The organism is Klebsiella sp. Shm-1 (assembly GCF_040804525.1).
Lineage (GTDB): Bacteria > Pseudomonadota > Gammaproteobacteria > Enterobacterales > Enterobacteriaceae > Klebsiella > Klebsiella pneumoniae.
Genome location: NZ_CP161823.1, coordinates 3466042 through 3580128, shown reverse-complemented (window position 1 = coordinate 3580128; position 114087 = coordinate 3466042). Strand labels below are relative to the sequence as shown.

Annotated in this window: 103 protein-coding genes, 2 tRNA genes, 8 pseudogenes and 1 riboswitch (2 of these 114 cut by a window edge); of the genes and pseudogenes, 55 read left to right on the top strand and 58 right to left on the bottom strand. The window is 57.7% G+C overall.

Annotated elements, in window-relative coordinates; genetic code table 11:
* Positions 1 to 1137: the 5' portion of a molybdate ABC transporter ATP-binding protein ModF gene (modF, locus tag AB1E37_RS17650; protein WP_004223711.1), read on the bottom strand. The gene continues 336 nt to the left of window position 1, outside the view; 1137 of the gene's 1473 nt are visible here — the first part of the coding sequence; it begins with the start codon at positions 1135 to 1137; its stop codon lies beyond the left edge, outside the window.
* Between the two features lie 67 nt (positions 1138 to 1204).
* A complete protein-coding gene (gene modE, locus AB1E37_RS17645) occupies positions 1205 to 1993 on the bottom strand; it encodes a molybdenum-dependent transcriptional regulator (RefSeq protein ID WP_032447424.1) in 789 nt (262 codons plus the stop codon).
* Between the two features lie 152 nt (positions 1994 to 2145).
* On the opposite strand from modE, the gene AB1E37_RS17640 reads away from it, so the two are divergent.
* The 4 genes from AB1E37_RS17640 to modC all read left to right on the top strand — a co-directional run bounded on the left by AB1E37_RS17640 (position 2146) and on the right by modC (position 4961).
* Entirely contained in the window at positions 2146 to 2295 is a 150-nt protein-coding gene (locus AB1E37_RS17640; protein ID WP_002895156.1) for an AcrZ family multidrug efflux pump-associated protein, read from the top strand.
* A gap of 142 nt (positions 2296 to 2437) precedes the next feature.
* Positions 2438 to 3211 (top strand): molybdate ABC transporter substrate-binding protein, encoded by a 774-nt coding sequence (gene modA / locus AB1E37_RS17635; RefSeq protein WP_004176834.1) that lies wholly within the window; start codon positions 2438 to 2440, stop codon positions 3209 to 3211.
* A complete protein-coding gene (gene modB, locus AB1E37_RS17630) occupies positions 3211 to 3900 on the top strand; it encodes a molybdate ABC transporter permease subunit (RefSeq protein WP_002895159.1) in 690 nt (229 codons plus the stop codon). Before modA ends, modB begins: the two co-directional genes overlap by 1 nt.
* A gap of 2 nt (positions 3901 to 3902) precedes the next feature.
* Positions 3903 to 4961 (top strand): molybdenum ABC transporter ATP-binding protein ModC, encoded by a 1059-nt coding sequence (gene modC / locus AB1E37_RS17625; RefSeq protein WP_004223714.1) that lies wholly within the window; start codon positions 3903 to 3905, stop codon positions 4959 to 4961.
* Here the strand turns inward: modC and AB1E37_RS17620 are convergent, their stop codons facing one another.
* Positions 4962 to 5780 (bottom strand): pyridoxal phosphatase, encoded by an 819-nt coding sequence (locus tag AB1E37_RS17620; RefSeq protein ID WP_004223715.1) that lies wholly within the window; start codon positions 5778 to 5780, stop codon positions 4962 to 4964.
* Positions 5781 to 6008: 228 nt separating this feature from the next.
* On the opposite strand from AB1E37_RS17620, the gene pgl reads away from it, so the two are divergent.
* A complete protein-coding gene (gene pgl / locus AB1E37_RS17615) occupies positions 6009 to 7004 on the top strand; it encodes a 6-phosphogluconolactonase (protein WP_004183458.1) in 996 nt (331 codons plus the stop codon).
* A 110-nt stretch (positions 7005 to 7114) separates the two neighbouring features.
* Here pgl and AB1E37_RS17610 read toward each other — a convergent pair whose 3' ends face one another.
* The 3 genes from AB1E37_RS17610 to ycgZ form a co-directional block, all read right to left on the bottom strand.
* Positions 7115 to 7381: a biofilm development regulator YmgB/AriR family protein gene (locus AB1E37_RS17610; protein ID WP_002895168.1), complete on the bottom strand. Its 267-nt coding sequence runs from the start codon at positions 7379 to 7381 to the stop codon at positions 7115 to 7117.
* A gap of 51 nt (positions 7382 to 7432) precedes the next feature.
* On the bottom strand, positions 7433 to 7738 hold the full coding sequence (locus tag AB1E37_RS17605; protein WP_004147654.1) for a hypothetical protein: 306 nt from the start codon (positions 7736 to 7738) through the stop codon (positions 7433 to 7435).
* A 126-nt stretch (positions 7739 to 7864) separates the two neighbouring features.
* Positions 7865 to 8110, bottom strand: coding sequence for a regulatory protein YcgZ (gene ycgZ / locus AB1E37_RS17600; RefSeq protein ID WP_004151693.1), 246 nt, complete (start codon positions 8108 to 8110; stop codon positions 7865 to 7867).
* A 329-nt stretch (positions 8111 to 8439) separates the two neighbouring features.
* Between ycgZ and AB1E37_RS17595 the strand changes: the two genes are divergently transcribed.
* Both AB1E37_RS17595 and AB1E37_RS17590 read left to right on the top strand, forming a co-directional pair.
* Positions 8440 to 9651 (top strand): diguanylate phosphodiesterase, encoded by a 1212-nt coding sequence (locus tag AB1E37_RS17595; RefSeq protein WP_004147656.1) that lies wholly within the window; start codon positions 8440 to 8442, stop codon positions 9649 to 9651.
* Positions 9652 to 9806: 155 nt separating this feature from the next.
* On the top strand, positions 9807 to 10541 hold the full coding sequence (locus tag AB1E37_RS17590) for a MerR family transcriptional regulator (RefSeq protein ID WP_004176830.1): 735 nt from the start codon (positions 9807 to 9809) through the stop codon (positions 10539 to 10541).
* Positions 10542 to 10582: 41 nt separating this feature from the next.
* Here the strand turns inward: AB1E37_RS17590 and AB1E37_RS17585 are convergent, their stop codons facing one another.
* Both AB1E37_RS17585 and AB1E37_RS17580 read right to left on the bottom strand, forming a co-directional pair.
* A complete protein-coding gene (locus AB1E37_RS17585; RefSeq protein WP_004151695.1) occupies positions 10583 to 11137 on the bottom strand; it encodes a helix-turn-helix transcriptional regulator in 555 nt (184 codons plus the stop codon).
* An 81-nt stretch (positions 11138 to 11218) separates the two neighbouring features.
* Positions 11219 to 11431, bottom strand: a complete 213-nt coding sequence (locus AB1E37_RS17580) for a biofilm development regulator YmgB/AriR family protein (RefSeq protein WP_002895280.1) — start codon at positions 11429 to 11431, stop codon at positions 11219 to 11221.
* 384 nt (positions 11432 to 11815) lie between these two features.
* On the opposite strand from AB1E37_RS17580, the gene AB1E37_RS17575 reads away from it, so the two are divergent.
* Together AB1E37_RS17575 and AB1E37_RS17570 are read left to right on the top strand one after the other, a co-directional pair.
* Complete coding sequence (locus AB1E37_RS17575) at positions 11816 to 11962, top strand: hypothetical protein (protein WP_032437079.1); 147 nt, start codon at positions 11816 to 11818, stop codon at positions 11960 to 11962.
* A 204-nt stretch (positions 11963 to 12166) separates the two neighbouring features.
* Positions 12167 to 12673, top strand: coding sequence for a hypothetical protein (locus AB1E37_RS17570; protein WP_002895283.1), 507 nt, complete (start codon positions 12167 to 12169; stop codon positions 12671 to 12673).
* A 16-nt stretch (positions 12674 to 12689) separates the two neighbouring features.
* Here the strand turns inward: AB1E37_RS17570 and AB1E37_RS17565 are convergent, their stop codons facing one another.
* Genes AB1E37_RS17565 through AB1E37_RS17555 form a run of 3 tightly spaced genes read right to left on the bottom strand, consistent with a single transcriptional unit; the run spans position 12690 to position 17800 of the window.
* Positions 12690 to 13613 (bottom strand): acyltransferase, encoded by a 924-nt coding sequence (locus AB1E37_RS17565; protein WP_002895284.1) that lies wholly within the window; start codon positions 13611 to 13613, stop codon positions 12690 to 12692.
* Positions 13614 to 13651: 38 nt separating this feature from the next.
* The gene (locus AB1E37_RS17560) at positions 13652 to 16714 is read right to left on the bottom strand and encodes an efflux RND transporter permease subunit (RefSeq protein ID WP_032447425.1); all 3063 of its coding nucleotides are present in this window, start codon (positions 16712 to 16714) and stop codon (positions 13652 to 13654) included.
* Complete coding sequence (locus AB1E37_RS17555; RefSeq protein ID WP_004223727.1) at positions 16715 to 17800, bottom strand: efflux RND transporter periplasmic adaptor subunit; 1086 nt, start codon at positions 17798 to 17800, stop codon at positions 16715 to 16717.
* A gap of 533 nt (positions 17801 to 18333) precedes the next feature.
* Here AB1E37_RS17555 and AB1E37_RS17550 point away from each other — a divergent pair.
* Entirely contained in the window at positions 18334 to 18765 is a 432-nt protein-coding gene (locus AB1E37_RS17550; protein ID WP_004183465.1) for a universal stress protein, read from the top strand.
* Positions 18766 to 18816: 51 nt separating this feature from the next.
* Entirely contained in the window at positions 18817 to 21504 is a 2688-nt protein-coding gene (locus AB1E37_RS17545) for a cation-transporting P-type ATPase (RefSeq protein WP_004223731.1), read from the top strand.
* A 272-nt stretch (positions 21505 to 21776) separates the two neighbouring features.
* Here AB1E37_RS17545 and AB1E37_RS17540 read toward each other — a convergent pair whose 3' ends face one another.
* Positions 21777 to 23060 (bottom strand): putative acyl-CoA thioester hydrolase, encoded by a 1284-nt coding sequence (locus AB1E37_RS17540; protein ID WP_004142122.1) that lies wholly within the window; start codon positions 23058 to 23060, stop codon positions 21777 to 21779.
* A gap of 154 nt (positions 23061 to 23214) precedes the next feature.
* On the opposite strand from AB1E37_RS17540, the gene hutI reads away from it, so the two are divergent.
* The 6 genes from hutI (at position 23215) to AB1E37_RS17510 (ending at position 31109) form a co-directional block, all read left to right on the top strand.
* Complete coding sequence (hutI, locus tag AB1E37_RS17535; RefSeq protein ID WP_014599103.1) at positions 23215 to 24534, top strand: imidazolonepropionase; 1320 nt, start codon at positions 23215 to 23217, stop codon at positions 24532 to 24534.
* Entirely contained in the window at positions 24531 to 25487 is a 957-nt protein-coding gene (hutG, locus tag AB1E37_RS17530; RefSeq protein WP_004223747.1) for a formimidoylglutamase, read from the top strand. Before hutI ends, hutG begins: the two co-directional genes overlap by 4 nt.
* Before the next feature lie 61 nt (positions 25488 to 25548).
* Positions 25549 to 26274: a histidine utilization repressor gene (locus AB1E37_RS17525; protein WP_002895358.1), complete on the top strand. Its 726-nt coding sequence runs from the start codon at positions 25549 to 25551 to the stop codon at positions 26272 to 26274.
* A 142-nt stretch (positions 26275 to 26416) separates the two neighbouring features.
* Entirely contained in the window at positions 26417 to 28105 is a 1689-nt protein-coding gene (gene hutU / locus AB1E37_RS17520; protein ID WP_004223750.1) for a urocanate hydratase, read from the top strand.
* On the top strand, positions 28102 to 29628 hold the full coding sequence (gene hutH, locus AB1E37_RS17515; RefSeq protein WP_004223753.1) for a histidine ammonia-lyase: 1527 nt from the start codon (positions 28102 to 28104) through the stop codon (positions 29626 to 29628). The genes hutU and hutH overlap by 4 nt, the downstream gene beginning before the upstream one ends.
* 98 nt (positions 29629 to 29726) lie before the next feature.
* On the top strand, positions 29727 to 31109 hold the full coding sequence (locus tag AB1E37_RS17510; protein ID WP_004147672.1) for an amino acid permease: 1383 nt from the start codon (positions 29727 to 29729) through the stop codon (positions 31107 to 31109).
* A 774-nt stretch (positions 31110 to 31883) separates the two neighbouring features.
* Here AB1E37_RS17510 and AB1E37_RS17505 read toward each other — a convergent pair.
* Positions 31884 to 32360: a kinase inhibitor gene (locus AB1E37_RS17505; protein ID WP_004223755.1), complete on the bottom strand. Its 477-nt coding sequence runs from the start codon at positions 32358 to 32360 to the stop codon at positions 31884 to 31886.
* 70 nt (positions 32361 to 32430) lie between these two features.
* On the bottom strand, positions 32431 to 33720 hold the full coding sequence (gene bioA, locus AB1E37_RS17500; RefSeq protein WP_004223758.1) for an adenosylmethionine--8-amino-7-oxononanoate transaminase: 1290 nt from the start codon (positions 33718 to 33720) through the stop codon (positions 32431 to 32433).
* Between the two features lie 213 nt (positions 33721 to 33933).
* Between bioA and bioB the strand changes: the two genes are divergently transcribed.
* From bioB to bioD, 4 genes are read left to right on the top strand one after another with little or no spacing between them, the layout of a single operon-like run.
* Positions 33934 to 34974, top strand: coding sequence for a biotin synthase BioB (gene bioB / locus AB1E37_RS17495; RefSeq protein ID WP_023284869.1), 1041 nt, complete (start codon positions 33934 to 33936; stop codon positions 34972 to 34974).
* A complete protein-coding gene (bioF, locus tag AB1E37_RS17490; RefSeq protein WP_004176804.1) occupies positions 34971 to 36128 on the top strand; it encodes an 8-amino-7-oxononanoate synthase in 1158 nt (385 codons plus the stop codon). Before bioB ends, bioF begins: the two co-directional genes overlap by 4 nt.
* Positions 36112 to 36867 carry a malonyl-ACP O-methyltransferase BioC gene (gene bioC / locus AB1E37_RS17485; protein WP_004142100.1) on the top strand — a complete coding sequence of 252 codons (756 nt, stop codon included), beginning with the start codon at positions 36112 to 36114 and terminating at the stop codon, positions 36865 to 36867. Before bioF ends, bioC begins: the two co-directional genes overlap by 17 nt.
* Positions 36860 to 37582 carry a dethiobiotin synthase gene (gene bioD / locus AB1E37_RS17480; RefSeq protein WP_002895648.1) on the top strand — a complete coding sequence of 241 codons (723 nt, stop codon included), beginning with the start codon at positions 36860 to 36862 and terminating at the stop codon, positions 37580 to 37582. The genes bioC and bioD overlap by 8 nt, the downstream gene beginning before the upstream one ends.
* Here bioD and AB1E37_RS17475 read toward each other — a convergent pair.
* Together AB1E37_RS17475 and AB1E37_RS17470 are read right to left on the bottom strand one after the other, a co-directional pair.
* The gene (locus tag AB1E37_RS17475) at positions 37524 to 38246 is read right to left on the bottom strand and encodes an ABC transporter ATP-binding protein (protein ID WP_004152853.1); all 723 of its coding nucleotides are present in this window, start codon (positions 38244 to 38246) and stop codon (positions 37524 to 37526) included. The two genes, bioD and AB1E37_RS17475, sit on opposite strands and share 59 nt — an antisense overlap.
* 87 nt (positions 38247 to 38333) lie before the next feature.
* The gene (locus AB1E37_RS17470) at positions 38334 to 38546 is read right to left on the bottom strand and encodes a hypothetical protein (protein WP_002895652.1); all 213 of its coding nucleotides are present in this window, start codon (positions 38544 to 38546) and stop codon (positions 38334 to 38336) included.
* Positions 38547 to 38957: 411 nt separating this feature from the next.
* Between AB1E37_RS17470 and uvrB the strand changes: the two genes are divergently transcribed.
* Positions 38958 to 40979: an excinuclease ABC subunit UvrB gene (uvrB, locus tag AB1E37_RS17465; RefSeq protein ID WP_002895655.1), complete on the top strand. Its 2022-nt coding sequence runs from the start codon at positions 38958 to 38960 to the stop codon at positions 40977 to 40979.
* Positions 40980 to 41227: 248 nt separating this feature from the next.
* On the opposite strand, the gene pmrB is transcribed toward uvrB, so the two are convergent.
* The 4 genes from pmrB to yvcK all read right to left on the bottom strand — a co-directional run bounded on the left by pmrB (position 41228) and on the right by yvcK (position 45650).
* A complete protein-coding gene (gene pmrB, locus AB1E37_RS17460; RefSeq protein ID WP_004147680.1) occupies positions 41228 to 42325 on the bottom strand; it encodes a two-component system sensor histidine kinase PmrB in 1098 nt (365 codons plus the stop codon).
* A gap of 3 nt (positions 42326 to 42328) precedes the next feature.
* Positions 42329 to 43000, bottom strand: coding sequence for a two-component system response regulator PmrA (gene pmrA / locus AB1E37_RS17455; protein ID WP_002895659.1), 672 nt, complete (start codon positions 42998 to 43000; stop codon positions 42329 to 42331).
* Positions 43000 to 44640 carry a phosphoethanolamine transferase EptA gene (gene eptA, locus AB1E37_RS17450; RefSeq protein WP_004223770.1) on the bottom strand — a complete coding sequence of 547 codons (1641 nt, stop codon included), beginning with the start codon at positions 44638 to 44640 and terminating at the stop codon, positions 43000 to 43002. The genes pmrA and eptA overlap by 1 nt, the downstream gene beginning before the upstream one ends.
* 104 nt (positions 44641 to 44744) lie before the next feature.
* Positions 44745 to 45650 (bottom strand): uridine diphosphate-N-acetylglucosamine-binding protein YvcK, encoded by a 906-nt coding sequence (gene yvcK, locus AB1E37_RS17445; RefSeq protein WP_004142092.1) that lies wholly within the window; start codon positions 45648 to 45650, stop codon positions 44745 to 44747.
* Positions 45651 to 45858: 208 nt separating this feature from the next.
* A riboswitch (molybdenum cofactor riboswitch) is annotated at positions 45859 to 45997 on the top strand.
* Here yvcK and moaA point away from each other — a divergent pair.
* The 6 genes from moaA to AB1E37_RS17415 all read left to right on the top strand — a co-directional run bounded on the left by moaA (position 45985) and on the right by AB1E37_RS17415 (position 49447).
* Positions 45985 to 46974, top strand: a complete 990-nt coding sequence (gene moaA, locus AB1E37_RS17440; protein WP_002895665.1) for a GTP 3',8-cyclase MoaA — start codon at positions 45985 to 45987, stop codon at positions 46972 to 46974. It overlaps the preceding riboswitch by 13 nt.
* A 23-nt stretch (positions 46975 to 46997) precedes the next feature.
* Positions 46998 to 47510, top strand: a complete 513-nt coding sequence (gene moaB, locus AB1E37_RS17435; protein WP_002895668.1) for a molybdenum cofactor biosynthesis protein B — start codon at positions 46998 to 47000, stop codon at positions 47508 to 47510.
* A gap of 3 nt (positions 47511 to 47513) precedes the next feature.
* Positions 47514 to 48002 (top strand): cyclic pyranopterin monophosphate synthase MoaC, encoded by a 489-nt coding sequence (gene moaC, locus AB1E37_RS17430; RefSeq protein WP_002895670.1) that lies wholly within the window; start codon positions 47514 to 47516, stop codon positions 48000 to 48002.
* On the top strand, positions 47995 to 48243 hold the full coding sequence (moaD, locus tag AB1E37_RS17425; RefSeq protein ID WP_004214252.1) for a molybdopterin synthase sulfur carrier subunit: 249 nt from the start codon (positions 47995 to 47997) through the stop codon (positions 48241 to 48243). The genes moaC and moaD overlap by 8 nt, the downstream gene beginning before the upstream one ends.
* A gap of 1 nt (position 48244) precedes the next feature.
* Positions 48245 to 48697 carry a molybdopterin synthase catalytic subunit MoaE gene (gene moaE / locus AB1E37_RS17420; RefSeq protein WP_004223773.1) on the top strand — a complete coding sequence of 151 codons (453 nt, stop codon included), beginning with the start codon at positions 48245 to 48247 and terminating at the stop codon, positions 48695 to 48697.
* Between the two features lie 45 nt (positions 48698 to 48742).
* The gene (locus AB1E37_RS17415) at positions 48743 to 49447 is read left to right on the top strand and encodes a Bax inhibitor-1/YccA family protein (protein ID WP_004142079.1); all 705 of its coding nucleotides are present in this window, start codon (positions 48743 to 48745) and stop codon (positions 49445 to 49447) included.
* A 299-nt stretch (positions 49448 to 49746) separates the two neighbouring features.
* On the opposite strand, the gene AB1E37_RS17410 is transcribed toward AB1E37_RS17415, so the two are convergent.
* The 3 genes from AB1E37_RS17410 to AB1E37_RS17400 are packed head-to-tail and all read right to left on the bottom strand — an operon-like array spanning position 49747 to position 52711.
* Positions 49747 to 50712 (bottom strand): lysylphosphatidylglycerol synthase domain-containing protein, encoded by a 966-nt coding sequence (locus AB1E37_RS17410; protein ID WP_002895728.1) that lies wholly within the window; start codon positions 50710 to 50712, stop codon positions 49747 to 49749.
* Positions 50709 to 51953, bottom strand: a complete 1245-nt coding sequence (gene clsB / locus AB1E37_RS17405) for a cardiolipin synthase ClsB (protein ID WP_002895730.1) — start codon at positions 51951 to 51953, stop codon at positions 50709 to 50711. The genes AB1E37_RS17410 and clsB overlap by 4 nt, the downstream gene beginning before the upstream one ends.
* The gene (locus AB1E37_RS17400) at positions 51950 to 52711 is read right to left on the bottom strand and encodes an endonuclease/exonuclease/phosphatase family protein (RefSeq protein WP_004223776.1); all 762 of its coding nucleotides are present in this window, start codon (positions 52709 to 52711) and stop codon (positions 51950 to 51952) included. Before AB1E37_RS17400 ends, clsB begins: the two co-directional genes overlap by 4 nt.
* A 131-nt stretch (positions 52712 to 52842) precedes the next feature.
* Between AB1E37_RS17400 and AB1E37_RS17395 the strand changes: the two genes are divergently transcribed.
* Entirely contained in the window at positions 52843 to 53280 is a 438-nt protein-coding gene (locus tag AB1E37_RS17395) for a YbhQ family protein (protein WP_004176793.1), read from the top strand.
* Between the two features lie 60 nt (positions 53281 to 53340).
* Here AB1E37_RS17395 and AB1E37_RS17390 read toward each other — a convergent pair whose 3' ends face one another.
* From AB1E37_RS17390 to AB1E37_RS17365, 6 genes are all read right to left on the bottom strand, one after another.
* Positions 53341 to 54447, bottom strand: coding sequence for an ABC transporter permease (locus AB1E37_RS17390; protein ID WP_004142068.1), 1107 nt, complete (start codon positions 54445 to 54447; stop codon positions 53341 to 53343).
* A 129-nt stretch (positions 54448 to 54576) separates the two neighbouring features.
* Positions 54577 to 55710, bottom strand: coding sequence for an ABC transporter permease (locus AB1E37_RS17385; RefSeq protein ID WP_002895739.1), 1134 nt, complete (start codon positions 55708 to 55710; stop codon positions 54577 to 54579).
* On the bottom strand, positions 55700 to 57439 hold the full coding sequence (locus AB1E37_RS17380; protein ID WP_004223782.1) for an ATP-binding cassette domain-containing protein: 1740 nt from the start codon (positions 57437 to 57439) through the stop codon (positions 55700 to 55702). Before AB1E37_RS17380 ends, AB1E37_RS17385 begins: the two co-directional genes overlap by 11 nt.
* Complete coding sequence (hlyD, locus tag AB1E37_RS17375; RefSeq protein WP_002895745.1) at positions 57432 to 58427, bottom strand: secretion protein HlyD; 996 nt, start codon at positions 58425 to 58427, stop codon at positions 57432 to 57434. The genes AB1E37_RS17380 and hlyD overlap by 8 nt, the downstream gene beginning before the upstream one ends.
* Positions 58427 to 59086, bottom strand: coding sequence for a transcriptional regulator CecR (gene cecR, locus AB1E37_RS17370; RefSeq protein WP_002895746.1), 660 nt, complete (start codon positions 59084 to 59086; stop codon positions 58427 to 58429). Before cecR ends, hlyD begins: the two co-directional genes overlap by 1 nt.
* Before the next feature lie 73 nt (positions 59087 to 59159).
* Positions 59160 to 60083 carry a LysR substrate-binding domain-containing protein gene (locus AB1E37_RS17365; RefSeq protein WP_004147689.1) on the bottom strand — a complete coding sequence of 308 codons (924 nt, stop codon included), beginning with the start codon at positions 60081 to 60083 and terminating at the stop codon, positions 59160 to 59162.
* On the opposite strand from AB1E37_RS17365, the gene AB1E37_RS17360 reads away from it, so the two are divergent.
* From AB1E37_RS17360 to ybiB, 8 genes are all read left to right on the top strand, one after another.
* On the top strand, positions 60075 to 60212 hold the full coding sequence (locus AB1E37_RS17360; protein WP_004142057.1) for a hypothetical protein: 138 nt from the start codon (positions 60075 to 60077) through the stop codon (positions 60210 to 60212). The genes AB1E37_RS17365 and AB1E37_RS17360 overlap by 9 nt on opposite strands.
* A 287-nt stretch (positions 60213 to 60499) precedes the next feature.
* Positions 60500 to 61831, top strand: coding sequence for an MFS transporter (locus tag AB1E37_RS17355; RefSeq protein WP_002895749.1), 1332 nt, complete (start codon positions 60500 to 60502; stop codon positions 61829 to 61831).
* Between the two features lie 50 nt (positions 61832 to 61881).
* Positions 61882 to 62631 carry an SDR family NAD(P)-dependent oxidoreductase gene (locus tag AB1E37_RS17350; RefSeq protein ID WP_002895750.1) on the top strand — a complete coding sequence of 250 codons (750 nt, stop codon included), beginning with the start codon at positions 61882 to 61884 and terminating at the stop codon, positions 62629 to 62631.
* 13 nt (positions 62632 to 62644) lie between these two features.
* Positions 62645 to 63490, top strand: a complete 846-nt coding sequence (locus AB1E37_RS17345) for a transketolase (protein ID WP_002895753.1) — start codon at positions 62645 to 62647, stop codon at positions 63488 to 63490.
* A complete protein-coding gene (locus AB1E37_RS17340) occupies positions 63490 to 64482 on the top strand; it encodes a transketolase family protein (protein ID WP_032447428.1) in 993 nt (330 codons plus the stop codon). The genes AB1E37_RS17345 and AB1E37_RS17340 overlap by 1 nt, the downstream gene beginning before the upstream one ends.
* A gap of 214 nt (positions 64483 to 64696) precedes the next feature.
* Positions 64697 to 66031 carry an ATP-dependent RNA helicase RhlE gene (rhlE, locus tag AB1E37_RS17335; RefSeq protein WP_117116857.1) on the top strand — a complete coding sequence of 445 codons (1335 nt, stop codon included), beginning with the start codon at positions 64697 to 64699 and terminating at the stop codon, positions 66029 to 66031.
* 187 nt (positions 66032 to 66218) lie between these two features.
* Positions 66219 to 68375, top strand: coding sequence for an ATP-dependent DNA helicase DinG (gene dinG, locus AB1E37_RS17330; protein WP_032447429.1), 2157 nt, complete (start codon positions 66219 to 66221; stop codon positions 68373 to 68375).
* A gap of 29 nt (positions 68376 to 68404) precedes the next feature.
* Positions 68405 to 69373, top strand: a complete 969-nt coding sequence (gene ybiB / locus AB1E37_RS17325; protein ID WP_032414711.1) for a DNA-binding protein YbiB — start codon at positions 68405 to 68407, stop codon at positions 69371 to 69373.
* Between the two features lie 108 nt (positions 69374 to 69481).
* On the opposite strand, the gene ybiJ is transcribed toward ybiB, so the two are convergent.
* The 4 genes from ybiJ to AB1E37_RS17305 all read right to left on the bottom strand — a co-directional run bounded on the left by ybiJ (position 69482) and on the right by AB1E37_RS17305 (position 71329).
* Positions 69482 to 69742 carry a DUF1471 family protein YbiJ gene (ybiJ, locus tag AB1E37_RS17320; protein ID WP_004176772.1) on the bottom strand — a complete coding sequence of 87 codons (261 nt, stop codon included), beginning with the start codon at positions 69740 to 69742 and terminating at the stop codon, positions 69482 to 69484.
* Between the two features lie 285 nt (positions 69743 to 70027).
* A complete protein-coding gene (locus AB1E37_RS17315; protein ID WP_032447430.1) occupies positions 70028 to 70294 on the bottom strand; it encodes a DksA/TraR family C4-type zinc finger protein in 267 nt (88 codons plus the stop codon).
* A 20-nt stretch (positions 70295 to 70314) separates the two neighbouring features.
* The gene (locus AB1E37_RS17310) at positions 70315 to 70575 is read right to left on the bottom strand and encodes a YdgH/BhsA/McbA-like domain containing protein (RefSeq protein WP_004223802.1); all 261 of its coding nucleotides are present in this window, start codon (positions 70573 to 70575) and stop codon (positions 70315 to 70317) included.
* Positions 70576 to 70714: 139 nt separating this feature from the next.
* Positions 70715 to 71329 carry a flavin reductase family protein gene (locus AB1E37_RS17305; RefSeq protein WP_002895828.1) on the bottom strand — a complete coding sequence of 205 codons (615 nt, stop codon included), beginning with the start codon at positions 71327 to 71329 and terminating at the stop codon, positions 70715 to 70717.
* A 96-nt stretch (positions 71330 to 71425) separates the two neighbouring features.
* Here AB1E37_RS17305 and rlmF point away from each other — a divergent pair, with 96 nt between their 5' ends.
* Positions 71426 to 72340, top strand: coding sequence for a 23S rRNA (adenine(1618)-N(6))-methyltransferase RlmF (gene rlmF, locus AB1E37_RS17300; protein ID WP_004223804.1), 915 nt, complete (start codon positions 71426 to 71428; stop codon positions 72338 to 72340).
* Between the two features lie 2 nt (positions 72341 to 72342).
* Here the strand turns inward: rlmF and ybiO are convergent, their stop codons facing one another.
* The 6 genes from ybiO to rhtA all read right to left on the bottom strand — a co-directional run bounded on the left by ybiO (position 72343) and on the right by rhtA (position 78937).
* Positions 72343 to 74538, bottom strand: a complete 2196-nt coding sequence (ybiO, locus tag AB1E37_RS17295) for a mechanosensitive channel protein (RefSeq protein ID WP_032447431.1) — start codon at positions 74536 to 74538, stop codon at positions 72343 to 72345.
* Positions 74539 to 74649: 111 nt separating this feature from the next.
* Positions 74650 to 75372 carry a glutamine ABC transporter ATP-binding protein GlnQ gene (gene glnQ, locus AB1E37_RS17290; RefSeq protein WP_032447432.1) on the bottom strand — a complete coding sequence of 241 codons (723 nt, stop codon included), beginning with the start codon at positions 75370 to 75372 and terminating at the stop codon, positions 74650 to 74652.
* Entirely contained in the window at positions 75369 to 76028 is a 660-nt protein-coding gene (glnP, locus tag AB1E37_RS17285; RefSeq protein ID WP_002895837.1) for a glutamine ABC transporter permease GlnP, read from the bottom strand. The genes glnQ and glnP overlap by 4 nt, the downstream gene beginning before the upstream one ends.
* A 125-nt stretch (positions 76029 to 76153) precedes the next feature.
* Entirely contained in the window at positions 76154 to 76900 is a 747-nt protein-coding gene (gene glnH, locus AB1E37_RS17280; protein ID WP_002895839.1) for a glutamine ABC transporter substrate-binding protein GlnH, read from the bottom strand.
* A gap of 408 nt (positions 76901 to 77308) precedes the next feature.
* A complete protein-coding gene (gene dps / locus AB1E37_RS17275; protein WP_002895841.1) occupies positions 77309 to 77812 on the bottom strand; it encodes a DNA starvation/stationary phase protection protein Dps in 504 nt (167 codons plus the stop codon).
* A 237-nt stretch (positions 77813 to 78049) separates the two neighbouring features.
* Entirely contained in the window at positions 78050 to 78937 is an 888-nt protein-coding gene (gene rhtA, locus AB1E37_RS17270; protein ID WP_004223808.1) for a threonine/homoserine exporter RhtA, read from the bottom strand.
* 351 nt (positions 78938 to 79288) lie between these two features.
* On the opposite strand from rhtA, the gene ompX reads away from it, so the two are divergent.
* Positions 79289 to 79801, top strand: a complete 513-nt coding sequence (gene ompX / locus AB1E37_RS17265) for an outer membrane protein OmpX (protein ID WP_002895845.1) — start codon at positions 79289 to 79291, stop codon at positions 79799 to 79801.
* 90 nt (positions 79802 to 79891) lie between these two features.
* On the opposite strand, the pseudogene AB1E37_RS17260 reads toward ompX, so the two are convergent.
* Positions 79892 to 80698 (bottom strand): annotated as a pseudogene (locus AB1E37_RS17260) (phosphoethanolamine transferase); the annotation flags it as partial.
* Here AB1E37_RS17260 and AB1E37_RS17255 point away from each other — a divergent pair.
* Positions 80698 to 81341, top strand: a pseudogene (locus tag AB1E37_RS17255) (L,D-transpeptidase family protein); the annotation flags it as partial. The pseudogenes AB1E37_RS17260 and AB1E37_RS17255 sit on opposite strands and share 1 nt — an antisense overlap.
* Before the next feature lie 149 nt (positions 81342 to 81490).
* Here the strand turns inward: AB1E37_RS17255 and AB1E37_RS17250 are convergent.
* From AB1E37_RS17250 to mtfA, 4 genes and pseudogenes are all read right to left on the bottom strand, one after another.
* A pseudogene (locus tag AB1E37_RS17250) lies at positions 81491 to 81686 on the bottom strand (hypothetical protein); the annotation flags it as partial.
* A 30-nt stretch (positions 81687 to 81716) separates the two neighbouring features.
* Positions 81717 to 82469, bottom strand: a complete 753-nt coding sequence (locus AB1E37_RS17245; protein WP_014599202.1) for a LysR substrate-binding domain-containing protein — start codon at positions 82467 to 82469, stop codon at positions 81717 to 81719.
* Positions 82470 to 82821: 352 nt separating this feature from the next.
* Positions 82822 to 82897: transfer RNA gene (locus AB1E37_RS17240), tRNA-Asn, on the bottom strand.
* 100 nt (positions 82898 to 82997) lie between these two features.
* Positions 82998 to 83797: pseudogene (gene mtfA / locus AB1E37_RS17235) on the bottom strand (DgsA anti-repressor MtfA).
* A gap of 90 nt (positions 83798 to 83887) precedes the next feature.
* Here mtfA and AB1E37_RS17230 point away from each other — a divergent pair.
* Positions 83888 to 83977 (top strand) — tRNA-Ser (locus AB1E37_RS17230).
* 272 nt (positions 83978 to 84249) lie between these two features.
* Here AB1E37_RS17230 and ompC read toward each other — a convergent pair.
* The gene (gene ompC / locus AB1E37_RS17225; RefSeq protein ID WP_002911596.1) at positions 84250 to 85395 is read right to left on the bottom strand and encodes a porin OmpC; all 1146 of its coding nucleotides are present in this window, start codon (positions 85393 to 85395) and stop codon (positions 84250 to 84252) included.
* Positions 85396 to 85933: 538 nt separating this feature from the next.
* Between ompC and drpB the strand changes: the two genes are divergently transcribed.
* The 4 genes from drpB to AB1E37_RS17205 all read left to right on the top strand — a co-directional run bounded on the left by drpB (position 85934) and on the right by AB1E37_RS17205 (position 88917).
* Entirely contained in the window at positions 85934 to 86215 is a 282-nt protein-coding gene (gene drpB, locus AB1E37_RS17220; protein WP_004151461.1) for a cell division protein DrpB, read from the top strand.
* Between the two features lie 42 nt (positions 86216 to 86257).
* Positions 86258 to 86965: a phosphohydrolase gene (locus AB1E37_RS17215; RefSeq protein ID WP_002911594.1), complete on the top strand. Its 708-nt coding sequence runs from the start codon at positions 86258 to 86260 to the stop codon at positions 86963 to 86965.
* A 76-nt stretch (positions 86966 to 87041) separates the two neighbouring features.
* Positions 87042 to 88442 carry a DNA cytosine methyltransferase gene (locus tag AB1E37_RS17210; protein ID WP_075201672.1) on the top strand — a complete coding sequence of 467 codons (1401 nt, stop codon included), beginning with the start codon at positions 87042 to 87044 and terminating at the stop codon, positions 88440 to 88442.
* Positions 88423 to 88917, top strand: a complete 495-nt coding sequence (locus tag AB1E37_RS17205; protein ID WP_004200342.1) for a very short patch repair endonuclease — start codon at positions 88423 to 88425, stop codon at positions 88915 to 88917. Before AB1E37_RS17210 ends, AB1E37_RS17205 begins: the two co-directional genes overlap by 20 nt.
* Here AB1E37_RS17205 and yedA read toward each other — a convergent pair.
* Positions 88892 to 89803: a drug/metabolite exporter YedA gene (gene yedA / locus AB1E37_RS17200; protein WP_004899215.1), complete on the bottom strand. Its 912-nt coding sequence runs from the start codon at positions 89801 to 89803 to the stop codon at positions 88892 to 88894. The two genes, AB1E37_RS17205 and yedA, sit on opposite strands and share 26 nt — an antisense overlap.
* Positions 89804 to 89986: 183 nt before the next feature.
* Between yedA and AB1E37_RS17195 the strand changes: the two genes are divergently transcribed.
* Positions 89987 to 90898, top strand: coding sequence for a DUF808 domain-containing protein (locus AB1E37_RS17195; protein WP_002911591.1), 912 nt, complete (start codon positions 89987 to 89989; stop codon positions 90896 to 90898).
* A 115-nt stretch (positions 90899 to 91013) separates the two neighbouring features.
* Positions 91014 to 92693: a cellulose biosynthesis regulator diguanylate cyclase DgcQ gene (dgcQ, locus tag AB1E37_RS17190; protein ID WP_004899213.1), complete on the top strand. Its 1680-nt coding sequence runs from the start codon at positions 91014 to 91016 to the stop codon at positions 92691 to 92693.
* Between the two features lie 299 nt (positions 92694 to 92992).
* Here dgcQ and AB1E37_RS17185 read toward each other — a convergent pair whose 3' ends face one another.
* Positions 92993 to 93214, bottom strand: a complete 222-nt coding sequence (locus AB1E37_RS17185; RefSeq protein WP_004899210.1) for a YodD family protein — start codon at positions 93212 to 93214, stop codon at positions 92993 to 92995.
* A 133-nt stretch (positions 93215 to 93347) separates the two neighbouring features.
* On the opposite strand from AB1E37_RS17185, the gene dsrB reads away from it, so the two are divergent.
* The gene (dsrB, locus tag AB1E37_RS17180; RefSeq protein ID WP_002911586.1) at positions 93348 to 93539 is read left to right on the top strand and encodes a protein DsrB; all 192 of its coding nucleotides are present in this window, start codon (positions 93348 to 93350) and stop codon (positions 93537 to 93539) included.
* Positions 93540 to 93571: 32 nt separating this feature from the next.
* On the opposite strand, the gene rcsA is transcribed toward dsrB, so the two are convergent.
* The gene (rcsA, locus tag AB1E37_RS17175) at positions 93572 to 94195 is read right to left on the bottom strand and encodes a transcriptional regulator RcsA (protein ID WP_004180447.1); all 624 of its coding nucleotides are present in this window, start codon (positions 94193 to 94195) and stop codon (positions 93572 to 93574) included.
* Positions 94196 to 94567: 372 nt separating this feature from the next.
* On the opposite strand from rcsA, the gene yedD reads away from it, so the two are divergent.
* Complete coding sequence (yedD, locus tag AB1E37_RS17170) at positions 94568 to 95002, top strand: lipoprotein YedD (RefSeq protein ID WP_284302526.1); 435 nt, start codon at positions 94568 to 94570, stop codon at positions 95000 to 95002.
* Between the two features lie 41 nt (positions 95003 to 95043).
* Here yedD and amyA read toward each other — a convergent pair whose 3' ends face one another.
* From amyA to mntS, 3 genes and pseudogenes are all read right to left on the bottom strand, one after another.
* The gene (gene amyA / locus AB1E37_RS17165; protein WP_004899206.1) at positions 95044 to 96531 is read right to left on the bottom strand and encodes an alpha-amylase; all 1488 of its coding nucleotides are present in this window, start codon (positions 96529 to 96531) and stop codon (positions 95044 to 95046) included.
* Between the two features lie 78 nt (positions 96532 to 96609).
* Positions 96610 to 97382, bottom strand: a pseudogene (locus tag AB1E37_RS17160) (sulfatase-like hydrolase/transferase); the annotation flags it as partial.
* A gap of 260 nt (positions 97383 to 97642) precedes the next feature.
* Entirely contained in the window at positions 97643 to 97768 is a 126-nt protein-coding gene (mntS, locus tag AB1E37_RS17155) for a manganase accumulation protein MntS (protein WP_002895851.1), read from the bottom strand.
* Positions 97769 to 97953: 185 nt separating this feature from the next.
* On the opposite strand from mntS, the gene mntR reads away from it, so the two are divergent.
* From mntR to AB1E37_RS17135, 4 genes and pseudogenes are all read left to right on the top strand, one after another.
* Positions 97954 to 98427: a manganese-binding transcriptional regulator MntR gene (gene mntR, locus AB1E37_RS17150; protein WP_004176765.1), complete on the top strand. Its 474-nt coding sequence runs from the start codon at positions 97954 to 97956 to the stop codon at positions 98425 to 98427.
* Positions 98424 to 99536 (top strand): anion transporter, encoded by a 1113-nt coding sequence (locus tag AB1E37_RS17145; protein WP_002895863.1) that lies wholly within the window; start codon positions 98424 to 98426, stop codon positions 99534 to 99536. Before mntR ends, AB1E37_RS17145 begins: the two co-directional genes overlap by 4 nt.
* A gap of 169 nt (positions 99537 to 99705) precedes the next feature.
* Positions 99706 to 101082 carry a glycoside hydrolase family 1 protein gene (locus AB1E37_RS17140; RefSeq protein WP_117116858.1) on the top strand — a complete coding sequence of 459 codons (1377 nt, stop codon included), beginning with the start codon at positions 99706 to 99708 and terminating at the stop codon, positions 101080 to 101082.
* A 68-nt stretch (positions 101083 to 101150) separates the two neighbouring features.
* Positions 101151 to 101868 (top strand): annotated as a pseudogene (locus AB1E37_RS17135) (GntR family transcriptional regulator).
* Between the two features lie 144 nt (positions 101869 to 102012).
* Here the strand turns inward: AB1E37_RS17135 and ldtB are convergent.
* Positions 102013 to 102927, bottom strand: coding sequence for a L,D-transpeptidase (ldtB, locus tag AB1E37_RS17130; RefSeq protein WP_002895871.1), 915 nt, complete (start codon positions 102925 to 102927; stop codon positions 102013 to 102015).
* A gap of 200 nt (positions 102928 to 103127) precedes the next feature.
* Positions 103128 to 104043 (bottom strand): annotated as a pseudogene (locus AB1E37_RS17125) (tyrosine-protein phosphatase).
* A gap of 48 nt (positions 104044 to 104091) precedes the next feature.
* Here AB1E37_RS17125 and AB1E37_RS17120 point away from each other — a divergent pair.
* A complete protein-coding gene (locus tag AB1E37_RS17120; protein WP_002895876.1) occupies positions 104092 to 105684 on the top strand; it encodes an ABC-F family ATPase in 1593 nt (530 codons plus the stop codon).
* Positions 105685 to 106217: 533 nt separating this feature from the next.
* Here AB1E37_RS17120 and AB1E37_RS17115 read toward each other — a convergent pair.
* Complete coding sequence (locus AB1E37_RS17115; protein WP_004223816.1) at positions 106218 to 108581, bottom strand: glycoside hydrolase family 31 protein; 2364 nt, start codon at positions 108579 to 108581, stop codon at positions 106218 to 106220.
* Between the two features lie 15 nt (positions 108582 to 108596).
* Positions 108597 to 109898 carry an MFS transporter gene (locus AB1E37_RS17110; RefSeq protein WP_004223819.1) on the bottom strand — a complete coding sequence of 434 codons (1302 nt, stop codon included), beginning with the start codon at positions 109896 to 109898 and terminating at the stop codon, positions 108597 to 108599.
* A 242-nt stretch (positions 109899 to 110140) separates the two neighbouring features.
* Between AB1E37_RS17110 and AB1E37_RS17105 the strand changes: the two genes are divergently transcribed.
* Complete coding sequence (locus tag AB1E37_RS17105) at positions 110141 to 111274, top strand: LacI family DNA-binding transcriptional regulator (protein ID WP_367777087.1); 1134 nt, start codon at positions 110141 to 110143, stop codon at positions 111272 to 111274.
* Here the strand turns inward: AB1E37_RS17105 and AB1E37_RS17100 are convergent.
* The 3 genes and pseudogenes from AB1E37_RS17100 to AB1E37_RS17090 all read right to left on the bottom strand — a co-directional run.
* A pseudogene (locus tag AB1E37_RS17100) lies at positions 111271 to 112535 on the bottom strand (DUF1479 domain-containing protein). The gene AB1E37_RS17105 and the pseudogene AB1E37_RS17100 overlap by 4 nt on opposite strands.
* A 139-nt stretch (positions 112536 to 112674) precedes the next feature.
* Complete coding sequence (locus AB1E37_RS17095) at positions 112675 to 113490, bottom strand: Cof-type HAD-IIB family hydrolase (protein WP_032447433.1); 816 nt, start codon at positions 113488 to 113490, stop codon at positions 112675 to 112677.
* Between the two features lie 176 nt (positions 113491 to 113666).
* A protein-coding gene (locus AB1E37_RS17090) for a formate C-acetyltransferase/glycerol dehydratase family glycyl radical enzyme (protein WP_004893251.1) crosses the window boundary here: on the bottom strand, positions 113667 to 114087 show its final stretch. The gene runs 2012 nt beyond the window's last position; the window shows 421 of its 2433 coding nt (coding positions 2013-2433); the start codon falls outside the window, past its right edge; its stop codon occupies positions 113667 to 113669.

Genomic DNA, 114087 nt, shown 5'->3' with positions numbered 1-114087 from the left:
CTTATGCTGCTTGTCGGAGACCGCCTGATAAATGCCGATCGAGTCAAAATAGCCCGACAGGATGACGTTGCGGACGTTGGTGCTGACCCGGTAGTCCAGATGCAGGCTGCTGCTGACGTAGCCGATATGCTTTTTAATATCCCAGATGGTCTCACCGCTGCCGCGCCGGCGGCCAAAGAGCGTGAGATCGTTGCTGTAGCCCTGCGGATGATCCCCGGTGACCAGGCTCAGCAGCGTAGATTTACCGGCTCCGTTGGGACCGACGATCTGCCAGTGTTCGCCCGGATTCACGGTCCATGAGAGGTGATTGATGACCGGGCGATCGTTATAGGAGACCACGCCGTCGTTGAGCACGATACGCGGCGCCGAGTCTGCCAGCGCATGACGGGCCGGTGGGACATCCGGCTCCGGCAGGGTGATGCCGTCCAGTTTTTCACTGTGCGCCAGCTGGGCGACCAGCGCCTGCTGCAGCAGGGAAGACTTCTCGCCGGTCTCGCTAAGGGTGCAGTCAGCCAGCACGCCGGCGAAATGCACAAACTCCGGGATCTCATCGAAGCGGTTGAGCACCAGCACCAGGGTGATGCCGGCGCTGTGCAGGTCGGCCAGCAGGGCAGCCAGCTGCTGGCGGGAGTTGACGTCGAGACCGTCGAAAGGTTCATCGAGGATCAGCAGTTGCGGATCGGTCATCAGGGCCTGACACAGCAGGGTCTTACGCGTTTCCCCGGTCGACAGGTATTTAAACCGGCGGTCCAGCAGGGCGCTGATGCCAAACTGTTCGGCCAGGCGCGCGCAGCGGGCAGGATCTTTCACCTCATCCTGGATAATCTCCGCGGTGGTGCGGCCGGTATCTTCTTCGCCAGGGCTGAGCAGGTCGGTGTTATTGCGCTGCCACTCGTCGCTGACCAGCTTCTGCAACTGCTCGAAGGAGAGGCGGGTTACGCGGGAGAAGTGGCTTTCGCGCTGGCCGCTGAGCAGGGTCAGGTCGCCGGCCAGGGCCCGCGCGAGGGCGGATTTGCCGCTGCCGTTGCTGCCGACGAACGCCCAGCTTTCACCCGCCGCCACGCTCAGGTGGTCTATTTTTAAGGTCTTTGTATCGCTCAGGCGAAACGTGCCTTGCGAAATTTGCAATGATGACATGATGTATCCCATTTTTTGCAGCGATGTGCATCAGGGATACGACTTCAGGCGCGTAATGTCAATGGGGTCAGCATAACGTCGCGAGAATGATGCGATCGGCATTGAAGTAAGCGATCGCCTCCGTTCCTTCCGCCAGGCCAGCGGCCTGCGCCTGTGGCAGGGTGGCGCACAGGGTTTGACCGTCCGCCAGGGTCATCAGTACTTCGCACTGTCCGGACCCGCATTCGATATGACTGATACGTCCCGGCAGCTGGTTATCGGCCTGGCGGGCTGCTGCGGGATCGAGGGTGATGCCGACCCATGGCGCTTTGAGCAGGACCAGCACCTCCTGGCCCTCATCGAGTCCCAGCTTCTCAGCGCTTTGCGCGGTGATGGCGACGTTCAGGCGGGTTTTTCCGTCAGCCAACAGTACTTCCACGTGCTGCTGCACCTGCTGGCGATCGCGGCCGGTAATGGTGCCGAACCACTGGTTGCGGGCGCTGGTCTGCAGGGAAAAGCGCGAGATGGCCGCCAGCAGGCTATCCAGCGGCAGGGCATCGTCATCGCTGAGTACATCAAACGCTTTCTGCTGGATCTGCGCCAGCAGATCGTACAGCTGGATCAGACGCTGCCCGTAGCGGGTCAGCACCGCGCCGCCGCCGCCCTTTCCGCCGGTGGCGCGATCCACCAGCGGCTGTTCGCTGAGCTGGTTCATCTCATTGATGGCATCCCAAGCGCTCTTATAGCTGATACCCGCATGCTTCGCCCCCTGGCTTATCGAACCGGTCTGGTCAATCTGTTTGAGCAGGGCGATCCGCCGCGGATCGGCAAACAGGCGCTGCTGTAGCTTAAGGGTGAGAAGAATTTCGGCCTGCATAATCGTTTCCTGACAAAAAAGGGTATTGTGACCGATAGTCGCCCACTTGCAAAACCTCTCTGCGCGGTTGGTCATTACCCACCGCACAAATGGGACGTGTTTTTTCGGCTGAAATCGTTACAATCAGGAAATCATACTATCTGGAGTGAACCATGTTAGAGCTTTTGAAAAGTCTGGTTTTTGCGGTCATCATGGTACCGGTGGTGATGGCGGTCATCCTGGGACTGATTTACGGTCTTGGCGAAGTGTTCAACCTCTTCTCCGGCGTAGGCCACAAAGATCGCAGCCAGCAAAATCACTGATTTCCCGGCGCCCGGTTTAACCGGGCGCTGTGCTATTTCCCTCCTGTATCATTTCCCTTCGTTTTATTGTCCTGTATCACTATAAAAACGCTTCGCATATCGTTATATTATCGACTACATAACGCATTGACAGGAGAGTAAGATGGCAGGTTCTTGGTTACGCGGGGTTGTCGGGGTATCACTCACGCTGTGCGTCGCGGGTCAGGCGCTGGCGGCAGAGGGTAAAGTGACCGTTTTCGCCGCCGCATCGTTAACCAACGCGATGCAGGATATTGCCCAGGCGTACAAGAAAGAAAAAAACGTCGAGGTCGTGTCGTCGTTTGCCTCGTCTTCGACGCTGGCGCGGCAGATAGAAGCGGGTGCGCCAGCGGACCTGTTTATCTCCGCCGATCAGAAATGGATGGATTACGCGGCAGATAAAAAGGCCATCGATCCGGCAACCCGCGCCACTCTGCTTGGCAACAGCCTGGTAGTGGTCGCGCCGAAAGCCAGTGCGCAGGGGGCGATAACCATTGATGAGAAAACCGACTGGACCAGCCTGCTGAAAGGAGGCCGTCTGGCGGTGGGCGATCCACAGCATGTCCCGGCCGGTATCTATGCCAAAGAGGCACTGCAGAAACTCGGTGCCTGGGAGACGTTGTCGCCGAAGCTCGCCCCGGCTGAAGACGTGCGCGGTGCGCTGGCGCTGGTGGAGCGCAACGAAGCGCCGCTGGGGATTGTCTATGGCTCCGATGCCGTGGCCAGCAAGGGGGTGAAAGTGGTCGGCACCTTCCCGGAAGCCTCGCATCAGAAAGTCGAGTACCCGCTGGCGATTGTCGATGGGCACCGCAATGCGGCTGTGAGCGCCTTCTATGACTACCTGAAAGGGCCGGAAGCGTCCGCTATCTTTAAACGTTACGGATTTACCACCCGCTGATGTTTCTGAGCGAACCCGAATGGCAGGCGGTGCTGCTGAGCCTGAAAGTCTCCTCCCTGGCGGTGGCCTTGAGCCTGCCCTTTGGCATCTTTTTTTCCTGGCTGCTGGTCCGGCGCACCTTTCCCGGCAAGGCCCTGCTCGACAGTATTCTCCATCTGCCGCTGGTGCTGCCTCCGGTGGTGGTGGGGTACCTGCTGCTGGTGGCCATGGGGCGGCGCGGGTTTATTGGCAGCTGGCTGTATGACTGGTTCGGCATCAGCTTTGCTTTTAGCTGGCGCGGGGCGGTGCTGGCGGCGGCGGTGATGTCTTTCCCGCTGATGGTGCGCGCCATTCGCCTGGCGCTGGAAGGGGTGGACGTCAAACTGGAGCAAGCGGCGAGAACCCTCGGGGCCAGCCGCTGGCGGGTATTTTTGACCATTACGTTGCCGTTGACTCTGCCGGGGATTATTGTCGGCACGGTGCTGGCCTTCGCCCGCTCGTTAGGGGAGTTTGGCGCGACCATCACGTTCGTTTCCAATATTCCCGGTGAAACGCGCACCCTCCCTTCGGCGATGTACACCTTGATTCAAACCCCGGGCGGGGAGGGGGCGGCGGCCCGCCTCTGCCTCATCGCCATCGGACTGGCGCTGGTTTCGCTGCTGATTTCGGAATGGCTGGCCCGCGTGAGCCGCCAGCGCATGGGAGGATAATGATGCTGGAGCTGGACTTTACCCAGACCCTCGGTAGCCACTGCCTGCAGATCCGTGAAACCCTGCCCGCCAGCGGGATCACCGCCGTCTTTGGCGTCTCCGGCGCGGGCAAAACCTCGTTGATTAACGCCATCAGCGGCCTGACCCGACCCCAGGCGGGGCGGATCGTGCTCAACGGCAGGGTGCTGAACGACACCGCGCAGCGTATCTGCCTGGCGCCGGAGCAGCGCCGTATCGGCTATGTCTTTCAGGATGCGCGCCTGTTTCCCCATTATAAAGTGCGCGGCAATCTGCAGTATGGGATGGCGAAATCCATGGTCAGCCAGTTCGATAAGCTGGTGGATCTGCTGGGGATTGCGCCCTTGCTGGATCGTCTGCCGGGCCGGTTATCCGGCGGCGAAAAGCAGCGAGTGGCCATCGGCCGTGCCCTGCTGACCGCGCCGGAGCTACTGCTGCTGGATGAGCCGCTGGCCTCGCTGGACATTCCGCGCAAACGCGAACTGTTGCCCTACCTGCAGCGGCTGGCGCAGGAGATCCATATTCCGATGCTTTACGTCAGCCACTCGCTGGATGAGATCCAGCATCTGGCCGATCGCGTGCTGGTGCTGGAGGCCGGTAAGGTGAAAGCTTTCGGTCCGCTGGAGGAGGTCTGGAGCAGCAGCGTGATGCACCCCTGGCTGCCCGCGGAGCAGCAGAGTACGATCCTTAGCGCCACCGTCGCCGCGCAGCACCCGCAGTATGCGATGACGGCCCTGGCGCTGGGGGACCAGTTGCTGTGGGTCAACCGGCTCGAACGTACCGCAGGCGACACCGCACGGATCCGCATTCAGGCGTCGGACGTTTCGCTGACACTGGCCCAGCCGTCCGGGACCAGCATCCGCAATATCTTGCGCGCCGAGGTGGCTCAGTGTCTGGAGGTCAACGGACAGATTGAAGTGCAGCTCAGAGTGAGTGGCCGTCTGCTATGGGCCAGGATTAGCCCATGGGCGCGGGACGACCTGGCGATAGCGCAAGGTCAGCAGGTGTTTGCCCAGATCAAAAGCGTGTCGATCGCCGCCTGATTACAGCAGTTGGCGGTAGATAAACTCGGCGATGCTGGTGGACTCATTGTCGCCGATGACCATGTTGGCGCGGGCTTTCACCTCGTCCACCGCGTTGCCCATCGCCACCCCGGTGCCCGCCGCTTCCAGCATGCTAAGATCGTTGTAGTTATCGCCGAAGGCCACCACATCCTGCATCGACAGCCCCTGGTCGGCCACCCATTGCGCCAGGCGTTTGCCTTTGCTGTTGCCGGCGCGCGCGATATCCACCTGATCGTGCCACGACCATTCGCACTCGAGGCCCAGCGTCTCGCCAACCTGCTGCGCAAACCGCTGCAGGCGGGGAATGTCGTCATCGGTGAGAGCGAATTTCCATACCGCGTTAACTTCGCGAACCGCCTGCGCCAGCGAATCGACCTGAGCGAAAACCGGACGCTGATCTTCCGGTAACGCCTGCGCCCAGTTGCGGGTGCGGATCACATGCCCGGTGGGGTGTTCATAAAGCATCGCGTCGTCCACATATGCCAGGCCGTGGATCTGCTGTTTGGCGAGCATGGCAGTGAGGCTTACCGCTTGCTCCACCGGCATAGGATCGGCGGCCAAAACCTTTTTTGCGTGATAATCATACAAATAGGTGCCATTACAACAAATTGCAGGTGTATCGAGAGCCAGTGCCTGATAAAAAGGATGGATAGCGACGTGATGACGTCCGGTGACGACGATGACCTGATAGCCTGCCTCTCTGGCGCGGGCCAGCGCCTCCAGCGAAGCGGGCAGAATGGTTTTTTTGCTGGTAAGCAGGGTGCCGTCTAAATCCAGGGCAATCACGCGTGTTGTCATGTGTTATTTCCGGTTGATGTTGAAAAGTGACCTGGCCATGATGGTACACCGCCGTGGCGTCAGGACCAATTTTTCCACATCTGCCGTGAATGTCTGTATGCCCTTTGTGCCGCCGTCCGGCGGAAATTCGGCGGACGATGCGAGTATCATGGGCGGATGTCTTATAATTTTCAGGGTGCTGTTATCCTGAAAATGAAAATTCCACGTGCAGTGAGGGAAGGAGTAGTCATGAAACAAACCGTTTATACCGCCAGCCCGGAAAGCCAACAAATCCATGTCTGGAGTCTTGAAGCGGACGGCAAACTGACGCTGGTGCAGGTGGTTGATGCCCCAGGGCAGGTCCAGCCGATGGTGGTCAGCCCCAACAAGGAATTTCTGTACGTTGGCGTTCGTCCGGAGTTTCGCGTGCTGGCCTATCGCATCACGCCGGATAACGGGGCGTTAACCTTTGCGGGCGAAGCTGCGCTGCCGGGCAGCCCGACCCATATCTCTACGGATCACCATGGCCGTTTTGTCTTCAGCGCCTCCTACAATCAGGGCTGTGTCAGCGTGACCCCGCTGCACGATGGCCTGCCGGGCGAAACCATCACCGTGGTGGAAGGGCTGGAAGGCTGCCACTCGGCCAATATCTCCCCGGATAATCGCACCCTGTGGGTGCCGGCGCTGAAGCAGGATCGCATTTGCCTGTTTACCCTCAGCGACGATGGTTTCCTCTCGGCACAGGAGCCCGCGGAAGTGACGACCGTCGAGGGCGCCGGTCCGCGTCACATGGTATTCCATCCCAACCAGCAGTATGGTTACTGCGTCAATGAGCTAAACAGCTCGATTGACGTCTGGGAGCTGAAAGATCCTAAGGGCAACATCGAATGTGTACAGACCCTGGATATGATGCCGCCTGATTTTAGCGGCGTGCGCTGGGCGGCGGATATTCATATCACCCCGGATGGCCGTCATCTTTACGCCTGCGATCGTACCGCCAGCATCATCACGGTGTTCAGCGTTTCGGAAGATGGTAGCGTGCTGGCGGTGGAAGGCTATCAGCCTACCGAGACCCAGCCGCGCGGCTTTAACCTCGATCACAGCGGTAAATATCTCATTGCCGCCGGGCAGAAGTCGCACCATATCGCGGTGTACGATATCGTCGGTGAGCAGGGACTGCTGCAGGAGAAAGGCCGCTATGCGGTTGGGCAGGGGCCGATGTGGGTGGTGGTCAACGCCCACTGAACCGCCATCAGGTAAAAGAAAAAACCTCGCCTTAGCGAGGTTTTTTTTGCTCAGAGCGGACAGGCTCTGCGGAGAAGGCGTTGTCCTGGCGGGCCAGAAGCGTGACGACGTTAGATATCGTCCATGGTGTAGCCAACGACAATCTCCAGCGTTTTTCGGATCACGTCCGCGGTCACCACGTCATCGGTGGTTTCCAGCGCCTGAATCAGCCATAAAATAATGGCCTTATTGTTCAGGTGACCCTCGGACTGGAGAATACTGTTGATGGCGAGCGACATGACGGCGGACTCATCAACCAGTTTATCACCGGCGTTACGGAAATAGTCGGAGAGCGCGGTGTCCTGCAGTCTTGCGTAAATATCTGGTTGCTGATGCATAGTCTGTCTCATCACATTCTCACTCTGTTTAATTCACCATGGTTGGGATAATCAGTGGATCTTTTTAGCTTCCGACGGCATGCTGTCTGGCGCCAGCGAACCTCTGGTTTCCCAACGGCCATTGATTTTCTTTACCTGTAAAGGCGCGTACTTCCGCTGACGGATAAGCTTCGCGCAAATTTCTTCGATCACGGCAGCGATGATCTTTCTACGCTGGCGATCTGGTTCTGTCGCCTGCATTAACCGAAGTCGAACCAGCAGGGTCGGGGTGGTAATCGGGCGATTCGTTTTCAGAAGCGCTAGAACCGCCTCGCCGATGATTTCATCGGTTATTTCCTCAGTTTCACTGTTATTCATAACCGTCTCTATGCATGCCACCCTTTTCCTGAATAGGCGAACGGCATTCAGGTCAGCAGCAGGTTTGTGGAAGCGATCGCCCCTCATCTGCTACTGCGGCGCTGCAACAGGCGACGATCGATGACGTTATTCCTGGCCAGCAAACAGCAGACCAATTAAGGTCTGATAGTGGCTCTCTTCCTCCGGCGCGCGAGCGCGGTCCAGGCGGCTCAACAGTTTGGTGCATAGCGCTTTGCGGTTGAGATGACGCCCCTCGTTAAGAATATCCATCACGATCTGACCCAGGGTTTCCTGCTGGGAAGGCAAAGATGCTTTGTTGAAATACTGGGCAATTGCGTTCGCTGTATCTGGAATGTAACCATTCTGCTGCATATGTGCTCCTTTCATTTCATTCATCTGTTAACTGCCATTAAACTTATACAATAATTATTAACCTGTACACACAAAGTTGCACAATAATGATTCATGTTAGTTTAACTGTATGATTTTTAATTGTTTAATTTTTTTTGCCTGGCGCGGTTCTGGCTTGTAAAGGTGGGGTTTAGCGTTGCATGTTGTACAAGGAAAGAAAAAAAGGGAAAACCTTGCACAAAAAAGGGATTTTTAGTGTATCTTTTTTGTTAAGACAAAACGTAGTTTTACGAGACCCTTAGCCTGATAACTGCTACTGTGAATGCTTATCCCTCCCATCTGGAATCACTATGCTAACCACCATCATTTATCGCAGCCATATCTGCGACAATGTCTCATTCAAATCGATCGAGGCCATGGTCGCCAGGGCAAACGAAAGAAATGGGCAGGCGGACGTCACCGGTATTTTACTTTTTAACGGGACGCATTTTTTTCAACTCATTGAGGGGCCTGAAGAAAAGGTTCAGGATATTTATCAGCATATCTGCCGGGATCCTCGCCACTATAATCTGGTGGAGTTGCTTTGCGATTATGCGCCGTCCCGTCGTTTTGGTAAGGTCGGGATGGAACTGTTTGATTTACGCGAACACGATCGCGAGGAAGTTCTGCAGGCGGTGATGGACCGGGGGACGTCAAAATATCAGCTCACCTATGATGACCGGGCGCTGCAATTTTTCCGTACTTTTGTCGAAGCCACAGAAAAAGCGAACTATTTTGAGATTCCTTCCGCAGATAGTTGGGTTTTTATTCCTGATAAGGAGACGTTCTATCCTGATACCCCGATTATCGATAATACGGAAGGTTGTTCCTTTGCCTTCCAGCCGATTGTCGACCCTTTCGCCTGCGAAATTATTTCGTGGGAAGCGCTGTTGCGTACACCGGACGGGCAATCCCCCGGCGCCTATTTTGCCGGGCTGACCGGGGACGATATTTATCTCGCCGACCTGCACAGTAAACGGGTGGCGTTGTCGCTGGCGGGAAAATTAGGTTTACGTAATAAGGCGTTAAGCATTAATTTACTGCCGATGACCATGGTCAAAGCGCCGAATGCGGTGGCTTTCCTGCTCGACGAAATTAGTCGCAATGACCTTATTCCGGAGCAGATTATTGTCGAGTTCACTGAGCGGGAAGTGATTTCGCGGATGGACGATTTTACCGATGCGGTGCGCAAACTGAAGGGCGCGGGAATTAATCTTGCCATCGATCACTTCGGCGCCGGGTTTGCCGGGCTATCGCTGCTGGCGCAATACCAACCCGATAGAATTAAAATCGACCATGAGCTGATCCGCAATATCCACCAGGACGGACCGCGCCAGTCGATTGTACAGGCGATTATCAAATGCTGTACTTCTCTGGAGATTGCGGTCTCAGCCGTCGGCGTTGAGCGTGCTGAAGAGTGGATGTGGCTGGAATCAGCCGGTATTTCACAGTTTCAGGGCAATTTGTTCGCCAGCGCGCGCCTGGGGGGCCTACCCGCCGTCGCATGGCCGGAGAAAAAATGAACCACCGCGAAATCAGCTAAACATTTTTTCATCTTTTTTCCCGGGCGCTGTGAGCCGCAACCTGATATCTTTATCTGTACAAGAAAATAGAGTTGTACAGGATGCCTGAATTCGTTAGTTTAGGTATTAAGGTATCAGGTTGATGTGAGGCTGCTATGGCGTTTTACAGTATCGGTGAAGTCGCCGAACGTTGCGGAATCAATCCGGTCACACTGCGCGCCTGGCAGCGTCGTTACGGTCTACTGAAACCGCAGCGTAGCGAAGGCGGGCATCGACAATTTGATGAAGAAGATATCCTGCGTATCGAAGAGATCAAGCGCTGGATAGAGCGCGGTGTATCAGTAGGGAAAGTCAAAGCGCTGCTGGAGGATAACCTGCCGGCGGCGCGCGACGAATCCGCGCATCTTCAGGAAGAGATGATGTCCATTCTGCGTTATATGCAGCCCGCCAGAATCCGCGCCAAATTAATGGCGCTCAGTCATCAACACCCCGTCGACACCCTCATCGATAGCCTGTTAGTGCCGGTACGACAGCGTCTCAAGCTGGATCAGAATACCTCGCTGGTGATTAGCAGCATGCTGGACGGCCTGTTAATTGACTGCGTAGCGTTGTTTCTCGCCGAAGCGCGTAAAAAAAATGGCAAAGAGACGCTGCTGGTGGGCTGGAGCAATGAGGACAGGACGCGTCTGTGGCTGGAGGCATGGCGTCTTTCCCAACGCGGCTGGCATGTCAACGTTCTCGCCGAACCGCTGGAGTCGCCGCGGCCTGAGCTATTTCCCGGGCAGCATATTTTCGTCTGGACCGGACGTGCCGCCACGCCTCTGCAGGAGGAGTTGCTCAGCCACTGGCAGGAGCAGGGCTTCAGCATCCATTTTCACGGCCAAAATTAAGCGCCCCGATCCGTGGTGCGGATCAGGGCTTGAGTGCTTGGTTACAGGTGAATCTGGCTCCAGGATTTGAACGTTTCGCTGCGGCTGATATTAAAAAAATCGGTTCTACCGCTGCAGCCGAGCTTTTTAATCAGATTCAGCCGGATCTGATAAATGGTTTTTATATGCAGGTTTAGCGACCGGCCAATGCTGGCGACCGCTTCGCCATTGCTGATAAGTTGAATAACTTTCTTTTCCCGCTCGGTAAACTGCACCGAGGCGCCTGGCGCCGGATGGGTTTTGTAATAGCGGGTGGGTTGATGCAGAAATATCTTTAACTCTTCCGGCGTCGAGTTGGCCGGTAAGCGCAGCATAGGCAGTTCACTAAGAAAATTAAGATCGTTGCCTTCGGTTAACAGAATAAATAATGTATCCCGCCGATTATAGTTGTGCTGCAGTACCGCGAAATAATTGTCGCTGGTGAAGAAAACATGTTTTTTGCGGAAGTAAGATGCCGGCAGGCTATTCAGGATCAGCGACATCCCATAGAGAAGAAAACCATTATCAAACCACAGATCGTAATGCTCAGAACGATAGCAAGTATTATGGTGTGACATTTTTTTGCCTCAGTTAGCCGATAGAGACCCAGGCGCGCCGGTACAGCAGGTCGAAGCCTGCTGCCAGCACAGTGGGTTTATTTAATGATGAGGTTTGCTGTACAGCATATCCAGCGCCTGCAGATAGAGATCGGAAAGTATTTCGTTACTTTCCGTTTGCAGACGATGCTGGATTTCCGTAATCATCCGCTCATTATTTACCGTTCTGTGCTGCTTAATGAGCGTATTCTCAATATTCTTCATCAGGGCCGAATTGAAGACAAACTCTGCTGGAATGGTATTTTTAATATGCATAGCTCGAACTCTCCCACGTATAAAGCAAACAGACAATAAAAGTCGCAGCGTACCGTTGATACGCGCCAAGTCACGAACAGGAAATGTATAACCAGGAACCACCGTCCGACTCGCTGCGCAATCGTCAAGCTTCCCCGCTTTGTTGCGCAACAAGCAGTTAACACTCCAAAACTATAGACGCTGATTTCACTATGTACAACTTTTTTCATTACCATATGTACAACGTAACGGTTTATTTTTTGTTTGTGTTTTAATTTGTTGATTTATAATGATTTTATTAAGTGATAAATTGTACAGAAAAGTCGGGTTGTGCAGGATTTCGCTGTAAAACCAGCGGGAAGAAGCTGATGATGGTAGAAGAAAGCCAATTGTGAAAATTCTGTCATGGCTGGCGAAATGCATGAAATTGCGCCGACGCGCGAAGAGGTAAACAGCAACGCTGTCGTCGACAGGTGGCTTTCTTCCGCGTCGGAGTCTGAGCATAGCGGAAAATATGATGAGGCTTTGTCTGCTTTTTGCACAGTAAGGTAAAGGGGTAACGTCTGCCATGTCGTAAACGGCCCATTCGATTTGTTGGCGAATAAGGGCTGTGCTACGCTTTTTGGTAACGACGCGGCGGTTTGGCATCGTTATCTTTCCCCCATTTCCCTGTCGAGTCTTATACCCCTGTCACGACCGGTAAATACGGCAAAAGCTTTCTGTCCCTGGACAGGCCTTGAGGACTGAGGAGGGAAAATGCGCGGCAAAAGCGTGATGCTCCTGGCCGGGTTAGCCTCTCTCGCGCAGGCGAACGAACTTAACCTCTATTCTGTGAATACCGGTTCCTATGTTTACCATCTGACCAATAATCACGGACAATATACAGAGAATTTCGAAAACCATTTTTTCTCAGTGGAGCGGAAATTCTCTGCAGACTCCAAATACAGCCTTCTGCTTGGCACTATGAATAACAGCTTCAACGATCGCTGCCTGGCGCTGGGGGTGAGAAGAGACTGGTACCACAGCGGCAGCGGGTGGACCTTCAAAGGCGTTTACGGCTATACCGGCGAATTCTTCTTCGACGCCTTCGAGCATTGCGGCGATCATGGCTCCTATAAAGACTTTAAGGACGCCACGGGGATCGGCTTTTCACCCTATATCTACCACGCTATCCAGTATAACTTCACCGATTATTTCGCCGTTGAAAGCGGCATTATTATTCCCAGCGTGTTTGTGATCAGTATCCAGTGGAGCTTCCGCTAAATCGTCCCGTTGTCGGTTACAAGGTAATCACCTTCCTGAGCAGCGTACTGGAGAGCGCGGCAAGGGAAATGAGCACCGACAGGACAAAGGTCAGCGCTATTACCCCCAACTTGGTGGCTAGCGAATGCACAGGGATGAGCATCACCAGCAGGTGAAACACGGAATAGTGGAGGATATAAACTCCGGTCATCGCTTTACTGACCGTCGCCAGCACGGCCTCTTTCCACTCGCGGTTCTTTTTAAACTGCACGGCGTTAGCGGCGATCACCAGCAGGACGATCAGGATATAAATTTGCGATCCCGTGAGAATGAACGCATTACGATCTGCTTTAAACAGGGCGAAGAAGAAATGGCGTTCATAAAACCAGGTAAATAAATAGACAAAGGGCAGGGCGATAATCGACCCTTTAATCACCTGTGGGTTGCGTATCCACTCCGCGACCTTTGGATCGTTAAACAACTGCCCGGTTAAATAAAACAGTAGCCATGTCCACAGGCGATACTGCGGCGGCAAACTGAAAAGATGTCTGTCCGGGTAGATCACCGAGAGCAGGTCGTAACCGTAGGAGCAGCACAGCAGCGTCAGGAGCACGGCGAAAAAGAGCCCGCGCCGCTGGCTGAGCCAGGCGATCAAAGGATGAAAGGTATAGATGACAATCAGGGCGAAAATAAACCAGGGCTGGATCAGGTAGCCGCGCTGGTAAGGCTCCCAGACATAATAGACCGTCACCCAAAACAGAAAGACGATGACCACGCTTTTAATTTTACCAATTTGCCAGTTGGCATCGTGGCGCGTCTGCGCATCAAGATAGCCGGCCACGACAAAAAACAGCGGCGTCGCGATGGTCGAGATAAAGGTCAGCAGCCCGAGGATCCAGTGATAGTCATAATCAAAGCGATCCCAGGTGTTATAGATGGTGAAAAAGGTCACCGCTGTCATACAGCCTAATGTCTTGATAATGCTCAGACCGGTACTGTTCATCGTTGAGGCGTCATATCCTTATGGTGAAAGCAGGCGTAAATAACCGGCAGAACCAGCAGCGTCAGCACGGTGGCAAAGGCGAGGCCGAACATGATCACCACCGCCATACTCTGGAAAAAGACATCGCGCAGCAGCGGGGCCAGGCCAAGTACGGTGGTGAAGGCGGTCAGCAGGATCGGCCGCAGACGAGAGGTTGCCGCATCAATAATAGCTTGTCGTTGATCTTTCTCCTGTTTTTGTTGCTCTATCTCTTCTACCAGCACAATGCCGTTACGGATCAGCATACCGCTCAGGCTGAGCAAGCCGATTAAGGCCATAAAGCCGAAGGGGATGCCGGTAAGCAGAAAGCCGGGTGTGACCCCGATCAGCGCCAGCGGAACGGTCAGCCAGATGGCGACGGCGTTTTTCAGCGAACTGAACATCAGCACCGTTATGATAAACATCACCAGATAGCCAAGCGGCAGGGTTGTAAACAGTCCCTGCTGCGCCTCACTGGAGTTCTCGGCATCGCCGCCCCATTCGATACGGTAGCCGTGGGGCAGCGGCAGTGCGTCAATGCGCGGTTTCACCCGCGCGAGAATATCACCCGAGGTTTGGCCGCTTAGCGGGCTGGGGTCGGTCTGGACCGTCAGCACCCGAGTACGATCCCGGCGGAGGATCAACGGATCTTCCCACTCCAGGGCGAAACCATTGATGACGTTACTCAGCGGGATATATTGCTGGCGACTCTGGCTCCAGACCAGCACATTATTCAGATGGTTGGCATCCTGACGTTCTGCTTCCGGCGGCCGGACGATCACTGGCAGCAGATCGGCCCCTTCACGATATAACCCGGCGCGACTCCCGGAGAAATTCATCTCCAGCGCGTTATCAATATCCTGTTTATCCACCCCCAGCTCGCGTCCCAGCGCCGGGGAATACTGCGGGCGGATCACTTTGCTGCGGTTCTGCCAGTCATTACGCACGCTGTCGGTCGCCGGGTCCGCGGCGAGGATATCGCCTACCTGACTCGCCAGCGCGCGCAGCGTATCCGGGTCTGGGCCCTTAATGCGCACCTCAATCGCGCTATCTCCGGAGGGGCCGAACATAATGCGTTTGGTGCTGGCGTTAACCTGCGGGTAGTTTCTGGCAATCCAGTCCTCCACGTGGCGGGTGACAGGGGCGATGCCGCGTTGATCATCCATCCGCACCATAATCTGCGCGTAGTTGCTGTACTGGCGCTGCCCGCTGTAGGTGAGAATGAAACGCATACTGCCCTGGCCGATGGTGGAGACGGTGGTGACCACCCCCGGCTGACCGGCTATCGACCGCTCGATATCCCGGGTCATCTTCTCCGTGGCGTTTATATCGGTACCGTAGGGTAGCCACAGGTCGACAAAGAATATAGGCGTATTCGATGACGGAAAAAAATTCTGCCGAACAAAGGTAAAGCCCCAGATCGCTCCGGCTAACAGCGCACCCATCAGCACCAGGGTCAGGGTCTTTTGCTGCAGCAGTATTCGCAGCGCCTGCTGATAGCCACGGTAAAAGCTGCCGCGGTAAGGATCGGCCTTTTCCTCCGCGGCGGCCGACGGGGCGTTTTTAAACAGCCACCACTTAATAAGCACCGGGGTGATGGTCAGAGCGGAAAACCAGCTCAGCATCAGGGAGATCAGCAGCACCTGGAACAGCGATTTGCAATACTCCCCGGTAGAGTCCTGGGAGAGGCCAATCGGCGCGAAGGCGAGGATGGCGATGATCGTCGCGCCAAGCAGTGGCAGGGCAGAGCGACGGATCACATAGTTAATCGCGCCCAGCAGCGGAGAGCCTTGCTGACGGGCGATGAGCACCCCTTCGACAATCACAATGGCATTGTCCACCAACATACTCAGGGCGATGATTAGCGCTCCGAGGGAGATCCGTTGTAGTTCGATCCCCCAGATATACATGATAAGCAGGGTGCCGAGAACGTTGAGCGCCAGCGACAGAGCAATAATAATCCCGCTGCGCACCCCCATAAATACCAGCAGCACGCCGACGACAATCGCCAGGGCCATCAGAAAATTGGTAATAAAGCCATTGACCGAGTGGGCGACCTCAGCTGCCTGATCGTAAAAAATAGCGATGTCGATGCCCGCCGGTTTGTCGGCGGCCATCTGCTGGAGGCGGGCCTCGAGAGCGTGGCCGACGTCAATAACGTTGACGCCAGGGATAAAAGAAACTCCCATGGTCACCGCCTGGCGCCCGTTGGCATGATAGATACTGGCCGGCGAGTCGGTTAGCCCGCGCGACAGCGTAGCAATATCCCGCAGTCGGGTGGTGGCGCTGGCGCCGTGAGGGCTGACCAGCAGATCTCCCAGCTCATCGATGCTCTGAAACTCACCGGTGGGGTGGAGGCGGATCGATTCGCTGCCAACGCGGATCTCCCCGGCGCTGGACACCACGTTGAGTCGGGCCAGGATTGCGGCGAGCTGGTTGAGGGTGATCCCGCGCGCCGCCATCTTCGCCAGCGAGATATCCACATTGATCTGCTGCGGAATGACGCCGCCGATAGCGACTTTACCGACCCCCGGCACCAGCACCAGCTCCCGGCGCAACTGTTCGGCATAGCGCACCAGCTCCGGGTTGGTAAAACTGTCGCCCGAGATAGCGAAGAAAAAGCCAAACACATCGCCAAAGTCATCGTTGACGAAAGGGGGGACTACGCCAGGGGGGAAAAGGCGGCTGGCGTCACCGACCCGGCGACGTAGCTCATCCCAGATTTGCGGCAGCTCGCTGGAATGGTACTGCGAAGCAATATTCACCGTAATTTGCGATAAGCCATTCGAGGAGATGGAGCTGACGTTATCCAGCGAGGGAAGCTGCTGAATCGCGTTTTCCAGCGGCAGGGTAACCTCCTCTTCCACCTGCTGAGCGGACGCGCCAGGGTAGTGGGTGACGATCACCGCCGTTTTGATGGTGAAGGCGGGATCTTCCAGGCGGCCGATATTGAGCAGGGCGAGCAGGCCACCCACCCCTAACAGCAAAATGGCTAACCAGACGCGGGTCGGGTTGTTAATAAACTGACGGGAAATATCCATTTATAATCCTCGTTCACGCGTCCAGACCCGCACCGGCTGCCCGGCATGCAGCTCGCTCACGCCCGCCGCAACCACCTGTTCACCCGCGCGGAGACCGTCGGTGATCGCCACTCCCTGCGAAGTCACCTCGCCGACGGCGACCTTACGCTCCTCAAGATATCGATGCGCGTTATCGCCTTTCACCACCCAGACTACCGGCTCGTTCTTTGGCCGGTTATCGGGGTTAAACACCGCCTCCGCTGGCACAATGAGGGTTTCCCGTCCGGCGCTGGCCGGTAAATTGCCGAGATTGACCGTCACGGTGCCGCTGACCCCGCCGACGGCGGGAAAATCATCTGGCCGCGGCATGGTTAACACGATCTGCCAGGTGAGGGTGCTATTGTCGCTGCTGCCGGTATGCTCTTTGTATTCCGCGGTAAACTCGCGGCCCGGCAGGGGATTGATCCTGACGACGGGACGGTAGGCGGTATTGCGGATATCCAGGGAGGTGAACAGATTTTCGGGAATGCTGAAGACCACATCCAGCAGGTCGGTCCGCGTCAGGGTGATCACCGGTTGGCCGGCGGCGACCACCTGATGGTTGCGGATATGCACGCCGGCGGCAATCCCGCTAAAGGGCGCGATGAGGCTCATTTGCGCCAGCTCTTCGCGAGCGATTTTTAAGGCCGCATTGGCGGCATCGCGATTGGCGCGCTGCACGTCCATCTCCGCCTGGGAAATCGCCTGGCGCCCGGCCAGAGTCTGGAAGCGGTCGAACTGACGCTGGGCGAGAGTGGCCGCCGTTTGCCGCTCATTGACCCGTTGCTGGGCCTCGCGGGCATTCAGGCGCGCCAGCGTTTGCCCCTGGGCGACGCTTGCCCCCTGACGAATATCTAGCGACTCCACCTGGCCACCCCGCTTAAACGACAGTTCGGTGGAATCGCCAGACTCAATGCGTGCCGGAAACGTTCGCTGCTGGGTATTGCCCACGGCGGTCACCTGCGCCACTTTAACCATGCGCGGGGCGGACTCGACGGTGGGTGCTTTCTGATCGCAAGCGGTTGTAAATATAATAACAACCGGGATGAGAGAAAAATAACGGTTCACAATATTCCCCTCAGATTCAGGATTTATTTTACATTTTTATTACATGGCGCCTGCTTATTCTGCGAGAGCGGCGACGACCAGATAAGTGAAGAGCCCCACCGCTGTGCAGGCGACAATGGCCAGCGCGACAAACAAACCCAGGCGTAACAGGCTATAACCCAACATAATTTCCTCCCTTTACTCCCACCCGAACCGTGAATGTCATTTAATTCGGCCCCCACTGTGACCACCGGACATTCGGAGCGGCATGCCTGCTTGTAATCAGCATAGTCGGAGAAAATATGAAGTGTTAAAAAAGAGAATGCCGCGAGCGTTGGCGGCATTGAGGGGAAAGCGCAGGAGATCCGCAGGGAATATGCGGTTTTTATGATATTTTTCAGTCTATTAATCCGCCATTTTCTAATGTTAATTTTCCTGTGCTAAGTTTAATAACATCTATTCCGCTCGCCGCTTCTGTTGTTGAGATTTCGTTCCTCCCCAAGTAAGGGGCTATTCATCACTACGCATTGTATTGGTAATAAAAGGATTATCTCATGTATAAAAATATCGTTGTTCCCGTTGACGTGTTTGATGCGGGCCTGGCCGACAAAGCGCTCTCTCATGCGAAATTCCTCGCCCAACATTCTGCCGGGCAAATTCATCTTATCCATGTTATTCCGGCCTTTTCTCCTGTATTAACCCGCGGATTTATCTCTGATGCCCGAAAGATGGAAGACCATTTGCTTAATACCGCTAAGGAAAAGCTGAGCGAGCTGGTGAAGAAAAATGGGCTTGCGGAAGACGCCAGCCATCTTTATGTGCGCAGTGGCAATGTTCGCGATCAAGTGATTGCCCTGGCCGATGAGCTGAAAGCGGATGTGGTGATTGTCGGTTCGCGCAATCCGGGTATCCAGACTCATCTGCTGGGCTCGGAAGCGGCCAATATCGTGCGCTATGCCCATGTACCAGTGTTCGTTGTGCGCTGATGATGGCGGGATGTCGCCCTGACTTCCGCTTCAGAAATCGAGGGAAAGAGTATGAATACAGATAAACCGGGGGCGCCCTATTATCAGCGCTCCGTCGAGGAGACTCTCGCCAGCGTGCAGAGTTCGCCGGAAGGGATTAGCGGAACAGAGGCGGCTACGCGCCTGCAGCAGTATGGCGAAAACGCCCTGCCGCAGAAGCCGGGTAAACCCGCCTGGCTGCGTTTTATTGCGCATTTTAACGATGTGCTGATCTACGTCCTGCTGGCGGCAGCGTTGCTCAAGGCGGTGATGGGCCATTGGATCGACATGGCGGTGATCCTCGCGGTGGCGGTGGTCAATGCGCTGATTGGCTTCATTCAGGAGAGTAATGCGGAGAAATCGCTGCAGAGTATCCGCAATATGCTGTCCAGCGAAGCGGTAGTGATCCGCCAGGGTAACCATGAAACCATCCCCACCACCTCGCTGGTACCCGGCGATATCGTGGTGATCCGCGCCGGCGACCGTATCCCCGCTGATTTACGGGTGATTGAGGCGCACAACCTGCGGGTGGAAGAGGCCATCCTCACCGGGGAGTCGACGGTGGTGGAAAAAACCACCGAGCCGCTAAGCGGCGATTTACCGCTCGGCGATCGCAGCAACCTGTTGTTTTCCGGGACCACCGTCAGCTCAGGGGCGGGCAAAGGGATCGTGGTGGCCACCGGCGGCGATACCGAGCTGGGTCACATCAACCAGATGATGGCGGGCATTGAAAAACACCGTACGCCGCTGCTGGTGCAAATGGACAAGCTGGGCAAAGCCATCTTTATCCTCATTCTGGTGATGATGGCGGCGCTGTTCGTCTTTAGCCTGCTGTTCCGCGATATGCCGGTCTCCGAACTGATGCTGTCGTTGATTAGCCTCGCGGTGGCATCGGTCCCGGAAGGGTTGCCGGCGATTATCTCGATTATTCTGTCGCTCGGCGTACAGGCGATGGCCCGTCAGAAAGCGATTATCCGCAAGCTGCCGACGGTGGAAACCCTCGGCGCGATGACGGTTATCTGCTCGGATAAAACCGGGACCCTGACCATGAACGAAATGACGGTGAAGGCGGTGATCACTGCCGACAGCGTCTATCGGGTGGAAGGGGATAGCTATGAGCCGGTCGGTAAGATCCACGCCATTGACGATCCGACGCCGGTCACGATCGCGCCCGGCTCGCTGTTCGAGCGCTATCTGCGCACCATCGATCTGTGTAACGACAGCCAGCTTATCAAAGAGGAGAGCGGGCTGTGGAAAATCACCGGCGGCCCGACCGAGGGGGCGCTGAAGGTGCTGGCGGCGAAGGTCACTCTGCCGCCGCTGACCAGCGAACTGCGCAGTAAAATTCCTTTTGATTCGCAATATAAATACATGTCGACCCTCTACCGGCTGGGTGAAGAGGAGGTAGTGCTGGTCACTGGCGCGCCGGATGTCCTGTTCCGCCTGTGCCAGTATCAGCAGAGCGACAGCGGATTGCAGCCGCTGGATCTCCCGTACTGGGAAGGCAAAATTGAAGAGTACGCCCGGGAAGGGCTACGGATGGTGGCCGCAGCCTGGAAGCCGGCTGCCGCAGGCCAGACCGAACTGACCCATCAGGATCTGCAGCAAGGGGTGATTTTGCTAGGGGTCGCCGGGATGATGGATCCGCCGCGTCCGGAGGCCATCACGGCGATTGCCGACTGCCTGCAGGCCGGGATCCGCGTGAAGATGATCACCGGCGACCACCCGCAAACGGCGATGAGCATCGGCAAGATGCTGGGGATTGGCAATGCGGGAAATGCCATTACCGGACGCGAGCTGGAGGTGATGGACGACGCGCAGCTGAGCGTAGCCGCGCAGCAGTTTGATATCTTCGCCCGCACCAGCCCGGAAGATAAGTTCCGCCTGGTGCAGGCTCTGCAGAGTAAGAAAGAAATTGTCGGAATGACCGGCGATGGGGTGAACGATGCCCCGGCGTTGAAGCAGGCTGACGTCGGCGTGGCGATGGGGATCAAGGGGACCGAGGTGACCAAGGAGGCCGCCGATATGGTGCTGACCGATGATAACTTCGCCACCATCGCCAGCGCAGTCCGCGAGGGGCGCCGGGTGTATGACAACCTGAAGAAAACCATTCTCTTCGTCATGCCGACCAACCTTGCCCAGGGGTTACTGATCGTGATCGCGCTGCTGGCGGGCAACGTACTGCCGCTCACGCCGGTGTTGATCCTGTGGATGAACATGGCCACCTCCGCCACGCTGTCGTTTGGCCTGGCGTTTGAAGCCGGTGAGAAAAATATTATGCGGCGGCCGCCGCGCGATCCGAAAATTCACGTGATGGACGGCTTTGCCATCTGGCGCGTAGCGTTTGTGGGGTCAATGATTGCGGTCAGCGCCTTTATTCTCGAAGCCTGGCTGCAGCCGCGCGGCTATTCGCCGGAGTTTATCCGTACCGTGCTGTTGCAGACTCTGGTCACCGCCCAGTGGTTCTATATGCTGAACTGCCGCGTATCGGATGGATTCTCGTTAACCAAAGGTCTGCTGGCCAACAAAGGGATCTGGATCGTCAGCGGCGTACTGCTGGTGCTACAGCTGCTGATTATCTACGCGCCTTTTATGCAGATGCTGTTCGGCACCACCGGGCTGCCGTTCCGCTACTGGGTGATCACCTTTATCATCGGCTTCGCCATGTTCCTGATCGTGGAACTGGAAAAACCGCTGACCCGCAAATGGCGTTCCGCCTGACGGCGTGAAGCGCTGAACGAAAAAGAAAAGAGGGGGCATGCCCCCTCTCTGGCTGACGACAAACCTGTTTCGTCATTATGCTCGCATTTCTGCCGGGTGGCGGCATTCGCCTTACCCGGCCTACGAAAGACTTCAATATCAATCTGTTACGCGGTTATCTGTAGGCCCGCGCAAGCGCAGCGCCGCCGGGCAATTCCTGAAGATTGCACATTGTCAGCAGTTTGAGAGAGGGCATCGCCCTCTCTTTTATTATGGTTCACGCTTGTTGCGCTTTACTGTTTCGGCTCGGCGACCACGGTGCTTCCCACGCCGCGGTTATTGTACTCCCACATGCGGTTGAAGCCGTTGTCGTTGAGGTTGCGCTGCAGATTGCCTTTGTCATCGGCGCTGCCGGTGTTGCCGCTGAACGGGCGGCCGGAGCCTACCGCCGCCGCCCACGGCTGGGCAATATTAAAGCCTTCATTGATAGCGCTGTCGCGGATCACCACCTGGCCGTTGCTGTTGCCATCGACATCCAGCGCGCGGCCGAGCTGCGCGACGTTATCCCCGGAGGCGGTGAAGCGGCTGTTGGTCGCCAGGAAGCCGTAGGTCACGCTCTTCAGAGTAGCCGGCGCGAAGACATAAGCCTCTTTCTGGGTACGGGAGTTCACCACGCGGAAATCGGTGTTATCAAACACCACCGCGCCGCGGCCGGAAACGATATCCACATCGCCTTCAATGTAGCTGTTGGTCACCAGGGTGCGGGTCTGACGGTTGTCCTGCAGACGGTTTTGCACGCCGCTGTTGGTCACGAAGAAGGTGTTCTGACGGCCAAGAATATTGACCTTATTGATCTGCACCTGGTCGCCATCGCTGCGCAATGCCACCGCCTGGTGGGTACCAGCGTCAACGCTGTCGCCGAGGTTGTTGGCGATGGTCAGGTTCTGCAGCTGCAGACCATTATTCTGTGACCAGAAGACTGCGGAACACATTACGCCGACGGTCGCCGCGGATTTGCTTTGGCAACTGTCGAACATATACCACGCCGGTTTACCCGGCATATATTTACCGCCTGGATTGACCAGACGACGCCAGGTGTTGCGATCCATCTCGGAATCAATGGCTTCGCTGATTTTCACGTCGATTGGCTTATCGCCAGTACCATACAGGGTCAGGGCGCCCGGCGCCGCCGGAACGTAGACGGTTCCCGGGTACTCGCCCGGCATAATCGCGATATACAGACGACGGTTAGAGTGACGGGCAATTGCGGCATCCACCGCCGCCTGAATGGTGGTATGGGTTACGCCCTGGGTTCCCGCAGGGCCGACGATAAAGTCAGGCTGCGCCGGCAGGCTGATAGCAGACGGCGTCCAGGCGGCGGCGTTGGGAGCCAGCGACTGGAAATAGGCCGCCGGCGTGAAGTTTTTCGCTTCTTCGGCGTTGAGTATGGGACGCGCGGTAGTGCCCGGTGCAGTCTGCGTTGAGGGCTGTTGATCGGCAGGCGTCGAGCTACAGGCGGACAGCGTCACGCCGAAGGCCAGCGCCAGCGCCAGACGGGAAACGGAATATGTGTTCATGTTGCTCCGGGCAAAATTAAGCGTAGTGAAATACCCCGGCTGAAACGCCAGGGTATAAGTCCTTTAAAACCTGCTGTTTTATACTAACTTGAACGAAACGGGAAGACGTGGACGGAAAAACTTACCGTCTTTACGCAACGCGCAGCCCCGCCGGATGGTCTTTAGTCACAAAAAAATAACATTTCCCTGCGCTATTGTTGACTTTACCGGCGTTATGAAAATAAATGTCTATACAACCCATGACAAGTTAAGCGCTATGACTGAAGCCACTTCCGAACTCGTTATCTGGCGAAACGGGCGTCTCGCCACCCTGAACCCCGATCATGCTCAACCTTACGGCCTGCTGGAGCGCCATGCGCTGCTGGTGCGCGACGGCCGCATCGCGGCGATTGTCGCCGAAGATGACGTCCCCAGCGGGCGCAGTATCGATCTTGAAGGCCGGTTGGTAACGCCGGGATTAATCGACTGCCACACCCATCTCGTCTTCGGCGGCAGCCGGGCCCAGGAGTGGGAGCAGCGGCTGAACGGCGTGTCGTATCAAACCATCAGCGCCAGCGGCGGCGGCATTAACTCCACCGTGCGCGCCACGCGCGACAGCAGCGAAGCTGAACTACTGGCGCTGGCCCAGCCGCGTCTGGAACGCCTGCTGCGTGAAGGGGTTACCACCCTGGAGATCAAATCCGGCTACGGCCTCGACCTGCCAAACGAACGCAAAATGCTGCGGGTCGCCCGACAACTGGCCGATCATAATGGCGTGGAACTGTCGGCGACGCTGCTCTCCGCCCACGCCACGCCGCCGGAATATCAAGGCGATGCTAACGGCTATATTACGCTGGTCTGCGAGACCATTTTGCCGACGCTGTGGCAGGAGGGACTGTTTGAAAGCGTTGACGTCTTCTGCGAAAACGTCGGCTTCAGCCCGCAGCAAACTGAGCGCGTCTTTCAGGCGGCGCAGACGCTGGGCATTCCGGTAAAAGGCCACGTTGAGCAGCTCTCGTCGCTGGGCGGCGCGCAGCTGGTGAGCCGCTATCATGGGCTTTCCGCCGACCATATCGAGTATCTGACGGAAGAGGGCGTGGCGGCGATGCGCGAAAGCGGCACCGTGGCAGCCCTGCTCCCCGGCGCGTTCTACTTCCTTAATGAAACCCGTAAACCGCCGGTCGAGCTGCTGCGCAAGTACCAGGTGCCGATGGCGGTGGCGACCGATTTCAACCCCGGCACCAGCCCCTTCGCCAGCCTGCATCTGGCGATGAACATGGCCTGCGTCAAGTTTGGCCTGACGCCGGAGGAGGCGTGGGCCGGCGTGACGCGCCATGCCGCGCGGGCGCTGGGGCGCCAGGCCAGCCACGGCCAGCTGGCGCCGGGCTTTGTCGCTAACTTCGCCATCTGGGATGCTGAGCATCCCGTCGAGATGGTGTATGAGCCGGGGCGCAGTCCGCTCTGGCATCGCGTTGTTCAAGGAGAATTGCAATGATGCTGTGGCAAGCTACGCCAGCCAGTCTCTGGCAGGGACGCGACGACAGCGCGGAAGCGCCCAATGCGCTGCGCCTGTTCCAGACCATCGCCCGCGCGGAACGCTTCGCGCCGCAGGAGATGCCCGGCGATATCGCGCTGCTCGGCTTCGCCTGTGACGAAGGGGTCCGGCGTAACAAGGGGCGTACCGGGGCAGCGGACGGCCCGGCGACCCTGCGCCGGGCGTTGGCCAATATGGCCAGCCATCAGGGTCATGACCGCTGCGTGGATATGGGCACCATCAGCGTCGACGGCGAGCAGTTAGAAGCCGCGCATCAGGCGCTGCGCGAGGCGGTGGCCGACTGTCAGCGGGCGGGTAAACGCACGCTGGTCCTGGGCGGCGGCCACGAGACGGCCTTCGGCCACGGCGCTGGGGTACTGGATGCCTTCCCGGGCGAAAAAGTGGGCATTATTAATCTCGATGCGCATCTGGATCTGCGCTTTGCCGACTGCGCCAGCTCCGGGACGCCGTTCCGCCAGTTGGCGCTGGAGTGTGACGCGCAGCAGCGCGGTTTTCACTATACCTGCATCGGGGTTAGCCGGGCGGCGAACACCCAGGCGCTATGGGATGAAGCGGCGCGCCGCCAGGTGGCTATCGTTGAAGATCTGGAGGTGCTGACAGCCTTCGAAACTCGCGTGTTGCCGGAGCTTGAGCGCAATATCGCGCAATTCGACCGTCTGTATCTGACTATCGATCTCGACGTGCTGCCGGCGCGAGAAATGCCGGCGGTGTCGGCCCCGGCGGCGCTGGGCGTGCCGCTGGCCACGCTGCTGCGCATCGTTGAGCCGCTGTGCCGCAGCGGTAAGCTGCAGGCGGTGGATCTGGTGGAGTTTAACCCGCTGTTTGACATTGACGGTCAGGGCGCTCGCGTGGCGGCCCGTGTGGCATGGCAAATCGCCCATTGGTGGCGCTAGCGATCCGCGCTATTATTTTCGTTTCGCCGCTCCGCTTATTACGCATAAGGAAAGCCAGGCCATGTTTGCACAACAACCTCGTTCCGCGCCCGCGCCTTTCTATGAAAAGGTGAAGCAGGCGATCAGCGAAAAGATCCACAGCGGCGTCTGGCGACCGCATGACCGTATCCCGTCGGAAGCTGAGCTGGTGGCCCAGTTCGGCTTCAGCCGGATGACCATCAATCGCGCGCTGCGCGAGCTGACGGACGAAGGCCTGCTGGTCAGGTTACAAGGGGTGGGAACCTTTGTCGCCGAGCCGAAAGGGCAGTCGGCGCTGTTCGAGGTGCGCAGTATTGCCGCAGAAATTGTCGCCCGTCACCATCAGCACCGCTGTGAGGTACTCCTGCTTGAGGAGACCCGGGCGGATCATATTCAGGCGACGGCGCTCAGCGTCCCGGAAGGCACCCGCATCTTTCACTCGCTGATGGTGCATTACGAAAACGAGGTGCCGGTGCAAATCGAAGATCGCTGCGTCAATGCCGCAGTGGTACCGGACTATCTGCATCAGGACTACACCGCCACCACGCCCCATGATTACCTGTCGCTGATCGCGCCGTTAACCGAAGGTGAACATATTGTTGAAGCGGTGCAGGCCACGGCGGAAGAGTGCGCGCTGCTGCATATTCACGCCCACGATCCGTGCCTGCTGATCCGTCGTCGCACCTGGTCGACAACCCACATCGTCTCCCACGCGCGCCTGCTGTTCCCCGGTAGCCGATATCGTCTGCAGGGGCGCTTTGGCTCCTGATCCACGCTGGCGTCAGCAAAACGTGATTGCTGACGCAATATAACAAAATTGTATCATTTCTGTTAAATCCTGGCTTGCGCATGCTTGTATAGACAAGTATATGTATCTACGTAAACAACGTTCATTGTCAGGAGAAACCCCGATGTCGCAAAGCAAATATCGCCAGCTGGACGTCCGTGCGCCAAGAGGCACGACGCTGACCGCGAAGAGCTGGCTGACCGAAGCCCCGCTGCGTATGTTAATGAATAATCTTGATCCCGATGTCGCCGAAAACCCGCACGAGCTGGTGGTCTATGGCGGTATTGGTCGCGCAGCGCGCAACTGGGAATGCTATGACGCTATCGTGAAGGCGCTGAAGAACCTGGAAAGCGATGAAACCCTGCTGGTGCAGTCCGGAAAGCCGGTGGGCGTATTCAAAACCCATGAAAACTCACCGCGCGTGCTGATCGCCAACTCCAACCTGGTCCCGCACTGGGCCACCTGGGAACACTTTAACGAGCTGGATGCCAAAGGGCTGGCGATGTACGGCCAGATGACCGCCGGCAGCTGGATCTACATCGGCAGCCAGGGCATCGTGCAGGGTACCTACGAAACCTTCGTCGAAGCCGGTCGCCAGCACTACCAGGGCAGCCTGAAAGGCCGCTGGGTATTAACCGCCGGTCTGGGCGGCATGGGCGGCGCGCAGCCGCTGGCCGCGACGCTGGCCGGCGCCTGCTCGCTGAACATCGAATGTCAGCAGAGCCGCATCGATTTCCGTCTGCGTACCCGCTACGTGGATGAGCAAGCCACCTCGCTGGATGACGCCCTGGCGCGCATCAAAAAATACACCGCCGAAGGGCGGGCCATCTCTATCGCGCTGTGCGGCAACGCCGCGGAGATCGTACCGGAGCTGGTGAAGCGCGGCGTGCGCCCGGATATGGTCACCGACCAGACCAGCGCCCACGACCCGCTGCATGGCTATCTGCCGAAAGGCTGGAGCTGGGAAGAGTATCAGCAGAAAGCCGAATCCGACCCGCAGGGCACTATTCTGGCGGCGAAACGCTCGATGGGCGATCACGTGCAGGCGATGCTGGCCTTCCATGAGATGGGGGTCCCAACCTTCGACTACGGCAACAACATCCGCCAGATGGCGCAGGAAGTGGGCGTCAGCAACGCCTTCGATTTCCCGGGCTTCGTGCCGGCCTATATCCGCCCGCTGTTCTGCCGCGGTATCGGCCCGTTCCGCTGGGTAGCGCTGTCCGGCGATCCGCAGGATATCTACAAAACCGACGCGAAAGTGAAAGAGATCATTAAAGATGATCAGCATCTGCACCACTGGCTGGATATGGCGCGCGAGCGCATCAGCTTCCAGGGACTGCCGGCGCGTATCTGCTGGGTCGGTCTGGAGTGGCGGCAAAAGCTCGGTCTGGCGTTTAACGAAATGGTGCGCAGCGGCGAAGTCTCCGCGCCGATCGTCATTGGCCGGGATCACCTTGACTCCGGCTCCGTCGCCAGCCCGAATCGCGAAACCGAAGCGATGCGCGATGGTTCTGATGCGGTCTCCGACTGGCCGCTGCTCAACGCCCTGCTCAATACCGCCAGCGGCGCGACCTGGGTGTCGCTGCACCACGGCGGCGGGGTAGGCATGGGCTTCTCGCAGCACTCCGGGATGGTTATCGTCTGCGATGGTACCGATGAAGCGGCGGCGCGTATCGCCCGCGTCCTGCATAACGACCCGGCGACCGGCGTAATGCGTCATGCCGACGCGGGGTATGAGATTGCCATTGAATGCGCAGCAGAACAGGGTCTGAATCTTCCGATGGTGGCGGCAACGCAGGGGAACGCTAAATGAAATCTTTAACTTTGATCCCGGGTCAACTCAGCCTGTCGCAGCTCCGCGACGTTTACAGCCACCCGGTAAATATTACCCTCGACAGCGGCGCGTTTGCCGCCATTGACGAGAGCGTGGCCTGCGTCAACGCCATCCTTGCCGAAGGGCGTACCGCCTACGGCATCAACACCGGTTTTGGCCTGCTGGCGCAAACCCGTATCTCGACGGAAGATCTGGAGAACCTGCAGCGTTCGCTGGTGCTGTCCCATGCGGCGGGCGTTGGCGAGCCGCTGGACGATGATCTGACGCGGCTGATTATGGTGCTGAAGATTAACAGCCTGTCCCGCGGTTTCTCCGGGATCCGCCTGAGCGTGATCCAGGCGCTGATTGGCCTGGTGAATGCCGGCGTGACGCCGTGGATCCCGGCCAAAGGCTCCGTCGGCGCTTCCGGCGACCTCGCGCCGCTGGCGCATATGTCGCTAACCCTGCTCGGAGAAGGTAAAGCGCGGGTACGCGGCGGCGACTGGCTGCCGGCCACCGAAGCGCTGCGTCAGGTGGGGCTGGAGCCGATTACCCTGGCGGCGAAAGAGGGGCTGGCGCTACTCAACGGCACCCAGGCCTCGACCGCTTTTGCCCTGCGCGGTCTGTTCGAAGCCGAGGATCTGTTCGCCTCCGCGGTCGTCTGCGGGGCGTTAACCACCGAAGCAGCGCTGGGCTCACGTCGTCCGTTTGATGCGCGCATCCATGAAGTGCGCGGCCAGCGCGGGCAGATTGATGCGGCGGCGCTGTATCGCCACCTGCTGACCGACGATAGCGCGATCTCGCAGTCGCACCATAACTGCAGCAAGGTGCAGGACCCGTACTCCCTGCGCTGCCAGCCGCAGGTGATGGGCGCCTGCCTGACGCAGATCCGCCAGGCGGCTGAGGTGCTGCTGGCTGAAGCCAACGCGGTCTCCGATAACCCGCTGGTCTTTGCCGCCGAAAATGACGTCATCTCCGGCGGTAACTTCCATGCCGAACCGGTGGCGATGGCCGCGGATAATATCGCGCTGGCGATCGCCGAAATCGGCTCGCTCTCCGAGCGCCGCATCGCGCTGATGATGGACAGCCATATGTCGCAGCTGCCGCCGTTCCTCGTCAAAAATGGCGGCGTCAACTCCGGGTTTATGATTGCCCAGGTCACGGCGGCGGCCTTAGCCAGTGAAAACAAAGCGCTGTCGCACCCGCATAGCGTTGACAGCCTGCCCACCTCTGCCAACCAGGAAGACCACGTCTCGATGGCGCCGGCGGCCGGTCGCCGCCTGTGGGCGATGGCCGAGAACACTCGCGGGGTGCTGGCCGTTGAGTGGCTGGCGGCGGCGCAGGGGCTGGATATGCGCGAAGGACTGACCACCAGTCCGCTGCTGGAAGAGGCGCGTCACTTGCTGCGCGAACGCGTGCCGCACTATACGCAGGATCGCTACTTCGCCCCGGATATCGATAACGCCATTGCGCTTCTGGCGGCCCGTCACCTGACGCGTCTGCTGCCTGCCGTACTGCATTAATCACCGTTGTTCTCTGTACCCGCGTCGGGGGAAGTCATTCCCCCGACCGCCCTACACCGCATATTTGTCGTCATATAAAAAAATCAGGACACCTGTATATGCAACAACAACACAAGCCACATCTGCTGCGCGGGCTCAATGCCCGACACATTCGGTTTATTGCGCTCGGCTCCGCTATCGGCACCGGGCTGTTCTATGGCTCGGCCTCAGCCATCAAAGCGGCGGGCCCGGCGGTGCTGCTGGCCTATCTGATTGGCGGCGCGGCGGTGTTTATCGTCATGCGCGCGCTGGGCGAGATGGCGGTGCGCAACCCGGTTTCCGGCTCCTTCGGCAGCTATGCCCGCCAGTATCTCGGGCCGCTGGCCGGGTTTATTACCGGCTGGACCTACACCTTTGAAATGGTGATCGTCGCCCTGGCCGACGTCACCGCCTTCGGCATCTATATGGGATTGTGGTACCCCGATGTGCCGCGCTGGATCTGGATCCTCAGCATCATCTTCTTTATCGGCGCGATGAACCTGTGCAACGTGCGGGTATTTGGCGAGATGGAGTTCTGGCTGTCTCTGGTGAAGGTGGTGGCGATTATCGCCATGATGCTGGCGGGGGCGGGGATCATCTTCTTTGGCTTTGGCCACAGCTTCCCGGCCACCGGGCTGGAAAACCTCTGGAGCCACGGCGGCTTTGCCCCTAACGGCTGGCAGGGCGTTATCGCCTCGCTTGGCATCGTGATGTTCGCCTTCGGCGGGGTGGAGATTATCGGCGTCACTGCCGCGGAAGCGAAGGATCCTAAGAAGGTGATCCCGCAGGCCATCAATACCATTCCGCTGCGCATTATCCTGTTCTACGTCTGCACCCTGGCGGTACTGATGGCGATCTTCCCGTGGAACAGCTTTGGCGAACAGGGGAGTCCGTTTGTGCTTATTTTCGACGGTCTGGGGATCCCGGCGGCGGCGACCATCCTTAACATCATCGTGATCAGCGCCAGCATCTCGGCGATTAACAGCGATATTTTTGGCGCCGGACGCATGATGTACGGCATGTCGAAAGAGGGGCTGGCGCCGAAAAGCTTCCAGCGCATCGCCAGCAACGGTGTGCCATGGATGACGGTGGTGGTCATGGGCGGCGCGCTGCTGGCGGCGGTGGTATTGAACTATCTGATCCCCGAGCAGGTATTTGTGCTAATTGCTTCGCTGGCGGCATTCGCCACGGTATGGGTGTGGCTGATGATTCTGCTATCCCATTTTGCCATGCGCCGCGGTTTGTCTGCCGAAGAGCGCAGCCAGATCGCCTTTCCCATTCCGTTCTGGCCGGTGGCGCCGCTGTTGACGCTGCTGTTTATGGGGCTGGTCATCGCCGTACTAGGGATGTTTGCCGAAACGCGGATGGCGCTGATCGCCGGCCTGGTCTGGCTCGGGCTGCTGACGGTGGTGTGGTATGCGCGGGTGCGTAAAACGGCGCTGCAGGTAGCCACTGAACAGTAAGGCCAATTTCCCCGGTGGCGCTGCGCTTACCGGGGCTACAAATGGCACGGACCGTAGGCCGGGCAAGGCGTCAGCCGCCGCCCGGCATAAAAGCGGCTCCGTGCCCGCGGCAATCGTCCGGCGGCGCTGCGCTTGCGCGGGCCTGGGGGTATTGTAGATACTGCTATCGGCTTGTAACGGTTTTAATCCGGTAAAAACAGTTGTTTTGTATTAATTCCGAGCACATTGCGCTCCCGAAATGTCTTCTACGTTATGTTACTCATGGCGCAGGGAGCGCACAGGGGGCGGCCAGTCGCCGCCGCCCCCTGTACCCCCGGGCTTCGGCCAGCAACATCGCCACTGCGTGGTGCCTTCGACTTATCCCTGCAGGCTTCGGGTCGGGCCGAGGCAGCGTCCTTGCAAAACACGGCCCTCAGCCCGCATCCATGCGGGCTGCCCCGGCCTTCCGGGAACGTCTCAGCGATGTTGAGGCCGCAACACCGGCAGTTTCAGCAGGACTGGTGGGTAACTTCACGGCAGGTCGCACGCACCGTAGGCCGGGTAAGGCGTCAGCCGCCACCCGGCAAAATAACCGCGCAATAGCACCGTAGGCCGGGCAAGGCGTCAGCCGCCGCCCGGCATAAAAGCGGCTCCGTGCCCGCGGCAATCGCCCGGCGGCGCTGCGCTAGCATGGGCGTGGGGGTAGTGTAGGTCGGGTAAGCGCAGCGCCACCCGAAAAACAAATGGCGCCGCGGGTACCCCGGATAAGGCGCAAGCCGCTATCCGGGGGGAAGATTAACTGAACAGGGCGGTGATGGAGGCGCTGGCGAGGGAATGGAAATGGACGTTAAAGCCGACCATCGCGCCGCTGGCCTCAGCATCCACCTCAATTTTCTCGACGTCCAGGGCGTGGACGGTGAAGATATAGCGGTGGGTTTCGCCCTTCGGCGGCGCCGCGCCGCCGTAGCCTGCCTTACCAAAATCGGTGCGGGTCTGAACGGCCTCTTCCGGCAGCTCCGCCTGACCGGAACCGGCCCCTTGCGGCAGGACGCGGGTATCGGCCGGCAGGTTAGCGACCACCCAGTGCCACCAGCCGGAGCCGGTCGGCGCATCCGGATCGTAGCAGGTCACCACAAAGCTTTTGGTTCCCACGGGCACATCATCCCACATCAGATGCGGCGAAATATTGTCGCCATCGTAGCCCATGCCGTTGAAGACGTGACGATTAGGCAGCTTACCGCCGTCCTGGAGATCGTGACTGATCAGTTTCATGCTTCATCCTCATTGATAATGCGCTGATTAACAAAGAAGTGTAGCCTTCCCGACGACGCAATTCCGCTATTTATTCGCTAAAAAATGTTTCGTCCTGCACTGCCTGGTTGACCGCACGGGTCAGGCGGGTCAGCTGCTCGGGCGTGATGATGTACGGCGGCATCAGATAAATCAGCCGGCCAAACGGACGGATCCAGACTCCCTGCTCGACGAAAAAGCGCTGCAGGGTGGCCATGTTGACCGGGCGACGGGTTTCAACCACGCCAATAGCGCCCAGCACGCGGACGTCCGCGACCAGCGCAGATCCCCGCGCCGGGGCCAGCTCGGCCTGCAGCTGGGCTTCAATCGCCGCCACCTGCGGCTGCCATTCGCCGCTCTCCAGCAGGCGCAGGCTTTCGCTGGCCACCGCGCAGGCCAGCGGATTGCCCATAAAGGTGGGGCCGTGCATAAAGCAACCGGCTTCGCCATTGCTAATGGTTTCAGCAACCGTTCGGGTAGTGATGGCGGCGGAAAGGGTCATGGTGCCGCCGGTCAGCGCTTTGCCCAGACACAGAATGTCGGCGGTAATCCCGGCGTGTTCACAAGCGAACAGCTTGCCGGTGCGGCCAAAGCCGGTGGCAATCTCATCGGCGATCAGCAGTATCCCTTCCCGGTCGCACATTTTACGCACCCGCTTCAGCCACTCCGGATGGTACATCCGCATGCCGCCTGCCCCCTGGACGATAGGTTCGAGGATCACCGCGGCGATTTCATGACGATGCGCGGCCATCAGGCGGGCAAACGGCACCATATCCATCTCGTCCCACTCGCCGTCGAAGCGGCTTTGCGGCGCGGGGGCGAAAAGATTATCCGGCAGGTAGCCCTGCCACAGGCTGTGCATCGAGTTCTGCGGATCGCAGACCGACATCGCTCCGAAGGTATCCCCGTGATAGCCGTTGCGGAAGGTCAGAAAACGACGACGTGGTTCGCCTTTAGCCTGCCAGTACTGCAGCGCCATTTTCATCGCCACCTCTACCGCCACTGAACCGGAGTCGGCGAGGAAAACGCACTCCAGCGAGGCCGGGGTCATCGCCACCAGCTGACGGCATAGCGCTACTGCCGGCGGATGGGTGATCCCGCCGAACATGACGTGCGACATTTGGTCAATTTGCCCCTTCAGCGCCGCATTGAGGCGTGGGTGATTGTAGCCGTGGATCGCCGCCCACCAGGAAGACATACCGTCAACCAACTGTTCGCCGCCGGCGAGGGACAGCTCGCAACCGTGGGCGGACACCACCGGGTAGACCGGCAGGGGGGAAGTCATAGAGGTGTAGGGGTGCCAGATGTGGCGCCGATCGAAAGCGAGATCGTCCAGTGTCATAAGCGACTTGTAAACCATTTTGAAAACATTTAGGTTTACAAGTCTACACTGAACTTACTTACAATGGAACGTACACAAAATATTTCGCGCAGCATCGAGGCGGCAAGCGAGAACATCCCCAGGAGCATAGTTCACTATGTGGCTGGGGTGCGCGAGTGCAGCCAACAAAGAGGCTGTGTGAAATAGGAAGTGTACGACCTTTTGGAGAGGAAAATGGCTCACCAACCTCGCTGGACAATGTCGCAAGTAACGGAATTATTTAATAAACCGCTGCTCGATCTGCTATTCGAAGCGCAGCAAATCCATCGTCAACACTTTGATCCGCGCCAGGTGCAGGTCAGCACCCTGCTGTCGATCAAAACCGGCGCCTGCCCGGAAGATTGTAAATATTGCCCGCAGAGCGCACGCTACAAAACCGGCCTCGAAGCCGAGCGCCTGATGGAGGTTGAGCAGGTGCTGGAATCAGCGCGCCAGGCGAAAAACGCCGGCTCCACCCGCTTCTGCATGGGCGCGGCGTGGAAAAACCCCAATGACCGCGATATGCCTTACCTGGAGCAGATGGTGAAAGGGGTGAAGGCGCTGGGGCTGGAGTCCTGTATGACGCTCGGCACCCTGACCGACAGTCAGGCGCAGCGCCTGGCCGAAGCGGGCCTCGATTACTACAACCACAACCTTGATACCTCGCCGGAATTTTACGGCAACATCATCACCACCCGTACCTACCAGGAGCGCCTGGATACGCTGGATAAAGTGCGTGATGCTGGGATCAAAGTCTGCTCCGGCGGCATCGTCGGGCTGGGAGAGAGCGTAAAAGATCGCGCCGGACTGCTGCTGCAACTGGCTAATCTGCCGACGCCGCCGGAGAGCGTACCGATCAACATGTTGGTGAAGGTCAAGGGCACGCCGCTGGCGGATAACGACGACGTCGACGCTTTCGATTTCATCCGCACTATCGCCATCGCGCGCATCATGATGCCCACCTCCTACGTGCGTCTCTCCGCCGGCCGCGAGCAGATGAACGAGCAGACCCAGGCGATGTGCTTTATGGCCGGGGCGAACTCGATTTTCTATGGCTGCAAGCTGCTGACCACGCCGAACCCGGAAGAGGACAAAGACCTGCAGTTGTTCCGCAAGCTGGGGATCAACCCGCAGCAGACGGCGGTGCTGGAAGGCGACAATGAGCAGCAGCAGCGTCTGGAGCAGGCCTTACTCACCCCGGACACTGAGGAATATTACAACGCGGCGGCGCTATGAGCTGGCAGCAGCGAATCGATCGGGCGCTGGACGAGCGGCGGGCGGCGGAAGCTTTTCGCCGCCGCCTGCCGGTGACGCACGGCGCCGGGCGCTGGCTGGAGCGGGAAGGGGAGCGCTGGCTTAACTTCTCCAGCAATGACTATCTGGGCCTGAGTCAGCATCCGGCGATTATCGCCGCCTGGCAACAGGGGGCCACGCGCTATGGCGTCGGCGCCGGCGGCTCGGGCCACGTGAGCGGCTATAGCGAAGCCCACCGCGCGCTGGAAGAGGCGCTCGCCGACTGGCTGGGCTATCCGCGCGCATTGCTGTTTATCTCCGGCTTTGCCGCGAATCAGGCGCTGATCGCCGCCCTGGTGGAGAAAGACGATCGGATTGTCGCCGACCGTCTGAGCCACGCCTCTCTGCTGGAGGCGGCGAGCCTCAGCCCGGCGCAGCTGCGGCGCTTTACCCACAACGATCCGCAGCAGCTCGCGCAACTGCTGGCTAAGCCGCTGGCGGGCGAACAGTTGGCGGTCACTGAAGGCATTTTCAGCATGGACGGCGACAGCGCGCCGCTGGCGGCCATTCACGCCGCGACGCAGGCCGCAGGGGCAGTGTTGCTGGTGGATGACGCCCACGGTGTTGGCGTGGTCGGCGACGAAGGACGCGGGAGCTGCGCCGCGCAGGCGGTGCGCCCTGAGCTGCTGGTGGTTACCTTCGGCAAGGCCTTCGGCGTCAGCGGCGCGGCGGTGCTGTGCGACGAAGCAATGGCCGATTATCTGCTGCAGTTTGCCCGTCATCTGATCTACAGCACCGCGATGCCGCCCGCCCAGGCGGTGGCGTTGAGCGCTGCCCTGGGGATCATTCGCAGCGATGAAGGGCAGCAGCGTCGCGACATCCTGGCCGCCCGCATCCGTCAGTTCCGTGAGGGGATGGGCGAGGTGTCGCTGGGGTTGACCGACTCCGTCAGCGCGATCCAGCCGCTGATCGTCGGCGACAACGCCCGGGCGCTGAACCTGGCCTGCCGTCTACGCGACGCGGGCTGCTGGGCAACGGCGATCCGTCCGCCGACGGTGCCGGTCGGCAGCGCGCGTTTGCGCCTGACCCTGACAGCCGCCCATCATGCTGAAGACATTAACCGTTTACTGGAGGTGCTGCATGGCCACAGTGAATAAGCAGGCGGTGGCCGCGGCGTTTGGCCGGGCGGCCAGCGGCTATACGCAACATGATGAACTGCAGCGGCGCTGCGCCGATCTACTGCTGCGCCAGCTGGCGCGCCGCGATTTTGCGCAGGTGCTGGATGCCGGCTGCGGCCCCGGCAGTATGAGTCGCTATTGGCGTGAGGCGGGCAGCGTGGTGACCGCGCTGGATCTCTCCGCCGGGATGCTCGCCCAGGCGCAGCGTAACGACGCCGCGCAGCATTATCTGCTGGGGGATATTGAGGCGCTGCCGCTGCCGGACGCCTGCGTCGATCTGGCGTGGAGCAATCTGGCGGTGCAGTGGTGCGACGATCTACGGGCGGCAATTGGCGAGCTGTACCGGGTGGCGCGTCCCGGCGGCAGAGTGGCGTTTAGCACGCTGCTCGCCGACTCGCTGCCGGAGCTCAATCAGGCGTGGCAGGCCATCGACGACCGGCCGCATGCCAACCGTTTCCTTAGCGAAGCGGCGGTGCGCGCGGCGCTTAGCGGCCTGCGCGCGACCGGCGAGGTTCATCAGATTAGCCTGCCGTTCGCCGATGCGCTGAGCGCTATGCGCTCGCTGAAGGGCATCGGCGCCACCCATTTGCACCAGGGGCGGACCGCCGCCCCGCTTGGCCGCGGCAAACTGCGCGAGCTGCAGCTGGCCTGGCCGCAGCGGCAGGGCATCTGCCCGCTGACGTATTCTCTTTTTACAGGAGTCATTGAGCGTGACTAAACGTTTTTTTGTCACCGGGACCGATACTGAAGTCGGTAAAACCATCGCCAGCAGCGCCCTGCTGCAGGCGGCGAATCTGCTGGGTTTTCACACTGCCGGCTATAAGCCTGTGGCCTCCGGTAGCGAGCTTACCGGCGATGGGCTGCGTAATGAAGATGCGCTGGCGCTGCAGCGTCATAGTCGGGTCGCGTTGCGTTACGACCAGGTGAACCCCTATACCTTCGCCGAGCCGACCTCCCCGCACATCATCAGCGCCGACGAAGGGCGGCCGATCGCCGCGGCCAGGCTCTCCAGCGGGCTGCGTGAGCTGGAAGGTCTCGCCGACTGGGTGTTGGTGGAAGGCGCCGGCGGCTGGTTTACGCCGCTCTCGGATTCCCTGACCTTCGCCGACTGGGCGCAGGCGGAACAGCTGCCGGTCATTCTGGTGGTGGGCGTTAAGCTCGGCTGTATCAACCACGCAATGCTTACCGCTCAGGCGGTACGCCAGGCGGGACTACCGCTGGCGGGGTGGATCGCCAATGACGTACAGCCGCCGGGCAAGCGCCACGCCGAATATCTGGCGACGCTGAAAAACCGACTGGCCGCGCCGTTCCTCGGCGAAATACCGTGGCTTGCCGACATCGCGCAGCGCGACGATCTCGGCCAGTATCTGGACCTCAGGGCGCTGGATCCGGCGTTATCCACTGCGCCAGCAGCGGCTCATCCAGCGCCATAATATCGCCTTCGGCGACGTTACGGCCCCGGTGCAAGACACAGAAGCGATCCGCCACCCGGCGGATAAAGGGCAGGTGCTGCTCGGCGAGCAGCACCGTCAGGCCGATATCGCGATTTAACCGCAACAGCAGATCCGCCAGCTTTTGCAGGCAGCGCGGCCCTCTGCCGCGCGAGGGTTCATCAAGGATCAGCAGCCGCGGCTGGACGATCAGCGCCCTGGCCAGCGCCAGCTGGTACTGATCGTCGTCGCTCAGCGAGGCGCCTTTGCGCTGCCGTAGGGCATAGAGCTCGGGAAAATGCTCATAAATCTCGCCGCCGCTGGCGTTAGCCCCGGGTTTCCCGGCCGCCAGGGCGATGTGCAGGTTCTCTTCCACGCTGAGTTGGGAAAAAATGCGTTTATCTTGTGGCACGTAGCCGATACCAATGGCGCTGCGCGATTGAGCGGACAGGGGGGTGAGATCCTGCGGCGGGGCGCCAATGTCATGCCAGGTCATCCGGCCGCTGGCCACCGGCAGGTGGCCAGCAATGCAGTTAACCAGGGTGGTTTTTCCCATGCCCTCGCGTCCCAGTACGCCAATGCACTCTCCCGGGCGTAGTACAAGATCGACATTCCACAGCGAATGCTGGTTGCCGTAAAAGTGATTTACTGCCTGTAAATTCAACATGGACGTTTTCTCCTTATCCTGGCGTCAGGGCGACAGAAAGATGCTGCAAAACTCTTGCCAGGAAAAAGAACGCTCGGAAAAAAAGCGCTAAACGCCGATACCATCGGGCCTCGTCAGCGCCGGGGCTGCACTTTTCCGGTGCCCGACGCTAAAGGGTGGTGCAAAAAGCAGCAAAAATCGAGCGGCTTTAAGCGGATAGTTATCAAAAATAGTTCGATAAAAATTTTTCGCCACGCGGTTGACCGCAAAAGGCGACAGGCGCCGGGCGGCGGTGGTCTTGGGCTGCGGACAGTTATCCACTATTCCTGTGGATAACCTTGTGTATTAGAGTTAGAAAACCTGCGGTAAGCTAGAGCGTACGCGGCTTGCGGCTGAATTGGCGCGAAAGGCGTCTTTTCTTTAAAGATCTTAAATATCAGCTTGTTAGATAAAATCAATGGGTGTAAGAAAAGCGTCATCTGCTGCCATAAAAGTTTCATCCGTCCGCTTGACAAATGTTAAAAGGTAAAATTTTCTGGGGATAACCCTGGCGGCCGGAGGATTATTCCGTCTGACGCACGTTTTGCACCCAGCTTGCCGGCTAATAAGACCCTTTTGTGGCGTTATCATAAGTACGCACTGTTTAAATATCCAGTATAATTTATTGGCAAAAAACGGCCCGGGGGGTAGAATTAAACACCGGCCGCTAATTCTTTTTTCAGGTTCTGATTGATGAGTAAATCGTTTGTACTGCATTCCGCCTTTCGCCCCTCCGGAGACCAACCGGAAGCCATCCGCCGCCTGGAAGAGGGGCTGGAGGATGGGCTTGCGCATCAGACGCTACTGGGGGTTACCGGCTCCGGTAAAACCTTTACCATCGCCAACGTGATTGCCGACCTACAGCGGCCGACGATGGTGCTGGCGCCAAACAAAACCCTGGCGGCTCAGCTCTACGGCGAGATGAAAGAGTTTTTTCCGGAGAATGCCGTCGAGTATTTCGTCTCCTACTACGATTACTATCAGCCGGAAGCCTACGTTCCCAGCTCAGATACCTTCATTGAGAAGGACGCCTCGGTAAACGAACATATTGAGCAGATGCGTCTGTCGGCCACCAAAGCGCTGCTCGAGCGGCGCGACGTAGTGGTGGTGGCGTCAGTCTCGGCGATCTACGGCCTCGGCGACCCGGACCTGTATCTGAAAATGATGTTGCATCTGACGGTCGGTATGCTGATTGACCAGCGAGCGATCCTGCGTCGTCTGGCCGAACTGCAGTATACCCGCAACGATCAGGCCTTCCAGCGCGGCACTTTTCGCGTGCGCGGCGAGGTGATCGACGTCTTCCCGGCGGAATCCGACGATATCGCCCTGCGCATTGAGCTGTTTGACGAAGAGGTCGAGCGTTTGTCGCTGTTCGACCCGCTCACCGGCCACGTCGAAGGGACGGTGCCGCGCTATACCATTTATCCCAAGACCCACTACGTGACGCCGCGGGAGCGCATCGTCCAGGCGATGGAAGAGATCAAGCTGGAGCTGGCGGAGCGGCGCAAGGTGCTGCTGGCCAACAACAAGCTGCTGGAAGAGCAGCGCTTAACCCAGCGTACCCAGTTTGACCTCGAAATGATGAACGAGCTGGGTTACTGCTCGGGCATTGAAAACTACTCGCGCTTTCTCTCCGGGCGCGGGCCCGGCGAGCCGCCGCCGACCCTGTTCGACTATCTGCCGGCGGATGGCCTGTTGGTGATTGACGAATCCCACGTCACGGTGCCGCAGATCGGCGGTATGTACCGGGGCGACCGGGCGCGCAAAGAGACGCTGGTGGAATACGGTTTCCGCCTGCCGTCGGCGCTGGATAACCGGCCGATGAAGTTTGAAGAATTCGAAGCGCTGGCGCCGCAAACCATCTATGTGTCGGCGACCCCGGGCGCCTATGAGCTGGATAAATCCGGCGGCGAGGTTGTGGATCAGGTGGTGCGGCCGACCGGTCTGCTTGACCCAATCATCGAAGTGCGCCCGGTGGCGACTCAGGTCGACGATCTGCTGTCAGAGATCCGCCTGCGAACGGCCATCAACGAGCGCGTGCTGGTCACCACTCTCACCAAGCGGATGGCGGAGGACTTAACCGAGTACCTTGAGGAGCACGGCGAGCGCGTGCGCTATCTGCACTCGGATATCGACACCGTCGAGCGCATGGAAATCATCCGCGACCTGCGTCTTGGCGAGTTTGACGTGCTGGTGGGGATCAACCTGCTGCGTGAGGGGCTGGATATGCCTGAGGTGTCGTTGGTGGCGATCCTGGATGCGGATAAAGAGGGCTTCCTGCGTTCTGAACGCTCGCTGATCCAGACCATCGGCCGCGCGGCGCGCAACGTCAACGGTAAGGCCATCCTCTACGGCGATAAGATCACCCCCTCCATGGCCAAAGCCATTGGCGAGACCGAGCGTCGACGGGAGAAACAGCAGCGCTACAACGAAGAGCACGGCATTGTGCCGCAGGGGCTCAATAAGAAAGTGGTGGATATCCTGCAGCTGGGCCAGGGCCTGGCGAAAACCAAAGCCAAAGGGCGCGGTAAAGCGAAGGCCGTTGAGCCTGCCGGGCTTAGCGCTGTGGATATGACGCCAAAAGCGCTGCAGCAGAAAATCCACGAGCTGGAAGGGCAGATGATGCAGCACGCGCAGAACCTCGAGTTTGAGGAGGCGGCGCAAATACGCGACCAGCTGCATCAGCTGCGCGAGCTGTTTATCGCCGCTTCCTGATTCTGGGCGCAGACTGGCGGAGTGGAGGTGCGGGGTATAGTGAAGGCGCGCTTCTCTTATCGTCCTGCTTGCCAGATAACAAACATTTGAGAAGAAAAAAGGCCGCGTTGCGGCCTTCTTAATGTTTGCTTAATCTCGCCAGGCGACACTATCTTCAACCTGATGAGGATAGCGCCCATGCAAAAAATTAACTTCCGTGAATATCTGGCGGTCGCCACCGCCCTGGTCATTATTGTTGCCTTCTTCCATCAATGGGTGCTGACGTTCTGACCCCCGCGCTGCGGGAATAGCACCCACGCGCGGACCCCTGGCCCTGGCTGTCGGTTATGCAAAAAAAACTGGGCGTCATGCAGCTGAGCGATGCGCGTGACGATGCTCAGTCCGAGGCCAATGCCGCCGTAGCGACTGTCCATGCGCACGAAGGCTTTACTGAGTTCGCCGCTTTTCGCCTCATCGATCCCCGGCCCTTCATCTTCCACCGCCATCACCGGCATCAGGCCTGCTTTCACCGACACGCGGATCGTCGACCCTTCAGGGCTGTAGCGGTGAGCATTCTCCACCAGATTGCGCAGGATCACGCGGATTAACGTCGCATCGCCAGAGACGACGGCCTCGTTTTCGATATCCGTCAGCAGCAGCCGCTGCTGACGCTGCGCCAGCATAGCCTCCAGTTCGTCCTGCAGGGGTTTTACCACGTCATCCAGCAACAGCACCTGCTGGTAGCTGCCGGCGGAGAAGGACTGGCCGACGCGCGCCAGCTGCAGCAGCTGGGAAATGCTGGTGGTCATCTGATCGAGACGCTGGATCAGCGGGTCGACGCCCATGCCATGCACTTTCGCCAGCAGCTCAAGGTGCAGCCGCAGCCCGGCCAGCGGGGTGCGTAGCTCATGCGCCACGTCGGCGGTAAACAGCCGCTCGCGGTCGAGGGTCAGATTGAGGCGGGAAACCAACTGATTCAGGGCGGTGGTCACCGCCGTGACTTCGGGCACCGATTCGCTGAGTACGATAGGAGTGAGGTTGTCCGGCGTGCGGTTCTCCAGTTCGCTTTGCAGTCGTGAAAGCGGGCGGGTGATCTTGCGCACCGCCAGCATGCTGATATACAGCGCCAGGCCAACGATCAGCAGGCTCGGCACCAGCAGGCTGGCAACCGCTTCCCGTACCTCATGCTCCACATGTTTCTGGTTGTTGTGCCCTTCGATGGCGCTGGCCACCAGCAGCTGGATCTGCTCTTTGCTCTCATGCCATAGCCAGAAGACGCTTATCAGCTGGCAGACCACCAGGATGGCGCCGATGGTCAGCAGCAGCCGGTGGCGCATGGTCCAGGTTTCAGTTGCAAACAGAGCCATGGTCTATTCCGTGTCGATGTTGTTAGCCAGCATATAGCCAAAGCCCCGGACGGTGCGGATCCGCGATTTGCCAATCTTTTCGCGTAGGTTGTGAATATGCACTTCCAGGGTATTGGTCGCCGGCTCGTTGTCCCAGCTGTAAATGTCGTTGTAGAGGATCTCGCGATGCACCGGGCTACCGGCTTTCATCATCAGCCGCGACAGCAGGGCATACTCTTTCGGCGTAAGATCCAGCGCCGTTTCACCCAGCCACACCAGGCGGCGAGTGACGTTAAGGCGCAGATTGCCGACGCTGATTTCATTATCGCCCTGGTTGTTATGCCGGCGGAGCAGGGCGCGAATGCGCGCATTGAGTTCCTCCAGGGCAAAGGGTTTTACCAGGTAGTCATCCGCCCCGGTATCGAGACCGCTAATGCGATCCTCAAGCGTATCGCGGGCGGTGAGGATCAGCACCGGCTGGGTCATTTTCTCCCGCCGCATGCGGGAGAGAAAATGCAGCCCGTCTTCATCCGGCAGGCCGAGATCCAGCACGATCAGGCTGTAATGATTGCTGGCCAGCGATAGCGCGGCTTCGTGCGCGGTGGAGACGCCGTCGCACACGTATCCTTCACTTTGCATCGCCAGAATTAACCCTTGCAACAGCAGCGCATCGTCTTCAATGACTAAGATTTTCATCAACCAGCCTCTCTACATGGCGTTAAGATATCATCTGCCGCCTGGTACTCGCGGGTGCTGACGCCGAGCAGGCCGAGCAGGGTGGAGAACAGATTATCCTGCGAGTAATTCTCTTTTTGCGCCCGCTGCTGCAGACAGTGCGCGGAAATGCCGTAGCGCTGCTGGTAGTCGGCGGAGAGCCACAGCGCCATCGGCACATGTTTCTGCGTATCCGGCGCGATGGAATACGGCAGACCATGCAAATAGACGCCATCTTCTCCCAGCGATTCGCCGTGGTCGGACAAATAAACCAGGCTAGTGGTAAATTTATCCTGTTTAGATTGCAGTAGTTTTATCGCTTTATCAACGACATAGTCGACATAAAGGATGGTGTTGTCATAGGTATTGGTCAACTGCTCCCGGGTACAGCCCTGGATCTCATTGGTGTCGCAGGTCGGCGTGAATTTGCGAAACGCCGCTGGATAGCGATTGTAGTACGTCGGACCGTGGCTGCCGATGGTATGCAGCACAATAATGCCATCCTGTTGCAGGTTATCGATATAGCTGTCGAGATTATGGAACAGGACGTCATCGTAGCACTCGCCATCGATGCACTGCCCGGTGAGCTTCAGGTCGGTGACGTTCTGGTGTGGTACCCGGTCGCAGGCGCCTTTGCAGCCGCCGTCATTATCGTTCCACAGCACCCGGATCCCTGCGCGCTGTAGAATATCCAGGACGCCTTCCTGATGGTGCGCCAGCTCTTCGTCATAATGCGCGCGCGGCATATTGGAGAACATGCACGGCACGGAAACTGCGGTTGCCGTGCCGCAGGAAGTGGTATGCGGAAAATAGATCACGCCGTCCTGCCGCATCAGCGGGTTGGTGTCGCGCGAATAGCCGCCCAGTGAGAAGTTATCCGCTCGCGAAGTCTCGCCGAGCACGACGATCGTCAGGTTCTTACGGGGAGCGTTATGCATCACCGCTTTCTGCGTGGCATCTTCGCCAATCTTCACCAGCGGCAGGTTGTCCATCCGATGATGAGCATACCAGGAGTTCACGGCCACAATGCTGTTGGAAGGGCTAAGGGATTTCACCAGCTCTTTGTTGTTACGGAACACCGAGGCGTAATCTTTGTAGAACAGCGCGGCCACCAGAATAATCAGCAGCGCCGAAACGGCGATATTGAGCAGGCGCATCGCCGCGCCGCGCCATCGCGTGGCGGGCTTACGGATTTTCACCCACCAGGCGACGAATACCGCCAAAACCCCGGAAAGGCCGAGGACGGCAATCATTTCGCCGGAGAGTAGAGCAAAGCTTTCCGCCGGAGTGGTGTCGAGGATATTGGTGATCATGCTGCGGTCGATCACCACGCCAAAGTTCCAGATGAAGTATTGCGCCGAGGCGCTGAGCAGAATGAACAGGCTAATCACCAGCCGGTCCAGCTTCAGGAACGAGGCGAGAGTGGTGAGGATATTCATCACGCTAATGGCCACGATCGGCATACTGAGGAATACCAGCCAGTTATGCAGGCTATTTACCGGCAGTAACGGGAAAACCTGGCGATAAAAAGCCAGGTTGAGACAGATACCGATATAGCAAGCAAAGAGAATCAGATAAGTCGTGCGGCTGACCACCGGCCGACGCAGAGGCAATAACGACATAATGCACACCCACAGAAAAAGATGAGGGTATAGTGCCAGCCCTATTTTAAGACAACCTTAAGATTTTAAGGTGCGCCGAAGAGGGCCGCCTCCGGCGCGCAGGATCAGCCCGGCAGCTGGATCGCTTTCTCCAGCGCCCCGCGGAGCAGCGCCCGGTCATGACGATAGGGAACGTCGCTGGCCTCCAGCGGCGTCTGGATCACCAACCGGTCGTCGATGCCGCTGATATCGGCTTTTGGACCGGCGATCACCGCATCCACCACCCGTTTGCCTACATAGCGCTCCATAATCGCGATGCGCTCCGCCAGCGACAGCCTCGCGGCCGGGCTATGCTCTTTGCCGAGGTTATCGATAAAAACCATCGGCGCCGGGGTGCGGCGCAACGCCTGGGCCATCTCGTCGAGCAACAGGATCGGCAGCAGGCTGGTGTAAAAACTGCCCGGCCCAATGAGGATCAAATCGGCTTCGGCGATAGCCTCCACCGCCTCGCGGGTGGCCGGTACCGGCGGGGTGAGCATCAGCTCCTGCGGCACATTATCAAGCTGATCAATATTCACTTCGCCATAAACTTCATGGCCTTCATGATCGAGCGCCATCAAATCCACCGGTTGTTCTGACATCGGGATCAGGAAAGCGTCCACTTTCAGCAGGTTTCTGATCAAATTGATCGCCTCTAACGGCCGCACGCTCAGGTGATCCAGCGCCTTTAACATCAAATTTCCGAGGTTATGCCCGGAAAGCTCGCCGTTACCGCCAAAACGATACTCAAACATCGCCGACGCTACGCTCGGCTCGGCAATTAACTGATTGATGCAATTGCGCATATCGCCCCAGGCAATGCCACCTTCCGAACGACGGATCCGCCCGGTGGAACCCCCGTTATCGGTGGTGGTGACAATGCCGGTCAGCCGTGAGCCGAGCGAGGAGAGGGAGGACATCACCCGGCCCAAACCATGCCCGCCGCCGAGCGCGACCACCCGATCAAGGTCAGCGAATGTACGATTGCGCATAGAAATTCCTTATTTCACATAAACGGCCACACACTACCCGATCTACCCCTAAAAGACGATGGGAGGAGCCCGACAAACTGACCGACATCAAGGCAAAAAAATGATTTATGGCTATTCTGTAGCGAAAATGCACGAAGATAGCGATATGTATAAGATTATATAGCGAAATCGCCAATGGCGAAACTGCCTGTAACGCGCTACTATCGACATAACCTGTTAACACTCTAGCCTCTTCGCCTGTGTCAAAAGATATGGCGATTTGGCCGCGACGCCGCCGGTTGTCGCCAGGGCGTGGAAAGAAATGACCGCGTCTCCCGTATTTGGAAAGGTGTATATGGCCTCACAGCTTACCGATGCATTCGCGCGTAAGTTTTATTACCTGCGTCTGTCGATTACCGATGTGTGTAACTTCCGTTGCACCTACTGCCTGCCGAACGGTTACAAACCCGGCGCCGTCAATAACAATGGCTTTCTCAGCGTAGACGAAGTACGCCGGGTTACGCGCGCTTTCTCCGCGCTGGGCACCGAAAAAGTTCGCCTCACCGGTGGGGAACCCTCCCTGCGCCGCGACTTCACCGAGATTATTGCCGCCGTGCGTGAAAACCCGGCGATCCGTCAGATTGCGGTCACTACCAACGGTTACCGCCTGGCGCGCGATGTCGAACGCTGGCGCGATGCCGGCCTGACGGCGATTAACGTCAGCGTTGATAGCCTCGACGCCCGCCAGTTCCATGCCATCACCGGCCAGGACAAGTTCCACCAGGTGATGGACGGCATTGACGCCGCCTTCGCCGCCGGCTTTGACAAGGTGAAGGTGAATACCGTGCTGATGCGTGATGTTAACCATCACCAGCTCGATACCTTCCTCGCCTGGATCCAACCCCGCCGTATCCAGCTGCGCTTTATTGAGCTGATGGAAACCGGTGAAGGCAGCGACCTGTTCCGCCGTCACCATCTCTCCGGCATGGTGCTGCGCGATGAACTGCTGCGCCGCGGCTGGATCCATCAGATCCGCCAGCGCAGCGATGGCCCGGCGCAGGTCTTTTGTCACCCGGACTACGCCGGCGAGATCGGCCTCATCATGCCGTATGAAAAAGACTTCTGCGCCACCTGCAATCGGCTGCGCGTCTCGTCCGTTGGCAAACTGCACCTGTGCCTGTTTGGCGAAGGCGGCGTCGACCTGCGCGACCTGATGGCCGAAGACCAGCAGCAGGCCGCGCTGGAGGCGCGGATCGCCGAAGCCTTAACCCATAAAAAGCAGACCCATTTCCTGCATCAGGGCAACACCGGTATTACGCAGAACCTGTCCTATATTGGCGGTTAATCGTTTTCGAAAGGAGCATTCAGATGAGCCAGGCTAGCGCTGAGTTTATCCCGACCCGTATTGCTATTCTTACCGTTTCCAGCCGTCGCGGCGAAGAGGACGACACTTCCGGTCACTGGCTGCGCGAGGCGGCGCAGGAGGCGGGGCACCAAGTCGTCGAGAAGGCGATCGTCAAAGAGAATCGCTACGCCATCCGCGCTCAGGTATCGGCGTGGATAGCCAGCGATAACGTGCAGGTGGTGCTGATCACCGGCGGCACCGGTTTTACCGACGGCGATCAGGCGCCGGAAGCGCTGCTGCCGCTGTTTGATCGTGAGGTCGAAGGCTTTGGCGAAGTGTTCCGCATGCTGTCCTTCGAAGAGATCGGCACCTCGACGCTGCAGTCCCGGGCCGTGGCCGGCGTCGCCAACCGCACGCTGATTTTTGCCATGCCGGGCTCGACCAAAGCCTGCCGCACGGCGTGGGACAACATCATTGCCCCGCAGCTTGATGCCCGCACCCGTCCCTGTAACTTCATTCCACACCTGAAGAAATAATCTATGTCACAACTGACCCATATTAACGCCGCGGGCGAAGCCCATATGGTGGATGTCTCCGGCAAAGCGGAAACGGTGCGCGAAGCGCGCGCCGAGGCTTATGTCGAAATGCAGGCGACGACCCTGGCGATGATTATCGACGGCAGCCACCATAAAGGCGACGTGTTTGCCACCGCGCGTATCGCCGGGATCCAGGCGGCCAAACGCACCTGGGAGCTGATCCCGCTGTGTCATCCGCTGATGCTCAGCAAAGTGGAAGTCAATCTGCAGGCGCAGCCGGAACATAACCGGGTGCGCATTGAATCGCTCTGCCGACTCACCGGGAAAACCGGCGTCGAGATGGAAGCATTGACCGCCGCCTCGGTTGCCGCGCTGACCATTTACGATATGTGCAAAGCGGTGCAGAAGGATATGGTGATTGGCCCGGTGCGCCTGCTGGCGAAAAGCGGCGGTAAGTCCGGCGATTTTAAGGTGGGTGAATGCCATGATTAAGGTTCTGTTTTTTGCCCAGGTGCGCGAGCTGGTCGGTACCGATTCGCTGACCCTTGATGCCAGCGAACTGGCGACTGTCGAAGCGGTTCGTCAGCAGCTTGCCGCCCGCGGCGATCGCTGGGCGCTGGCCCTGGAGGAGGGCAAGCTGCTGGCGGCGGTTAACCAGACGCTAACCTCTTTCGAACATCCAGTGGTCAGCGGCGACGAAGTGGCGTTCTTCCCACCGGTAACGGGGGGCTGACATGACGCAAACCCGTATCGTGGTCAGCCCGGCGCGCTTTAGCGTCAGTGAGGAATATCCCTGGCTGGCGGAACGCGATGAAGACGGCGCGGTGGTCACCTTCACCGGTAAAGTGCGTAACCACAACCTCGGCGACAGCGTGAAGGCGCTGACCCTCGAGCACTATCCGGGGATGACTGAAAAATCGCTGGCGGAAATTGTCGAGCTGGCGCGCGAGCGCTGGCCGCTGGGCCGGGTGACGATTATCCATCGCATCGGCGAAATGTGGCCGGGGGAAGAGATTGTGTTTGTCGGCGTCACCAGCGCTCACCGCGGCAGCGCCTTCGCAGCCGGCGAGTTTATTATGGATTACCTGAAAACCCGCGCGCCGTTCTGGAAGCGTGAAGCGACGCCGGATGGCGAACGCTGGGTCGACGCCCGCGACAGCGATCGTCAGGCGGCAGAGCGCTGGTAGTGTGATACGCTTACAGGGTGATACTTTGTTAATCAGGAGAGAGTCATGGACAGATATCCGCGTTCCGATTCAATAGTGCAGGGCCGTACCGGCCTGCAGACTTACATGGCGCAGGTGTACGGCTGGATGACGGTCGGCCTGCTGCTGACGGCGTTTATCGCGTGGTTTGCAGCGAATACTCCGGCGGTGATGATGTTCGTCTTTTCGAGCAAAATCACTTTCTTCGGGCTGATTATTGCCCAGCTGGCGCTGGTGTTTGTGCTGTCGGGAATGGTGCAACGGCTGAGCGCCGGGATGGCCACCACGCTGTTTATGCTCTATTCGGCGCTAACCGGACTGACGCTATCGAGCATTTTTATCGCCTATACCTATTCATCGATCGCCAGCACCTTTGTGGTCACCGGCGGGATGTTCGGGGCGATGAGCTTGTATGGTTACACCACGAAGCGCGATCTGAGCGGCTTCGGCAGCATGCTGTTTATGGGGCTGATTGGCATCGTGCTGGCGTCGCTGGTCAACCTGTGGCTGAAGAGCGAGGCGCTGATGTGGGCCGTGACCTACATTGGGGTGGTGCTGTTTGTCGGCCTGACGGCGTATGACACCCAGAAGCTGAAAAACATCGGCGAGCAGATTGATACCCGCGACAGCGCCACGCTGCGTAAATACTCGATCCTTGGCGCCTTAACGCTGTATCTGGACTTCATCAACCTGTTCCTGATGCTGCTGCGTATTATGGGCAACCGCCGCTAACCTCTTTATATCACGGGGTTGCATCTCCGAACGCCCGGCAAGCGCAGCGCCGCCGGGCGATGGCATCAGACACGGTACCCGTGGTGCTGCCGGGTGGCGGCTGCGCCTTACCCGGCCTACAGGATCCTCTCACAGGCTTACGCTCCGTAGGCCCGTGCAAGCGTAGCGCCGCCGGGCGAGATATCAGGCACGGTACCCGTGGTGCTGCCGGGTGGCGGCTGCGCCTTACCCGGCCTACAGGATCCTCTCACAGGCTTACACTCCGTAGGCCCGTGCAAGCGCAGCGCGGCCTGGCCGTTTCATTCGCGGGCCAGCTTGCGCTGGTTCTTTTGCCGTAGCTTTTTCGCCCGGCTCTCCAGCAGCAGATAGGCCACCGTCGCCAGCAGCAATGGCAGGAAATAATAGAGCGCGCGCCAGGCGAGCAGGGCGGCAATGATCGCGCCCTTCGAAATATCTTCCCCGGAGAGCATGGCGATAAACACCGCCTCCAGCACGCCGATCCCAGCCGGAATATGGATAATCACCCCGGCGATACTGCTCACCAGCAGCACCCCTAATACCAGAAAATAGTTAATCTCGCTGCCCAACAGCAGCCAGATTATCGCCCCCATCGCCATCCAGTTCGCCGCCGAGAGCCCCATCTGCAGCAGCGCGAAGCGCCAGGAGGGCAGCACCAGCCGCTGGCCTTTAATCGTCAGGTGACGGCGTTTGGCGAACGCGCAGCCGAACAGATAGCAAAGCGTAAGGATCAGCATCACCCCGCCGATAATACGCAGAGTGGTCTGGCTGATGTACCAGTGCGGCGGCAGCTTCACCAGATCTGCCGTGAATATCACCCCGCCCAGCAGAATATAGCCCAACCAGTTGGTGGTAATGCTTAAGGAAAAAATACGGGTGATGGTGCTGCCGTTCAGCCCCAGCCGCGAGTACAGCCGGTAGCGCATACCGATCCCGCCGACCCAGGTGCTGAGTGTCAGGTTGAAGGCGTAGCAGATAAACGACACCAGCATGACTTGGCGTTTCGCCAGCTTGTGCCCGCAATAGGCCCGACCGAGCAGATCGTAGCAGCCGTAAATGAGGTAGCTGACGATAACCAGCGCAATGGCGCTAAACAAGGCCAGCCGATCGTAGCCGCGGATCACCTTCCACACGTCCTGCCAGTCGACTTTTTGCGCGTAGATCACCAGCAGGACGATGACGGCGATAAAAAAGAGCACGGTCAGCACTCTTTTCGCCATCCGCCAGCGGGGATGTGATTTGCTCATAGTGGATTATCCCTGGCTGGAGACTCGACGCGGTCCTGAGTTTCAATTTCCGGCTGGACCGGCGGGCTGACTCTGGCCAGCCGCGGGGTATGAGCCGGTAACCAGCCGACCCATGCCGGGAAGTGGCGTAGAAAGTGGAAAGCCATCACGCTGACGCCCAGCCGCCACCAGTTGCGTTTCGGCAGCATCGTTTTATCGATCCGCTGGCAATCCCGGGCGATAAGCCCGTTGAGATTATCGCGCAGCGTCTGGTTAAACACCCGATCGTGGATGATCAGATTGGCTTCCAGATTCAGCGACAGGCTGAGCGGATCCAGGTTGCTTGACCCAACGGTGGCCCAGTGGTCGTCTGCCAGAGCGACCTTGCCATGCAGCGGGCGACGGCGATATTCGTAAATCTGCACCCCGCCCTTAACGAGATAGTGATAGAGCAGGTGGGCGCCAAACTTCACAATGGGAATATCCGGTTCGCCCTGCACGATCAGCTTAACCCGTACTCCGCGCCGCGCGGCATTGCGCATCGCATGCAGCAGGCGGTAGCCGGGGAAAAAATAGGCGTTAGCGATAATCACTTCCCGGCGGGCGCTGGTCAGCATCTTCAGGTAGTGGCGTTCAATATCGTCGCGGTGATCCTGGTTGTCGCGCCAGACGAACAGCGCCTGCGCCTCGCCGGGGGTCTGGTTAATCTCCGGCTGGTGGCGACGACGTCGCCACCAGCGGCGGGCGGTTTCGCTGTTGGGCAGGTTTTCCAGCTCGAACTGCAGGATGTCGAGCACCACCGGCCCTTCGACCTGCACCGCATAATCCTGCTTCGCCTCCGGACCGTAGTCGCTCATATGTTCGGCGGAGTAGTTAATACCGCCGACAAAGGCGGTGGTGTCGTCGATTACCACGATTTTACGGTGCATGCGACGGAACAGATTGGTGCGCATCCCCATCAGCTTAGGACGCGGATCGTAGTAGCGGAAAATCACGCCAGCGGCGGTGAGCTCGCCGACAAATTCATCGCTGAGATCCGGGGAACCATAGCCGTCGAGGAGCACCTCCACCTGGATGCCGCGGCGGGCAGCCTCGAGCAGGACCGCGTGCAGCCGCCGGCCTACCTCATCTTCAAACCAGATAAAGGATTCGAGGATCACCCGCCGGCTGGCGCGACCGATGGCCGCAAACAGCGCCGGATAGTACTGGTCGCCATTCTCCAGTAGCGTAATGCGGTTGCCTTCCTGCCAACGACATTTCACAAATGTATCTCCACGCTAAGGGGTGCATGATCGGACAGATGCCGCCATTGTTTAAGGGCCAGCGCCTTCGGGCGACTGGCGTGGGCGTTCTTGACGTAAATGCGGTCGAGGCGCAGCAGCGGAAAACTGACCGGAAAGGTGCGCGCCGGCCGTCCGCGGGCGCGGGTAAAGATCTCTTCCAGACCGGCCTGGGCTTTTAACGGCTGGTTAGCCTGCTGACGCCAGTCGTTAAAATCGCCAGCCACCACCACCGGCTCGCCCGCGGGCAGGGTATTGACCCACTCCGCCAGCATGGTCAACTGCGCCTGCCGTTGGTCGGCGCGTAGACCGAGATGGACGCAAATCACGTGAATAGTTATCCCGCTCCGCGGCGGCACGATGCGGCAGTACAGCAGGCCGCGCTTCTCCCCGTTGCCGACCGAGATATCGCGATTTTCGTAGTATTCAATGGGAAAGCGCGACAGCACGGCGTTGCCGTGGTGGCCTTCCGGATAAACCGCATTGCGCCCGTAGGCGTAGTCGCTCCACATGGTGTCGGCGAGAAATTCATAATGGGTCGTATCCGGCCAGTTTTCGATGTGCAGCGGATGTACCTCATGAGCGCCCATCACCTCCTGCAGGCAAACAATATCCGCGCTAACGCTGCGCACGGCGTCGCGCAGTTCGGGCAAAATAAAACGCCGATTAAACGCCGTAAAGCCTTTATGGGTGTTAATTGTCAGCACGTTCAACGAAAATCCCACCGTTGGCTCAGCCATAATTCTCCAGTAAATGTCACTTTCCTGAATAAAATAGTGTAGTAGACGTCACAAAAAGATGCGGTGTTACGGAATTTTCCGTAAAGTGCGGTACTCTGAGTAGCAGAGAAAAATCCTTCAGGAGAGAAGCCATGAAGTGGCAACAACGTGTACGCGTCGCAACGGGTCTTAGTTGCTGGCAGATTATGTTGCATCTACTGGTCGTGGCAGTACTGGTGATGGGGTGGATGAGCGGCGCGCTGGTGCGTGTCGGATTGGGACTGTGCGTCCTCTACAGCGTCACGCTGCTGGCGATGCTGTTTTTACAGCGTCACCATGAGGCGCGCTGGCGCGATGTGGGAGACTTCCTTGAGGAGCTCACCACGACCTGGTACTTCGGCGCGGCCATGATAGCGCTGTGGCTGTTGTCGCGCGTGCTGCACAACAACCTGCTGCTGGCCCTCGCCGGGCTGGTGATACTGGCAGGCCCGGCGGTGGTCTCGCTGCTGGCGAAAGATAAGAGCCGTTACCCTAAAGCGTTCGGGCTACAACAAGGCGGCAACGCAGCGAATCCCCAGAAGCATAGATAACTATGCGACTGGGGTGAGTAAGGAAAGCCAACGCCGTTGTAGTTTGAACGATGACGGGTATTACGCAATCTTCCTTCGGAACATCGCATACGCCGCTGAGCCGGTGGTGGCCGCTATGACCAGTAGCGGCCACAAACTTCCCCACACAATCTCCAGACTCGCATCCTTCAGATAAATTTGCTTGGTGATATCGGTAAAGTGGCGGATGGGATTTATCCAGGTCAGATCCTGCAGCCACTGCGGCATGTTTTCCACTGGTGAGACGTACCCCGACAGGAGAATAGCCGGCATCATAAAGACGAACACGCCGATAAACGCCTGCTGCTGGGTGGCGCACAGCGACGAAATCAATAAGCCAAAGCCCACCAGCGATAGACCGTAAATCACCATGGTGAAATAGAACAGCAGCAGCGAGCCGGCAAACGGGATCTGATAGGCCCAGATACCAATCGCCAGCACGATAGTTGCCTGCAGGGTGGCGACGATCAGCGCCGGCACCGCCTTGCCGACGAAAATTTGCCAGGTGGCAAGGGGGGAGACCAGCAGCTGGTCAAGGGTGCCCTGCTCGCGCTCGCGAGCCACCGACAGCGAGGTGACGATCATCACCCCGATGGTAGTGATCATGGCGATAAGCGACGGCACCACGAACCATTTATAGTCGAGATTCGGGTTGTACCAGTTGCGCACCACCAGCTCGCTGTTGTTCGGCTTCGCTTTACCCTCCAGCAGCTCCTGCTGATAGTTTTTCACAATCTGTTGCAGATAGTTGGCGGCGATTTGCGCGCTGTTGGAGTTGCGTCCGTCGAGCAGAAGCTGCAGCGGGGCGGTTTGATAGTTATCCAGATTGCGCGAGAAATCGGCCGGGAAGCGCACCACCAGCAGAGCTTTTTGTTCATCGATGGTCGGCTGGATCGCCTGCGGGCTTTGCAGCAGCAGGACGTGGGTAAAGGCTTTGGCGCGGGCAAAGCGCTGAGTGAGTTCCACCGCGTGGCGACCGCTGTCCTCGTTGTAGATAGCGATGGTGGCGTTGGTCACCTCCAGCGTCGCGGCAAAGGGAAAAAGCAGCACCTGAATCAGCACCGGCATGATTAAAATCGCCCGCGTCTGCGGCTCGCGCAGCAGCGACTGCAGCTCTTTGCGGATTAATGTCCATAAACGGTGAAACATAATAGCTCCTTTGGCCCATTCAACCACGCCGGGCGGCACTGCGTTTGCCCGGCCTACGGGATCGGCGAACCGTATAATCGATGTTGTTTAAACCGTAGGCCCGGTCGGCGCAGCGCCACCGGACAAAACCTAATCCAGACGCCGTTTGGTTTTCAGCCACGTCAGACCGATAAACATCACCGCCGACGCAATCAAAAACAGCACGTTGACCAGCAGCACCACCGGAATATTGCCCGCCAGAAACAGGCTTTGCAGAGTACTAACGAAATAGCGCGCCGGGATCACATAGGTCACCGCGCGGATCACCGCCGGCATACTGTCTATCTGGAAAATAAACCCGGACAGCATAATCGACGGTAAAAAGGCGGCGTTCAGCGCCACCTGCGCGGCGTTAAACTGGTTGCGGGTAATGGTTGAGATCAGCAGCCCCATCCCCAGGGTGCTGAGCAAAAACAGACTGGTAATGACAAACAGGATCGGCAGCGAGCCGCGATAGGGCACGCCGAGAATAAATACCGACACCAGCATACACAACAGCATCGCCAGCATGCCGAGGAAATAGTAGGGAATGAGCTTGCACAGCAGCAGTTCGGCGCGGGTGATCTCCGTCGACAGCAGCGCCTCCATGGTGCCGCGCTCCCATTCGCGGGCCACCACCAGCGAGGTCAGTATGGCGCCGACCACGGTCATGATGATGGTGATCGCCCCGGGGATAATAAAGTGCTGGCTAATAGCCGCCGGGTTAAACCAGTAGCGCATCTGCACGTCGATCAGCGGTTCAAAGGTTTCGCCGCGGTCTTCCGCCCGCTGCTGCTGCCAGATTTGCCAAATACCTTCCACATAGCCCTGAGCGAAGTTGGCGGTATTGGGCTCGCTGCCGTCGGTGATGAGCTGCAGCGGTGCGTCGGCGCCGGGGCGGGCCATCTGGCGGTCGAAATCCACCGGAATGACCACCATGGCGCGGATGCGCCCGGCCTGCATCATCTCAATCAGCTGCCTGCGGCTGTCGCTGACGGTGGCATCGATATAGGGCGAGCCGGTCATGGTATGGACGAAATCCAGCGCCTCTTCGCTCTGCTGCTCAAGCAATACGCCGACCCGCAGCCTGCTGGAGTCGAGGTTAATGCCGTAGCCGAAGATAAACAGCAGCAGCAGGGGGATCACCACCGCGATCAGCCAACTGCTGGGATCGCGCACAATCTGCCGGGTCTCTTTGACGCACAGGGCGCGGACCCGCCGCCAGGAGAGAATGCTATTGCCCATGGCTATTCTCCTTGTCCCAGCGGTTAATCAGGGTAATAAACGCCTGCTCCATGGTTGGGTCCGTCTGGCTGTCGTCCGCCGCCTGGGCCTTCAGCGCATCCGGGGTCCCGCTGGCGATAAGCTTGCCGTGATAGACCAGCCCGATGCGGTCGCAGTATTCCGCCTCATCCATAAAGTGGGTGGTGACCATTACCGTCACGCCTTTATCAACCATGCTATTAATATGTAGCCAGAACTCGCGGCGGGTAAGGGGATCGACGCCGGAGGTGGGTTCATCGAGAAACAGAATATCGGGTTCATGCATCAGGGAGCAGGCCAGCGCCAGCCGCTGCTTGTAGCCGAGCGGCAGCTCGTCGGCGGCGTGGCGGGCGATACTTTTCAGGCCAAAGGCATCGCTCATCCGGGCGATTTTTTCATTTTGCGCCCGGCCGCGCAGGCCATAGACGCCGGAGAAAAAGCGCAGGTTTTGCTCGACGCTGAGGTTGCCGTACAGCGAAAATTTTTGCGCCATATAGCCCAGATGCTGGCGCGCCTTGCCAGAGCTGACCTTGAGATCCATTCCCAGCACCAGCGCTTTGCCGGAGGTGGGCACCAGCAGGCCGCACATCATTTTGAAGGTGGTGGATTTCCCGGCGCCGTTGGGGCCGAGCAGGCCGAAAATTTCACCGCGCTTAACCTGGAAATCGACATGGTCGGTAGCGGCGAAATCACCAAACTTTTTCGTTAACGACTGGGCTTCAATGACCGTTTCCTCTTTGCTGCCGTCAACGTGATGGATAATCGCCCCCAACGGCGATTCAGCGGTCCCGGCGCCGCCGAGCAGGTCGATAAACGCATCTTCAAAGCGCGGCGCGGTGTCGGCCACCTGCAGGGGCGGCATGTCGCCATGCTGCTGGACTTCCTCAATGCGCGCGTTCTTTTTCAGGATCAGACGCACCGATTTGCCCTGGATCACCCCGTCGCTAACCTGCGGCAGCTTCAGCGCCCGCTGCAGCAGGCGGCGGTTGTTCTCCTGCGGGCTAGAAACCAGAAAGCTGCGCCCGGCCATAGTTTGCGTCAGCGCCGTCGGCTCACCCTGGTAGAGCAGTTTGCCTTCGTTCATCAGCAGCACATCGCGACACTGCTCGGCTTCATCGAGATAGGAGGTGCTCCACAGGATCAGCATGCCGTCGCCGGCCAGCTCGTGCACCATCTGCCATAGCTCGCGGCGCGAGATAGGGTCGACGCCGACGCCGGGCTCATCGAGCAGCAGTACTTTCGGATCGCCCACCAGGGTACAGGCGAGGCCCAGCTTTTGCTTCATCCCGCCGGAAAGCTTGCCTGCCAGCCGTTCGGTGAATGGACCAAGGGAGGTGAACTCCAGCAGGCGGTCGAAAATTTTCTTCCGCGCCTCGCCGGTGACGCTGCGCAGGTCGGCGTACAGGGTCAGGTTTTCCATCACCGTCAGATCTTCATACAGGCCGAACTTCTGCGGCATATAGCCGAGCACCGCGTGCAGGGCGCTGTCGTCTTTTAGCGGGTCGAAGCCTATCACGCTGGCGCGGCCCTCATCAGGCTTGAGCAATCCGGCGAGCATTCGCATCAGGGTGGTTTTCCCCGCGCCGTCGGGCCCCACCAGCCCGGTGACGTAGCCGGCGCGGATCGTGCAGGTGAGCGGCGCTACCGCTGGCCTGTCCATACCGGGAAAACGGCGGCTCAGGCCGTTTAAGGCGATGACGGTCTCACTCATGTCCGTTCCCGTGGCTAAAGGAGATGGTCACCGGCATTCCCTGGCGCAGCGCGCCGTCGGCATCAGTCACCACAATGCGCAGACGGTAGACCAGATCGGTGCGCAGATCCGGGGTCTCGACGGTCTTCGGCGTGAATTCAGCGCTCGGCGAGACAAAACCGATTTTGCCGTGATAGGGCTTATCCGGCCGGCTGTCGGTATAGAGCAGCACTTCTTGTCCCGGCTGCGCCTGGCCGAGGTTTTTCTCGTCAACATAGGCGCGGACCCACACCGGATGCGTTAACGACAGGGTCAGTACGGTACCGCCGGCGTTGAGCATAGTGCCGGGCTCGACGGCGCGGGTCATCAGCGTACCGTCAGAAGGGGCGGTGAGCACGGTATCGTGCAGGTCCAGTTTGGCCTGGGCCAGCGCCGCCTGCGCCTGTTCCAGACTGGCTTTGGCCTGGGCAATCTCCTGCGGGCGGTTACCGGCGCGATACTGACGCAGCTTATCCTGCGCCGATTTGAGCGTTGCCTGCGCCTGATCGCGCGAGGAGCGGGCATTCTCCAGATCGTTGGCGGAAATGGCGCTGCTGGCGCGCAGCCCGAGCTGGCGCTGATAGAAGTTTTGCGCATAGTCGTAAGCGGCCTGCGCCTGTTTCACCGCCGCCGCGGCCTGGGCAATCTCTTCCGCGCGGTAGCCGGCCATCATCAGGTCATACTGCGCCTGGGCGGTGGAGACGTTGGCCTGCGCCTGCAGCAGGGCGTTTTCATACGGCGCGCGGTCAAGCTCGCCGAGAGTTTGCCCGGCGCGGATGCTGTCGCCTTCGTCGACGGTCAGCGAGGCCAGCCTACCGCCAACGCGGAAGCTCATGTTGACGGTGCGGATATCGACATTGCCATACAGGGTCAGCGGCTGCTGCCGGCTGCTCTGGTACCACCACCAGCCGCCGCCCAGCGCGGCGAGAAGAATCACGATCAGCAGAATGACGACGACGGGTTTTTTCATCAGCCCAAACTCCTTTGCGATAACCCATGCAGGATGAAATCGATATGACAGGTAATGACTTCGAAAATCTGTTCCGTTTTTTGCGCGTCAAACTGCGTCCAGCCGGTGCGCAGCAGGATAGTTTCACGCCCGAGACGGAAAGCGAGCACCTCGCCCAGCAGGGCGTGGGTATGGAGGATCATTTGCGTATCACTGGCTTCGCAGCCGGTCCAGGCGGCAATCAGCCGGGTGAGATAATGGTGCAGGGGGGCAATCACCTGCTGGTGGATCAGATGGTAGGCGGCGGTCGGCGCCAGCTGCTCACGGGAAATGAATTTGCTTAGGTTAACCGTATCGTCCTGGGTGAGCAGCAGGATCATGTTGTGGCAGGCGCTAAGGATGAGGTCGCGGATCGCCTGGCGATCCGGCGCTTCCCCGGCAAGCAGGTGCTCCGCCGCTTCGGCCTGCGGGCGAAAATTGTCGCCGATAAAATCGGCGATCCACTGGGCGCAGGCAAGATACAGATCGTCTTTCGAGCCAAAATAATAGGTGATAGCGGCGATATTCTGCCCGGCCTGGGCGGCGATATCGCGGGTGGTGGCGTGCTGGCCGTACTCGCCAAACTGGGCGATAGCGGCCGCGATAAGCTGATTTTTTGCCTGTTCGCCTTTACTGGTCATCGCGCTCGGTAAAAATTAATCAATCGATTGATTAACTTTAGGCGCCGACTGGCGGTTTGTCCACCAGCCGGGATCAAATATGGAACCCTTCCTCTTTCAGCTCTCCGGCGACCCAGGCGAAGAAGCGCTGGACCTTCTCCTTCTGTTCATTAGCGTGGGGGAGGACGAAGTGGTGCGCGCCGACCGGCATGCTCCGCTCGTCGGCAAATACCGGCGTCAGCTGTCCCTGGCGCACGTGTCCGCCGGCCAGCAGATTGCTCTCGAGGATCACGCCCATCCCCATTCTGGCCGCCTCGATGCTCATATATGACCGGTCGAAATTAAAAATGAAGTTTTTATGCCAGCCGCGGACCTTGTGCCACGACAGCCAGTTGCTCCAGTTAATCAAGGTGCTGTCGGAGTGGATCAGATCGCAGGCCAGCAGATCTTCCACAGCCTGCACAGGATGGCAGGCTAAATAAGACGCTGCGCTGTAGGGCAGGACGCGCTCATTTTTAATGGTTCTGACCAGCAGCGTCGGCCACTGTGACAGCCCGTGACGAATATCGATATCAATATTATCCCGGGAGAACTGGATGCTTTCGTATGAACAGGTCAGGCTGATTTTTAACGCCGGCCACGCCTGGCGGAATTTATCCAGACGGGGCATCAGCCATAGCAGGCCGAAGCTCGGCGCCGAATGAATGCGTAAATAATCCTGATGGATATCGTTGATCACCTGGCTGGTGGCCTGGCCAATCATATTCAGCGCCCCGGAGACCTCTTTGAGATATTTTTCTCCCACCGCCGTTAACGTGACGCCTTTGCTGCTGCGGGAGAACAGTTTTTTCCCCAGAAAGTGCTCCAGGCTGGCTATCTGATGGCTGACCGCCGAGGCGGTAATATTGAGATTCTCTGCGGCCAGATTAAGGCTGCCGGTAGCGGCGACTTCAATAAAAGCCTGGATATTGCGTAAAGAGGGCATCGGCAGATTTTTATTGGGTAGCGGTTGGCTCATGGTGGCATCCTGCGCGGGGCGCGAATAAAAGAAAATAGCGAACAGCGTGGCGCAGCCGGGATGTACAGCATAGGGAAAAGCGAAAAAACAACGTTAATTTGTGATGGGCTTAACAATTTATCTTGTTAAAAGCGCGCAGGTCAGAAAACGCTAAAAATTTGCGGGAAGTCACTAACTCAATTTTTCTCAATCATAATTGAGGTTTTTTGAATACCGTTTCATTTTGGGGTTGTTATATTCCTCTCACAGGCCTGATAACAAACTGCGATGTGCTTGCATCGCAATTATAAAACACCTAACCACCTGTTTCGCTGGCGAAAAGCATTTATCTCTTGCTCCTGTATGGATAGTAAAACGCGGTGATCCGAAGCGGCAGCTTACAGCGAAGTGGATGAGGTATAAAACGAGGAAACCCTATGTCACGTATAGATACGCTGGTCTGTACTGACGCCAGGAAAACGAAATATCGTTTCGTGGTTTTGACGATGATTTTTCTGGTGTATGCCATCAATTACGCCGACCGAACGAATATTGGCGCGGTACTGCCTTTCATCATTGATGAGTTTCATATCAATAATTTTGAAGCCGGGGCCATCGCCAGTATGTTTTTCCTCGGCTATGCGGTAAGCCAGATCCCGGCCGGCTTTTTCATCGCCAAACGCGGTACCCGGGGGCTGGTATCGCTCTCCATTTTCGGCTTCTCCGCCTTTACCTGGCTGATGGGCACGGTGAGCTCCGTGTTTGGCCTGAAGCTGGTGCGGCTGGGACTGGGGCTGAGCGAAGGGCCTTGCCCGGTGGGGCTGGCTTCCACCATAAATAACTGGTTTCCACCAAAAGAGAAAGCCACGGCAACCGGCGTTTACATCGCGGCGACCATGTTTGCGCCGATTATTGTGCCGCCGCTGGCGGTGTGGATTGCGGTGACCTGGGGGTGGCGGTGGGTCTTTTTCTCTTTTGCTATACCCGGAATTGTGGCGGCCATCGCGTGGTATCTGCTGGTCAAATCCAAGCCTGCTGAGAGCGGATTTGTTTCCCAAAGCGAACTGGCAGAGATTAATGCCGGGCGTGAAAGTCATAATAATAGCGTACGCGAAAATATCTTAATTGCCGAAAGATTCACCTGGCTGGATAAAATCATTCGGGTAAAGAAAATGGCGCCAATTGATACGGCGAAAGGCTTATTCACCTCAAAAAATATTCTCGGTGACTGCCTGGCGTATTTTATGATGGTTAGCGTGCTGTACGGATTATTAACCTGGATCCCCCTGTATTTAGTCAAAGAGCGCGGTTTCGATGTAATGAGTATGGGCTTCGTGGCCAGTATGCCGTGCATCGGCGGCTTTATTGGCGCGATCGGCGGCGGATGGGTTTCGGATAAGCTATTAGGCCGCCGGCGTAAACCCACCATGATGTTCACTGCGGTGTCAACGGTGGTCATGATGCTAATTATGCTGAATATCCCGGCCAGCACCCTGGCAGTTTGTATTGGATTATTCTTTGTCGGCTTTTGTTTAAATATCGGCTGGCCAGCCTTTACCGCGTACGGTATGGCCGTTTCGGATAGCAAAACCTATCCAATCGCCTCTTCCATAATTAATAGCGGCGGCAACCTCGGTGGATTTGTCGCGCCGATGGCGGCTGGTTTCTTGCTTGATAAAACCGGAAGTTTTAATTCTGTATTTACCTATTTTGGTATCTGCGCCGCCATTGGTTTGGTGGTGATTCTTTTCCTCGATGAACCACAATAACGGAAATATATCCTGTTAATTAATATGACGTAATGTCATGGAGTGAAACTATGTTATTAAAAGATAAAGTCGCCATTATTACTGGCGCGGCCTCCGCACGCGGTTTGGGCTTCGCGACTGCGAAATTATTCGCCGAAAACGGCGCGAAAGTGGTCATTATCGACCTCAATGGCGAAGCCAGTAAAACCGCCGCGGCGGCATTAGGCGAAGGCCATCTCGGCCTGGCGGCCAACGTCGCTGATGAAGTGCAGGTGCAGGCGGCCATCGAACAGATCCTGGCGAAATACGGTCGGGTTGATGTACTGGTCAATAACGCCGGGATTACCCAGCCGTTGAAGCTGATGGATATCAAGCGCGCCAACTATGACGCGGTGCTTGATGTTAGCCTGCGCGGCACGCTGCTGATGTCGCAGGCGGTTATCCCCACCATGCGGGCGCAAAAATCCGGCAGCATCGTCTGCATCTCGTCCGTCTCCGCCCAGCGCGGCGGCGGTATCTTTGGCGGACCGCACTACAGCGCGGCAAAAGCCGGGGTGCTGGGTCTGGCGCGGGCGATGGCGCGCGAGCTTGGCCCGGATAACGTCCGCGTTAACTGCATCACCCCGGGGCTGATTCAGACCGACATTACCGCCGGCAAGCTGACTGATGACATGACGGCCAACATTCTTGCCGGCATTCCGATGAACCGCCTTGGCGACGCGATAGACATCGCGCGCGCCGCGCTGTTCCTCGGCAGCGATCTTTCCTCCTACTCCACCGGCATCACCCTGGACGTTAACGGCGGCATGTTAATTCACTAAGCGAGGCAAACAGATGAAGATGACCGAATCACAAAAAGTCGCCGCGGCGGCGTGGCGTATTCGCCGTTACGCCCTGCAAATGGGGGAAGTGCAGGGGCAGGGCTATATCGGCCAGGCGCTGGGCTATGCCGATGTGCTCGCCACCGCCTTCAGCCATGCCATGACCTATCGCCCGGAAGATCCCGAGTGGGAGGGGCGCGATCGCTTCCTGCTCTCTCATGGCCATTACGCTATCGCTTATTATGCCGCGCTGCTGGAGGCGGGCATTATCCCGGAAGCCGAACTGGAAACCTACGGCTCCGACGACAGCCGCCTGCCGATGTCCGGCATGGCGACCTACACCCCGGGGATGGAGATGTCCGGCGGCTCGCTGGGGCAGGGGCTGTCTATCGCCGTCGGCATGGCGCTCGGGCTGCGGCAGAAACAGAGTAAGGCCTGGGTCTACAACTCCATGTCCGATGGGGAGCTGGACGAAGGGTCGACCTGGGAGGCGGCGATGTCGGCGGCTCACTATGGCCTGAGCAACCTGATTAACCTTGTCGATGTCAACAAACAGCAGGCTGATGGCGATTCACGCAAAATCCTCGGCTTTGAGCCGCTGCAGGATAAATGGGCCGCCTTCGGCTGGTACGTACAGCGCGTGGACGGTAACGATCTGCCGGCGGTGATGGCCGCCTTTGACAACGCGAAAAGTTATTCCGGCAATCAGCCGCGGGTCATTTTATGCGACACGCTGATGGGCAAAGGGGTGCCGTTCCTCGAAACCCGCGATAAAAACCATTTTATTCGCGTCGATGCCGACGAATGGCAAAAAGCGATCGCGGTGCTGGACGCTAACAAACCGGAAGGAGTGCTGTAATGAGCCAGAGTCAACCCCGTTTAAAAACGTCGGCGATGATCGCCTCGATTGCTGATGAAGGCCAGGCGACCGTCCCTGCGCCCTTCGGCGTCGCGCTGTCAAAACTGGCGGCGCAGCGCCCGGAAATCGTCGGCATGACTGCGGATCTGTCAAAATATACCGACCTGCATATTTTCGCCCAGGTCTTCCCGGATCGCTTTTTCCAGATGGGCATGGCCGAACAGCTGCTGATGGCGGCGGCAGGGGGGATGGCGAAGGAGGGATTTATTCCTTTCGCCACCACCTATGCCGCCTTTGCAACCCGTCGCGCCTATGATTTTATTCACCAGGTCATCGCCGAAGAGCATCTGAACGTGAAGATCTGCGCGGCGCTGCCGGGCCTGACGACCGGCTATGGCCCCAGCCATCAGGCCACCGAAGATCTGGCGATCATGCGCGGTATCCCCGGGATGGTTATCGTCGATCCTTGCGATGCGCTGGAGATAGAGCAGGCGGTACCGGCCATTGCCGATCACCAGGGGCCGGTGTATATGCGTCTGCTGCGCGGTAAGGTGCCGCTGGTGCTGGATAAATATGACTATCAGTTCGAACTGGGTAAGGCGAAGCTGCTGGAGGACGGCAACGATGTGCTGATTATCTCCTCCGGGCTGATGACCATGCGCGCGCTGGAGGCGGCTGAAAAGCTGCGGGCCGATAATATCGGCGTGGCGGTTCTGCACGTGCCGACCATCAAACCGCTGGATGAGAAAGCGATTATTGAACAGGCGTCGAAGCCGGGCCGCCTGGTGGTAACTGCGGAGAACCACACCGCGGTCGGCGGCCTGGGGGAAGCGGTGGCCGCGCTGCTGATGCGTAAGGGCGTACGCTGTGAGCTGGATAGCGTGGGGCTGCCCGACGCGTTCCTGTTAGCCGGCGCCCTGCCGACCCTCCACGATCGCTACGGCATCTCCACCGCGAAGATTGTCGAAAAAATTAAGTATCGTCTGCGTTAACCGCGCTGCTATGGCCCACTGGCCGCTGAGCGCGCTCAGCGGCCTTCTCATGCCCGCCAGCCAGGCGCGGCATTCTTTTGCAGATTTTATGCGGCCTGTCACAAAATCTGCTAGACTGCGCCCCTTCATGGCATTGTGGTTTTTGCCATCTCTTATCGCAATAATCTCCCTGAAAACTACGCCCTTCACCGGGCCGGGGCGGTTCGGAGTTGTTATGTCTTTTGATTCCCTAGGCCTGAATCCCGATATCCTGCGCGCTGTCGCTGAGCAGGGCTACGTTGAGCCGACCCCTATCCAGCAGCAGGCGATCCCGGCGGTACTGCAGGGCCGTGACCTGATGGCCAGCGCCCAGACCGGCACCGGTAAAACGGCGGGCTTTACCCTGCCGCTGCTGCAGCGCCTGATCCAGAATGAGCCGCACGCAAAGGGCCGTCGTCCGGTGCGCGCGCTGATCCTGACCCCGACCCGTGAGCTGGCGGCGCAGGTGGGCGAGAACGTCCGCGATTACAGTAAATACCTGAATATTCGCTCGCTGGTGGTCTTTGGCGGCGTGAGCATCAACCCGCAGATGATGAAGCTGCGCGGCGGCGTCGACATCCTCGTCGCCACCCCGGGCCGTCTGCTGGATCTTGAACATCAGAACGCCGTCAGTCTTGATAAAGTAGAAATCCTCGTGCTGGACGAAGCGGACCGCATGCTGGATATGGGCTTTATCCATGACATCCGTCGCGTACTGGCCAAACTGCCGGCGCGTCGACAGAATCTGCTGTTCTCGGCGACCTTCTCCTACGAGATCAAGGGCCTGGCCGAGAAACTGCTGCACAACCCGCTGGAAGTGGAAGTGGCGCGTCGTAACACCGCGTCCGAGCAGATCACCCAGCACGTCCATTTTGTTGACAAGAACCGCAAGCGTGAACTGCTGTCGCAGCTTATCGGCGAAGGCAACTGGCAGCAGGTGCTGGTGTTTACCCGTACCAAGCATGGCGCCAACCACCTCGCGGAACAGCTCAACAAAGACGGCATCCGCAGCGCGGCGATCCATGGCAACAAGAGCCAGGGAGCGCGTACCCGCGCGCTGGCCGACTTTAAATCCGGCGGCATTCGCGTGCTGGTGGCGACCGATATCGCCGCCCGCGGTCTGGATATCGAAGAGCTGCCGCACGTGGTGAACTACGAGCTGCCGAACGTACCGGAAGATTACGTCCACCGTATCGGCCGTACCGGTCGCGCGGCGGCCACCGGCGAAGCCTTATCGCTGGTGTGCGTGGATGAGCATAAGCTGCTGCGCGATATCGAGCGCCTGCTGAAAAAAGAGATCCCGCGCATCGCGATTGCCGGCTATGAGCCGGATCCGTCCATTAAAGCCGAACCTATCCAGAACGGTCGCCAGCAGCGCGGCGGCGGTCGTGGGCAAGGTCAGGGACGCAGCGGACAGCCGCGCAGCCAGAATAATGCCCCGCGCCGTCAGGACGGCGAGGCGCCGAAAGCGCGCACTCAGGACGGCAAACCGCCGCGCCGCCGTCGCCCGCGTAAACCGGCTGGCGAATAACACGCTGATGTCCGGGCCGCGATAACGCGCCCCGGCTCAGGCCCGTCTGTCCGCTACGCGGCGGCGGGCCTTTTTCTTTCCATTACACTATTTGTCGAGCAGGCTTCCACACTCCGCAGAAAGCAATACCTCCGGGCGGGCAAAAATGGCACAATAGTGGCTGTTTATACAGTATTCAGGTTTTCTCATGGCTTTGACCGCTGCGCTGAAAGCGCAAATCGCCGCCTGGTATAAGGCGCTTCAGGAACAGATCCCGGACTTTATTCCGCGTCCCCCGCAGCGGCAGATGATCGCCGATGTGGCGAAAACCCTTGCCGGGGAAGAGGGCAGGCATCTGGCTATCGAAGCGCCGACCGGCGTCGGCAAAACGCTGTCATATCTGATCCCGGGCATCGCCATCGCCCGCGAGGAACAAAAAACGCTGGTGGTCAGCACCGCCAACGTCGCCCTGCAGGATCAAATCTACAGTAAGGACCTGCCGCTGCTGCGTAAAATCATTCCCGACCTGCGCTTTACCGCCGCCTTTGGCCGCGGACGCTACGTCTGTCCGCGCAACCTGACGGCGCTGGCCAGCACCGAGCCGTCGCAGCAGGATCTGCTGGCCTTTCTCGATGACGATCTCACCCCGAATAATCAGGCGGAGCAGAAGCTGTGCGCGACCCTGAAGCAGGATCTCGACAGCTACCGCTGGGACGGCCTGCGCGACCATACCGACAAAGCCATCGACGATGGGCTATGGAGTCGGCTGAGCACCGATAAGGCCAGCTGCCTGAACCGCAACTGCCACTACTATCGCGAGTGCCCGTTCTTTGTGGCGCGGCGGGAAATTCAGGAGGCGGAAGTGGTGGTGGCCAACCATGCGCTGGTGATGGCGGCGATGGAGAGCGAAGCGGTGCTGCCGGAGCCGAAAAACCTGCTGCTGGTCCTCGATGAAGGCCATCATCTGCCGGACGTCGCCCGCGACGCGTTGGAGATGAGCGCCGAGATCACCGCCCCCTGGTTTCGCCTGCAGCTGGATCTGTTCTGCAAGCTGGTGGCCACCTGCATGGAGCAGTTTCGTCCGAAAACCACGCCGCCGCTGGCCAATCCGGAGCGGCTCACCGCTCATTGCGAAGAGCTTTTCGAGCTGATTGCCTCGTTGAATAATATTCTCAATCTCTATATGCCCGCCGGTCAGGAAGCGGAGCATCGCTTCCCGATGGGCGAACTGCCGCAGGAGGTGATGGAGATCTGCCAGCGGCTGGCGAAGCTCACCGAGTTGCTGCGCGGCCTGGCGGAGCTGTTCCTGAACGATCTCAGCGAAAAGACCGGCAGCCATGACGTGATGCGCCTGCATCGGGTGCTGCTGCAGATGAACCGCGCCCTTGGCATGTTTGAAAGCCAAAGCAAGCTGTGGCGCCTGGCGTCGCTGGCGCAGTCCTCAGGCGCGCCGGTAACCAAATGGGCGACGCGGGTGGTGCGCGATGGCCAGATCCACGTCTGGTTCCACTGCGTCGGGATCCGCGTCAGCGATCAGCTTGAACGGCTGCTGTGGCGCAGCGTGCCGCATATCGTGGTGACGTCAGCGACGCTGCGCTCGCTAAACAGCTTCTCGCGCCTGCAGGAGATGAGCGGTCTGAAGGAGAAAGCGGGGGACCGCTTCGTGGCGCTGGATTCGCCGTTCAACCACGTGGAGCAGGGGAAAATTATTATTCCTCAAATGCGTTATGAACCGCTGATGGATAACGAAGAGCAGCACATTGCCGAGATGGCGGCCTATTTTCGCCAGCAGGTGGAGAGCAAAAAACATCTCGGGATGCTGGTGCTGTTTGCCAGCGGGCGGGCGATGAACCGCTTCCTCGAGCATGTGACCGATCTGCGCCTGATGCTGTTGGTGCAGGGCGACCAGCCGCGCTACCGGCTGGTGGAGCTGCATCGCAAACGGGTGGAAAGCGGCGAGCGCAGCGTGCTGGTGGGTCTGCAGTCCTTTGCCGAAGGTCTCGATTTAAAAGGCGATCTGCTAAGCCAGGTGCATATCCATAAAATCGCTTTTCCGCCCATCGACAGCCCGGTAGTGATCACCGAAGGCGAATGGCTGAAAAGCCTCAATCGTTATCCCTTCGAGGTACAGAGTTTGCCCAGCGCCTCCTTTAATCTTATTCAGCAGGTGGGGCGTTTGATCCGTAGCCATAACTGCTGGGGAGAGGTGGTGATTTACGATAAGCGTTTGTTGACCAAAAACTACGGCGCGCGTCTACTGAACGCGTTACCTGTTTTTCCCATAGAGCAGCCGGGCGTTCCGGAGGTTATAGTAAAACGGAAAGCAAAACAGACAGCAAAACAGACGGGCCGCAAACGTCGCTGACGCCGGCGCGTGATGCACCAGGGGGAGCCATGGAGTACAGCAAAATTATAAAAGAGGTGGGTCGCGGTAAGAATCATGCCCGCGATCTCGATCAAGAGACCGCCCGTGCGCTCTACGCGCGGATGCTGAACGGCGAGGTGCCGGAGCTGGAGCTGGGGGGAATATTAATCGCCCTGCGCATTAAAGGCGAAGGCGAAGCGGAGATGAAAGGTTTTTACGCCGCGATGCAGCAGCATACGCTGCGCCTGACCCCGCCGGCCGGCAAGCCGATGCCGATCGTTATCCCCAGCTACAACGGCGCGCGCAAGCAGGCGAACCTCACGCCGCTGCTGGCGATGCTCCTGCACAAGCTGGGATTTCCGGTGGTGGTTCACGGCGTCAGTCACGATCCCACCCGGGTGCTGACCGAAACCATTTTTACCCTGCTGGACATTCCGGCCACCCTGCACGCCGGACAGGCTCAGGCGCAGTTGGAGGGCCATGAACCGGTGTATATCCCGGTGGGGGCCTTCTGTCCGCCGCTGGAGAAACAGCTGGCGATGCGCTGGCGGATGGGCGTACGCAACAGCGCCCATACCCTGGCCAAGCTGGCCACGCCGTTTGGCGAAGGGGAGGCATTGCGTCTCTCCAGCGTGTCGCATCCGGAATATGTTCCCCGGGTGGCGAACTTCTTTCGCGAGACCGGTGGCCGCGCGCTGCTGATGCATGGTACCGAGGGCGAAGTGTACGCCAACCCGCAGCGCTGTCCGCAGATCAGCCTGATTGATGAGCAGGGCGTGCGGGTGCTGTACGAACGCCAGACTGAGATGGCAGCGGAGGCGGTGGTCCTGCCGACCTCGAAAGACCCTGAGGTCACCGCGCGCTGGATTGAACGCTGCGTCGCTGGCGTCGAACCGGTGCCCAACTCGTTGAAGATCCAGCTTGCCTGCTGTCTGGTGGCCTGCGGGGAAGTCACCTCGCTGGAGCAGGGCCTCAGCCTCGTCAACGACTGTTGGTGATCGGATCTGCAGGATAAAAAAAGCCCGTCCGGTGGCTCGGACGGGCAAGGCAAGGGTATTAAAGGTCTTTTCAGGGTTAATTCAGTGGCTTACAGATGGGTGCAGCGATTATTTATAGATAACCGCAGTACCGCTCAGTTTGTTGTTGGTGTTAGCGGAAGTAATGCTGTAGCCGGTCGCGCCAGCGGCTTCGGCTTTAGCAGCCAGTTTTGCTTCCAGACCATCTAAAGTGGTTGCGCCTTGCGCAGACACCACGCCGATCTTATTCATGCTTTCAGCCTGAGCGGGGGTAACCGGTTCGGCGGCAAAGGCGCCGAAGGAAAGAGCAGTCAGAGCGATGGCAGCGGCAGCATATTTGATGTTTTTCATAGTTAGTCTCTCGCAGGTTGTTCTGTTCAGGGGACGATGTTCCGTCGATGTGATAAGTATCACGCTTTTCTGCGGGAGATAAAATCGAAGTAAATTCACAGTCTTTATCGAATTTTTTGAATGATTAATAATTTACTGATTATTAATAAATTATTTCTCCTTCTTTTCGTCTGACGGCGAAGCGAGGAACACCGGCGCGCTTAAGGGCACATATTGCGACTTTTTCCGCCAAAAAGTGTGCGCGAAAAGATAATGCGAAAGGCTGTCATAAACGGTAAAGGAAAGTCAACGTAGCTGGCTATCCTTTGAGCCGCGACGATTATATCCTGAAAATGTATTGTTATGTAAATCTTTCTCCTTCTGGCACTTCACGCAGTATCTGACCCCTGGGATGGCCTGTCGCCGGGCCTCCGGAATCGGCTCTCCGCATTCATCACAAAATTTGTTGCTTTCGCCGCGCGGAAGCTCGCGGCGGGCGCGTGCCACCGCATCGTCAATAGTGCTGTCGATCTGATCCTGTACGGCGCCGTCGCCTGCCCAACCTGATGCCATCGTCTGCCTCCTGTAAAAGGTTATTGATAAATTATAGCTGAACCGTACAGCCGGTTACCGCTGCTGGCGGCATTGATCCGCCAGGCTATCGCCCCATGACGGTGGGCCTTATCCGCGAGGGCGGCCGCCAGGTCGTCCAGGGTGCTGGCACCGAAGGCTGAGACGGTGCCGACAGGGCGGAGCGGCCCGGCATAGGGCAGTACGGGTGGCGGTGGCAGGGGAGAGGCCGCGGTGGCATGAGCGGTGAGCGCCGCGGCGAACAGCAGCGAGACGAATTTCATCAGCATATCCTCATAAACCGCATGGGACATAGCTTAAGTGTAGGTCTTTCCAGACCGCGCGACAGGGAATGTTTAATGCAAAACAGTGCGTTTTGCATGCTACCGGCGCAGGGGAGCGCTACTCTGGCCGGTAGATTATTTAACGGGCGTCAGGGCGGATCATGTCAAAGCGCAGGCTGTCATCAATACCGTAATAGGCGCTCGGGCCACCGGCGCGCAGGATCGGCTGGGCCCGGGCGGTTTGATAGATACCGTTGTCCAGCAGTGATTCATCAATATGCACGGCAACCACTTCACCGAGCACCAGCCACGTATCGACAGGGTTGCCGTCGGCGGTGGTGAGTTGAATACACTGCGACAGACGGCACTCAAAGTTCACCGGACTCTCCGCGACCCGGGGAGCGCTGACCAGGCGGCTGGCGGCGGCGGTGAGGCCGGCGCGCACGAATTCGTCCTCATGGTGCGGAATCGAGGCTGACGTTTCATTCATCGCCATGGCCAGCGGTCGCGTCGCCAGGTTCCAGACAAACTCCTTTGTTTCGACGATATTTCGCACGCTGTCTTTCCAGCCGCTGCTGGCGAAACCAATGATTGGCGGCCGATAGTTAAAGCAGTTAAAAAAGCTGTATGGCGCCAGATTACGCTGGCCCTCGGCGTCCTGCGAGGCGATCCAGCCTATCGGGCGAGGCCCGATTATCGCGTTCAGCGGGTCATGCGGCAGGCCGTGGCCCTGCGAAGGTTGATAAAAGTACATGCTGCACCTGTCACGGATAATGGAGATATCCAGACTCCCTTATTTACCGCGCCGCCGTCAACGGGTATCTTACGCGGCTGTTCAAAGGAGATTGTCATGAAAGCCCAGAAACCGGGGTTACACCCGCGTAACCGCCACCATCAACGCTACGACCTGCCCGCGCTCTGCCAGGCCCATCCTGACCTGCAGGGCTACATTACGCTCAATCCGCTGGGTGAGCAGACCATTGATTTTGCCAATCCGCAGGCGGTGAAGGCGTTGAATAAAGCGCTGCTGGCGCATTTCTACGCGGTCAAACACTGGGACATTCCTGACGGCTTTCTCTGTCCGCCGGTGCCTGGGCGGGCCGACTATATTCATCATCTGGCGGATCTGCTGGCCGGGGATAGCGGCGAGGTGCCGAAGGATGCCACGATCCTTGATATTGGCACCGGCGCCAACCTCATCTATCCCCTGATCGGCGCTCACGAGTATGGCTGGCGCTTTACCGGCAGTGAAATCAACCCGCAGGCGTTCGCCAGCGCGCAGGCGATTATCAATGGCAACCCGGGCTTGACCCGGCAGATCCGCCTGCGCCGGCAAAAAGAGAGCCAGGCTATCTTTCACGGCGTGATCCATAAAAACGAGGCCTACGACGCCACGCTGTGTAATCCGCCGTTCCATGACTCCGCAGAGAGCGCCCGGGCGGGGGGCGAGCGCAAGCGCCGCAACCTCGGACTTGGCGCCGAAAGCGGCCTCAATTTTGGCGGTCAGCAGCAGGAGCTGTGGTGCGAAGGGGGCGAAGTAGCCTTTATCTCGCAGATGATCCGCGAAAGCCAGGCCTTCGCCCGCCAGGTGAAATGGTTTACCTCGCTGGTATCGCGCGGCGATAATCTGCCGCCGCTCTACCGCCTGCTGACCGAGGTCGGCGCAGTGAAAGTGGTGAAAAAGGAGATGGCCCAGGGGCAAAAGCAAAGTCGCTTTATCGCCTGGAGCTTTATGGACGACGCCAAACGCCGTCATCCATTCTAACGCTACTCGGCGGCCGGGCTGTCGGCGCCCGGCATCGGCAGCTGCTGCCAGGTCTGTACCGGCGCGCGAACCCCGGCGCGGTCGAAGTGCTTTTTCACCTGGGTGTCGAGGGCAAAACGCACCGTCCACTGCTTCAGCGGCAGGGTGGTGAAGCTGACGCGTAGCGTAAAGGCGGTATTGCTCAGCCCCACCAGCCCGGCGAACGACGGTTCGCCAATGATCAGACCGCGGATCTCCTCCTGGGCCAGCAGATCGTCCACCGCCGCCTTCAGCGCCTGGCTGGCTTTATCCAGATCCTCATGGCGGTCAACGTCATAGTTAGCCACAACCGAGCCAATGCCGCGCACGAAGTTGGCAAAGGTGGTGATCGAGGACCAGGGAATAATGTGATAGGCGCCGGTATCCTGACGTACCCCCACGGAGCGAATCGACATTCGTTCCACGGTGCCGGTCAAAGGGCCGATGGTGACCAGGTCGCCGGTGTTCATCCCGTTCTCAAACTGGATAAATATGCCAGTGATAATGTCTTTGACCAGGGTTTGCGCACCAAACGAAATGGCCAGCCCTAACGCCCCGGCGCCCGCCAGCAGCGGCGCAATGTTTACCCCAATTTCCGAGAGCAGGATCATCACCGTGATGGTGCTGATCACCACCGCCAGCGCGTTGCGAAACAGCGTCAGCAGCGTCCGGGCCCGCGCGCTGGGCAGCGGACGGCCATGAATATCCGATGCCAGCCGGTTTTCAATCAGGCTGGCCAGAACCGTCCAGCCAATGGCGGAGAAGAAGAGGATCAGGGCGATGCGGATCAGCACATCCACCGTTTTTTGCCCGGCATCGTTGTGCAGCCATTCCCGGAAGTCAAACAGGCCCCAGGCGCTCAACAGCAGCATGATGGCGACACAGACGGTGAGAATGCGCGCCGCCTTCAGCGAGGCGGAGATCCAGCCATTTAGCCGCTTTTGCAGTTCAGGGTAGTTGCGCTGAGTGGCGGGCGACAGGGTGATGGTTTTGGCTATCCAGCGCGACAGGATGCCAGACACCAGCGCCGAGCCGCCGATAATCGCCAGGCTTTGCAGGGTGGCGCCCATCATGAATTTCAGGCTGTTGCCCGGGTCGAACAGCGAAAAGAAAAAAAGCACCACAAAGTAGGCGCAGGCCAGCCAGTGCCAGACCAGCGCGAAGGCGCGGATAAACAGGCTAAAGAAAGCGAGTGAGTGGTCGGCCAGGTGGATCAACCCTTGAGTAATCACCGCTTTGTTATGAAAAATCAGGTACAGCGCCCACAGCGTAATGCACAGCATGATGACGACGTTAGCCAGCGCGCCAACCTGAACATTCACCTGATTGGAAATAATCGGCACCGCGACGATCAGACCGTAACCAATCAGGCTGCTGAGCGCGCTCAGGCGCAGGCTCCAGTATGACGCGGCCTCGTCGCTGAGGTTAAAGGGCCGCAGGGCAGGAATGCGCGGGCAGAAAATGAGCCGCAGAATAGCTTTAAAAAACTCGATCAGCGCGAAGGCGTTGAGGAAAAGGCTCTGCTGGAAGGCGATGGTAGGGTTATTCCCATTCAGGCGATCGCTTAGCAGCTGACCGACAAACAGGGTTAGCGCCAGCAGCAGCAGGTCGATGATAAACGCCCCGGCGATGGTCAGGGGCAGCTGGAGCCAGTTACCGCGATCGCGGTTTTTATGCCGTCCCCATTCGCCCATTTTGCGATACAGCGGCAGCGCCGCGAGGCGTACCAGCCACCAGAAGGCAAACACCAGCCCGGCCAGCAGTAAAAAATGCCAGGCCGCGCTGGTAAAGGTTTGCGGATTAAAGGGCTTATGCGGTGAGCCGGTGATATTGCGCCACAGCTGGGAAAAGCGTGATGAGAGCTGTTCGCCATATTCCCGGCTTATCTGGGTGACGTTCTCCAGTACCGTGGTCTCTTCTTTCACCGCCGGTGGCGTCAGCGTCGGGGTGCTGTCGGGCGGCGGCGTGGCGGCTGCTTTACGCAGCTGGTCAATGAGCTCCTGACGGGCGGAGTCGTTGGCCAGCACATCGGCCAGTGCGGCATAAGCCGCTCTTTTCTGTTCCACATCGGGTTCGCTGGCGCTGTTTTTATCAGTGTTAGCCGTCGGCACGCCGGGGAGGGTGGCGGCGGAAAGCGGGGCAGTAAACAGTGCAGCGAGCAAAAGCAGGATCCACGGCATGGGCACCTCCGTTGCAACGTAAACGGGTAAGTATAGAAGCCGCTGGCGGAAGGGGAGGGAAGAGGATTCTGGAAAAGCGGCTCTCATCGTGGGGGAGAGAGCCGTTGCGGGTCAGGCGACGTGTTGCAGGAATTCACGCAGGCGCGGGCTGGGCGGGTTCTTCACCAGCTCCTGGGGATTGCCGTCTTCAGCAATTCGTCCTTTGTCGATGAAGATTAGTCGCGAGGCCACTTTTTCGGCAAAGCCGATTTCGTGGGTCACAATCACCATCGTCATGCCCTCTTCCGCCAGATCCTGCATCACCTTGAGCACTTCATGGCGCAGCTCCGGGTCGAGCGCGGAGGTCGGTTCATCAAACAGCATCATCTTCGGCTTCACCGCCAGCGCGCGGGCGATGGCCACACGCTGTTGCTGGCCGCCGGAGAGTTCGGACGGATAGTGATGCGCGCGCTCAGCCAGACCGACTTTCGCCAGCAGCTCTTTCGCCTGCTTCTCTGCCGCCTGCTTGCTGGCGCCGCGTACCCGCAGCGGGCCAAACATCACGTTTTCCAGCGCCGTGAGGTGCGGGAACAGATAAAACTGCTGGAAAACCATCCCGGCTTCCTGACGAATCAGACGTTCGTCCACCTTCGGGTCGTTGACCTTCAGACCATCGACAATCAGATCGCCGCTGGTGATCTCTTCCAGCTTATTGATGCAGCGCAGCATCGTTGATTTACCGGAACCGGAAGGGCCGATAATGACCACCACTTCACCCTGATTAATTTTCAGAGAGATATCGTGTAGCACCTTGGTCGGACCAAAGTGCTTGGAGACGTTTTTAAATTCAATCACAGGATTTTCATCCTTCTTTCAAGACGACGCAGAATAAAGCTCAGGACCAGGGTGATAATCAGGTAGATCACGGCTACGGCGCTCCAGATTTCCAGCGCGCGGAAGTTGCCCGCGATGATCTCCTGTCCCTGACGGGTCAGTTCGGCGACGCCGATGACGATGAACAGCGAGGTATCCTTGATGCTGATGATCCACTGGTTGCCCAGCGGCGGCAGCATGCGGCGCAGCGCCAGCGGCAGGATCACGTGGCGAATGGTTTCGCGACGCGACAGGCCAAGCGCCAGGCCCGCTTCGCGGAAGCCTTTATGTATGGAGAGCACCGCGCCGCGGGTGATTTCCGCGATATAGGCGCCCGAGTTTATCATGATGGTCACTACCGCCGCGGAGAAGGGATCGATGCGCAGATCGCTAAAGGCCATCGGCAGCGCAAAGTAGATGAACATAACCTGCACCACAATCGGGGTGCCGCGAATGATTTCAATAAAGACCAGCGCGATGTGGTTGGCGATCCAGCCGCCGAAGCAGCGGGCGAAACCGGCCACCAGACCAATTATCAGACCGCCGGCCAGGCCGAGGACGGAAATCCACAGCGTCATTTTGGCGCCTTCCAGCAAAATCGGAATGGCAGGCCAGATGGCACTCCAGTCAAACTGCATAATACGTTCCTGTTACCGTGTCGAGAGCAGAGGAAAGCCTCCGCCAAAATACCGTCTCCCGCTGAGCCTGTGCCGGAAGACCGTTGTGGTGTCGCCGGACCTCGGTCCGGCGAAGTACGTTTTTATTATTTGGGTTCAGTGCCGAACCATTTTTTATAAATTTCGTTATAGGTACCATTGTCGCGCAGCGTTTTCAGCGCACCGTTCACTTTCTCACGTAGCTCGTCGCTGCCTTTCGGGAAGGCGATACCGTAGTTTTGCGCTTCCAGTGATTCGCCTACCGCTTTGAACTTACCGTTGCCCGCGGTTTTGATGAAGTACAGAATATTCGGCGTATCGTGCAGCACGGCATCCGCGCGACCGGTTCCCAGCTCCATATAGGCGTTATCGATGTTCGGGAACTGACGCAGATCTTTGGTTTTGATATTGGCTTTCGCGTAGTCAACGGAGCCGGTGCCGCTCTTCACCGCGACCACTTTACCGTTCAGATCTTTGACATCTTTGATGTCGTTATTATTGGCGTTGACCATCACCAGCAGGCCGCTTTTGTAGTAGCCGTCGGAGAAGTCGATCGCTTTTTTACGCTCGTCGGTAATGGTGATCCCCGCCAGCGCCAGATCGATATTTTTGGTTTGCAGCGCCGGGATAATGCCGCTGAAGTCCATTGGCTTCAGGGTGTAGTCGAGCTTCAGCTCTTTGGCGATAGCCGCCCACAGGTCAACGTCAAAACCCACATACTTATCGCCTTGCTTAAATTCGAACGGGACGAACGCCGTATCGGTGGCGACAACCAGGGTCTTATTGGCGGCATGGGAAGAAACCGCAAAAGCCAGGGTCAGTGCAGCCAGTGAAACTTTAAATACAGACTTCATAGCATTTCCTTTTATATCCACGGGACGATCCCCTGCGAGAACGACTAGCCTAATGAAAAAATCGTGCCACTTTTACAAGCTGTTGTTTTTCAACAAACGAAGCGTAAGTCGTTGCACAAGATCGATCATTTCAGGCAGTGACTGCACCATGATGGGGTGTCATTTTGGTGCGTCATAAGGGTGCTGAATGACCAGCCCATTTTTAGCGCAAACCCTGATGGGAAAACAATCTCGACGTAACGATTGTGTGAGGTGATTATTACAATCTTTTTACTTTTGCGCGCATTTTCATCAATCTGGTGCCCTGAAACGGTGCAAGGCCAGTGGAGGATGAAAAGCAAAGGATGGAATATAGGGCAGGGAGAAACGCTGAGGCGCCGCCGACCGCGCTGGGCCGGCGGCAAAGCCTTACTCGATGTTGGCTTCAATGAACCACAGGAATTTATCCAGATCGCGGGAAGCCGCGGTGAAGATATCTGCAGTGTCTTCGTCTTTTGCTTCGTCGATCGCCTTACGCACATCGTTCGCCACTACCGCGTAGCGGTCAGCCAGGGCTTTCAGGTGATCCTGAACGTGATGGATGTCCAGCGGGTAGCTCTGCAGCGGGGTTTTGCTGTTAATGACCTGAGTGGTACCCAGGGCGACGCCGCCCAGCTGCACCGCGCGCTCGGCCATGGTGTCCAGATGTTCGGTCAGCGCGGTACGGAAGCCATCCAGCATTTCGTGCACGGCGATAAAGTTCGCACCGCGCATATTCCAGTGTGCCTGCTTGGTGATAAGTGACAGGTCAATGAACTGGATCACCTGGCGATTCAACAGCTCAATGGTCGCTTTCTTTTCGCTGTCAGCGACATCGTTGCGGGTATAGACCAGATTAGACGCTTTTGATTTAACCAGTTTTGCGGTACTCATCGTTTCATATCCTCTTGATATTGATGCTCATCACACTTCAGATCTGAATGATGTGGAGCGTTGTCCCAAATGACTTCGGAAATAAGTATAGCAAGGGTTTTCAAGAGTGAGGCATCGGCAGGCTATATCACTCCGATAGCGCAAAGTGGTTGGTTATTTTAAAAATATTTAAATATCAGGTATTTATATTTGGCTGAACGGCCCGGATTTCTCTCGGGCCGGCGCCGTAACAGAATGTTAATTGATATCGACCTGCTCGACTTTACTCTGCCGTTGCATAGTCAGCGTGGCGCCCATCGAGGCGATAATGATCGCGCCGAGCGCCAGGGTCTGGGAGAGCTTCAGCGTTTCACCGAGGAAGATCATACCGGAGAGGGCAGCTAACGCTGGCTCAAGGCTCATCAGCGTGCCGAAGGTGCGCGTCGGCAAGCGCGTCAGGGCCATCATCTCGAGGGAGTAGGGCAGCGCGGTAGAGAGAATCGCGATCCCCAAACCCAGCGGCAGCAGCGACCACTGCCACAGCGTATCGGTGGCCTGCGCCATGCCTAACGGCACAAACACCAGCGAGGCGATGAGCGACCCCATCGCTACCGTGGCTGGACCATGTTCTTCACCGGCACGCTGTCCGGTCAGAATATAGACCGCCCAGCACGCCCCGGCGCCGAGGGCGAACAGCGCGCCGGTTAAATCGACCTGCGCCACGTTCTGCCCCAGCGGCAGAAGGTACCATAGTCCGAGGATCGCCAGCGCCACCCAGACAAAATCCAGCGGGCGGCGCGAACCAAACAGCGCCACCGCCAGCGGGCCGGTAAACTCCAGGGCCACCGCCACGCCGAGCGGAATGCGCTGCAGGGATAAATAAAAGAGATAGTTCATCGCCCCGAGCGCCAGACCGTACAGTAGCAGCGGCACGCGCTGCGCCGGGGAGAAACGTAGCTGCCATGGCTTGAACACCACCACCAGAATCAGCGTTCCCAGCGCCAGACGCAGGGCGGTGACGCCCGGGGCGCCGACCACCGGGAACAGCGATTTAGCAAGCGATGCGCCGCTTTGAATCGAGGTCATGGCGACTAAAATCACCAGTATCGGCAACCATGCCGCCGCTTTTCTGGATGGACCGGGCATCCTTTCTCCTGTCAGGTTTTGTCAAAAGGGGTAAAAGTTCCAGTGTACTGGAATTACCTGCCGGCGGTTGAGCTAATGTTGAAAAAAACAGGGGCAAAAACAGTACAATGGCGAAAACTGCTGAGAAATTCACCAGGCGGTTAGGATTAATCTGGATGCTTGCGAATTTCTTAATGAGCGTTAAGATGTAAGTTAACGCCAAAAATTGTTGTTTTCCATATTGTTACAGAAATATGGAAACTTTTGGTTACATGAAAAAGTATGTTAGACAATGTAAACTCCAAAGAGTTTCCCAAAAGTTTTTGATATATTTAAGGCTTAGGACTTATTAGAAACACATTTGAGGTGGTTATGAATAAAATTGCACGTCTTTCAGCACTGGCCGTTGTTCTGGCTGCATCCGTAGGTACCACTGCATTTGCTGCAACTTCTACCGTAACCGGCGGTTACGCGCAGAGCGACATGCAGGGTAAAGCGAACAAAGCTGGCGGTTTCAACCTGAAATACCGTTACGAGCAAGATAACAACCCGCTGGGCGTTATCGGTTCCTTCACCTACACCGAGAAGGATAACAACAGCAACGGTACTTACAACAAAGGTCAGTACTACGGCATCACCGCTGGTCCGGCTTACCGTCTGAACGACTGGGCAAGCATCTACGGCGTAGTGGGCGTTGGTTACGGTAAATTCCAGAACAACAACTACCCTCATAAATCCGATATGAGCGACTACGGTTTCTCCTACGGTGCTGGTCTGCAGTTCAACCCGATCGAAAACGTTGCTCTGGACTTCTCCTACGAGCAGTCTCGTATTCGTAACGTTGACGTCGGCACCTGGATTGCTGGCGTGGGTTACCGCTTCTAATCACTCCGGTGATATGAAAAATCCGCCTCTCGGGGCGGATTTTTTTTGCCTGCTGACGGCCGGCCCGGGCGACTGGCCGGGCCGGCGCGATTAATTGACTGTGAACTCATCGGTACCGAGGTGAGCGTAGTCCACCTTCTGCAGCTGGAAGTTGGTGATGTACACCGGACCGGCCTTTTGCTCAGAGATAAACCGATAGCGTGGGGTGATTTCCGCCGCCTGGATCCCGGTCCACTGGGAGAAGAAACTGAGGAAATCATTCGCCGAACGCTGCGCCTTAATCACTTTATGCGCTTTGTCATCGCTGGATAGCACCATAAACGGCACCTGGAAGTTCTGCTGGAACTTATCATCATGCGCCAGATACTGCACCTCTTTGCCCCGCTCCTTGAACGCCAGACCATGATCGGAAAAATAGGTCAGGGAAAAAGTGTCACCGGAATTTTGCAACTGATGATAAAGCTTAGCCAGCAGCGAATCGGTCTGCGTCATGCTGTAGAGGTAGCATGAGGTCTCTTTCGACTGAACGAAAACCGTGTATTTGCCCTTGGTCCGATCGCAGGCCTGTGGGTGAGAGCCCATCAGGTGCAGGACAATCAGCTGCGGCTGGGTACGCTGGGTTGAGAGCACCTGCTCGGTCAGCTTCAGCAACTGCTCGTCCTGGGTGTTTTTATTGGCTTCGAAATCGCCGTTTTTCAGGAACTGTACTTCATCCGCCCGTTTGGCGATGCTGGCGATAGCGGTGTCGTACTCGCCAATTTGCCCCTGGTTGGAGAACCACCAGGTCTGGAAACCGGCGCGGTTGGCGAGGGTGACAAAGTTATCCTGATACTGTGGTTTGCCATCGACCACCCGGTTAAGCGTCAGGCCGAGCGATTTCTGCGTTGAGCCGCTGGCTCGTGATCAACGTTGCCGAAATGCGTCTCTATTATTACCCGCCGCTGGGGCAATAGCGTCGAAGTCCTGCCAATCGGCATTGGTCAGGCGGGACGCGAAACGCCGCGTAAACTGGGTGACGGCAGTAGAGCGTAAGCAGGAAGGCCCCACCTGGGTGCCAACCGCCAATACCCGCCGCGAGTATGCGAAAGAGGGCAAAACGCTGCGGCGATGGTGCCCCCGGGCCCGATAATCCGATGGGGCTGTATGCGATCTACATCGGCAGGCTCTACGCCATCCACGGTACAATGCCAACTTTGTATCGGGCTGCGCGTCAGCCAAGGGATGCATCCGCCTGCGCAATGACGATATTAAATTCCTGTTTGATAACGTGCCGGTTGGGACGCGGGTTCAGTGATCGATCAGCCGGTGAAGTACAGCGTGGAGCCGGACGGCAGTCACGGCTGGAGGTGCACGAGTCCGCTGTCGCGCAACCGCGCGGAGTTTGAATCCGACAGAAAAGTCCCCTTGCCGATGACCTCGGCGCTGCGCGACTTTACCAGGGGCCGGGGACTGTGAGCCCTGCCCAGGTCGAGCAGACCTGCAGCGCCGCTCCGGCATGCCGGTGAATATCAGCGCCACAGCGGCGCAGGGAAGTTTGTAGCGGGTCGTTTAGTCTGATTAACGGCTATTGTAAGAAGGCTCTTTTTGCTGACGATGCATTCAACGTTGTGGGGAATAAGGATCGGGAAACCGATCCTTAACTTATCAATAGTGGCTGTGATGGCGTTTTAATGAGGCGCCAGGAGATGCTCAGGAGGGGATGATAAAGTCTGCAAATATGCCTATGACTTAATCTTGTTACTGAGGATTTTTTTTGGCTGCCATTGTCCATGAAAGCGAAGATCCCCTTTATGATAGCCATTATCCAGAATATAAGACGGATGAGTTCTGCTGAATCCCTATTGTCAAAACACGCCTGACCACAGTCACTACCGCTGAACCCCATCGCCGCTGATAAGCGAATCAGGGGATGGCGTCACTGATTGTTGGCAATGGGGACATGCTGCAGCATCACTTCAACGATCCAGTCAATAAAAACGCGCAGCTTGGCGTTGGCATGGCGGTTCGGTGGAAACGCCAGGTACAGAGGCATTGGGCTAATCCGCCATTGTGTAAATAATGGAATCAAAGCGCTAACGGCCTGATGCGCTGCCGCCATATAGTTGGGCAGCGCAATCACGCCTAAGCCAACTAACCCAGCTTCGAGGTAAGCATTGCCATCATCCACGGCAAGTACGTAGTTGCCCGTGATTTCAATACGTTCATTCTCACTGCACAGTACCAAAGGATCAATCTTACTGGTGCGTGAGGACAAGAATCCCACTATGCAATGGTCAGTATTTTGCAGCTCGCGCGGGTGTGCGGGAGCGCCAAGGCGTTCCACATAGCTGGGGGCGACGTAGACGCCGATTTGCAAATCGCCGACATGGCGTGCGATTAGGTACTGGTCGGTGATTTGACCTCCGCGCAGAACGCAATCCACGTTGTCGCCGATCAGATCCACTACCCGGTCGCTCACACCCATGTCGATCTGGATATCAGGGTAGCGGGCGTGGAAAGCCGGAAGCGCCGGCACCAGAATAAGGCGGGCCAGCGGACTCGGTACATCCACCCGTAGCCGTCCCCTGGGCGTCATCGCCGCACTGGACAGGCTGTTTTCAGCATCCTCCATGTCTGCTACGCAGCGGCAGACCCAGCGGTTACCGCCGGATCGAAAGTCTGTAGCCATAAGGTTGGGAGCAGCATCGCTGCTTTTCACCTGCGGGGATCACATACGGAACCTTGGACGGTACCTACGGTACGATGCTGCTTATACCCGCTGGCGGAGAGATGTCAGAAGCGGCGGTGTTGCCGATCTTTTTTGGAACCGCGCATTATTGCCTTACACCCAGGTATGGTCCGGCACGGTTAAACCGCCTTTATTTAAGCCTTTGCGGGAGCGTGGGGCTCACGGCCGTTCAGCTTGCCTCATAGCAAGAAAATAGCACCTACACCAGGATAAGATTGCATGTTTGGGGAGCGGAGAGGATCACGAAAAGCAAAAATCCCGCTCAGGTTTCCCTGAGCGGGATTTTTAAATTTGGCTCCTCTGACTGGACTCGAACCAGTGACATACGGATTAACAGTCCGCCGTTCTACCGACTGAACTACAGAGGAATCGTGTGAGCGAGGCGCATACTACTGGCCTCGCATTTTTGTGTCAACACTAAAATTAACCTGCTGATTCAAATGGCTAAATTTAGCTCAACACGTTGTTTTAGTGAACAATGCGCCGATCGCCTTCGTCCTGCAGGCCATTCTCACGTCTACGCGCCAGCGGATCCTGGCGGTAAAAGTGGCAAAAACGCTGCCACAGGGCCGGGAAGCGAGGCGCGAACAGTTCAGGCGCACTGAAAAAATATTCCGAGAGGACAGCAAAGCATTCTGCGGGATCGGTGGCGGCATAGGCGTCAATACTGGCGGCGCTTTCGCCTACCAGATCTATCTCATCCTGAATGTTGTTCATCGCGGCGTGGAGATCGTGCTCCCAGCCGGCAACTTCACGCAACGGGATAAGCGGCACGCCGCTGCCCGGTCGCCGTTCCGCGTATCAAGCTTATGCGCCACTTCATGCACCACAAGGTTAAAGCCTGACGCATCAAAAGAGTCTTGAATATCCAGCCAGTTCAGCACTACAGGACCCTGTTGCCAGCTTTGTCCCGACTGTACCACCCGCTGGTTGTGGACCAGACCAATATCATCCTCCCATTCATCATCGACGATGAAAGGGGCAGGGTAGATCAGCACTTCATGGAAGCCATCCAGCCACTCAATGCCCAGCTCAAGCACCGGCAGACAAAAGAGCATAGCAATGCGCGCCTGATGCAGCGGGGTCAGCTCCAGCCCCTGCAATGCCACCAGCCGCTTTTGCTGTAAAAAACGGGCAGCCATCTGCGTGAGCTTGTGCTGCTCAGTGGACGAAAGATGGGCTAAAACCGGAATGGCAAGCGCTTGCTCCCAGGGCATCTCTGCGTTGCCGGACTCATCATCTGCTTTCCAGGGCCATTTAAACATCATATTGCTCGCAAAGTCGTCACTTGAACACAATTACCGAAACGGGAGCTATTAAAATGCCAAAGATCCTGGCATTATAGCAACCATCACAGCGGAGAGATGCCGGAGCGGCTGAACGGACCGGTCTCGAAAACCGGAGTAGGGGCAACTCTACCGGGGGTTCAAATCCCCCTCTCTCCGCCACTTTTCTTGCTCTAACCTTCCCTTCAATAACACCGTTAGCTTCAGGTATAACGCCTGCGCTGGGGTATCACCATCATCATCGTCCTGGTTTCAGCGTAGAGTCGCGGTAGCGCGCTTTATCCTTTTGGCACCTTATCGCCGCTTTTAGCCCGAACGAGCTTAAACGCATCATAAAGAGGGAAGGTACGCCTGGAAAGCGGCAATGTCGAAAAGAGTGATCTCAACGGAGCGGGAACATAAAAAAGCCCGCTGAACGCGGGCTTTGACGGGGATCAGAACTGATAGACCAGGCCGAGGGCGACGATATCATCGGTCGCGATACCGCTGTTTTTGTAGAAGCGGTCGTCTTCATCCAGCAGGTTAATTTTATAATCCACATAGGTGGACATATTTTTGTTGAAGTAGTAGGTCATGCCCACGTCGACATACTTGACCAGATCCTTGTCGCCGTAGCGAGAATAGGCGTAGAGATCTTTACCCTTCGACTGCAGATAGGCCACGGACGGACGCAGCGGTAAATTAAAGTCGTCGAACTGATACTGCGCGACCACTTCGAAGTTCTGCGTTTTGTTGGCAATTCCGCCAAAACTATCGTTGCCATAGAAGGTCATGTTGCGGGTCTCAGCATACATGGCGGCCAGATAGATGTTATTGGCGTCATATTTCGCGCCGACGGTCCAGGCATCGGCTTTATCGCCGTTGGCATAACGCTGGCTGCTACGCGCGGCCGCCAGCTGGTTATGGGTACGGTCAGAAGACGAATACGCTGCCCCGAAGCTGATGCCCATATCGAGATCGTAGTAGCTGGAGATACCAAAACCGTCGCCATTTTCCCGCGCCAGCTTACGTTTCCCACCGTTATTAGTGCCTTCGCCAGAACCGGCGTTTTCATTATTACCCTGATACTGCAGGGCGAAATGCAGGCCGTCGACGAGGCCGAAGAAATCGCTGTTACGGTAGGTGGCCACGCCGTTAGTACGGCCGGTCATGTAAACGTCGGTCTGGGTGTAGGTATCGCCGCCGAATTCCGGCAGCATATCGGTCCAGGATTCAATGTCGTAGACCACGCCGTAGTTCCGGCCATAGTCCAGCGACCCGCAGTCGGCAAACTTCAGGCCGGCAAAGCCGAGACGGGTCCAGGAGTTCGCGCCTTCTTTTTCGCTGGTGTTCGCCTGAATGTTGTATTCCCACTGACCGTAGCCGGTTAACTCGGAAGTAATCTGCGTTTCGCCTTTCAGACCAAAGCGAACATAGGTCTGGTCGCCGTCCTCTGAAGCGTCGTCAGAGAAGTAATGCAGGCCGTCAACTTTCCCGTAGAGGTCCAGTTTATTACCGTTTTTGTTATAGATTTCGGCGGCATTAGCGGCGCTAGCCATTAATAATGCCGGAACCATGAGTGCCAGTACTTTTCTTTTCATTATATATTCCCTTTTAATAATAATTTCTATGAATTATGACAATCCCTCCGGAATGACGATCCGATACTAACGACTAAGTTCATCTTTATTTAAAATAAAATATGTAAATAAATAATGTTAAACATTTCAAAATATTTCTAAGTGGTTCTTTATATTAAATTTTGATGTTTGTGCAAAATTAATTATTTTCTTATATAGCAATGCTTTATTGTGTATTTGGTAGGTTGTTGTTAATTTTATGAAATAAATTGCACAAATAATAATCAAGCACATTATTCATTATGGGAATTTATTTTGTGTGAATGTAAATATCCAGGGGATTATCAACCCAGCTTGCGATAATTAAGGAATGAATAGCTTTAAGCGTACGGGAGATAATAAGGACATCTCTTCAGCCTGTGCGCATTGGCAGCATAAGTCGCGAGAAGGCGCAGAAGACGAAGATGAAACTGCTGCCTGTGACGCAGGTTAGCGGTATAATGTGATGCGTGTCACGTTTTGAGTGACAATAGTCTGTTGTGTCACGGAGAGGAATGAGATGGAAGAGCAGGCAAAACGCAGCCCGGGAGGGAAACTTGCGCTCTGGGCGTTGTATGCTTTTTGCGGATATTGTGTCTGGGTCATTGTGCGTTACTGGTGGGTAGTGGGAAAAATTCACAGCGTTCCCGGCGCCAGCGTGGAGGGTGATTTTGGAACAACGGCCGGGAAATGGCTTGGCGCCCTGTTGGGCATGCTGGTCCTCGGCGGCATTGGCTCTATTCTCGGCGCGGTCGTCTGGTATACGCGTCCATCCCGCGGCGAGCAGGATCATCAGCGCTAAAATTGCTATGCTCGAGGCTGACCCTCAGATAAAGGAAAGCCTATGGACCTGGTTGACTGGCAGCAACGATTTGAGCGCTGGATACTGACGCACCATGCGCAGGATGACGCCGCACACGATCTGTCCCATTTTCGTCGCGTCTGGGCGACCGCCACTCAGCTGGCCGCGGGGGAGGAAGTCGACCGGCTGGTACTCCTCACGGCCTGCTATTTTCATGACATCGTCAGCTTGCCAAAAAATCATCCGGAGCGAAGTCGATCCTCGATGATGGCCGCCGAGAAAACCCTCGCCATTCTGCAGTCGGCCTTTGCTGATTTTCCTGCGGATCGTTACCCGGCGGTCAGCCATGCCATCGAGGCGCACAGCTTCAGCGCGGCGATCCCACCGCGCACGCTGGAGGCGAAAATAGTTCAGGATGCCGATCGACTCGAGTCGCTGGGAGCCATTGGTCTGGCGAGGGTCTTCGCTGTCGCCGGCGCCCTGAATACCATCTTGTTTGATGCCGAAGATCCTTTTGCTGATCGGCGGGCGCTGGATGACCGCAAATATGCCCTCGACCATTTCCAGTGCAAACTTCTGCGCCTGCCGGAAACCATGCAAACTGATAAGGGGAAAGCGATGGCGCAGCATAATGCCCGTTTTCTCGTCGAATTTATGGCTAAGCTCAGCGCGGAGCTGCAGGGGGAGCCGCTGGCGCTGGATGAAGCGGTTTTGCGCCGCTTTGCACCGCAGGCGTCAACCGACCGGTGATTTATGGTACTCTCTGCCAAAATCGTCCGCGTTGGTTGAGGATATGCCGCAAAAGTTAAGCAAGGAACACAGGTCGTTGTCGTTGGCTGAACAGGCCGGGGAAGACGCTGAGGCGCTGCTGCGTCAGCTGATGACGATCTACGATGTAAAAACGCTGGTTGCCGAACTGGTGAGCGTCGGCGAACAGCACTGGAGCGCGGCGATCCTCAAGCGCGTGGCGGCGCTTGGCCGCGCGGCGGAGCGTTTGCGCCCGCAGGAAGTTGCTCATCTGGCGACGCTCCTGCCTTCGCCGCCGGCCCATCATCCGCACTATGGGTTCCGTTTTATCGATCTGTTTGCCGGTATTGGTGGGATCCGCAGTGGTTTTGAAGCCATCGGCGGGCAGTGCGTTTTCACCAGCGAGTGGAACAAGCACGCGGTACGCACCTATAAGGCCAACTGGTACTGTGATCCGCAGCAGCACCGTTTTAATGAAGATATCCGCGATATTACCCTCAGCCAACGCTCTGACGTTAGCGACGAGGAGGCGGCGCGGCATATTCGCGAATCTATCCCTCAGCATGATGTGCTGCTGGCTGGCTTCCCCTGCCAGCCTTTCTCGCTTGCCGGCGTCTCTAAGAAAAATGCGATGGGCCGTGCGCATGGCTTTGCCTGCGAAACCCAGGGAACGCTGTTTTTTGACGTGGTGAGAATTATCGCGGCTCGTCAGCCAGCGATTTTTGTGCTGGAGAATGTCAAAAACCTCAAAAGCCACGATCAGGGGCGCACCTTCCGTATCATCATGCAGACGCTGGATGAGCTGGGATATGAAGTAGCTGACGCGGGGCATACCGGGCCGGATGACCCGAAGGTGATTGACGGGCGCCATTTCTTGCCTCAGCACCGGGAGCGCATCGTGCTGGTGGGTTTCCGTCGCGATCTGCAGCTGCATGCTGGATTTACGCTGCGCGACATCGCGGCGCAGTACCCGGCGGTGCGGCCAACATTTGGCGAGCTACTGGAGCCGACGGTCGATGCGAAATTTATTCTTACGCCGGTGCTGTGGAAATATCTTTATCGTTATGCCCGTAAGCATCAGGCGCGGGGTAATGGCTTTGGTTATGGCCTGGTTGACCCCGCCAATCCCCACAGCGTGGCCCGGACGCTTTCTGCCCGCTACTATAAAGATGGTGCCGAAATTCTCGTCGATCGCGGCTGGGACCGGCCGATCGGTGAGAAGCATTTTGACGATCCGCTGAATCAACAGCGGCGGCCTCGCCGGTTGACGCCGCGCGAATGCGCCCGGCTGATGGGCTTTGAATCCCCGCAGGGGGCGCGTTTTCGCATCCCGGTATCGGATACGCAGGCCTATCGTCAGTTTGGCAACTCGGTGGTGGTTCCGGTCTTCGCCGCGGTGGCGAAACTCCTGGCGCCGCGCATCGCTCAGGCGGTGGCGCGCCGCGAAGCGGATGATAATGATGGCGGATGTTCACGATAAAGCGACGCGCAGTAAAAATATGCGGGCGATCGCCACGCGCGATACGGCGATTGAAAAGCGGATAGCGGCGCTGCTGACCGGGGCGGGATTCACCTTTGTCGCCCAGGATCGCGCGCTGCCGGGACGTCCCGATTTCACTTTACCCGACTACCGCTGCGTTATCTTTACTCACGGCTGTTTCTGGCATCACCATGACTGCTATCTGTTTAAGGTGCCGGCCACCCGCACGGCATTCTGGCTGGACAAAATCGCCGGTAACGTGGCGCGCGACGCCCGCGACCGGCAAAAGCTGGCCGAAGAGGGCTGGCGGGTATTAATCATCTGGGAATGCGCCCTGCGCGGGCGCCTTAGGCTGAGTGATGCGGCGCTCACCGAGCGTCTGGAAGAGTGGATCTGCGGCGCCGGACACGACGCGCAGATCGATACGCAGGGGATCCGCGAACTGACGACTACTTCGACGCCTTACAAGGAGTAGCCTCGCTGCGGACTGGGAAGAGATATTTCCCCAGCGTCACCAGCACTACGGCGAAAATAATCACCGCCAGCGCCAGCCACTCAATGAGCGACAGGCTCTCGCCGCCGAACCCAGTACCGAGGAGCACCGCGACCACCGGATTAACATAGGCGTAGCTGGTGGCGACCGCCGGGGTGACATTGCGGATTAAAAACATGTAGGCGTTAATGGCAATCAGCGAGCCAAAGATGGCCAGATAGGCCAGGGCGGCCATCCCGGACCAGGAAGGGACGCGGGTTAAGGTTTCACCGCTCAGCCATGAGGCCACCAGCAGGACGATCCCGGCGGCGAGCATCTCGATTGCCCCCGCCATCATGCCGGTCGGCAGTACGATTCGCGAACCGTAAACCGAGCCGAAGGCCCAGCTTAGGGAACCAATCAGGATCAGCAGTGCGCCCCAGGGGTTGCCGTTCAGGTTGCCTCCGCTGTTGAGCATCACGATACCCGCAAGGCCAATGGCAATGCCCAGCCACTCCAGTTTACGGGTGGCGATGCCGAAAAAGCGGCTGAAGCATAAGGTGAACAGCGGTACGGTGGCGACCATCACCGCCGCGATGCCGGAGGGGACGTGCTGATGTTCAGCCAGCGTCACGAAGCCGTTGCCAACCGCAAGCAGCAAGACCCCGATCAGCGCAGCGTTAAGCAGCGGACGACGCGCCGGTAGCTTATGGCCGGTGGCCAGTAGCCACCCCAGCAACAGCACGCCGGCAGCGAGAAAACGAATGCCGGCCATCATTAGCGGCGGCCAGCTGGCGACCCCGACGGCGATAGCGAAATAGGTAGAGCCCCAGATGATATACAGCGCAAACAGCGCCCCGATGAGCGGTAAAAGCTGACGGGTAGACATACTTCCTCACGACGGTGCAGAGATAGAAAGGGGACATATAGTAAACGTGAAAACTATCGTGCTGGCGAGTGGTTAATTTGCGTCAGGTTGTTAAATTTATATTGACTAATTGTACCTTGGGCACCGGCCGTTTTTTAACGCATACTCGAGGGAGACATTGATGAAAAGAGAAGGAAAATCATTTTGGCAGGAAGTAGTCTTTTAACATTACTTGATGATATCGCCACGCTGCTGGACGATATTTCCGTGATGGGCAAGGTAGCGGCGAAAAAAACGGCGGGGGTGCTGGGCGACGATTTGTCTCTCAATGCCCAACAGGTTACCGGCGTGCGGGCGAATCGCGAGTTGCCCGTGGTCTGGGGAGTGGCGAAAGGGTCGTTCGTTAACAAAGTGATCCTCGTGCCACTGGCTTTGTTGATCAGCGCCTTCATCCCCTGGGCGATTACGCCATTGTTGATGCTGGGCGGCGCGTTTCTCTGTTTCGAAGGGGTGGAGAAGGTACTGCACAGTCTGGAAGCGCGGAAACACAAAGAGGATCCTGAACGGCGGCAGCAGCGTCTCGCCGCGCTGGCGGAGCGCGATCCGCTGGCCTTTGAGCGTGACAAAGTAAAAGGCGCGATTCGCACCGATTTTATTTTGTCCGCGGAAATTGTCGCCATTACCCTCGGCATCGTGGCGGAAGCTCCGCTGCTTAACCAGATCCTTATTCTCTCGGGGATTGCGATTCTGGTCACTATCGGGGTGTATGGCCTGGTGGGGGTGATCGTCAAGCTGGACGACATGGGTTACTGGCTGGCGGAAAAACGTAGTGCGCTGGCGCAGTGGCTGGGTAAAGGGCTCCTGGCCGTCGCTCCCCGCCTGATGAAGGTGTTGTCCATCGTCGGGACGCTGGCCATGTTCCTCGTCGGCGGGGGGATAGTCGTTCACGGTATTGCGCCGCTGCATCATGCCATCGAGCACTGGAGCGCGGGGTTGGGTGGGGTGATGGCCTCCACGCTGCCGGTCGTCGCCAACCTGGTGCTGGGTTTTATCATCGGCGCGGTGGTGCTGGCGGGCGTTAAGGCGGTGAGCAGCCTGCGTGGCGCTGGAAAGTAGCATGGCGAAACGCAGCGTAACGGCGCCGCGTGTTCTACCCTGAAAACGCCCCGGGTATCGACAGAGACCGGGGCGCTGACGCCGCGAGGTTTGCGCAACGTATTGCGAGAGAAAGATGGATAAGCCACTGCGGTTGAAGTTAAAAAAGTGCTACCACCTGGCTCGCCCGGCGCATGTGGTTAACGCTTGTTTTATCGCAGTGCTGTTTTTCTCCACGCTGCTGATCTGGCGTGAAATCAATGTCCTGGAAGAGGCCTACGTGGCCAACCAGCGTAACAATCTGGCTAACGTCGCTCATGAAATGGATGGGCTGTTGCAGTTCAACATCGACAGAATGATGTTTTTTCGCCATGGGATGCAGGCGGCGCTCGAACAGCCGCTTGATATCGATGTATTGCGTAAGGCCAGCCAACGCTATCTGAGCCAGCGCCATCAGCAGGCCTGGCGGGTGGCGCTACCGAATCGGCGTACGCTGCCGGTGTTTGGCATCTCAGGCAGCGTCGCTGGTCACAACCCTATCCTGCTGGTGGACGATCCGCTGGCGGCTGATGAACTAATGGCGACGCTCGAGCTGGGTTATCTGCTAAATCTGACGCAGCACGATCGCGATTTCGCCGAGCGGATGCAGTATATCTCTCGTAGCGGCTTTTTTACCTCGACCCTGCCGCTGCGGGATGAGTCGCAGGTGATAACGCACTATTCCCAAGCCCTCGGCGCTCCGTGGTTTACCCGCCAGACCCAGCGAAATAATCCGGGGCGAGGCGTTATCTGGCAAACCTTTCCTGACGATGACCCGCAGCTGGAAGAGCAGGTGGTCACCGCTTCGATACCGTTGGATTTTGCCGGTTACTGGCGCGGCGTGCTGGCGATGGATTTCTCAGTCAGTGAAATCAAAGCGTTTTTGGTTAGCGCCATGCAGGGGGGACAAGAGGGAGAGTACCAACTTTATGATAGCCATTTGAACCTGCTGGCTTCTTCCACGCCGGGGAATGTCCTGACCCTGCTGTCGCCGCGCGAGCAGGAGCTGCTGAGCCGCGCGTTTGTCCATGATAACCAGGGAGGGCTGCGTCTGCTGACGCGCTATATCAGCTGGGCCAAACTGCGCAATTTTGACGGCGTGCTGCTGCGGATCCACACTCTGCGGGAAGGCGTCCGCGGGAACTTTGGCACCATCACCATCGCCCTGACCCTGATGTGGGTCCTCTTCACCTTGATGCTGTTGCTCTCCTGGCTGGTGATCCGCAGCATGGTCCGCAACATGAGCGTTCTGCAAACCTCTCTGGAGTGGCAGGCATGGCATGATGCCTTGACCCGCCTGCTCAATCGCGGGGCGCTGTTTGAACAGGCGATGGCGGTAGCCAGCGACTGCCAGCGCAGCGGACGGCCGCTGGCGGTGATCCAACTCGATCTGGAGCATTTTAAGCACATCAACGATCGCTATGGTCATCAGGCGGGGGACAGGGTGCTGTCGATGGTGGCCAGTACGCTGTCCAGCGCGGTTCGGCAGGGCGATCTGCTGGGCAGAGTGGGCGGAGAAGAGTTTTGTATCGTGATGCCGAATACCACCCTGCAGGAAGCGGCGGCGGTGGCGGAGCGATTGCGCCAGCGTATCCAGGGACGGGAAGTCTTTTTGCATAACAACGTGACGCTGCGGGTTAGCGCCTCGTTAGGGGTGAGCGCCAGCGAAGAGCGGGGGGAGTATCAGTTTGAAGCGCTGCAGTCGGTGGCCGATGGGCGACTCTATCTGGCCAAGCAAAATGGGCGTAACCAGGTCTGTTTTCGCAGCGCAGCGTGAGTAAAACGTTTCGATGCCGATTGGCAAAATGAGAATTATCTTAAAGTGATCGCAGGCGTTCGCGCTATCGAATGAAACCGGTTTGCAGCTAAGCCTTCTCACATCAGCCTTGCAGCCCGATAAGTCACCAGGCGCCAACATTCTCAATATTTTGCGTCATGAATATCTCTTGTCATGCAAAATAATTGAGGATAATGTTTCAACGCATCGGATTTCCCGGTGTAACGAATTTTCAAGTGCTTCTTGCATTAGCAAGTTTGATCCCGACTCCTGCGAGTCGGGATTTTTTTCGCCTGCCGCTAACGGTTGGCTTCACTGGCGCTGAAATCGTGAATATCGAGTTCGAATGCCTCCGCCAGCTCACGCCAGGTATGTGACCCGCGGCCATCAATGCTGGCGCGCTGCGGGTCGTCCAGCGTGCGATGGACTTCGCTTTCGCTGATCTCATTAATTGCCGCCAGCAGGGCATCTACGTTGACGTCAAGGTCGTCCCCGCTCTGGCCTGTTAATTGGTGCTTCATCATTACCCCCTCGCTGAGCGTCGCTCAAGCCTCTCTAAGTATAGTCGGTCTAAAAAAGCGCCAGTCACGTGCCGCGACGCTGCGAGTTGCGTGGTTTTGTTCTACACTGGCTGAAAATATAGAGGAGATGATTATGCAGGTGAACGATCGTGTCACGGTGAAGACCGACGGTGGCCCACGTCGATCGGGGGTAGTGCTGGCGATTGAGTCGTTTAGTGAAGGAACGATGTATCTGGTTTCACTGGAAGACTATCCTCTGGGGATCTGGTTTTTTAATGAAATAGGCCACCCGGATGGGATTTTCGTGGAAAAAGAGGTCTCGTAAAACTGAACTGGCGGGAGCGCCGCCAGTTTGTTTCAGCGCATATTTACCTGAATACCGGAGGTGATGTTTTCGGTCAGCCGAACGATATGATAAATCACCTGCTTATTATGCGTTTGTATTTTCTTTTTAATATTGCCTTTATGCGACGATACCGTCTTCGCTTTGATGTTCATTTGCGTTGAGATTTGCGAAGTACCATGCCCGGCCATCCACATTTGCAGCATATTTGATTCTGTTTTACTCAGTGACAATGTCGGTAAAGTTAACTGCCCTACACTGGTGTTTTTGTATTTAAGATAATTAACCAGAATAACATCAAGGTCTTTTGGGGTTATCGATTTTGAACTGATTAGCAGATTCTTCCGTACCCGCAAATAGCGGTCAAAATGGATGTTCGCCAGCGACATAAAGATAACAAACAGCGTCGCCGGGTTTTGCGTAATGATCTGGCGAATAATGCCATTACTTTCATCATCATGCACGAAACAGTCTTCATTCAGAAACACCACCGCCGGGCAACACGACGTACAGTGTTTCTGCAGATCCGCAGCATTGTTGACCTCAACGATTTCCTGTTTTTTAATTCCCCGACTGGTCAGATATCCCGTCAATCCCAACCGGGTATAGCTGCACAAATCCATAATCATCGTTGACATGACCCATCCTCAATCAACACGTAACGATATACACTTCGCACTGGCTGTGCGAAGCAGTCCTTGCGGGCGATAATAATAGTAGGTTTAGAAAGAACCCATTAGCTCCATTAAACTATTCCGCATCTATGCATATAATTTGCCAGGAAAACTCTTAAAGTAAAGTCAAGAACCGGTAGTGTGACCGAATTAAAAACAAAAAGTGCCCATAGATGCTATGGTTACGCGCCCAGTATTATTTTACTTTCAGAATTTCCTTACTTCAAATGAAACCCACGTTAGCGGTTGCTGGCTTGCTCGCTTATCCCTTTGCGGTGGGGGTGGAAGGCTTAACGCTTTAATGCCACAATACTTTTTTATCGGCTTGTGGGATGAATGATGAAAAAGTTATTTTTTGCTGGCATGGTGGTGGCGCTGGCCGGTTGCGTACAGGTTGATCGTTATGAGGACGTGGTTAAAGCGCCGGCGCCGGCTGTCCTTGCAGGTTTCTGGCAAACGAAAGGGCCGCAGAGCGCGATGATGAGTCCTGACGCCATTGCCAGCCTGATTGTCACCAAAGAAGGGGACACCTTCGACTGCCGCCAGTGGCAGCGCGTGATTGCGCAGCCGGGGAAACTGATGAATCGTGACAGTGAGATTTACAACGTGACCGCTTCCCTGGACATCTATCCTGTCGAGCGCGAGGGCAACACGATCTCCTACGATCGGATGACGTTGTCCCGTGTTGAACGTCTCACTCCGGAGTGCGAGAAGGCGTGGGTCAAAGCGCGAGCGACGGGGCCCGTCAGCGCGCCGGCCTCGACGCGCTGAGATTTTGGCGGGCCATAGCTGGCCCGCCCGGCGTCAGGGAACTACAGCACCTCCTCTAATACCCACACGCTCACGCTCCCCCCGTTACAAGTAAAGGTCGCGCAGCCTTCGCCATCGGTTTCGACAATCTCTTCCCGGTTACCGAGAAAATCCCGCCAGCGTTTGTAGCCATAGTTTTCGCCCAGCGTCAGCGTCTTTTCGCCCTCATCGCCATTGGACATGATCACCACGCAGCCTGGATCGTCGTCAGTACCGCTACGACTAAAGGCGATGCAGTTAGGATGATCGAACCAAAGGGTTTGCACGCCATGGGCAAAACGCTGACGGGCGTCGATCAGCTCGTGGAGTTGTTCGATAACGGGCATCTCAATGGCATATGTCTCTCCGTCGCCGCCGGTATCCTCATAGGAAGCGCCGAAGAGATCGGCATAAAAGACCGAGGGCACGCCATTCTCCCGCAGCAGGATCAGCGCATAGGCGAGGGGCTTGAACCAGGGTTCAACCGGCGCCTCGAGGGCCTGCAGCGGCTGCGTATCATGATTGGTGACCAGAGTGACGGCATGGAAAGGGTCGGCTTCGACCAGCGTCCCGCTGAAAATCTGGCTCATGTCATAATCGCGGCCCTGGCGCGACGCTTCATGAAATTTCATCTGCAGTGGGGCATCAAACAGCATCGTTTTGCCCTCGACCAGGTCGATATACTGCTGGAGCTTCTCCACTTCATGGGACCAGTATTCCGCTACAATAAACAGCGGCTGCGGGGCCACCTCCTGAACATGCTCGATCCACGCTTTATAAAACCAGGCGGGGATATGCTTGACCGCGTCAAGACGAAAACCGTCGCAGCCGGTCTGCTCCATTACCCAGCGCGCCCAGTATTTGATCTCCTCGGTCACTGCATGATTGCGGAAATCGATATTGGCGCCCATCAGATAGTCAAAGTTGCCGAGCTCATCATCGACCTGTTCATTCCAGCCTTCGCCGGTGTAATCGTTGACGATTTTAAACACACCGTCTTCCGTCGGGTTCTCGATGTGGTCAATGCCGCTAAAACATTTGTAGTCCCAGACAAACTGCGAATACTGTCCGGCGCGCACCGGGAAGGTGTAGCGCGTCCATGCCTCGCACTCAATGATCTCCTCGTCAATTTGCGTACGATCCTGCTCATCGACGCGCTGAACGCGCAGAGCCTCTTTTTCATCAGCGCCCATTTTATGGTTGACCACCACATCCAGCAGTACGGCGATATTGTGCTCCTTCAGGGCGTTGATCGCCGCCAGCAACTGCGCTTTGTCGCCATATTTGGTGGCGACAGACCCTTTTTGATCAAACTCGCCGAGGTCAAAGAGATCGTAGGTATCATAGCCGACGGAGTAACCGCCCGAGGCGCCTTTGTAGGCGGGTGGCAACCAGACCATATTGATGCCGATTTCATTCAGGCTGGGCGCCAGCGCTTCGACCTCAGGCCACAGCTCGCCGCCGGTGGGGTAGTACCAGTGAAAACATTGCAATAAGGTGGGGTTTTTCATCTTCCATGCTCCAGACGTCAACAGGCTGACCTTTGCAGTATGGGAGATATCCAATAAAGAAGAAATACGATTTCTCCAGGCGATGTAATTGTTAAACAGATAACCGTTTACCGAGCTGGCAAACGGCGTGTTGTCCCAATGGCCACCGAAAGCGCCGAGGGCATCGCGGCGCGCGCTTTCACCGATCACCACCACATAGAGATGGTATTTTGGCTTTACCGCCAGCACGTGCCAGCTGTCTTTCATGCCAGCCAGCTGCGCCATCCGCGCCTGTTCGCTTCCAGCACCTCGTTGTTATTCACCACCACGTCTTTAACAAAACGAAAGGCCGGATAACCGGTGTCAATCACTTTGAATACCACCGCCCCAGGCAAGGTTTTGCACCGGCTGGAGAAAGAAGATCCCGATGCTGAACAACAGGCCCAGCGTATCCATTTTTCCCCAGCGTGATGGCTCAACGATCCTACGACGAACCGCAATGACCCCGAGAGCGAAGATGAAGACCAGCCAGCAGATAGTTGTACCACGGAAGATGGTCAGGATTTCCGTAGACTCTTCCACGTTGGTGGCGTGCAGCGCCAGCAGAGTGTTGAAGTTGGGGGCACCGTAGGCCTGGCCAAAGGGATAGTACAGAGCCGCCAGCAGGGAATAGGCGCCGACCACGCTTTCTGGACGCGCGGAAAGGCGCGCCACAGCAGATGTAACACGCAGGTAAATGCCACGGTATAAAGCAGGCTAAATTCATAGCCCCGCCAGGTTAATTAACAGCGACTGTAAAAGTAGAATCCCGTCCATGGGTTCAGTGCCAGTCGGCGGGCGACCAGCGTATCTTTCAGGGTGGTGACATTCATAGTAAACAATCAACATGCGCATCCCCTGGCGTCAAGGGGTAAAACCTGCTGGACAGTGCGTGAAGAGGGTCTCTGCGAGCCGCGAATGTGGCAGGGCTGTGCAAAGATAGGGCTTGTAAATGGTAAGGTCAACCAGACATAACAGATTGTTTTGCGAGGGCGCTTACAAAACTTGAAAAAAGGTCAGGGAAACGGGGGGAACCGGTCATTTTACCGGCAGAAAATGACAGAAAAATGAAGCGGCGTACCGCGACGCCGCCTTAGGAATTGGGTTTGCCCTGCTGCGGTTTACCGTTGATCATCTCGCACAGCATACCGATCAGCATTAATCGTACTTTAAAGGGTGAATGGCTAAACACGTTTATGCACCTCTTGAATTCATTCATCTGCTCTCCTCCTGCCAGTTCGCTCCGTCATTCCCTGATGGATGTTTGCATTATATACAGATATAGCACAGGCTATATTTTATAGCTATGGCTAAAACGTTAATTTTTTGTGCTCTTGGCGCAATCCATTACAATGTGGATCTTTTTATACGATGCTTGACGCGTCACACGAATGAGGAAGCACAATGAACCGTCGCGCAGGTAAGCCAATAACAAAAAAAGTGACGCAGTTAGTGAATGTTGAAGAGCACGTGGAAGGGTTTCGCCAGGTGCGGGAAGCGCATCGCCGCGAGCTGATCGATGACTATGTGGAGCTGATCTCCGATCTGATCAACGAAGTGGGCGAGGCGCGCCAGGTGGATATGGCCGCGCGTCTTGGCGTTTCGCAACCTACGGTCGCTAAAATGCTCAAACGCCTGGCCAGCGTCGGTCTTATTGAACAGATCCCCTGGCGCGGGATCTTCTTAACCCCGGAAGGTGAGAAGCTAGCCCAGGAGAGCCGCGAGCGCCATCAAATCGTGGAGAACTTCCTGCTGGCGATCGGCGTCAGCCCGGAGATTGCCCGACGTGATGCGGAAGGGATGGAGCATCACGTGAGCGAAGAGACGCTGGCGATGTTCCTGAAATTTACCCAAACACAGGGATCTCAGGAAGCATGACTCTTCCCTTCGTCCAGTCGCTGCTGCGCGATCGTTTTCTCCATTTGCTGCTGATTATCGCCTGCGTGCTCAGCGCCATCGTGCCGTTTGTCCCGGCAAGCTGGCCGGCGGCCATTGACTGGCATACCATCGTCACGCTTAGCGGCCTGATGTTGTTGACTAAGGGGATCGAACTGAGCGGCTATTTTGACGTGCTGGGCCGAAAAATGGCCCGCCGCTTTGTGACTGAGCGCCAGCTGGCCATCTTTATGGTGCTGGCGGCGGCGCTGTTGTCTACCTTTCTTACCAACGACGTTGCGCTGTTTATTGTGGTGCCGTTGACGCTGACGCTAAAAAAATGGTGCGCCATCCCGGTGAACCGGCTGATTATTTTCGAAGCGTTGGCGGTGAACGCCGGTTCGCTGCTGACGCCGATCGGCAACCCGCAGAATATTTTGCTGTGGGGACGATCCGGCCTCTCTTTCTTCGGGTTTATCGGTCAGATGCTGCCTCTGGCAGCGGCGATGATGCTGACCCTGCTGGCGCTGTGCTGGTTCTGTTTTCCGGCGAAGCGGCTCAGTTACCAGAGCAGCGACAGGGCGCCGTCATGGCAACCCAAGCTCGTCTGGAGCTGTCTGGGACTGTATGTGGTGTTTCTGACGGCGCTGGAGATGAATCAGGCCCTGTGGGGGCTGGCGCTCGTGCTGCTGGGCTTCCTGGTGCTGGCCCGGGCGGTGATCGTCCATGTCGACTGGTCGCTGTTGCTGGTGTTTATGGTGATGTTTATTGACGTCCATCTGCTGACCCAGCTTCCGGCGCTGCACCAGGTGCTGAGCGGGGTGGGGACCCTCTCCGGCGGTGGACTGTGGCTTACTGCTATTGGCCTGTCGCAGGTGATCAGTAATGTGCCCTCGACTATTCTGTTGCTCAACTATGTCCCGCCGTCGATACTGCTCGCCTGGGCGGTTAACGTGGGCGGCTTTGGCCTGCTGCCGGGCTCGCTGGCCAATATTATCGCCCTGCGTATGGCCAGCGATCGGCGCATCTGGTGGCGCTTCCATCTCTACTCCATTCCAATGCTGCTATGGGCGGCACTCAGCGGCTACTGGCTCTTCAAACTCAGCGCCTGATCTCAACATAATCGCGCCATCATTCACATCGATCGCCAGGATCGCCTTTCGGGGCGATCTTTTTTTGTCCGGCTCACAGAAACCGATCCCGGCCTTTGCTTACCTTTTCACTTTCCGGTATATGACTAGTCATTATGTTTAAATGGCTAGTCATATACCGAGGCGCAGCATGAAGAACAGACTACCGGCAGATTTTTTATGGGGAAATTCCGTCTCCAGCATGCAGACGGAGGGGGAGTGGAACGAGGGTGGCAAGGGGATGTCGGTGTATGATATCCGTCAACCGGCGGAGTTCGCCTCCGACTGGAAGGTGGCGACCGACTCTTATCATCGTTATCGGGAAGATTTCGATTTGATGCAGGATCTGGGCATGAACTGCTACCGTTTTCAGATCGCCTGGAGCCGGGTGTGCCCTGACGGAGATGGCGAATTCAATGAACAGGGGATCGCCTTCTACCATCAATTTATAGATGAACTGCTCGCCCGCGGCATTGAGCCGATGATCTGCCTGTACCACTTCGATATGCCGCTGTCGCTGGCGGAGCGCTACAATGGTTTTACCGACCGCCGGGTGATGGACGCTTTTATCCGCTACGGCCAGAAGATGATCGCCTGCTATGGCGACAAGGTGAAATACTGGCTCACCTTTAATGAGCAGAATCTGTACCATTCGCCGGAAGCGTTTCTGATTTCCGGCTATCTGCAGGGGGAGAAGACCCTGCGCGAACTGTATCTGATCCAGCATCATGTGATGATGGCGCACGTCCATCTAACTCACTATCTGCACCAGACGAAGCCGCAGTGTCTGATGGGCGGAATGCTGGCTCACGCTCTGGTCTATCCGGCTACCTGCAAACCACGCGATATCCTCTGCGCCCAGCAGCTGGATGAGTTCTTAAACCAGAACCTGCTGCGCGCATACGCGGGTGAGGGTTATAGCCCGGAGGTGATGCATTTTGTCGCCGCGGAAGGGTTCGATGATATCTATCGTCCGGAGGATCTCGCCCTGATGGCGACGGTGAAGGTCGATTATCTGGCGTTCAGCTATTACGCCAGCCGCACATTGAACAGCGACGCGATCCCGCCGGGAACGGCGGTCAACAACTATATGCTGTTTGGCAACCAGGATAACCCGTTCCTGAAAGCGACGGAATGGAACTGGCAGATTGATCCGCTGGGCTTCCGGACGATCATCACTCGTTACTATAACGATTGGCGCCTGCCGGTGTTCCCGATTGAAAACGGCATCGGGGTGATTGAGTCCTGGGACGGCGAACATCCCATTGCCGATGATTACCGCATCGCTTACCATCGCGACCATATCAACGCCATGAAAGCGGCCATCTTTGAGGATGGGGCGCAGGTGATCGGCTATCTCGGCTGGGGATTAATCGATATCCTGAGCTCACAGGGCGATATGCGTAAGCGCTACGGCGTGGTGTACGTCAATCGCGAAAACCATGACCTCAAGGACCTGCGGCGGGTGCCGAAGAAGAGCTATGCATGGCTGAAGCAGGTGTTCCGCAGCAACGGCGAAGCGATGTAACGCTGCCCTGGCGGTCAGATGGTGTATCCAGCCCGCCAGCCACTCACTGAATGGATAAGGACCGGGAAATGACGGTGAAGTATCTGCAAATCGCGCGGGAAATAAAAAAAACGCATCATCAGCCAGCAGTATCCTGCCAGCGCGCCGCTACCCGACCAGTTTGCGCTGGCGGCGGAGTTCAGCACCAGCCGGATGACCATCCAGCAGGCGATGCGCCAGTTAATCGTCGAAGGGCTGATCTATACCCGAAAAGGGCAGGGCACCTTTGTGCGGAAAAATTTCCTTCAGCTGTCGCAGTGGGAGCTGCCCGGCAGCGACTATTTCGGCGCCACCAAAACCTGGGAGCATCTTGGCGAGGTGCAAAGCGAAGTGGTGCGCTTTGCGGTGCGCTTTCCCAGCGACAAGGAGCAAAGTTCGCTGCTTATCGACGCCGATGCCCCGGTGTATGACTTTGTTCGCCTGCGGCTGCTCAACGGCGAGCCGGTATCGCTGGATCTGACGGTCATGCCGGTGGGGCTGGTGCCGGGGTTAACCAAAAGCCATCTGGAAGGTTCCGTGTTTCGCTATGTGCAGGAGACGCTGGGGCTGAAGCTGATGGGATCTTACCGCGTGGTGCGGGCGATGAAGCCCGGGGAACTGGATAAACAGCATCTTCACTGCGAACCGACCGATCCGGTGCTGGAGGTGGAGCAGGTTATCTATCTGGAGGATGGCACGCCGCTGGAGTACGCCCACTGCCATTATCGCTACGATCACGGCGGGATTATTCTGGTGAATAACGGCTAGGCCGGGGCTCCTGCTGGCGGCTGCGCATAGCGGGGTTACGGCGTGGTAGGGTTTGGTAGCCCGGGCGAGCGTTAGCCGCCTCGAGGGAAAATGCCGATAAAAAACGGCGGGCATCAGGCCCGCCGTTTTTCTTGTCAGCACAATTTAGTTCAGACGCACCGGCATACCGGAGCGGTTCTGGATAGCCTGCTCAACCACGTTCTGATCGACATCAGACTGGCTGGTAACTGCCTGCACCGGCTGAGTCAGGGTGATCGGCACGATCTCGCCGCCCTGGAACTGCGCTTCGGTGGTCGACAGCGGGTTGTGCACCTCGATGTAACGGCTGCCGTCCGGCTCGGTGGTCGCTTTTACCGGCTCATCGATAAACTGTACGCGGGTGCCGACCGGCACGTTCTCAAACAGGAATTTGATGTCATCGTTACGCAGACGCACGCAGCCGTGGCTCACGCGCAGGCCGATACCGAAGTTAGCGTTGGTGCCGTGGATGGCGTACAGACGGCCGATATACAGCGCGTACAGCCCCATCGGGTTATCCGGACCGGCCGGTACGACGGCGGGCAGCGGGTTGCCGGCGGCGGCGTATTCAGCATGCATTTTGGCGGTCGGTGTCCAGGTCGGGCCGGCCTTCTTGCGTTCGACTTTGGTGGTCCAGTTGATCGGCGTATCTTTACCTAACTGGCCGATGCCGATCGGCAGAACGATCACGGTATTGGTGCCTTTCGGGTAGTAGTACAGACGCATTTCCGCGCTGTTGATAATGATCCCTTCATGCACGGTATCCGGCAGAATCAGCTGCTGAGGGATGTTCAGGACGCTACCGCCCTTCGGCAGGTAAGTATCCACCCCCGGGTTGGCTTCCAGCATGTTGGAAAGCCCCATCTGATATTTCGCCGCGAAGTATTCCAGCGGCTGTTTGTTATCATCCGGAATGGTAATGACCTGATTCTGACCAACCAAACGGCTGCCATCGGTTGGCAAAGGATAGGTGACAGCAGACGCTGTATTGCAAAAGCCTACGATGGCGAAGGCTGCCGCTAAGAGTGTAGATAATTTCATAGTCTTTAATGTCGTGTGCGAAATCAACGCCACACAGGCCTTTGTTAATGATTGAGACAGTAGATGGGAGCGCATTATATGTGCATTCCGCTGAACAGGTAAATCAGATGTGTACGAAATCACATTTTTTTCCCTGTCGCCTCGGCTGCCGCGGTCCGGCAGGCGGCCGAAGCATCGCTCGCCGCGCGGGTAAAGGGCAGTTACTCTTCCAGCAGCCGGGCCTGCAGCGCGGCGCGAACCGGCGCGGTAAGCTGGTACTCTGCCGCCAGCCAGGCGTCGACGGTGCCATAGCGCTGGTGAATAGCCGACAGCGCGGCGGCGAGATAGGACTCTTTTACCGTCAGAATATCCGCCAGGCTTTGGCGCCCCTGGGCAGTGAGGTCGTTGCCGAGCAGCTCCAACATCCAGGCCTCCACCTGCGTCAGCATGCCGTGGGTAAGGAGATACTCCTCCATCACCGTTTCGCTGTCGCAGCCGACGGCGAACAGCGTTAACGCGCAGCCGACGCCGGTGCGATCTTTGCCGACCGCGCAGTGTTGCAGTAAAGCGCCTTCAAAAGGCGTGGTCAGCCAGGCGGCGAGCTGGCGATAGGCCGGGTTGTTAAACGGCAGCTGGCGGTAGAGTTGCAGCATAAACTGCTCGCCGTTCAGCGCGTTAAGGGTGGCGGCATTCAGCTCGGTGACCTTCGCATTAACCTCGCTCACCGGCGGATTGGCCGGCGCGTTAAGATAATGGGTAAGCGGGCTAAGCTTGTCCGGAGTACGGGCTACCTCTCCGGGGTCGCGATAGTCGAGCACCCGGCTGAGCGGCAAAGTATCGAGGTGGTTGAGATCCTCCGCCGTTAACCGGTTTAGCGCGCCGGATCGCAATAGCTTGCCGCTGCGGACGCGGCGTCCATCGGCGGCAAGCTGGCCGCCCAGGTCGCGAAAATTGACGCCGCCCTGCAGGGATAAAAAAGCCGGGTGTCGCGATAGGCTGCTGGTCATGGGACTCCTTATAAATACGTACAGAATAACCGTTTGAGCGCGGGTTTCCGGCTCATCTGACAAAGACCTTAGCACAAGCGCCTCGGTGGAATTTACCGCAGGCCGTGAAAAGTGTGTCATTTGCTGGCATAATGTCTGCTGTATCACACCCCTCATACTCTTTTTTCAGGATATCCCCGTGCTAGTATCCAGCAACGTTACCATGCAGTTTGGCAGTAAGCCGCTGTTCGAAAATATCTCCGTTAAATTTGGCGGCGGCAACCGTTATGGTCTGATCGGCGCCAACGGCAGCGGTAAATCGACCTTTATGAAGATCCTCGGCGGCGATCTCGAACCGACGCTGGGCAACGTTTCTCTCGACCCGAACGAGCGCATCGGTAAGCTGCGTCAGGATCAGTTCGCCTTTGAAGCGTTCACCGTGCTGGATACGGTCATCATGGGCCACGGCGAGCTGTGGGAAGTGAAGCAGGAGCGCGATCGCATCTACGCCCTCGCTGAGATGAGCGAAGAAGATGGCTACAAAGTGGCCGACCTGGAAGTCAAATATGGCGAAATGGACGGCTACTCGGCGGAAGCGCGCGCCGGCGAACTGCTGCTCGGCGTCGGCATTCCGGTTGAACAGCATTATGGCCCGATGAGCGAAGTCGCGCCGGGCTGGAAGCTGCGCGTCCTGCTGGCGCAGGCGCTGTTTTCCAATCCGGATATCCTGCTGCTCGATGAACCGACCAACAACCTGGACATCGACACCATTCGCTGGCTGGAGCAGACGCTGAACGATCGCGACAGCACCATGATTATCATTTCGCACGACCGTCACTTCCTGAACATGGTCTGCACCCACATGGCGGATCTCGACTACGGCGAGCTGCGCGTGTATCCGGGCAACTACGACGAATACATGACCGCGGCCACCCAGGCGCGTGAGCGTCTGCTGGCGGACAACGCCAAGAAAAAAGCGCAGATTGCGGACCTGCAGTCGTTCGTTAGCCGCTTCAGCGCCAACGCCTCTAAATCGCGTCAGGCCACCTCGCGCGCGCGCCAGATTGACAAAATCAAGCTGGAAGAGGTTAAAGCCTCCAGCCGTCAGAACCCATTTATCCGCTTCGAGCAGGATAAGAAACTGTTCCGTAACGCGCTGGAAGTGGAAGCCCTTACCAAAGGCTTTGATGAAGGTCCGCTGTTCAAAAACGTCAACCTGCTGCTGGAAGTGGGCGAAAAGATCGCCATTCTGGGCGCCAACGGCGTGGGTAAATCCACCATGCTGAAAACCCTGGTAGGCGAACTGCAGCCGGACAACGGCAGCGTGAAATGGTCTGAAAACGCGCAAATCGGCTACTACGCGCAGGACCATGAGTACGAGTTCGAAAACGACCTGACGGTCTTCGAATGGATGAGCCAGTGGAAGCAGGAAGGCGACGACGAGCAGGCAGTACGCAGCATCCTCGGCCGTCTGCTGTTTAGCCAGGACGATATCAAAAAGCCGGCGAAGGTACTTTCCGGTGGCGAGAAAGGACGCATGCTGTTCGGTAAGCTGATGATGCAGAAGCCAAACATCCTGGTGATGGACGAACCGACCAACCACCTGGATATGGAGTCGATTGAATCGCTGAACATGGCGCTGGAGATGTATCAGGGCACCCTGATCTTTGTCTCCCACGACCGTGAGTTTGTCAGCTCGCTGGCGACCCGCGTCCTGGAGATCACTCCGGACCGCGTGATCGACTTCAGCGGCAACTACGAAGACTACCTGCGCAGCAAAGGTATCGAGTAATCCCTGTCCGTTACCCGGGTAGCGGCTACGCCTTACCCGGGCGACACGCGGTGCCGTTTTTTTGTCGGGTGGCGGCTAACGCCTTACCCGACCTACGGTTCTTGCGACCTGCCTTTAATGTCTTCACCGCGCTGGCTGAAACTGCCGGTGTTGGTGGCCTCAAAATCGCTGAGACGTTCCCGGAAGGCCGGGGCAGCCCGCATGGATGCGGGCTGAGGGCCGTGTTTTGCACGGACGCTGCCTCGGCCCGACCCGAAGCCTGCAGGGATAAGTCGAAGGTACCACGAAGTGGCGATATTGGCGGCCAGAGCCCGGGGGTACAGGGGCGGCGGCGACTGGCCGCCCCCTGTACGCTCCCGGCGCCATGAGAGACATAACGCAGAAGAAATATCGGGAGCGCAATCTGCTCTGAAATAATAAAAAAGAACTGTTTTTCCCGGACCAAAACCGTTGCAAACCGAGAACAGTAACCAAGGTCCGTACGGCCTGCTTTTAATTTATTCACCATGCTGGCTGAAACTACCGGCCTATGGTCAGAACCTCCACTCCGTTCCTTCAACGCCATTCACCAGCAGCTTACGCTTTTCTCCTACCGGTAATGACAGCTTCAGCGCTTTCCACGCCGGGCGATAGTTGCCGCGGGCGTTGATATCCAGGTTTATGCTGCTGGCGCTGCAGGTCATTTCCCACTCCAGCCATAGCGCATCCCCCTGTTTATAGCCCCAGCTTTCGCCGTCGTCTTCAAACAGCAGACCGCGGGTTGAGCCGGTACCTTTCAGCGGGAACAGCTGCAGTTCGCGACGATCGTCTTTTTGCGCATCGACATGGCTGATACGTTCACTAAGCGGCAGACCAGCGCCGGCGCGGACCAACAGCGGCAGTTTTTCCAGCGGCGCGTCCAGCGTCACCCACTGGCCGCCGGCGAACCACTGATGGCTGTAGAAATCGTACCAACCGGCCTGATTATCCGGCAGCCATACTTCACGCTGGCGGGCGCCCGGCTCGACCACGCTGGCCACCAGCAGGTCGCGGCCCAGCAGGAAGTCATCGCATTCGGCGAAGGTCTGCGCATCGTGCTGGTGATCGAGGAAGGTCGGGCGGAGCATCGGCTCATCATCAGCATGCGCCTGCCATAGCAGAGTGTACAGATAGGGCAGCAGGCGGTAGCGCAGCTCAATGGCTGAGCGGATCGCCGGAGTGATGGCCGGATACATCCATGCTTCGTTTACCGTCTGGTCGTCATTCCACGAGTGAATGGTAAAGCGCGGATGCATGACGCCATTTTGTACCCAGCGCACAAACAGTTCCGGCTCGGGTTTATCGCCGGAGAAACCGCCGACGTCGTGGCCGACGTTATACAGCCCGGAAAGGCTCATCCCCAAGCCCATGCGGATGTTATAGCGCAGCGTATCCCAGTTGGTTCGGTTGTCGCCGCTCCAGGTCTGGACGTAGCGCTGCATCCCGGCGCAGCCGGAGCGGGAGATCAGATATGGGCGCTTTTGCGGCGCAAAGCGCTGCTGGGCTTCCAGCGAGGCGCGCATCATCAACAGCGGCATCACCGGGCGAATATGTTTGATGGCGATTTCGCGGCCAAAGCCGTAGCAGCGGGCTTCGCCGTCCCATACTTCGTATTCGTTATTATCGTTCCAGGTCGAATCGATGCCCATCTCCAGTAGCTGGGTGGTCACGCCTTCCTGCCACCAGGCCACGGTTTGCGGATTGGTGAAATCGAGATGCGACCCTTCATCATCCCAGAAGCTGGAACGCTCCGGAGCGTCAGTTTGCGAATCGCGAATGAAGAGACCGCGCTCCGCCACCTCGCCGTAGCGCGGGTGATCCTGCAGCAGGCACGGTTTGATATTGGCGGCCAGCTTCAGCCCGGCATCGTGAAACGACTGGCTCATCACTTTGGGCTGCGGCACCTTGTCGTAGTTCCAGTTAAAGACGTAGCGCTTGCCGTTGATTGAGGTATAGCCGGAAGAGAGCTGGAACGAATCGCAGGGGATCGCGTGCTGCTCGCACAGGCGGATAAAGTTCATCAGCTGATTTTGCGCATCCGGCGCGTCGGTATAGTGCATGGTGGAGCCGCTGTAGCCGAGGCTCCATTTGGGTCCAAACAGCGTTTTACCGGTCAGGCGAACGAAGGCTTTGGTCACATCCAGCACCTGCTTACCGGTAAACAGGTAATAATCGATGTCGCCGGCTTCCGCCTGCCAGCGGCGATAGGCGGTGTGGTAGTTGTCGATCTCGTTCCCCAGATCCAGCCAGCAGCTGCTCAGGTTGTCATAGAACAGGCCGTAGCTGATATCGCTGCGCTGGGTGATGGTGAACGGAATATGTTTATACAGCGGGTCAGTGCTGACGGCGTTGTAGCCCATGGCATCGAGGTTACGCATCTCATAGCGTTTACCGGTGCGCTGCAGGTCGCCGGCCTTTTCGCCCAGGCCGTAAAAACGCTCGTCTTTGCGGCGGCTCAGATAATGGGCGACGCCGTCGCCGTGGGCATTCGCCAGGTAGGCGCTGGTCGGACGGTCATTGGCAAGCGGCTGCCATTCGCCGGCCTCGTCGCGATAGCTCCACTCCAGCCACAGCGGCTGGTGAACGGTGACGCGCAGCTGGCGGGTGGCGATAGTCAGCGTATCGCCCTCCTGGGCCAGCTGCCAGGCCGGGAGACTAAAACCGCTGAGGTCATCCCGGGCGCGGCCTTCCCACGGCACATCCTGCTGCGGAGCGATGCTCCAGGTGCGATCCAGCGCCAGCTGGCCCTGGCGTTTTAGCAGGACGCGGAACAAATTCTCTTCCAGTACGTACAGGCACAGGGTGTGCTGGCCATCGACCGTCAGTTCAACGTGATGCTTCAGCTGTTGATGCAAACTCCAGTGTTTCAGCGTCTTCATATCTTACATCCACTCTCAGGCGCGCTTGGCGCGACGTTCAGCAATAAATGCCACCAGGAAAACGGCGCCAATCAGGTCAAAGAAACCCATGGCGATGAATAGCGGGTTGAAGCCGATTTTGTCGGCGGTCACCCCGATTAATAACGAGAACAAGAAGCTGGCGATCCACGCTGCGGAGCCGCGCATACCGTTGACCGTCGCCATTTGTCCCTTGTCGAAAGACTCCACCACCAGCGCGCTGAGCATGCAGGAGATGATCTGATGGCCGAAGCCGCCAATGGAGATCAGGATGATGGTGATATAGGGATCGCGGATGATGGCGACGAGGGCCAGGGAGAGCATCAGGAACGCGCCGGTTACCGAGCTGGCGATCACCGAGTTCACTCGCGTACAGCCGAACCAGCGAACATACAGGCGGGTGAGGTAGCCGCTGACCACGCTGCCGAGATCGGCGGCGAGAAACGGCAGCCAGGCGAACATGGCGATCTGCTTCAAATCCATGCCGTGCTCTTTCGCCAGGTACAGCGGCACCCAGAAACTCAGCACCGCCCAGGCGGGCTCGGCCATAAAGGCGGGAATGGCGATCCCGTAGAAACGTTTATTTTTCGAGACGGTTTTGAGCGCGGTAAAGAAGGGCTGTTTTACCGGCGGGGCTTCGTTATCCTGTTTGATGTACTCCAGCTCGCTTTTGCTGAGATTGGGGTGCTTTTCCGGGGTCTGATAGAAGGCCCACCATAGTACTACCCACAGTAGTGCCAGCGCGCCGGTAAACATAAACGCCCCTTGCCAGCCGAAGGAGGCGTGGGCGAAGTAGATGATCGGCGGGGCCAGCATCGCGCCGATGGAGAACCCAACGCCAGCCCAGCCGGCGGCAATCGGGCGTTCAGATTTCGGAAACCATTCGCCGATGGTTTTGGCGTTGGCCGGAGTAGCGGCCGCCTCGGCCCCACCCATAAAGAAGCGCAACATAGCCAGGTGCAGCCAGCTACCGGCCCCGGCGTGGGCGATACAGGCCAGCGCCCACAGGGTGGCGCAGATCATAAAGCCAAGCTTCAGGCCGATGACGTCGATAAGCCAGCCGCACAGCGGCTGGAAAATCGTGTAAGCCAGCTGAAACGCGCCGACGATCCACGAGTATTGTTCGGTAGTAATGCCGAGGGTCGCTTTCAGTTCCGGCGCGATAATTCCCAGCGAGTTGCGTGTGATGTAGTTGACGGTAACGCCAAGTAAAAACAGGACCAGCACCCACCAGCGCAGGTTTTTCACTACCCGGCGCGTTTTGCTGACGGCGATATCATTGTTGAGGCCTTGACTCATAGCACACTCCACAAGACGTTTGTAGGGGGAAAGTGACGGTCTCACTCCCTGAGTGGTCACGTAGATTTATTAACTATTTGAATAGTCTATTTTTTATCTCAGCATCATTGGTATAACTAGTATGGGAGATGTTGGACCAATTCAGGCTAGGGCAGAAAAATCGTCTGGCAAAGCGCTATTTATGCAAGTTTTTTCATGAAATGAGCGAGATCGCATATTTGACAGCGGAATTTGCTTGTAACGTGTGCTTTGGCGATTATGAAAATTCTTTCATTTTTCAATCGGAGCTGGATCACAAAATGGATAAAAAGCTGCGCGTCGCCGAAATTGCCGCCCGCACCGGGCTATCGCCCAGCACCGTTTCACGCGTCCTGGCCGGGAAAGCGAATACCAGCGACAAGGCGCGCCGGGCGGTGCTGGACTGCGCCCGCGAGCTGGGTGTCATGCAGGGGTTGGCCGCCGGGCGTCTGCTGCTCAATCATCTGCTGGTGTTTGCCCCCCCGCAGCGCGCATTCGATGAGCGATCGGATATCTTCTACTACCGGGTGATCCAGAGCATCAATAACGCGCTGGCGGCGCATGAAGTGCGCCTGCGCTACTGCGCGCTGGATGAGAACGACAGCGACGCCAACCTGTTTCTTGCCCGCATGAATGAACCTGAGACCCAGGCCGCGGTGCTGCTGGGGATCGACGATCCGCATATTCATGGCCTGGCGGCGGATCTGGGCAAACCCTGCGTATTGATCAACTGTCGGGATGAAGGGATGCGGCTGCCGTCCATCGCTCCCGATCATCGGCTGATCGGCCAGTGCGCGGCCCGCTATCTGTTTGATATGGGGCATCGGGCGGTGATGAACGTGATGTGCCTGCGCCGCTATACCATGGAGCTGCGGCTGGGGGGGATTCAGGAGGCGTGGCGCGCGCGTAATCTGCGCTTTACCGCCAGCCGGGATCTTATCAGCGTCGCCAACTTTAGCGCCAGAGAGACGGAAGAGCAGGTGGGCGCCTGGCTTGACGGCTTACAGGGCAGGCCGTTGCCCACCGCCTTCCTGGTGGGCGGCGATTTTATGGCCGCCGGCACCGTCAGCGCATTGCAAAAGCGTGGCCTGCGGGTGCCGCAGGATGTCTCGGTGATGAGCATTGACGGATTTAATCTGGCGGCGATTCAGGAGGTGCCGCTGACCGCGGTGCATGTGCCGCGGGATGAGCTGGGCAGCGAGGCGGTGCATCTCCTGCAGCAGCGCCTGCTGCGCCCGGAGGCGCCGCACGGCTCGCTACTGCTGCATGGCACGCTGGTGGTACGCGATTCGGTACGGCGGATCCGGCCGGGCAAAGGCCATACCGCCGTCGAGCCGCAGGGGCTGTATGACGATTAGACCGGCATACCCAGCGCCCGTTTGCCGTGGATATTCAGATCCTCCAGGGTGAAGCGCCCCTGCCAGCTGGCTTCATAGTCCTCGCGCGGGAAATCCCCCGGCGAGGCGCCTTTTTCCAGGGCGATTTTCACTTTCTGCGCGTAGGCGAGGTTCTTCTCGCACATCGGCGCGGCCGGAATGTACATCACATTTCCCCAGCCCTGCTGATTTTCCACTGGCGCCACCGAGTGAATGATGTCGCAGTGCCACCAGACGGAGTCCCCGGCATTCAGCGCTGGAATCGAGCTTAACGCTTTAATCAAGAGCGGGTGCCACTGCTCAGAGATCGGCAGCACTCTGCCCGGCGCGACGCCGCACAGCTCATCTTCCGGCACATCGTCGAGCAGGGGGCGCAGCAGCACATAAGCCATCGCCTCCGGGATCGGCACCACGTGCAGCAGCCCCTGACCCGGGATCATGTCCGACAGCGCGGTCCAGCCCTGGAAGGTGCGGAACACCGAGCATTTGGTGGTGTTGTCGACGGTATACTCTTCCACTTCGGTACGGTGCGCGGCGTCCCACGGGTCGTAGGCGTCGATATTGCCATTAAAAACGTTGGCGAAAACCTGCTGATAGGCGGAAGCAGCCAGCGCTCCAGCGCGCCGGAATCGGTATGCGCCCCCAGCCCCTTCGAAGTGGTTCCCGGCGGGCGGCGGCGGATGCGGTCGGGATAGATCACGCTGACGTCCGGATCGAACCAGCGTTTGCCATTCTGTTCAAAACGCCACAGGCGGTTGAGAAAAGATTGCACTGCCGCCATTTCATCGCTCTGCCGCGCCTGCATTTGCGAGGGCGACCAGTAGATCGGGTAGATCTCCGGGCGCGAAGCCTCCAGCGAACCGAAGAAGCTGTCGCCAGGCCCTTTGTAAACATCGTCGAAATGGTTGCGATCCAGATATTCCAGCATCGCGGTATCCCACGCCAGCGCCTGTTCGCGTGGGAAATGGCCTTTAATCACCGCGCAGCCCCGGCGCTTAATGGCCGCGCGCTGCTCATCGCTCACTGTTCCTTCGGCGATATCGCGAAACGGAATGGTTGGCCAGACCTCCTGGCCTGCGGCTTTCAGTGTCTCAATCTCCTGCAGCCGCTCGCTGATGCGCGCTGAGAGCTTATCGAACACCGCCTGGACGTCGCCAATTTGCGCCCGCAGGGCCTGTTTCATCTGGCGAATCGCCGCTTTGTGATCGGCGGGAAGTGTTTCGTGGGTCGGGAGAGCAGCCATAATAACCTCGCTGTATCTTTCATTCGAAAGTATAAAATCTTACAAACGTTAATTTAAGTTAAAATGGAGTTAATGCAAGATTAAAATCTTGCTGCGGCGCACAAAATGGAAAACCGGGGCGCGATGCCCCGGCGAAGGGTCAGGCGTTGAAGGGCGGGGTGTTATCGAGGACGGCCTGGATAACGTTCAGCGCGCCGTCATGGTTATTATCGTCGGTAGCGTAGCCGGCGATGGCCTTGATGCTGTCGGCAGCGTTACCCATGGCGAAAGCGTATTTCACCAGCTTCAGCATTTCGGCGTCATTGCCGCTGTCGCCGATGGCGACGCATTGCTGCGGCGAAAGATCCCAGCGCTTGAGCAAACGGCTGATGCCGTTGGCTTTATGCAGGCCAGGGATAATCAAATCGACAAAGCCAAAGCCGCTGGTGACCGGCTTCATGATGCCGTCGAGCGACACGTGCAGTTTATCAATCAGCTGTGGGATCTCGCTGTCCGGCAGGTTGAGAGAGAATTTAAACAGCGTATCGTCGATGGCGTGATAGTCGCTCACCTGCTGTAGGCGATGGTAGTGCTTCGACATCAGCTCAACAAAGGCGTCCGGAGCTTTATCGCTGACGTAGGCGCTCTGCAGGCCGCAGGCGACAAAGTTGAGCTGCGGATCTTTGAGCAATTCGCCAATCACCACTTGTGATTCGTGGCGGGTCAGTTCGCCGTGGAACAGCTGCTTGCCATGTTCATAAACCAGAGCGCCGTTTTCTGCGACGAATGAAATCTGCTCGCGGATCTCCGGGAAGAAGGAGATCAACTGATAGTACTGGTTGCCGCTGGCGACAACAAATTCAATGCCGCGCTGCTGCAACTGGGCGAATTGCGCCAGAAACCGTGAGCGATCGTAGGTTTTGGCGTCATTGAGAAAAGTTCCGTCCATATCGGTGACGATAACTTTAACGGTCATAAGGGGATGCTCCTGGCTTAACTTCGACCAGTAACATTCTAATTACAATGTGATGGGGAGCACAAATTTATTTCGAATGAAAGTTCAGGCATTCAGAAAATGCCGGAAGGGCATGTCTTTTCCGGCCTGCAGAACAGGGTTGGCCCGCTAAGCATAGCGCCAGCGGGCACGAAGGATTACAGCGTATGTTCGGTACGGGCGATGATATCGTCCTGGGTATCCGGCGACAGGGCGGTGAAGAACGCCGAGTATCCAGCGACGCGGACCACTAAATCGCGGTACTGGTCAGGATGTTTCTTGGCTTCCAGCAGCGTGTCGCGCGACACGATGTTGTACTGGATATGCCAGCCTTTGTGCACCTCGAAGAAAGTGCGCAGCAGCACCATCAGCTTCTGCTTATCGGACTCGTTCTCCAGCGTTGACGGATTCAGCTTCTGATTAAGCAGCACGCCGCCGAGGATCGCCCCGGTCGGCAGCTTGCCCACCGAACTGATAACCGCCGTCGGCCCCAGATGGTCGGTACCGGAGGCCGGGCTGGCCCCCTCCGCCAGCGGGGTATGCGCTTTACGGCCATCCGGCGTCGCCATGGTCTGCGCG

Coding starts and splice junctions, on each gene's coding strand:
- modE (WP_032447424.1), bottom strand. CDS start 1,993: ATGCAGGCCGAAATTCTTCTCACCCTTAAGCTACAGCAGCGCCTGTTT.
- AB1E37_RS17640 (WP_002895156.1), top strand. CDS start 2,146: ATGTTAGAGCTTTTGAAAAGTCTGGTTTTTGCGGTCATCATGGTACCG.
- modA (WP_004176834.1), top strand. CDS start 2,438: ATGGCAGGTTCTTGGTTACGCGGGGTTGTCGGGGTATCACTCACGCTG.
- modB (WP_002895159.1), top strand. CDS start 3,211: ATGTTTCTGAGCGAACCCGAATGGCAGGCGGTGCTGCTGAGCCTGAAA.
- modC (WP_004223714.1), top strand. CDS start 3,903: ATGCTGGAGCTGGACTTTACCCAGACCCTCGGTAGCCACTGCCTGCAG.
- AB1E37_RS17620 (WP_004223715.1), bottom strand. CDS start 5,780: ATGACAACACGCGTGATTGCCCTGGATTTAGACGGCACCCTGCTTACC.
- pgl (WP_004183458.1), top strand. CDS start 6,009: ATGAAACAAACCGTTTATACCGCCAGCCCGGAAAGCCAACAAATCCAT.
- AB1E37_RS17610 (WP_002895168.1), bottom strand. CDS start 7,381: ATGCATCAGCAACCAGATATTTACGCAAGACTGCAGGACACCGCGCTC.
- AB1E37_RS17605 (WP_004147654.1), bottom strand. CDS start 7,738: ATGAATAACAGTGAAACTGAGGAAATAACCGATGAAATCATCGGCGAG.
- ycgZ (WP_004151693.1), bottom strand. CDS start 8,110: ATGCAGCAGAATGGTTACATTCCAGATACAGCGAACGCAATTGCCCAG.
- AB1E37_RS17595 (WP_004147656.1), top strand. CDS start 8,440: ATGCTAACCACCATCATTTATCGCAGCCATATCTGCGACAATGTCTCA.
- AB1E37_RS17590 (WP_004176830.1), top strand. CDS start 9,807: ATGGCGTTTTACAGTATCGGTGAAGTCGCCGAACGTTGCGGAATCAAT.
- AB1E37_RS17585 (WP_004151695.1), bottom strand. CDS start 11,137: ATGTCACACCATAATACTTGCTATCGTTCTGAGCATTACGATCTGTGG.
- AB1E37_RS17580 (WP_002895280.1), bottom strand. CDS start 11,431: ATGCATATTAAAAATACCATTCCAGCAGAGTTTGTCTTCAATTCGGCC.
- AB1E37_RS17575 (WP_032437079.1), top strand. CDS start 11,816: ATGGCTGGCGAAATGCATGAAATTGCGCCGACGCGCGAAGAGGTAAAC.
- AB1E37_RS17570 (WP_002895283.1), top strand. CDS start 12,167: ATGCGCGGCAAAAGCGTGATGCTCCTGGCCGGGTTAGCCTCTCTCGCG.
- AB1E37_RS17565 (WP_002895284.1), bottom strand. CDS start 13,613: ATGACAGCGGTGACCTTTTTCACCATCTATAACACCTGGGATCGCTTT.
- AB1E37_RS17560 (WP_032447425.1), bottom strand. CDS start 16,714: ATGGATATTTCCCGTCAGTTTATTAACAACCCGACCCGCGTCTGGTTA.
- AB1E37_RS17550 (WP_004183465.1), top strand. CDS start 18,334: ATGTATAAAAATATCGTTGTTCCCGTTGACGTGTTTGATGCGGGCCTG.
- AB1E37_RS17545 (WP_004223731.1), top strand. CDS start 18,817: ATGAATACAGATAAACCGGGGGCGCCCTATTATCAGCGCTCCGTCGAG.
- AB1E37_RS17540 (WP_004142122.1), bottom strand. CDS start 23,060: ATGAACACATATTCCGTTTCCCGTCTGGCGCTGGCGCTGGCCTTCGGC.
- hutI (WP_014599103.1), top strand. CDS start 23,215: ATGGTCTTTAGTCACAAAAAAATAACATTTCCCTGCGCTATTGTTGAC.
- hutG (WP_004223747.1), top strand. CDS start 24,531: ATGATGCTGTGGCAAGCTACGCCAGCCAGTCTCTGGCAGGGACGCGAC.
- AB1E37_RS17525 (WP_002895358.1), top strand. CDS start 25,549: ATGTTTGCACAACAACCTCGTTCCGCGCCCGCGCCTTTCTATGAAAAG.
- hutU (WP_004223750.1), top strand. CDS start 26,417: ATGTCGCAAAGCAAATATCGCCAGCTGGACGTCCGTGCGCCAAGAGGC.
- hutH (WP_004223753.1), top strand. CDS start 28,102: ATGAAATCTTTAACTTTGATCCCGGGTCAACTCAGCCTGTCGCAGCTC.
- AB1E37_RS17510 (WP_004147672.1), top strand. CDS start 29,727: ATGCAACAACAACACAAGCCACATCTGCTGCGCGGGCTCAATGCCCGA.
- AB1E37_RS17505 (WP_004223755.1), bottom strand. CDS start 32,360: ATGAAACTGATCAGTCACGATCTCCAGGACGGCGGTAAGCTGCCTAAT.
- bioA (WP_004223758.1), bottom strand. CDS start 33,720: ATGACACTGGACGATCTCGCTTTCGATCGGCGCCACATCTGGCACCCC.
- bioB (WP_023284869.1), top strand. CDS start 33,934: ATGGCTCACCAACCTCGCTGGACAATGTCGCAAGTAACGGAATTATTT.
- bioF (WP_004176804.1), top strand. CDS start 34,971: ATGAGCTGGCAGCAGCGAATCGATCGGGCGCTGGACGAGCGGCGGGCG.
- bioC (WP_004142100.1), top strand. CDS start 36,112: ATGGCCACAGTGAATAAGCAGGCGGTGGCCGCGGCGTTTGGCCGGGCG.
- AB1E37_RS17475 (WP_004152853.1), bottom strand. CDS start 38,246: ATGTTGAATTTACAGGCAGTAAATCACTTTTACGGCAACCAGCATTCG.
- uvrB (WP_002895655.1), top strand. CDS start 38,958: ATGAGTAAATCGTTTGTACTGCATTCCGCCTTTCGCCCCTCCGGAGAC.
- pmrB (WP_004147680.1), bottom strand. CDS start 42,325: ATGGCTCTGTTTGCAACTGAAACCTGGACCATGCGCCACCGGCTGCTG.
- pmrA (WP_002895659.1), bottom strand. CDS start 43,000: ATGAAAATCTTAGTCATTGAAGACGATGCGCTGCTGTTGCAAGGGTTA.
- eptA (WP_004223770.1), bottom strand. CDS start 44,640: ATGTCGTTATTGCCTCTGCGTCGGCCGGTGGTCAGCCGCACGACTTAT.
- yvcK (WP_004142092.1), bottom strand. CDS start 45,650: ATGCGCAATCGTACATTCGCTGACCTTGATCGGGTGGTCGCGCTCGGC.
- moaA (WP_002895665.1), top strand. CDS start 45,985: ATGGCCTCACAGCTTACCGATGCATTCGCGCGTAAGTTTTATTACCTG.
- moaB (WP_002895668.1), top strand. CDS start 46,998: ATGAGCCAGGCTAGCGCTGAGTTTATCCCGACCCGTATTGCTATTCTT.
- moaC (WP_002895670.1), top strand. CDS start 47,514: ATGTCACAACTGACCCATATTAACGCCGCGGGCGAAGCCCATATGGTG.
- moaD (WP_004214252.1), top strand. CDS start 47,995: ATGATTAAGGTTCTGTTTTTTGCCCAGGTGCGCGAGCTGGTCGGTACC.
- moaE (WP_004223773.1), top strand. CDS start 48,245: ATGACGCAAACCCGTATCGTGGTCAGCCCGGCGCGCTTTAGCGTCAGT.
- AB1E37_RS17415 (WP_004142079.1), top strand. CDS start 48,743: ATGGACAGATATCCGCGTTCCGATTCAATAGTGCAGGGCCGTACCGGC.
- AB1E37_RS17410 (WP_002895728.1), bottom strand. CDS start 50,712: ATGAGCAAATCACATCCCCGCTGGCGGATGGCGAAAAGAGTGCTGACC.
- AB1E37_RS17400 (WP_004223776.1), bottom strand. CDS start 52,711: ATGGCTGAGCCAACGGTGGGATTTTCGTTGAACGTGCTGACAATTAAC.
- AB1E37_RS17395 (WP_004176793.1), top strand. CDS start 52,843: ATGAAGTGGCAACAACGTGTACGCGTCGCAACGGGTCTTAGTTGCTGG.
- AB1E37_RS17390 (WP_004142068.1), bottom strand. CDS start 54,447: ATGTTTCACCGTTTATGGACATTAATCCGCAAAGAGCTGCAGTCGCTG.
- AB1E37_RS17385 (WP_002895739.1), bottom strand. CDS start 55,710: ATGGGCAATAGCATTCTCTCCTGGCGGCGGGTCCGCGCCCTGTGCGTC.
- AB1E37_RS17380 (WP_004223782.1), bottom strand. CDS start 57,439: ATGAGTGAGACCGTCATCGCCTTAAACGGCCTGAGCCGCCGTTTTCCC.
- hlyD (WP_002895745.1), bottom strand. CDS start 58,427: ATGAAAAAACCCGTCGTCGTCATTCTGCTGATCGTGATTCTTCTCGCC.
- cecR (WP_002895746.1), bottom strand. CDS start 59,086: ATGACCAGTAAAGGCGAACAGGCAAAAAATCAGCTTATCGCGGCCGCT.
- AB1E37_RS17365 (WP_004147689.1), bottom strand. CDS start 60,083: ATGAGCCAACCGCTACCCAATAAAAATCTGCCGATGCCCTCTTTACGC.
- AB1E37_RS17355 (WP_002895749.1), top strand. CDS start 60,500: ATGTCACGTATAGATACGCTGGTCTGTACTGACGCCAGGAAAACGAAA.
- AB1E37_RS17350 (WP_002895750.1), top strand. CDS start 61,882: ATGTTATTAAAAGATAAAGTCGCCATTATTACTGGCGCGGCCTCCGCA.
- AB1E37_RS17345 (WP_002895753.1), top strand. CDS start 62,645: ATGAAGATGACCGAATCACAAAAAGTCGCCGCGGCGGCGTGGCGTATT.
- AB1E37_RS17340 (WP_032447428.1), top strand. CDS start 63,490: ATGAGCCAGAGTCAACCCCGTTTAAAAACGTCGGCGATGATCGCCTCG.
- rhlE (WP_117116857.1), top strand. CDS start 64,697: ATGTCTTTTGATTCCCTAGGCCTGAATCCCGATATCCTGCGCGCTGTC.
- dinG (WP_032447429.1), top strand. CDS start 66,219: ATGGCTTTGACCGCTGCGCTGAAAGCGCAAATCGCCGCCTGGTATAAG.
- ybiB (WP_032414711.1), top strand. CDS start 68,405: ATGGAGTACAGCAAAATTATAAAAGAGGTGGGTCGCGGTAAGAATCAT.
- ybiJ (WP_004176772.1), bottom strand. CDS start 69,742: ATGAAAAACATCAAATATGCTGCCGCTGCCATCGCTCTGACTGCTCTT.
- AB1E37_RS17315 (WP_032447430.1), bottom strand. CDS start 70,294: ATGGCATCAGGTTGGGCAGGCGACGGCGCCGTACAGGATCAGATCGAC.
- AB1E37_RS17310 (WP_004223802.1), bottom strand. CDS start 70,575: ATGAAATTCGTCTCGCTGCTGTTCGCCGCGGCGCTCACCGCTCATGCC.
- AB1E37_RS17305 (WP_002895828.1), bottom strand. CDS start 71,329: ATGTACTTTTATCAACCTTCGCAGGGCCACGGCCTGCCGCATGACCCG.
- rlmF (WP_004223804.1), top strand. CDS start 71,426: ATGAAAGCCCAGAAACCGGGGTTACACCCGCGTAACCGCCACCATCAA.
- ybiO (WP_032447431.1), bottom strand. CDS start 74,538: ATGCCGTGGATCCTGCTTTTGCTCGCTGCACTGTTTACTGCCCCGCTT.
- glnP (WP_002895837.1), bottom strand. CDS start 76,028: ATGCAGTTTGACTGGAGTGCCATCTGGCCTGCCATTCCGATTTTGCTG.
- glnH (WP_002895839.1), bottom strand. CDS start 76,900: ATGAAGTCTGTATTTAAAGTTTCACTGGCTGCACTGACCCTGGCTTTT.
- dps (WP_002895841.1), bottom strand. CDS start 77,812: ATGAGTACCGCAAAACTGGTTAAATCAAAAGCGTCTAATCTGGTCTAT.
- rhtA (WP_004223808.1), bottom strand. CDS start 78,937: ATGCCCGGTCCATCCAGAAAAGCGGCGGCATGGTTGCCGATACTGGTG.
- ompX (WP_002895845.1), top strand. CDS start 79,289: ATGAATAAAATTGCACGTCTTTCAGCACTGGCCGTTGTTCTGGCTGCA.
- AB1E37_RS17245 (WP_014599202.1), bottom strand. CDS start 82,469: ATGGCTACAGACTTTCGATCCGGCGGTAACCGCTGGGTCTGCCGCTGC.
- ompC (WP_002911596.1), bottom strand. CDS start 85,395: ATGAAAAGAAAAGTACTGGCACTCATGGTTCCGGCATTATTAATGGCT.
- drpB (WP_004151461.1), top strand. CDS start 85,934: ATGGAAGAGCAGGCAAAACGCAGCCCGGGAGGGAAACTTGCGCTCTGG.
- AB1E37_RS17215 (WP_002911594.1), top strand. CDS start 86,258: ATGGACCTGGTTGACTGGCAGCAACGATTTGAGCGCTGGATACTGACG.
- AB1E37_RS17205 (WP_004200342.1), top strand. CDS start 88,423: ATGGCGGATGTTCACGATAAAGCGACGCGCAGTAAAAATATGCGGGCG.
- yedA (WP_004899215.1), bottom strand. CDS start 89,803: ATGTCTACCCGTCAGCTTTTACCGCTCATCGGGGCGCTGTTTGCGCTG.
- dgcQ (WP_004899213.1), top strand. CDS start 91,014: ATGGATAAGCCACTGCGGTTGAAGTTAAAAAAGTGCTACCACCTGGCT.
- AB1E37_RS17185 (WP_004899210.1), bottom strand. CDS start 93,214: ATGAAGCACCAATTAACAGGCCAGAGCGGGGACGACCTTGACGTCAAC.
- dsrB (WP_002911586.1), top strand. CDS start 93,348: ATGCAGGTGAACGATCGTGTCACGGTGAAGACCGACGGTGGCCCACGT.
- rcsA (WP_004180447.1), bottom strand. CDS start 94,195: ATGTCAACGATGATTATGGATTTGTGCAGCTATACCCGGTTGGGATTG.
- yedD (WP_284302526.1), top strand. CDS start 94,568: ATGATGAAAAAGTTATTTTTTGCTGGCATGGTGGTGGCGCTGGCCGGT.
- amyA (WP_004899206.1), bottom strand. CDS start 96,531: ATGAAAAACCCCACCTTATTGCAATGTTTTCACTGGTACTACCCCACC.
- mntS (WP_002895851.1), bottom strand. CDS start 97,768: ATGAATGAATTCAAGAGGTGCATAAACGTGTTTAGCCATTCACCCTTT.
- mntR (WP_004176765.1), top strand. CDS start 97,954: ATGAACCGTCGCGCAGGTAAGCCAATAACAAAAAAAGTGACGCAGTTA.
- AB1E37_RS17145 (WP_002895863.1), top strand. CDS start 98,424: ATGACTCTTCCCTTCGTCCAGTCGCTGCTGCGCGATCGTTTTCTCCAT.
- AB1E37_RS17140 (WP_117116858.1), top strand. CDS start 99,706: ATGAAGAACAGACTACCGGCAGATTTTTTATGGGGAAATTCCGTCTCC.
- ldtB (WP_002895871.1), bottom strand. CDS start 102,927: ATGAAATTATCTACACTCTTAGCGGCAGCCTTCGCCATCGTAGGCTTT.
- AB1E37_RS17115 (WP_004223816.1), bottom strand. CDS start 108,581: ATGAAGACGCTGAAACACTGGAGTTTGCATCAACAGCTGAAGCATCAC.
- AB1E37_RS17110 (WP_004223819.1), bottom strand. CDS start 109,898: ATGAGTCAAGGCCTCAACAATGATATCGCCGTCAGCAAAACGCGCCGG.
- AB1E37_RS17095 (WP_032447433.1), bottom strand. CDS start 113,490: ATGACCGTTAAAGTTATCGTCACCGATATGGACGGAACTTTTCTCAAT.